The sequence below is a fragment of the Marinococcus sp. LNHM3E3-2.2 genome, from assembly GCF_056034385.1.
Window position 1 is genome coordinate 1 of the sequence record NZ_JBQLIC010000005.1, and the last position, 115,343, is coordinate 115,343.

Annotated in this window: 115 protein-coding genes and 1 tRNA gene; 40 read left to right on the forward strand and 76 right to left on the reverse strand. The window is 46.2% G+C overall.

The window, feature by feature from the left end:
* Positions 1–195 (forward strand): hypothetical protein (locus ACTRXF_RS08310; protein WP_474278667.1); only part of this gene is annotated, 195 nt, incomplete at its 5' end.
* A gap of 128 nt (positions 196–323) precedes the next feature.
* Here ACTRXF_RS08310 and perR read toward each other — a convergent pair.
* The 3 genes from perR to bcp form a co-directional block, all read right to left on the reverse strand.
* The gene (gene perR / locus ACTRXF_RS08315) at positions 324–761 is read right to left on the reverse strand and encodes a peroxide-responsive transcriptional repressor PerR (protein ID WP_322526179.1); all 438 of its coding nucleotides are present in this window, start codon (positions 759–761) and stop codon (positions 324–326) included.
* Positions 762–856: 95 nt separating this feature from the next.
* Positions 857–1,168, reverse strand: coding sequence for a cyclic-di-AMP receptor (locus tag ACTRXF_RS08320; protein ID WP_462864827.1), 312 nt, complete (start codon positions 1,166–1,168; stop codon positions 857–859).
* Positions 1,169–1,183: 15 nt separating this feature from the next.
* Positions 1,184–1,693 (reverse strand): thioredoxin-dependent thiol peroxidase, encoded by a 510-nt coding sequence (gene bcp, locus ACTRXF_RS08325; protein WP_474263583.1) that lies wholly within the window; start codon positions 1,691–1,693, stop codon positions 1,184–1,186.
* A 109-nt stretch (positions 1,694–1,802) separates the two neighbouring features.
* Between bcp and ACTRXF_RS08330 the strand changes: the two genes are divergently transcribed.
* Both ACTRXF_RS08330 and ACTRXF_RS08335 read left to right on the forward strand, forming a co-directional pair.
* The gene (locus ACTRXF_RS08330) at positions 1,803–3,104 is read left to right on the forward strand and encodes a glutamate-1-semialdehyde 2,1-aminomutase (protein WP_474263580.1); all 1,302 of its coding nucleotides are present in this window, start codon (positions 1,803–1,805) and stop codon (positions 3,102–3,104) included.
* Between the two features lie 29 nt (positions 3,105–3,133).
* Entirely contained in the window at positions 3,134–4,210 is a 1,077-nt protein-coding gene (locus tag ACTRXF_RS08335; protein ID WP_474263578.1) for an FUSC family protein, read from the forward strand.
* 37 nt (positions 4,211–4,247) lie between these two features.
* Here the strand turns inward: ACTRXF_RS08335 and ACTRXF_RS08340 are convergent, their stop codons facing one another.
* Genes ACTRXF_RS08340 through ntdP form a run of 3 tightly spaced genes read right to left on the reverse strand, consistent with a single transcriptional unit; the run spans position 4,248 to position 8,007 of the window.
* Entirely contained in the window at positions 4,248–5,618 is a 1,371-nt protein-coding gene (locus ACTRXF_RS08340; RefSeq protein ID WP_474263577.1) for a dipeptidase, read from the reverse strand.
* Between the two features lie 22 nt (positions 5,619–5,640).
* Complete coding sequence (locus ACTRXF_RS08345; RefSeq protein ID WP_474263576.1) at positions 5,641–7,383, reverse strand: ABC transporter ATP-binding protein; 1,743 nt, start codon at positions 7,381–7,383, stop codon at positions 5,641–5,643.
* A gap of 12 nt (positions 7,384–7,395) precedes the next feature.
* Positions 7,396–8,007 (reverse strand): nucleoside tri-diphosphate phosphatase, encoded by a 612-nt coding sequence (gene ntdP, locus ACTRXF_RS08350; RefSeq protein WP_474263574.1) that lies wholly within the window; start codon positions 8,005–8,007, stop codon positions 7,396–7,398.
* 89 nt (positions 8,008–8,096) lie between these two features.
* Here ntdP and ACTRXF_RS08355 point away from each other — a divergent pair, with 89 nt between their 5' ends.
* The gene (locus ACTRXF_RS08355; RefSeq protein ID WP_474263572.1) at positions 8,097–9,065 is read left to right on the forward strand and encodes an NADPH:quinone reductase; all 969 of its coding nucleotides are present in this window, start codon (positions 8,097–8,099) and stop codon (positions 9,063–9,065) included.
* Between the two features lie 30 nt (positions 9,066–9,095).
* Here the strand turns inward: ACTRXF_RS08355 and ACTRXF_RS08360 are convergent, their stop codons facing one another.
* The 3 genes from ACTRXF_RS08360 to ACTRXF_RS08370 are packed head-to-tail and all read right to left on the reverse strand — an operon-like array spanning position 9,096 to position 11,284.
* Positions 9,096–9,851 (reverse strand): SDR family NAD(P)-dependent oxidoreductase, encoded by a 756-nt coding sequence (locus tag ACTRXF_RS08360; RefSeq protein WP_474263570.1) that lies wholly within the window; start codon positions 9,849–9,851, stop codon positions 9,096–9,098.
* Positions 9,848–10,936 carry an A/G-specific adenine glycosylase gene (gene mutY / locus ACTRXF_RS08365; RefSeq protein ID WP_474263568.1) on the reverse strand — a complete coding sequence of 363 codons (1,089 nt, stop codon included), beginning with the start codon at positions 10,934–10,936 and terminating at the stop codon, positions 9,848–9,850. Before mutY ends, ACTRXF_RS08360 begins: the two co-directional genes overlap by 4 nt.
* A 6-nt stretch (positions 10,937–10,942) precedes the next feature.
* Entirely contained in the window at positions 10,943–11,284 is a 342-nt protein-coding gene (locus ACTRXF_RS08370) for an MFS transporter (protein WP_474263566.1), read from the reverse strand.
* Positions 11,285–11,406: 122 nt separating this feature from the next.
* On the opposite strand from ACTRXF_RS08370, the gene ACTRXF_RS08375 reads away from it, so the two are divergent.
* Positions 11,407–12,405, forward strand: coding sequence for a metal-dependent hydrolase (locus tag ACTRXF_RS08375; RefSeq protein WP_474263564.1), 999 nt, complete (start codon positions 11,407–11,409; stop codon positions 12,403–12,405).
* Between the two features lie 40 nt (positions 12,406–12,445).
* On the opposite strand, the gene ACTRXF_RS08380 is transcribed toward ACTRXF_RS08375, so the two are convergent.
* The 3 genes from ACTRXF_RS08380 to recX are packed head-to-tail and all read right to left on the reverse strand — an operon-like array spanning position 12,446 to position 13,840.
* The gene (locus ACTRXF_RS08380; RefSeq protein WP_474263562.1) at positions 12,446–12,691 is read right to left on the reverse strand and encodes a YfhJ family protein; all 246 of its coding nucleotides are present in this window, start codon (positions 12,689–12,691) and stop codon (positions 12,446–12,448) included.
* 20 nt (positions 12,692–12,711) lie between these two features.
* Entirely contained in the window at positions 12,712–13,020 is a 309-nt protein-coding gene (locus tag ACTRXF_RS08385) for a YfhH family protein (protein ID WP_091616262.1), read from the reverse strand.
* A complete protein-coding gene (gene recX, locus ACTRXF_RS08390) occupies positions 12,986–13,840 on the reverse strand; it encodes a recombination regulator RecX (RefSeq protein WP_474263560.1) in 855 nt (284 codons plus the stop codon). The genes ACTRXF_RS08385 and recX overlap by 35 nt, the downstream gene beginning before the upstream one ends.
* A 120-nt stretch (positions 13,841–13,960) precedes the next feature.
* Here recX and ACTRXF_RS08395 point away from each other — a divergent pair, with 120 nt between their 5' ends.
* From ACTRXF_RS08395 to ACTRXF_RS08410, 4 genes are all read left to right on the forward strand, one after another.
* Complete coding sequence (locus ACTRXF_RS08395; protein ID WP_474263558.1) at positions 13,961–14,857, forward strand: TIGR01777 family oxidoreductase; 897 nt, start codon at positions 13,961–13,963, stop codon at positions 14,855–14,857.
* 300 nt (positions 14,858–15,157) lie between these two features.
* A complete protein-coding gene (ectA, locus tag ACTRXF_RS08400) occupies positions 15,158–15,676 on the forward strand; it encodes a diaminobutyrate acetyltransferase (protein WP_322525965.1) in 519 nt (172 codons plus the stop codon).
* 88 nt (positions 15,677–15,764) lie between these two features.
* A complete protein-coding gene (gene ectB / locus ACTRXF_RS08405; RefSeq protein WP_322525966.1) occupies positions 15,765–17,048 on the forward strand; it encodes a diaminobutyrate--2-oxoglutarate transaminase in 1,284 nt (427 codons plus the stop codon).
* 98 nt (positions 17,049–17,146) lie between these two features.
* Positions 17,147–17,536, forward strand: a complete 390-nt coding sequence (locus ACTRXF_RS08410; RefSeq protein ID WP_022795050.1) for an ectoine synthase — start codon at positions 17,147–17,149, stop codon at positions 17,534–17,536.
* A gap of 45 nt (positions 17,537–17,581) precedes the next feature.
* Here the strand turns inward: ACTRXF_RS08410 and ACTRXF_RS08415 are convergent, their stop codons facing one another.
* The 6 genes from ACTRXF_RS08415 to ACTRXF_RS08440 form a co-directional block, all read right to left on the reverse strand.
* Entirely contained in the window at positions 17,582–17,821 is a 240-nt protein-coding gene (locus ACTRXF_RS08415; RefSeq protein ID WP_462864850.1) for a hypothetical protein, read from the reverse strand.
* A 24-nt stretch (positions 17,822–17,845) separates the two neighbouring features.
* Positions 17,846–18,799: a magnesium/cobalt transporter CorA gene (gene corA / locus ACTRXF_RS08420; RefSeq protein WP_474263555.1), complete on the reverse strand. Its 954-nt coding sequence runs from the start codon at positions 18,797–18,799 to the stop codon at positions 17,846–17,848.
* Positions 18,800–18,893: 94 nt separating this feature from the next.
* Positions 18,894–20,015 (reverse strand): alanine dehydrogenase, encoded by a 1,122-nt coding sequence (gene ald / locus ACTRXF_RS08425; RefSeq protein WP_474263553.1) that lies wholly within the window; start codon positions 20,013–20,015, stop codon positions 18,894–18,896.
* Between the two features lie 103 nt (positions 20,016–20,118).
* Complete coding sequence (locus tag ACTRXF_RS08430) at positions 20,119–21,360, reverse strand: PucR family transcriptional regulator (protein ID WP_474263551.1); 1,242 nt, start codon at positions 21,358–21,360, stop codon at positions 20,119–20,121.
* 130 nt (positions 21,361–21,490) lie between these two features.
* Complete coding sequence (gene rlmD / locus ACTRXF_RS08435; RefSeq protein WP_474278669.1) at positions 21,491–22,900, reverse strand: 23S rRNA (uracil(1939)-C(5))-methyltransferase RlmD; 1,410 nt, start codon at positions 22,898–22,900, stop codon at positions 21,491–21,493.
* On the reverse strand, positions 22,887–23,786 hold the full coding sequence (locus ACTRXF_RS08440) for a DNA-3-methyladenine glycosylase family protein (protein ID WP_474278671.1): 900 nt from the start codon (positions 23,784–23,786) through the stop codon (positions 22,887–22,889). Before ACTRXF_RS08440 ends, rlmD begins: the two co-directional genes overlap by 14 nt.
* 265 nt (positions 23,787–24,051) lie before the next feature.
* Between ACTRXF_RS08440 and ACTRXF_RS08445 the strand changes: the two genes are divergently transcribed.
* Entirely contained in the window at positions 24,052–25,584 is a 1,533-nt protein-coding gene (locus ACTRXF_RS08445) for an AbgT family transporter (RefSeq protein WP_474278673.1), read from the forward strand.
* 39 nt (positions 25,585–25,623) lie between these two features.
* On the opposite strand, the gene ACTRXF_RS08450 is transcribed toward ACTRXF_RS08445, so the two are convergent.
* The 6 genes from ACTRXF_RS08450 to ACTRXF_RS08475 all read right to left on the reverse strand — a co-directional run bounded on the left by ACTRXF_RS08450 (position 25,624) and on the right by ACTRXF_RS08475 (position 29,778).
* Complete coding sequence (locus ACTRXF_RS08450) at positions 25,624–26,229, reverse strand: histidine phosphatase family protein (RefSeq protein ID WP_474278675.1); 606 nt, start codon at positions 26,227–26,229, stop codon at positions 25,624–25,626.
* A complete protein-coding gene (locus ACTRXF_RS08455) occupies positions 26,229–26,420 on the reverse strand; it encodes an SE1561 family protein (protein WP_474263541.1) in 192 nt (63 codons plus the stop codon). The genes ACTRXF_RS08450 and ACTRXF_RS08455 overlap by 1 nt, the downstream gene beginning before the upstream one ends.
* Positions 26,417–27,790 carry an MATE family efflux transporter gene (locus tag ACTRXF_RS08460; protein ID WP_474278677.1) on the reverse strand — a complete coding sequence of 458 codons (1,374 nt, stop codon included), beginning with the start codon at positions 27,788–27,790 and terminating at the stop codon, positions 26,417–26,419. Before ACTRXF_RS08460 ends, ACTRXF_RS08455 begins: the two co-directional genes overlap by 4 nt.
* A 39-nt stretch (positions 27,791–27,829) precedes the next feature.
* A complete protein-coding gene (locus ACTRXF_RS08465) occupies positions 27,830–28,216 on the reverse strand; it encodes an OsmC family protein (RefSeq protein WP_322525977.1) in 387 nt (128 codons plus the stop codon).
* 182 nt (positions 28,217–28,398) lie between these two features.
* On the reverse strand, positions 28,399–29,199 hold the full coding sequence (locus ACTRXF_RS08470) for a VLRF1 family aeRF1-type release factor (RefSeq protein WP_474263534.1): 801 nt from the start codon (positions 29,197–29,199) through the stop codon (positions 28,399–28,401).
* A 153-nt stretch (positions 29,200–29,352) separates the two neighbouring features.
* Positions 29,353–29,778: a hypothetical protein gene (locus ACTRXF_RS08475; RefSeq protein WP_474263532.1), complete on the reverse strand. Its 426-nt coding sequence runs from the start codon at positions 29,776–29,778 to the stop codon at positions 29,353–29,355.
* 216 nt (positions 29,779–29,994) lie between these two features.
* Here ACTRXF_RS08475 and ACTRXF_RS08480 point away from each other — a divergent pair, with 216 nt between their 5' ends.
* A complete protein-coding gene (locus ACTRXF_RS08480) occupies positions 29,995–30,156 on the forward strand; it encodes an FbpB family small basic protein (RefSeq protein ID WP_474263530.1) in 162 nt (53 codons plus the stop codon).
* 151 nt (positions 30,157–30,307) lie between these two features.
* Here the strand turns inward: ACTRXF_RS08480 and ACTRXF_RS08485 are convergent, their stop codons facing one another.
* The 15 genes from ACTRXF_RS08485 to ACTRXF_RS08555 form a co-directional block, all read right to left on the reverse strand.
* Positions 30,308–30,757 carry a ferritin-like domain-containing protein gene (locus tag ACTRXF_RS08485; protein ID WP_322525980.1) on the reverse strand — a complete coding sequence of 150 codons (450 nt, stop codon included), beginning with the start codon at positions 30,755–30,757 and terminating at the stop codon, positions 30,308–30,310.
* 104 nt (positions 30,758–30,861) lie between these two features.
* A complete protein-coding gene (gene msrB, locus ACTRXF_RS08490) occupies positions 30,862–31,305 on the reverse strand; it encodes a peptide-methionine (R)-S-oxide reductase MsrB (RefSeq protein WP_474263528.1) in 444 nt (147 codons plus the stop codon).
* Positions 31,292–31,843, reverse strand: coding sequence for a peptide-methionine (S)-S-oxide reductase MsrA (gene msrA / locus ACTRXF_RS08495; protein WP_474263525.1), 552 nt, complete (start codon positions 31,841–31,843; stop codon positions 31,292–31,294). Before msrA ends, msrB begins: the two co-directional genes overlap by 14 nt.
* Before the next feature lie 139 nt (positions 31,844–31,982).
* Positions 31,983–32,498, reverse strand: coding sequence for a type 1 glutamine amidotransferase domain-containing protein (locus ACTRXF_RS08500; RefSeq protein WP_322525983.1), 516 nt, complete (start codon positions 32,496–32,498; stop codon positions 31,983–31,985).
* Between the two features lie 64 nt (positions 32,499–32,562).
* Complete coding sequence (locus tag ACTRXF_RS08505) at positions 32,563–33,579, reverse strand: LLM class flavin-dependent oxidoreductase (protein ID WP_474278679.1); 1,017 nt, start codon at positions 33,577–33,579, stop codon at positions 32,563–32,565.
* 16 nt (positions 33,580–33,595) lie between these two features.
* Entirely contained in the window at positions 33,596–34,186 is a 591-nt protein-coding gene (locus ACTRXF_RS08510) for a ribonuclease H1 domain-containing protein (RefSeq protein WP_474263521.1), read from the reverse strand.
* 56 nt (positions 34,187–34,242) lie between these two features.
* Positions 34,243–35,553, reverse strand: coding sequence for a lysine N(6)-hydroxylase/L-ornithine N(5)-oxygenase family protein (locus ACTRXF_RS08515; RefSeq protein WP_474263519.1), 1,311 nt, complete (start codon positions 35,551–35,553; stop codon positions 34,243–34,245).
* 180 nt (positions 35,554–35,733) lie between these two features.
* Complete coding sequence (locus tag ACTRXF_RS08520; protein ID WP_474263517.1) at positions 35,734–36,477, reverse strand: TspO/MBR family protein; 744 nt, start codon at positions 36,475–36,477, stop codon at positions 35,734–35,736.
* A gap of 118 nt (positions 36,478–36,595) precedes the next feature.
* Positions 36,596–37,414: an aldo/keto reductase gene (locus tag ACTRXF_RS08525; protein WP_474263514.1), complete on the reverse strand. Its 819-nt coding sequence runs from the start codon at positions 37,412–37,414 to the stop codon at positions 36,596–36,598.
* Between the two features lie 75 nt (positions 37,415–37,489).
* Positions 37,490–37,945 (reverse strand): precorrin-2 dehydrogenase/sirohydrochlorin ferrochelatase family protein, encoded by a 456-nt coding sequence (locus ACTRXF_RS08530; protein ID WP_474263512.1) that lies wholly within the window; start codon positions 37,943–37,945, stop codon positions 37,490–37,492.
* Complete coding sequence (locus ACTRXF_RS08535; protein ID WP_474263509.1) at positions 37,938–38,690, reverse strand: sirohydrochlorin chelatase; 753 nt, start codon at positions 38,688–38,690, stop codon at positions 37,938–37,940. Before ACTRXF_RS08535 ends, ACTRXF_RS08530 begins: the two co-directional genes overlap by 8 nt.
* Positions 38,691–38,702: 12 nt before the next feature.
* A complete protein-coding gene (gene cobA / locus ACTRXF_RS08540; protein ID WP_474263507.1) occupies positions 38,703–40,160 on the reverse strand; it encodes a uroporphyrinogen-III C-methyltransferase in 1,458 nt (485 codons plus the stop codon).
* A 76-nt stretch (positions 40,161–40,236) separates the two neighbouring features.
* Positions 40,237–40,848 carry an adenylyl-sulfate kinase gene (cysC, locus tag ACTRXF_RS08545; RefSeq protein ID WP_474263505.1) on the reverse strand — a complete coding sequence of 204 codons (612 nt, stop codon included), beginning with the start codon at positions 40,846–40,848 and terminating at the stop codon, positions 40,237–40,239.
* A gap of 17 nt (positions 40,849–40,865) precedes the next feature.
* Positions 40,866–42,014 (reverse strand): sulfate adenylyltransferase, encoded by a 1,149-nt coding sequence (gene sat / locus ACTRXF_RS08550; RefSeq protein WP_474263503.1) that lies wholly within the window; start codon positions 42,012–42,014, stop codon positions 40,866–40,868.
* 29 nt (positions 42,015–42,043) lie between these two features.
* Positions 42,044–42,751 carry a phosphoadenylyl-sulfate reductase gene (locus ACTRXF_RS08555; protein ID WP_462864886.1) on the reverse strand — a complete coding sequence of 236 codons (708 nt, stop codon included), beginning with the start codon at positions 42,749–42,751 and terminating at the stop codon, positions 42,044–42,046.
* Positions 42,752–43,056: 305 nt separating this feature from the next.
* Between ACTRXF_RS08555 and ACTRXF_RS08560 the strand changes: the two genes are divergently transcribed.
* Positions 43,057–44,052 carry a lipoate--protein ligase gene (locus ACTRXF_RS08560; RefSeq protein WP_474263501.1) on the forward strand — a complete coding sequence of 332 codons (996 nt, stop codon included), beginning with the start codon at positions 43,057–43,059 and terminating at the stop codon, positions 44,050–44,052.
* 132 nt (positions 44,053–44,184) lie between these two features.
* Positions 44,185–45,189 carry a rod-share determining protein MreBH gene (gene mreBH / locus ACTRXF_RS08565; protein WP_474263499.1) on the forward strand — a complete coding sequence of 335 codons (1,005 nt, stop codon included), beginning with the start codon at positions 44,185–44,187 and terminating at the stop codon, positions 45,187–45,189.
* Between the two features lie 78 nt (positions 45,190–45,267).
* Here mreBH and ACTRXF_RS08570 read toward each other — a convergent pair whose 3' ends face one another.
* Positions 45,268–46,194 (reverse strand): alpha/beta hydrolase family protein, encoded by a 927-nt coding sequence (locus ACTRXF_RS08570; protein WP_474263497.1) that lies wholly within the window; start codon positions 46,192–46,194, stop codon positions 45,268–45,270.
* 164 nt (positions 46,195–46,358) lie between these two features.
* Here ACTRXF_RS08570 and treP point away from each other — a divergent pair, with 164 nt between their 5' ends.
* The 4 genes from treP to ACTRXF_RS08590 all read left to right on the forward strand — a co-directional run bounded on the left by treP (position 46,359) and on the right by ACTRXF_RS08590 (position 51,284).
* Positions 46,359–47,810 (forward strand): PTS system trehalose-specific EIIBC component, encoded by a 1,452-nt coding sequence (gene treP, locus ACTRXF_RS08575; protein ID WP_474263495.1) that lies wholly within the window; start codon positions 46,359–46,361, stop codon positions 47,808–47,810.
* Between the two features lie 79 nt (positions 47,811–47,889).
* Positions 47,890–49,554, forward strand: coding sequence for an alpha,alpha-phosphotrehalase (treC, locus tag ACTRXF_RS08580; protein ID WP_474263493.1), 1,665 nt, complete (start codon positions 47,890–47,892; stop codon positions 49,552–49,554).
* 21 nt (positions 49,555–49,575) lie between these two features.
* Entirely contained in the window at positions 49,576–50,295 is a 720-nt protein-coding gene (gene treR / locus ACTRXF_RS08585; protein WP_474263491.1) for a trehalose operon repressor, read from the forward strand.
* An 86-nt stretch (positions 50,296–50,381) separates the two neighbouring features.
* Positions 50,382–51,284, forward strand: a complete 903-nt coding sequence (locus ACTRXF_RS08590; protein WP_474278901.1) for a PD-(D/E)XK nuclease family protein — start codon at positions 50,382–50,384, stop codon at positions 51,282–51,284.
* A gap of 65 nt (positions 51,285–51,349) precedes the next feature.
* Here the strand turns inward: ACTRXF_RS08590 and ACTRXF_RS08595 are convergent, their stop codons facing one another.
* Complete coding sequence (locus ACTRXF_RS08595; protein ID WP_474263489.1) at positions 51,350–52,117, reverse strand: 3-hydroxyacyl-CoA dehydrogenase; 768 nt, start codon at positions 52,115–52,117, stop codon at positions 51,350–51,352.
* A gap of 208 nt (positions 52,118–52,325) precedes the next feature.
* Here ACTRXF_RS08595 and ytvI point away from each other — a divergent pair, with 208 nt between their 5' ends.
* The 3 genes from ytvI (at position 52,326) to ACTRXF_RS08610 (ending at position 55,531) form a co-directional block, all read left to right on the forward strand.
* A complete protein-coding gene (ytvI, locus tag ACTRXF_RS08600) occupies positions 52,326–53,438 on the forward strand; it encodes a sporulation integral membrane protein YtvI (RefSeq protein ID WP_474278681.1) in 1,113 nt (370 codons plus the stop codon).
* A 139-nt stretch (positions 53,439–53,577) separates the two neighbouring features.
* Positions 53,578–55,065: an aldehyde dehydrogenase family protein gene (locus ACTRXF_RS08605; RefSeq protein ID WP_474278683.1), complete on the forward strand. Its 1,488-nt coding sequence runs from the start codon at positions 53,578–53,580 to the stop codon at positions 55,063–55,065.
* Between the two features lie 37 nt (positions 55,066–55,102).
* The gene (locus tag ACTRXF_RS08610; protein WP_474278685.1) at positions 55,103–55,531 is read left to right on the forward strand and encodes a hypothetical protein; all 429 of its coding nucleotides are present in this window, start codon (positions 55,103–55,105) and stop codon (positions 55,529–55,531) included.
* 10 nt (positions 55,532–55,541) lie between these two features.
* Here the strand turns inward: ACTRXF_RS08610 and ACTRXF_RS08615 are convergent, their stop codons facing one another.
* Entirely contained in the window at positions 55,542–55,958 is a 417-nt protein-coding gene (locus tag ACTRXF_RS08615) for a nucleoside deaminase (protein ID WP_474278687.1), read from the reverse strand.
* 11 nt (positions 55,959–55,969) lie between these two features.
* A complete protein-coding gene (locus tag ACTRXF_RS08620; protein WP_474278689.1) occupies positions 55,970–56,641 on the reverse strand; it encodes an MBL fold metallo-hydrolase in 672 nt (223 codons plus the stop codon).
* A 157-nt stretch (positions 56,642–56,798) separates the two neighbouring features.
* On the opposite strand from ACTRXF_RS08620, the gene ACTRXF_RS08625 reads away from it, so the two are divergent.
* The 3 genes from ACTRXF_RS08625 to ACTRXF_RS08635 all read left to right on the forward strand — a co-directional run bounded on the left by ACTRXF_RS08625 (position 56,799) and on the right by ACTRXF_RS08635 (position 60,313).
* Positions 56,799–57,158: a DUF1499 domain-containing protein gene (locus tag ACTRXF_RS08625; RefSeq protein WP_462864905.1), complete on the forward strand. Its 360-nt coding sequence runs from the start codon at positions 56,799–56,801 to the stop codon at positions 57,156–57,158.
* Between the two features lie 102 nt (positions 57,159–57,260).
* Entirely contained in the window at positions 57,261–58,283 is a 1,023-nt protein-coding gene (locus ACTRXF_RS08630) for an ABC transporter substrate-binding protein (RefSeq protein WP_474278691.1), read from the forward strand.
* A 2-nt stretch (positions 58,284–58,285) separates the two neighbouring features.
* On the forward strand, positions 58,286–60,313 hold the full coding sequence (locus ACTRXF_RS08635) for an iron ABC transporter permease (protein ID WP_474278693.1): 2,028 nt from the start codon (positions 58,286–58,288) through the stop codon (positions 60,311–60,313).
* 58 nt (positions 60,314–60,371) lie between these two features.
* Here ACTRXF_RS08635 and ACTRXF_RS08640 read toward each other — a convergent pair whose 3' ends face one another.
* Positions 60,372–61,196, reverse strand: a complete 825-nt coding sequence (locus ACTRXF_RS08640) for an ABC transporter ATP-binding protein (protein WP_474263471.1) — start codon at positions 61,194–61,196, stop codon at positions 60,372–60,374.
* 145 nt (positions 61,197–61,341) lie between these two features.
* Here ACTRXF_RS08640 and ACTRXF_RS08645 point away from each other — a divergent pair, with 145 nt between their 5' ends.
* Positions 61,342–61,524, forward strand: a complete 183-nt coding sequence (locus tag ACTRXF_RS08645) for an SE1832 family protein (RefSeq protein WP_322526008.1) — start codon at positions 61,342–61,344, stop codon at positions 61,522–61,524.
* 37 nt (positions 61,525–61,561) lie between these two features.
* On the opposite strand, the gene ACTRXF_RS08650 is transcribed toward ACTRXF_RS08645, so the two are convergent.
* The 4 genes from ACTRXF_RS08650 to ACTRXF_RS08665 all read right to left on the reverse strand — a co-directional run bounded on the left by ACTRXF_RS08650 (position 61,562) and on the right by ACTRXF_RS08665 (position 65,243).
* Positions 61,562–62,566 (reverse strand): C40 family peptidase, encoded by a 1,005-nt coding sequence (locus ACTRXF_RS08650; RefSeq protein WP_474278695.1) that lies wholly within the window; start codon positions 62,564–62,566, stop codon positions 61,562–61,564.
* Positions 62,563–63,648 (reverse strand): dipeptide epimerase, encoded by a 1,086-nt coding sequence (locus ACTRXF_RS08655; protein ID WP_474278697.1) that lies wholly within the window; start codon positions 63,646–63,648, stop codon positions 62,563–62,565. Before ACTRXF_RS08655 ends, ACTRXF_RS08650 begins: the two co-directional genes overlap by 4 nt.
* 15 nt (positions 63,649–63,663) lie before the next feature.
* Complete coding sequence (locus tag ACTRXF_RS08660; protein ID WP_474264230.1) at positions 63,664–64,824, reverse strand: DUF819 family protein; 1,161 nt, start codon at positions 64,822–64,824, stop codon at positions 63,664–63,666.
* Positions 64,825–64,922: 98 nt separating this feature from the next.
* On the reverse strand, positions 64,923–65,243 hold the full coding sequence (locus ACTRXF_RS08665) for a DUF3870 domain-containing protein (RefSeq protein WP_091616040.1): 321 nt from the start codon (positions 65,241–65,243) through the stop codon (positions 64,923–64,925).
* 218 nt (positions 65,244–65,461) lie between these two features.
* Here ACTRXF_RS08665 and ACTRXF_RS08670 point away from each other — a divergent pair, with 218 nt between their 5' ends.
* Positions 65,462–66,580 carry an oxidoreductase gene (locus ACTRXF_RS08670; RefSeq protein WP_474278699.1) on the forward strand — a complete coding sequence of 373 codons (1,119 nt, stop codon included), beginning with the start codon at positions 65,462–65,464 and terminating at the stop codon, positions 66,578–66,580.
* A gap of 27 nt (positions 66,581–66,607) precedes the next feature.
* Here the strand turns inward: ACTRXF_RS08670 and ACTRXF_RS08675 are convergent, their stop codons facing one another.
* The 3 genes from ACTRXF_RS08675 to ACTRXF_RS08685 all read right to left on the reverse strand — a co-directional run bounded on the left by ACTRXF_RS08675 (position 66,608) and on the right by ACTRXF_RS08685 (position 68,400).
* Complete coding sequence (locus tag ACTRXF_RS08675) at positions 66,608–67,507, reverse strand: diacylglycerol/lipid kinase family protein (protein WP_474264226.1); 900 nt, start codon at positions 67,505–67,507, stop codon at positions 66,608–66,610.
* A 101-nt stretch (positions 67,508–67,608) separates the two neighbouring features.
* Complete coding sequence (locus tag ACTRXF_RS08680) at positions 67,609–68,061, reverse strand: hypothetical protein (RefSeq protein WP_474278701.1); 453 nt, start codon at positions 68,059–68,061, stop codon at positions 67,609–67,611.
* An 18-nt stretch (positions 68,062–68,079) separates the two neighbouring features.
* On the reverse strand, positions 68,080–68,400 hold the full coding sequence (locus tag ACTRXF_RS08685; RefSeq protein WP_091616031.1) for a DUF2325 domain-containing protein: 321 nt from the start codon (positions 68,398–68,400) through the stop codon (positions 68,080–68,082).
* Between the two features lie 165 nt (positions 68,401–68,565).
* On the opposite strand from ACTRXF_RS08685, the gene ACTRXF_RS08690 reads away from it, so the two are divergent.
* Both ACTRXF_RS08690 and ACTRXF_RS08695 read left to right on the forward strand, forming a co-directional pair.
* Positions 68,566–69,081, forward strand: coding sequence for a cupin domain-containing protein (locus tag ACTRXF_RS08690; protein ID WP_474278703.1), 516 nt, complete (start codon positions 68,566–68,568; stop codon positions 69,079–69,081).
* A 21-nt stretch (positions 69,082–69,102) separates the two neighbouring features.
* Positions 69,103–70,104, forward strand: coding sequence for an NADP-dependent oxidoreductase (locus tag ACTRXF_RS08695; protein ID WP_474264220.1), 1,002 nt, complete (start codon positions 69,103–69,105; stop codon positions 70,102–70,104).
* A 96-nt stretch (positions 70,105–70,200) separates the two neighbouring features.
* Here the strand turns inward: ACTRXF_RS08695 and ACTRXF_RS08700 are convergent, their stop codons facing one another.
* The 5 genes from ACTRXF_RS08700 to cshA all read right to left on the reverse strand — a co-directional run bounded on the left by ACTRXF_RS08700 (position 70,201) and on the right by cshA (position 76,823).
* Entirely contained in the window at positions 70,201–72,081 is a 1,881-nt protein-coding gene (locus ACTRXF_RS08700) for a cation:proton antiporter (RefSeq protein WP_474263660.1), read from the reverse strand.
* 192 nt (positions 72,082–72,273) lie between these two features.
* Positions 72,274–72,828 carry a 3-dehydroquinate synthase II gene (locus tag ACTRXF_RS08705; protein ID WP_474263662.1) on the reverse strand — a complete coding sequence of 185 codons (555 nt, stop codon included), beginning with the start codon at positions 72,826–72,828 and terminating at the stop codon, positions 72,274–72,276.
* Positions 72,828–73,181: a winged helix-turn-helix transcriptional regulator gene (locus ACTRXF_RS08710; RefSeq protein ID WP_022794628.1), complete on the reverse strand. Its 354-nt coding sequence runs from the start codon at positions 73,179–73,181 to the stop codon at positions 72,828–72,830. Before ACTRXF_RS08710 ends, ACTRXF_RS08705 begins: the two co-directional genes overlap by 1 nt.
* Positions 73,182–73,345: 164 nt before the next feature.
* A complete protein-coding gene (locus ACTRXF_RS08715; protein ID WP_474278705.1) occupies positions 73,346–75,235 on the reverse strand; it encodes an ABC-F family ATP-binding cassette domain-containing protein in 1,890 nt (629 codons plus the stop codon).
* Positions 75,236–75,377: 142 nt separating this feature from the next.
* Positions 75,378–76,823: a degradosome RNA helicase CshA gene (gene cshA / locus ACTRXF_RS08720; RefSeq protein ID WP_474263666.1), complete on the reverse strand. Its 1,446-nt coding sequence runs from the start codon at positions 76,821–76,823 to the stop codon at positions 75,378–75,380.
* A 246-nt stretch (positions 76,824–77,069) separates the two neighbouring features.
* On the opposite strand from cshA, the gene ACTRXF_RS08725 reads away from it, so the two are divergent.
* Positions 77,070–77,294: a hypothetical protein gene (locus ACTRXF_RS08725; protein ID WP_322526021.1), complete on the forward strand. Its 225-nt coding sequence runs from the start codon at positions 77,070–77,072 to the stop codon at positions 77,292–77,294.
* Positions 77,295–77,370: 76 nt separating this feature from the next.
* Here the strand turns inward: ACTRXF_RS08725 and ACTRXF_RS08730 are convergent, their stop codons facing one another.
* Positions 77,371–77,790, reverse strand: a complete 420-nt coding sequence (locus tag ACTRXF_RS08730; RefSeq protein WP_474263670.1) for an organic hydroperoxide resistance protein — start codon at positions 77,788–77,790, stop codon at positions 77,371–77,373.
* A gap of 252 nt (positions 77,791–78,042) precedes the next feature.
* Between ACTRXF_RS08730 and ytvA the strand changes: the two genes are divergently transcribed.
* From ytvA to ACTRXF_RS08745, 3 genes are all read left to right on the forward strand, one after another.
* Positions 78,043–78,840: a YtvA family blue-light photoreceptor gene (gene ytvA / locus ACTRXF_RS08735; protein ID WP_474278707.1), complete on the forward strand. Its 798-nt coding sequence runs from the start codon at positions 78,043–78,045 to the stop codon at positions 78,838–78,840.
* A 179-nt stretch (positions 78,841–79,019) separates the two neighbouring features.
* Positions 79,020–79,220 (forward strand): cold-shock protein, encoded by a 201-nt coding sequence (locus ACTRXF_RS08740; protein WP_027847408.1) that lies wholly within the window; start codon positions 79,020–79,022, stop codon positions 79,218–79,220.
* Positions 79,221–79,462: 242 nt separating this feature from the next.
* Positions 79,463–79,663 (forward strand): cold-shock protein, encoded by a 201-nt coding sequence (locus ACTRXF_RS08745; RefSeq protein WP_027847408.1) that lies wholly within the window; start codon positions 79,463–79,465, stop codon positions 79,661–79,663.
* A gap of 392 nt (positions 79,664–80,055) precedes the next feature.
* Here ACTRXF_RS08745 and ACTRXF_RS08750 read toward each other — a convergent pair whose 3' ends face one another.
* Positions 80,056–80,694, reverse strand: a complete 639-nt coding sequence (locus tag ACTRXF_RS08750; RefSeq protein ID WP_474263674.1) for a hypothetical protein — start codon at positions 80,692–80,694, stop codon at positions 80,056–80,058.
* 124 nt (positions 80,695–80,818) lie between these two features.
* Here ACTRXF_RS08750 and ACTRXF_RS08755 point away from each other — a divergent pair.
* From ACTRXF_RS08755 to ACTRXF_RS08765, 3 genes are all read left to right on the forward strand, one after another.
* Positions 80,819–80,905 (forward strand) — tRNA-Leu (locus ACTRXF_RS08755).
* Between the two features lie 179 nt (positions 80,906–81,084).
* Positions 81,085–81,804, forward strand: a complete 720-nt coding sequence (locus tag ACTRXF_RS08760; protein ID WP_474263676.1) for an NAD-dependent deacylase — start codon at positions 81,085–81,087, stop codon at positions 81,802–81,804.
* Positions 81,805–82,129: 325 nt separating this feature from the next.
* Positions 82,130–82,690, forward strand: a complete 561-nt coding sequence (locus ACTRXF_RS08765; protein WP_474278709.1) for a nitroreductase family protein — start codon at positions 82,130–82,132, stop codon at positions 82,688–82,690.
* A gap of 54 nt (positions 82,691–82,744) precedes the next feature.
* Here ACTRXF_RS08765 and ACTRXF_RS08770 read toward each other — a convergent pair whose 3' ends face one another.
* Complete coding sequence (locus ACTRXF_RS08770; protein ID WP_474263681.1) at positions 82,745–83,995, reverse strand: YeeE/YedE family protein; 1,251 nt, start codon at positions 83,993–83,995, stop codon at positions 82,745–82,747.
* 166 nt (positions 83,996–84,161) lie between these two features.
* Between ACTRXF_RS08770 and ACTRXF_RS08775 the strand changes: the two genes are divergently transcribed.
* The 4 genes from ACTRXF_RS08775 to ACTRXF_RS08790 all read left to right on the forward strand — a co-directional run bounded on the left by ACTRXF_RS08775 (position 84,162) and on the right by ACTRXF_RS08790 (position 89,710).
* Entirely contained in the window at positions 84,162–85,037 is an 876-nt protein-coding gene (locus ACTRXF_RS08775) for a TetR/AcrR family transcriptional regulator (protein WP_474263683.1), read from the forward strand.
* Positions 85,038–85,284: 247 nt separating this feature from the next.
* Complete coding sequence (locus tag ACTRXF_RS08780) at positions 85,285–86,757, forward strand: MDR family MFS transporter (protein WP_474278711.1); 1,473 nt, start codon at positions 85,285–85,287, stop codon at positions 86,755–86,757.
* Between the two features lie 191 nt (positions 86,758–86,948).
* Positions 86,949–89,225 (forward strand): 5-methyltetrahydropteroyltriglutamate--homocysteine S-methyltransferase, encoded by a 2,277-nt coding sequence (gene metE, locus ACTRXF_RS08785; RefSeq protein WP_474278713.1) that lies wholly within the window; start codon positions 86,949–86,951, stop codon positions 89,223–89,225.
* Positions 89,226–89,290: 65 nt separating this feature from the next.
* Entirely contained in the window at positions 89,291–89,710 is a 420-nt protein-coding gene (locus ACTRXF_RS08790) for a GNAT family N-acetyltransferase (protein WP_474278715.1), read from the forward strand.
* Between the two features lie 40 nt (positions 89,711–89,750).
* On the opposite strand, the gene ACTRXF_RS08795 is transcribed toward ACTRXF_RS08790, so the two are convergent.
* The 4 genes from ACTRXF_RS08795 to ACTRXF_RS08810 all read right to left on the reverse strand — a co-directional run bounded on the left by ACTRXF_RS08795 (position 89,751) and on the right by ACTRXF_RS08810 (position 95,440).
* Complete coding sequence (locus ACTRXF_RS08795; RefSeq protein ID WP_474278717.1) at positions 89,751–92,414, reverse strand: MMPL family transporter; 2,664 nt, start codon at positions 92,412–92,414, stop codon at positions 89,751–89,753.
* The gene (locus ACTRXF_RS08800) at positions 92,411–92,863 is read right to left on the reverse strand and encodes a MarR family winged helix-turn-helix transcriptional regulator (RefSeq protein WP_474263693.1); all 453 of its coding nucleotides are present in this window, start codon (positions 92,861–92,863) and stop codon (positions 92,411–92,413) included. Before ACTRXF_RS08800 ends, ACTRXF_RS08795 begins: the two co-directional genes overlap by 4 nt.
* A 129-nt stretch (positions 92,864–92,992) precedes the next feature.
* Positions 92,993–94,594 carry a flotillin family protein gene (locus tag ACTRXF_RS08805; RefSeq protein ID WP_474278719.1) on the reverse strand — a complete coding sequence of 534 codons (1,602 nt, stop codon included), beginning with the start codon at positions 94,592–94,594 and terminating at the stop codon, positions 92,993–92,995.
* Between the two features lie 120 nt (positions 94,595–94,714).
* Positions 94,715–95,440 (reverse strand): FadR/GntR family transcriptional regulator, encoded by a 726-nt coding sequence (locus ACTRXF_RS08810; protein ID WP_474278721.1) that lies wholly within the window; start codon positions 95,438–95,440, stop codon positions 94,715–94,717.
* 244 nt (positions 95,441–95,684) lie between these two features.
* On the opposite strand from ACTRXF_RS08810, the gene ACTRXF_RS08815 reads away from it, so the two are divergent.
* Entirely contained in the window at positions 95,685–97,121 is a 1,437-nt protein-coding gene (locus ACTRXF_RS08815; RefSeq protein WP_474278723.1) for a carbon starvation CstA family protein, read from the forward strand.
* Between the two features lie 123 nt (positions 97,122–97,244).
* Entirely contained in the window at positions 97,245–98,318 is a 1,074-nt protein-coding gene (locus ACTRXF_RS08820) for an FUSC family protein (protein ID WP_474263699.1), read from the forward strand.
* Between the two features lie 33 nt (positions 98,319–98,351).
* Here ACTRXF_RS08820 and ACTRXF_RS08825 read toward each other — a convergent pair whose 3' ends face one another.
* The 13 genes from ACTRXF_RS08825 to ACTRXF_RS08885 form a co-directional block, all read right to left on the reverse strand.
* Positions 98,352–99,992 (reverse strand): thiamine pyrophosphate-binding protein, encoded by a 1,641-nt coding sequence (locus ACTRXF_RS08825; protein WP_474278725.1) that lies wholly within the window; start codon positions 99,990–99,992, stop codon positions 98,352–98,354.
* 27 nt (positions 99,993–100,019) lie between these two features.
* Complete coding sequence (locus ACTRXF_RS08830) at positions 100,020–102,824, reverse strand: bifunctional diguanylate cyclase/phosphodiesterase (protein ID WP_474278727.1); 2,805 nt, start codon at positions 102,822–102,824, stop codon at positions 100,020–100,022.
* 172 nt (positions 102,825–102,996) lie between these two features.
* The gene (locus ACTRXF_RS08835) at positions 102,997–103,932 is read right to left on the reverse strand and encodes an NADP-dependent oxidoreductase (RefSeq protein WP_474278729.1); all 936 of its coding nucleotides are present in this window, start codon (positions 103,930–103,932) and stop codon (positions 102,997–102,999) included.
* Positions 103,933–104,049: 117 nt separating this feature from the next.
* Positions 104,050–104,598 carry an LPXTG cell wall anchor domain-containing protein gene (locus ACTRXF_RS08840; RefSeq protein ID WP_474263707.1) on the reverse strand — a complete coding sequence of 183 codons (549 nt, stop codon included), beginning with the start codon at positions 104,596–104,598 and terminating at the stop codon, positions 104,050–104,052.
* Between the two features lie 171 nt (positions 104,599–104,769).
* Entirely contained in the window at positions 104,770–105,705 is a 936-nt protein-coding gene (locus ACTRXF_RS08845) for an alpha/beta hydrolase (RefSeq protein ID WP_474263709.1), read from the reverse strand.
* A 14-nt stretch (positions 105,706–105,719) separates the two neighbouring features.
* Positions 105,720–106,151 carry a UPF0158 family protein gene (locus tag ACTRXF_RS08850; protein ID WP_022793658.1) on the reverse strand — a complete coding sequence of 144 codons (432 nt, stop codon included), beginning with the start codon at positions 106,149–106,151 and terminating at the stop codon, positions 105,720–105,722.
* Position 106,152: 1 nt separating this feature from the next.
* Positions 106,153–106,740, reverse strand: a complete 588-nt coding sequence (locus ACTRXF_RS08855) for a GNAT family N-acetyltransferase (RefSeq protein WP_474263711.1) — start codon at positions 106,738–106,740, stop codon at positions 106,153–106,155.
* A gap of 93 nt (positions 106,741–106,833) precedes the next feature.
* On the reverse strand, positions 106,834–107,640 hold the full coding sequence (gene tagH / locus ACTRXF_RS08860) for a teichoic acids export ABC transporter ATP-binding subunit TagH (RefSeq protein ID WP_322526046.1): 807 nt from the start codon (positions 107,638–107,640) through the stop codon (positions 106,834–106,836).
* Positions 107,641–107,699: 59 nt separating this feature from the next.
* Positions 107,700–108,509 (reverse strand): ABC transporter permease, encoded by an 810-nt coding sequence (locus ACTRXF_RS08865; protein WP_462864959.1) that lies wholly within the window; start codon positions 108,507–108,509, stop codon positions 107,700–107,702.
* Between the two features lie 33 nt (positions 108,510–108,542).
* Entirely contained in the window at positions 108,543–109,805 is a 1,263-nt protein-coding gene (locus tag ACTRXF_RS08870) for a CDP-glycerol glycerophosphotransferase family protein (protein WP_474278731.1), read from the reverse strand.
* A gap of 227 nt (positions 109,806–110,032) precedes the next feature.
* A complete protein-coding gene (gene tagD, locus ACTRXF_RS08875; RefSeq protein WP_022793663.1) occupies positions 110,033–110,428 on the reverse strand; it encodes a glycerol-3-phosphate cytidylyltransferase in 396 nt (131 codons plus the stop codon).
* A gap of 293 nt (positions 110,429–110,721) precedes the next feature.
* The gene (locus ACTRXF_RS08880; protein ID WP_474278733.1) at positions 110,722–113,676 is read right to left on the reverse strand and encodes a CDP-glycerol glycerophosphotransferase family protein; all 2,955 of its coding nucleotides are present in this window, start codon (positions 113,674–113,676) and stop codon (positions 110,722–110,724) included.
* A gap of 99 nt (positions 113,677–113,775) precedes the next feature.
* Positions 113,776–115,323: a carboxylesterase/lipase family protein gene (locus ACTRXF_RS08885; protein WP_474278735.1), complete on the reverse strand. Its 1,548-nt coding sequence runs from the start codon at positions 115,321–115,323 to the stop codon at positions 113,776–113,778.
* Positions 115,324–115,343: the final 20 nt, after the last annotated feature.

Sequence of the window (115,343 nt, forward strand, 5' to 3'; positions counted from 1 at the left end):
CCGAAATGCCCTAAAAATGTGTTGCTTTTGATTGGGGCTCTGGCTTGTCTTTCCTTTTCAAAGAACGATCTGCCGCTAAACAGCGACTTTTATAATTTATCATTTTTGAATAATGAATGTCAACAACTTTTTGAAGAAGTTTTAATTCGTTATTCTCTTTTCTGTCAGCCGTTTTGGCGACAATTAGTAATATAACATCGGCCTATAAGACCGTCAACCACTTTTGCAAAATAATTTTAAATTAGTTTTTAAGAGAACTTCCTGTGTTCAAAAAGCATACAAAAGCCTTCATCCATTAAAAAGATGAAGGCTTTTAAAACAGCTTACTGTTTGCTCATCTTTGTACATTCCGGGCATGTTCCGTAAATCTCCAGCCGGTGATCTTCAATTTCAAAGCCCGTTACATGTTCAGCTAACGTTTCTACTTCATCCAGGCCCGGATAATGAAAGTCTACAATTTTCCCGCAATCATTACATATTACATGGTAATGATCTGAAGTCACGCAGTCGAATCTGCTTGAGGAGTCCCCGTAGGTTAATTCTTTCACTATACCAGCATCTTTAAAAACCCGAAGATTATTGTAGACTGTGGCTACACTCATGTTCGGAAAACGTTCTTCAAGAGATTTATAGATATCGTCAGCAGTAGGATGGCTCATTGAAGAGTGCAGAAACTCTAAAATAGCATGACGCTGCGGTGTCATCCGAACGTTCGTGCTTTTCAAGACACTTACTGCTTCCTGTAGGCTAGCGCTCGCCATCGTCATGCACCTCTCTTCCTGTAAAACGATTCTTTATTTGTAATTCTTATAATCTATTCTATCGGAACCCCCTGATCCTTGTCAATGAAAGGGGGTCAGCGATTCTCATCTGCTTGGGCTGATTGAAAAAAAGGAAGCATCGATACGTCTAAAAGAAAAGAAGTAAACCTGTTTGAATGTTCGGGCCGTTTTCCTCTGTGTTTTTCGTAAGCCAGGCATATATCCTTTAAATCTGTTTTCAGCTTCGGCACTTCTTCTTCATTCACGCCAAACATAAACGTCGTATTTCCTTTTTTCAAAAAACCGCCGCTGCTCGCAATCTCTGTCATACGGTAGCCTTTATCTTTCATTTCCATCTCTACCTGATCAGTATAAAAATTATCGATAATACAAAGAAGCAGTTTCATCTTTTCACCTGCCTGCTATTTTTTAGAAGATGACAAGAATTCATCAACATACCGGGATACTTCCGCGATATGGTCCTTTACCTTCACTTCGTCCCATACTTTCTGCACGATTCCTTCTGTATCAATAAAAAAGGTGGAACGCACAATTCCAAGGTATTCTTTACCGAAGTTTTTCTTCCATTTCCACACTCCAAAGGCGTTGGCTGCTTCCTGTTCTTCATCAGACAGGAGCGGGAAGGAAAGTTCATGCTTGGCGGTGAAATTTTCGTGTTTTTTCATTGAATCAGGGCTGACCCCAAGTACTTTAACGTTTTTATCATTCAATTCCGGGAGAGCATCCCTGAAATCGCAGGCTTCAGTTGTACATCCAGGCGTGTTATCCTTCGGGTAAAAATACAAAATCACGTTTTGTCCCTGGTAATCACTTAAACGAATATTTTCTCCAGTAGTAGCGGGAAGTTCAAAATCAGGAGCCTGTTTCCCTTCCAGATCTTTTGGATTTACACTGCTTTCTTCTGTACTCATGTCGATCACCTCAGCACTTGTTTTTATCTTATGATATCATGGTTTTTGCTTTTCTTCTCCATGATACAATAGATAAGAAATAGTTGATAGTAAGGAGAGTAAGGAAAATATGTCCTATGAAAAATCAGTCGAACTCTATAACGAAGCCTGCGACTTAATTGTAGGGGGAGTGAACAGCCCCTCCCGCTCTTTCAAAGGTGTCGGGGGCGGGACTCCTGTTTTTATGAAAGAAGGACGCGGCGCCTATTTGTTTGATGAGGATAACAACCGCTACATTGATTACCTCGGAGCCTATGGTCCTATTATTACCGGGCACGGCCATCCGCACATCGCTGAAGCTATCAATGAAGCTGCCCGTACAGGCACGCTGCTCGGCACTCCCACCAAATGGGAAAATATTTTTGCTAAAAAGCTGAAGGAAGCCGTTCCTTCTCTTGAGAAAGTAAGGTTCGTCAATTCGGGCACCGAAGCTGTAATGACCACTATCCGTGTAGCCAGAGCCTTTACCGGTAAACATAAGATTATTAAATTCGAAGGGTGCTACCACGGCCATTCCGACCTTGTGCTTGTCGCAGCCGGATCCGGCCCATCGACGCTCGGGTCCCCGGACTCTGCGGGCGTGACTCCCAATATTGCCGCAGAAGTCATCACCGTTCCATTTAACGACATTGAAAGCTTCCGCGAAGCCATTAAACGCTGGGGAGACGAGACGGCGGCGGTCCTTATCGAGCCTATCGTGGGAAATTTCGGTCTTGTCGAGCCGGAGCCCGGTTATCTTGAAGAGATCAAAAAACTCACACACGAATCGGACTCTCTTCTTATCTTTGATGAAGTCATTACTGCTTTTCGTTTCACCTACGGTGCTGCCCAAAACATGCTCCAGGTGGAACCGGATATGACCGCCATGGGGAAAATTATCGGAGGCGGTCTGCCGATCGGTGCTTACGGCGGCCGGGTTGATGTCATGGAGCAGGTCGCTCCCCTGGGTCCAGCCTATCAGGCAGGAACAATGTCCGGAAACCCTGCTTCTATGCGTGCCGGCATTGCCTGTCTTGAAGTATTGGAAAAAGACGGAGTGTATGACACGTTAGATCATCTGGGTGAACGCCTTGAAAAAGGTCTCCTCGATCAGGCTGAAAAATACAGCATTCCCGTTACGATCAATCGGTTAAAAGGAATGTTTACCATTTATTTCACAGACGAAACAGTAAAAGACTATAAAGGGGCCGAGCGTTCGAACTCAGAGAGGTTCAGCATCTTTTTTAAAGAAATGCTCGACCGGGGCGTGCACCTCGCTCCTTCAAAATACGAAGCCTGGTTTCTCACCACTGAACACAGTATAGGTGACATAGCAGAAACGCTGGAAGCTTCGGACCAGGCCTTCGCAGCCTTAAGCAGCTACATTCACTAAGTTCAATACAGAAAGGAATACAATCCGTTATGAAGCTGGGAGCCAGAATTTTCAAGACCGGTCTTGCGATCGTTCTCGCTATATACGCAGCATCTTGGATTGGATTGAACCCTCCTTTTTTCGCAGCTATCGCCGCTACTTTCGCTATTCAACCGTCCATATCCCGCACATTCCAGACAATGCTCGACCAGCTTCAGGCTAATATTATCGGAGCTGGCACAGCTATTGTTATGGTACTTGCCTTCGGACACGAGCCGGTAATTATCGGCGTCACGGTGATGATTATTATTGCAGGCATTTTAGGCTTGAAGCTGGATGCCTCCACCATTCCGATTGCTGTTGTGACAGTCATCATTATCATGGGAAGGCCCGGAGACGGCAATTTTATTTTATTTGCCTCAGAGCGGTTTGCTTTAATCATGCTCGGGATTCTTGCATCTTTTTTGGTCAACATGCTGTTTCTGCCGCCAAAGCATGAAACTAAGCTGTATCAGCAGATCCGGGACGTAACCCAGGATACTATTCAGTGGATCCGGCTGCTTGGAAGGCACGAAACTAACCGTCAGACGCTGCGGAAAGACCTTTCCTCTCTTAAAGACCAGACCGTTTCCATCGAAAACCTGTACCTTTTGTTTAAAGAGGAACGCGTGTATACAAAAAAAGCCCGGCTCACCAGGGACCGGCGTGTTGTTCTTTTTAAACAGATGATCGCTTCGATGAATAAAATCGTGACCATCCTGCGCACTCTTGATAAATTTGAAAACGATATGCAGCACACGCCTTCAGACATGCAGGAAGCCATACGCAATCAGCTTGATCATCTTATGGATTATCATGACAGAATTCTTCAGCGTTATGTAGGCAAGGTGACCACTCATCTTACCGAGGAGATGGCCGAAGAGGTCGATGAGGGCAGAGCGTCTTTGACAGATCAGCTCATGGAAATGTATGAGCAGCAAAACATTGACCGCTCGGAATGGCTTCACCTTCTTCCTATTGTTGCACATATCGTCGAGTATAATGAGCAGCTTGAACATCTCGACCGGCTTGTCGAGACCTATTTCCGCTATCATAGCAGTGAAGATTTCTTCGCTATTGAAAACTAAAAGGAGGACTCCCAGCACGGGCGCCCTCCTTTTTTATTTATAAGTTTTCACTGATCTCCATCAGGTATTCTACTAAAGCCTCAAGGCCTTTGTCGTAGTTTTCCAGATGAAAATGTTCATTCGGTGCATGGAAGTTTTCGGTTGGAAGACCGAACCCCATCAACGCTACCGGCACGTTTAACGTTTGGGAGAACGTTTCAATGACAGGCACAGATCCTCCCATTCGCGTATATGCTGCTGTTGTACCGTACGCTGTTTCAAGCGCCCTACCGGCTGCCTGGATGGCCGGGTGGTCAAACGGGGTAACAAATGGCCGGCCTTTATCAAACGGAGTCACCTCCACCTCTACGCCTTCCGAGGTCTTTTGCTGAACATGAGCTTTCAGCTTTTCGACAATCTCATCCGGGTCCTGGTCAGGCACGAGCCGGCACGTAATCTTAGCTGAAGCAGCAGAGGGCAGCACCGTTTTAATGCCTTCCCCCTGAAAGCCTCCGTGCATACCATTAATTTCAAGCGTCGGCCGGGCCCACGTTCTCTCCAGAAATGAAAACCCTTCTTCGCCGAACAGCTCCGGTACGTTTAATTCTTTCCTTGTATTTTCTTCGTCATACGAAAGCTCCGCATACGCCCGGCGTTCCTGCTCCGTAAGCGAAAGAACCCGGTCGTAAAAACCATCGACGGTAATACGGCCGCTTTCGTCATGCATGGATGCAAGTATGTCGGCCAGCGCATGAAGCGGATTTGCGACTCCGCCTCCGTACAGACCGGAGTGCAGGTCTCCTTTTGGCCCCCTCACATCAATTTGAATACCCGCCAGCCCCCGCAGCCCATAGCAGACTGTGGGACGGCCTTTTTCAAGCATCGGCGTATCGGAAACCAGCAGTACATCCCCCTGCAGCAGTTCACGGTGCTTTTCTACAAACTCATCCAGATTGGGACTGCCAACCTCTTCTTCTCCTTCAATACAGAACTTTACATTCACCGGAAGCTCTCCTTTGGTCTGCATGAAGGCTTCAATCGTTTTAAGATGCATAAACACCTGGCCTTTATCATCCGTGGCCCCACGGGCATAGATTTTTTCGTCCCGTATCTCCGGCTCAAACGGCGGTGTCTCCCACAGCTCAACCGGATCGGCCGGCTGCACGTCATAATGGCCATAAAATAGGACTGTAGGCTTCCCCGGGGCGTGCATCCAATCCCCGTACACGACCGGGTGACCGCCTGTTTCCATTACAGCCGTGTTTTCCAGACCGGCTGCCTTCATACTTTTCTCTACCCAGGAGGCCGCAGTCCCCATATCGGGCTTGTGGTTAGGGTCTGCGCTAATACTTGGTATCGATAAAAATTCTTGCAGCTGGTTTAAGTGGCTGCTTCGATGATATTTGAAATACTTTTTGACTTCTTCCATGGTTGCCCTCCCTGCTTTTCAATTACACATGCTGAACGTCAAACAGCCTCTGGTAAGAGCCTTCTGCCATCATTAACTGCTCGTGGCTGCCTGATTCCACTACACGTCCGTCTTCGATTACGACAATCCGGTCCGCATGGGTGATCGTTGAAAGCCTGTGCGCTACAATAAAAGTCGTTCTGTCACGTGCAAGCCGCTCCATCGCTTCCTGGATATAATGCTCACTTTCCAGGTCCAGCGCTGAAGTGGCTTCATCAAATACAAGTATTGATGGGTTTTTCAAAAACACACGGGCAATAGCAATCCGCTGCTTCTGTCCGCCGGAAAGCTTCACGCCCCGTTCTCCGACCGGGGTATCGTAGGCGAGCGGCAGTTCGTTAATAAAAACCTCTGCATTAGCCATACGAGCTGCCTGTATGACTTCCTCATCCGTAGCTTCCGGTTTTCCCATCCGGATATTTTCTTTCACCGATTCGCTGAATAAAATATTGTCCTGCAGAACCATGCCGATATGATCCCGGAGTGTGCGCACTTCATAGTCCCGCACGTCTTTTCCGTCAAGAAGCAGAGCACCGCCGCTTACATCATAAAACCGCGGAAGGAGACTGACGATCGTACTCTTACCGCCGCCGCTCATGCCAACCAGTGCGATAGTTTCCCCCGGTCTCACATGCAGATCAACATCTTTTAATACATCGTTAGTATCCTCTTCGTATTTAAACCATACGTGGTCAAACCTAATGTCGCCTTTGACGTGCTTCACCGGCACCGCTGTTTCTTTATCGGTAATATCGTATTTTTCATCAATAAATTCAAACACCCGGTCCATTGAAGCAATCGACTGCACGAGGGTGGTAGATGAATTCACCAGACGCCGCAGCGGACTGTAAAGCCTCTCCATGTAAGAGGTGAACGCCACCATCTCCCCGACGGATAAATTTCCGTATAATACAGCCAGGCCGGCCGCCAGGATAACTACCAGCGGCGCTACATCTGTCACGGTATTAACGGCAGCAAATGTTTTAGCATTCCAGCGCGTGTGATCCACTGCCCGATCCAGGAACTGCCGGTTTCTCGTATCGAACTGTCCCTGCTCATGATTTTCGAGCGCAAAGCTCCGGATGACGCTCATTCCCTGCACCCGTTCATGCAGATGGCCCTGCACGTTTGCAAGAGCCTGCGACCTTGCTTTTGTTAAATCCCGCAGCCTTGAATAAAAATATTTGATGAAAAAGGCATAAATGGGCAAAAACAACATCGCCACCAGCGTTAATTCCACGTCCATCGTAAACATAATAATCAGTGCAATAATAATAGTCGCGAGATCAAGCCATATGTTCATCAGGCCGGTAATGACGAAGTCCTTGGTCAGCTCAACATCGTTGATCACCCGAGAAATGATTTCGCCCGCCTTGCGGTTGGAATAAAAACGCAGGCTCAGTTTCTGGATGTGGCTGAATAATTGATCACGGATATCATACAAAATTTTATTTCCCGTCCACTGGGCAAAGTACTGCCGGTAGTATTCAATCGGCGGACGAACGATAATAAAAAGCACAACCGCTCCGCCTGCCAGCCAGGCGAGCACTCGTGCTTTCTCAGCTGTTGCCATGCCATCGGCCAACAGCACATGGTCTATAATATAAGCAAGTATGAGCGGCGTTAAAAGCGGCAGACCGAATTTAAAAATGCCAATAATCACTGTCACCGCAATTATTTTATTGTACGGCCGCACAAACTGCATGTAGCGTTTAATACTGCCCATCTTTTTCACCTCTTATCGAAAAAACAAAAAACGCTCATACCACTGTTCGATAAATTGAGAGTTAAATGGGCCTTTTCTCTGGCAGATCCAATTCTGCAGTTCCCGAATACTCGTCTCCATCTTTTCATCTATCTGCGCAGGGTAATTCATTTCTTTTTTATGCTGGGCATACTCGTCCTCGTCCAGTAAATTGTAGGTCATGTCCGGAAAAACTTTAATATCCAGATCATAATCGATATATTTAAGAGCTTCACTATCATAGACAAACGGGGTGCCAAGATTACAATAATAATGCACCCCGTCCGACCGGATCATGCCGATAACGTTGAACCATTTTTCGGCATGAAAATAACAAATAGCAGGCTCTCTCGTTCTCCAGACTCTCCCGTCCGATTCGTGAACCAGAATACGATCGTTCCCGCCAATAACTTCTCTGCTTGTGCCTTTCAGTATTAATGTCTCTTCCCATACACGGTGGAGCGATCCGTTATGCTTATAACTCTGCACCTGGATAGGCTTACCTGTTTCCGGGAAGCTTGCGGCGATTTCGTTACGCTCGGCCAATGTGTCCCGCCTCCCTTCTTCTGCAATTTTTGCTGCCTTCTTTTTTCTATCACTTTCCATTATACATTTCTTCTGTCGATCTGAAAAACTGTTAGGATAAAAGGGCAGGCAAAAAACTATTATGTGCAAAACGAAAGGAGACGATTTTTTTGAAAGCAATCGTTTACCATGAACAGGGAACGCCGGATGTACTCACCATGGAAGAAGTGGATAAACCCGATATTCAGCCGGATGAAGTACTCATACAGGTGAAAGCGGTAGGCCTCAATCCCGTTGATACGTATTTTCGCTCCGGCAAACGCCCCGTTACTTCTTTCCCGGCTATTCCTCATTTTGATGCTGCCGGAATCGTCGAAAAAGTCGGCAGCAGTGCAGGAAATTTCCAGCCGGGGGACAGGGTATGGGGCACAAACATTCCAGGTGCCGCCGCCGAGTGGGCAGCCGCCCCGGCTTCAAACATTTTTCCCCTTCCAAAAGCTATGAGCTATACCGAAGGAGCTTCTCTTGGAATTCCCGCCCTTACTGCTCATATGGCCTTATTTTTCCGGGCAGCGCTTCAGCCTGAAGAAACCGTGCTTATTTACGGCGGGGCCGGGGCGGTCGGTCATGCCGCTATTCAGCTGGCCAAGCATCATAATGCCTTTGTCATCACTACAGCAAGCAGCACTGAAAAACACGAAGCCGCACGCCGCGCCGGTGCTGATGTCGTTTTGAACCTAAATGATGAAAGCTGGAAGGAGGATTTTGCTTCAGCTACAGGACAGCCCGGCGCTGATGTTATTCTTGATATGTCCTTCAGCGAAAATGCCGATACAGATTTGCAGATTCTCTCTCCCGGAGGACGAATCGTTGCGGTCGGCTCCCCGGTGAATACTATGCCGTCTTTTCCATGGCAGCTTTTAAACAAAAAATATGCTTCCATCCTCGGCATTTTGCTTTTCACAGCTCCTGTTCCGGCGCTGCAGGAAGCAGCTTCCGGAGTACAACAGGCTTATGAAAAAGGAGTCTTTTCCCCGCACGTAGCCCGTACCTACTCTATGAATGAAGCTGCCCAGGCTCACAAAGATTTGGAAAACAAGCGTTACTCCGGCAACCTCGTGCTTACTGTTTCTGAATAAACATAAAACCGGAGGCTGCTGCCTCCGGTTTTATATATTCATCCGGGACTGGCCGCCGTCAGCAGTAAGCGTTGTGCCAACAAGCCATCGTGCCTCCTTCGAAGCTAGAAACAACGCTGCGTCTGCCACTTCCTCCACATTACCGAATCTTCCGGCGGGGATATTCTGTTCCACAAACCGCTCCATCGCTTCTGGATTTTCATCTATCCGCTTTTGCCAATTACCGGTAGGATGCAGAATGGACCCCGGAGCAATTGAATTAACCCGCACCCCGTCCTGTATCCACTCGTTACCTGCTGCTTTTGTGAAGCTGATCAGCGCCGCTTTGGCGTTGTTATACGTAGCTTTTCCGCCAGCTTCCTTTCCAAAGATCGATGTGATATTAATAACTGCTCCGCCGCGTTCCTTCATCTGCTCATATGCCATTTTACTAAAGTGTACAGCCTGGAAGTAATTTGTTTCCATCGCCTGTGTAAACTCTTCCATAGAAGTATCCGCAATTTTTCCACCGCTGCTTCCCCCGGCATTGTTTACAAGTACGTCAATACCGCCAAACGCTTCGATAAACCGTTGAAAGGTTTTTTGCCTCTCTTTATCTACAGTGACATCGCAGACGTAGGTCTCAATGTCTCCTATCTCTTCTTTGGCAGCTTTTAGATATTCTTCAGAACGAGCCAGGATACCAACGTCGGCTCCCTGGCTGTAAAATGCCCGGGCAATGCCTTTTCCTATTCCTTTGGAACCGCCTGTAATCAATACTTTTTTCCCCTCAAAAGCTTTGCTCATTTTAACTCCATCCTTTCAACCAGCGTATTATATATTTTTTGGTGGGCCACGGGTAACGCGTAGTTCGATACGTCCTTCAGCGAAACCCACTTCCAATCCTCCGGCAGAGCGCTTTTTTCCGCCTGCCCCTCATATACGTGCACATTCCAGATCAAATGTGAAAATGTTTGTTCCACACGCTGTACAGGACGCTCAATTTCGGGGGTTATGAATGCATCTGCCTCAAGGTAAGCACCTATTTCTTTGGCACGCTCCGCTTCATTTTCCACTGCTGTGTTCGGAAATTCCCACAGTCTTGCCAGAAGACCTTTATCCGGACGCTGATGAATTAATAATTCCCCTTCATCGTTCCAAATAATCGCTGCTGCCATTTCCTGCTTTCTCGGGGCCTTTTTCTTTTCTTTTACCGGCAGTTCTTCCTGCACCCCTGCTGCTCTTGCTTTACAGTGTTCCTGCACTGGGCACAGCAGACATCCCGGCGAGGTGGGCGTACAAATAAGAGCACCAAGCTCCATCACTGCCTGATTAAAATCTGATGGCGAGGTAAGCGGCAGAATTTCGCCAAGCACTGCTTCAAAAGTACTTTTTGTGGACTGCTTGCCGATGTCTTCATACAAACACAGCAGCCTCGAAAACACGCGCATTACGTTCCCATCCACTGCCGGCTCCGGTTTATCAAAAGCAATACTAAGTACTGCTCCTGCTGTATAGGGACCGACGCCCTTTAACGACCGAAACTCTTTTTTTCCACTCGGAACCTCTCCACCGTATTCTTCAGCTACTTCCTTGACCGCCTGGTGCAGGTTCCTCGCCCGTGAATAATAACCGAGGCCTTCCCACTTCTTCATCACCTGATCTTCTTCAGCTTCTGCCAGAGCTTCAATAGTGGGAAAAGCTTCTAAAAAACGGTAGTAATATGGAATGACTGTATCGACTTTTGTCTGTTGAAGCATAATTTCTGAAATCCATATGTGATAAGGATCTGCGCTCCTTCGCCAGGGCAGGTCTCTTTTTTGATGCCGGTACCAGTCGACTAGATCCTGCTGAAACTGTTCCGGCGAAAAATTCTCCAATAGTGGATGCATAGCAATTCACTCTTTCTCTTTATGTTGGTTATCGTAAGGTCCTTTTTTCTCAAAACACCAGCAGTGGACTTTTTTTATTCCCCCGGGGACGAATTTATCAAGGCGGCCATATATTTCTTCATCTGTCTCTGTTCGTTTTGTTTTCAGAGCTTGGTACTGTTCGGATGTATTAACTGCAAACATTTCTACAAATAATGCTCCCTGATCCACAGACTCAAACCATTCATAATTGTTCAACTGCTCGTTGAGCATAGCTGAAGAAATTTCTTTCATTGCTTTTAAAAATTCAGTTCTTTTATCTTCTAAAATCCGGTATTCCATAAAAACGACGTATTTCTGCGGATTCATACAATTCTCCTTTTTGAAATAAACTGTTTAGGGTATCATGAAACTACGCTGGTACGGTCTGTGCTTGTATGATGCCACAGGCTTTTTTTGTTTCAGCATGCCATAAATTAAAGGTGGTGCCAATGGATACAGCAACTCACACTGTGATGGGGATCGGCCTGGGCGGTCTTGCCACCATTGATCCTTCTATTTCATCTGAAGGCGGAGCAATGGGTACAATCCTGATCGCAACAATTATAGGGTCACAGGCCCCTGATTTTGATACCGTATTAAAACTGAAAAATAACGCCGTCTATATCCGCTACCACCGCGGCCCGACACACTCCATACCCGCCGTTTTAATCTGGCCGGTGCTGTTGGCAGCTATTATATATATGTTTTCCCCGGACGTTGCTTTTTCACATTTATGGCTCTGGTCCTTTATCGCTGTCGCTCTTCACGTTTTTGTGGATATTTTTAATGCTTACGGCACCCAGGCGCTGTCCCCGTTTACGAAACGATGGATAGCGCTCGGCGTGATTAATATTTTTGATTCGGTAATCTTTTTCTCCCACCTCTTTGTATTTATTCTGTGGTGGTTCGATGTACCGATAGCAGCCTCAATGATTGTCTTATATATCTTTTTGCTTTTTTACTATTTATGGCGGTTCCAGGCCCGAAACATTGTTTTGCAAAGAGCCCGCCGCCTGCACCCGGATGCCACACATCTGTTTATTTCGCCGACTTACAACTGGTACCGATGGCACCTAGTTATCCGTACGCCGCACAAGTTATTCGTTACCAATTACCGGAATGGACGCCTCCGCTACTTTGAAACGTACCCATTCGAGCCAATTCCCGACGACCCTGTTATCAATGCGGCCAGAGACGACCGGAACCTTGCTTCTTTTCTATCCTTCTCCCCTACGTACCGCTGGATCGTCCGAAACACAGACGAGGGATATGAAGTGAAATTCATTGACCTGCGCTACCGCAGTAAAGGATACTATCCGTTTGTCGCGGTCGTTCAACTGAACGAGGAGCTGGAGATTATGACTTCCTATACCGGCTGGATTTTCAGTGATGAGACCCTTTACAAAAAACTCGACAAAGGCCGGGATTTTTCCTATTATACTCAATAATAAAGAGTACGGAGCCGCTCTCCGTACTCTTTACTTATATCTAATTAATACCAAAAAACTTTTCGTTTGTCGCTTCATAGCGGTGCAGGTGCGGTCCATACTGCCGGACCCATTTCTCCACAATCTGCCCGGTTACTTCTTCACCTTTGTACGAACGGCCCGCCTTCGCCTGAGTGGATTCAAAGTCTTCCCATAAAAAGTCCACCCATTCCCGGGCTTTTTCATCTGTTAACTGAGTGTTGACTGAAAGAAGAAGTTCCAATAAATAATTTTTCTGGTTTTCCATTCCGCTCGTGCCTCCATTCTTTATTTTTCGACCAACAGGGAGAACGGCAGTGCTTCGATCTGGCTTGAATTATTTCGGTAGCCCCAGGCGAACACGCCATTAATAAATTCTATTTCAAAAGTGGATCCTTCCTGAGCGATCCGGTAGGTTTTCCCCGGCTGATAGTCCGCTGGGTCAAGCATATACGTTTTCGCCATTGCGATTTTACGCTCATAAACCGCAAATTCATTTCCTCGTCCCATCTGTTCCGCTTTTTTGGATTTTTCGTTTAAGTTTGCTATTTCCTGTTCAAGCTCATACCTGCTCATCTGGCTGTATCTTTTTTCCATTCCCATGTTCGGACTCCTCTCTCTTTTCATCTAAAAACCGCTGAATATGCTCCATCGGGAATTGTTTCCGGTACAGGTATTCTTTAATTTTCTGTTCAAGCTGGCGGCCTTCAAGCCTGCCTTCCCATTTTCGGTAAATTTTTTCTCCCTGCACGAGCACCGAATTCCACTCATCTTCCTCTGAAGGAGCAAAATCCGCTTCTTTTACAGCGGCTGAAGCTGTTTCATGATCATATCCTTTTCGGAGCAGCATTTGCAACAAACGCTGTTTCACCGCACCGCCCGATTCGCCTTTTTTCTGACGCCCTTTTTTCTCCGCTGCGGTCACAGCCCGGTCGAGAGCCAGTTCATCAGTCAGCGTCTTCATCGCCTCGGAAACGTAAGTCTCCGCCACGCCCTTTTTCTCCAGGTCCATTCTAATGACCTTCGGCCCTTTATCGGTCGTATTAATTTTTGTGCGCACGAACGCTTTGGCAAATTCCCGGTCATTTAAAAATTTATATTCCTTCGCTTTGTCGACCGCCTTCGATGCAGAAGCCTCTGTGAACTCTTTTTCTATTAAATGATCATATACTTCTTTTTCCGTCCGCATCACACTCGATAAGTAATGCAGCGCCCGGTTCCAGGCCTTACGTTCATGATCGTCCTCAATCAGAAGCTCAAGTTCTTTTTCCGTCAGTTCTTTTCCCTTTTTGAGATCCCACTGCACCAAAACGGCTTCATCCACACCGGTCGTGAATGCTTCCCGGCCTGTCTGATCGGTAAAAATGCTGTATCGCTCGGGGTTATTTTTCTGCACTTCAATTTTTGTAATTTTCACAAAGGCCCTCTCCTTTTGCATAGTGGAAAATGATTATGACAATCTGCTTTTGGGTAAAGTTGAATAGCTTCAAAAGTGACGTTTTTACATCACCTTAAGTAGTGAAAGGAGAAATACACATTGAATATTGCTATTGCAGGAGGAAGCGGATATGTAGGCTCCGCCCTCACAGGCTACCTCGAACAGATGGGCCACCATATTTATATTTTAACAAGAAACAGTAAAAATAAAAAAAATAGCGAAAGCATCACCTTTGTTGAATGGATGAATCCCGGCAGCAAACCCGAATATGAGTTGCCGCCGGTAGATGCTTTCATAAACCTCGCCGGCGCATCGCTTGCCCAGCGCTGGACGGAACAAAACAAAGAAGATATTTTAAACAGCCGTATCGATTCTACAAGAGAAGTTATCCGTATTTTTAAGGCGAGCAGCCATAAACCTGAAGTTCTCATCAGCGCTTCAGCCGTGGCTTATTACGGAATTTCCGATGAAGAGGAATTTACTGAGGAATCCCCTAAAGGAGAAACAAACTTTTTACAGGAAGTCGCTCTTCGCTGGGAAAACGAAGCTGCAAAAGCAGAAGAACTCGGCATACGTGTCGTACACGCAAGATTCGGCCTCGTGCTGCAGGAGTTTATCCCGCCACTCGTCTCTGTATACAAAATGTTTGGCGGCGGCACTTTTGGAAGCGGAATACAGTGGTTTTCCTGGATTCATTTAAGAGACGCTGTCGAAATGCTTCTTTTTGCAGCCACCACCAAAGAAATTAAAGGTGCACTGAACATTACCGCGCCTGAACCTGCGCAGATGGAAACTCTGGGACGCGAGATAGCTAAAGTAACTGGACGTCCGCACTGGCTTTCTGTGCCGTCATTTATTATCGAGAAGATGCTCGGCGAAATGAGTGTAATGATTCTTGGAGGCCAAAAGGTCCTCCCCCAAAAATCCATGGATCATGGCTTCCACTTTCATTTCCCAAGCCTGCAGCCTGCGCTGATCAATATTTTAAAAGAGTAACTACACGCCGTCCGGGGCTTTTCGGACGGCTTTTCTTATCAAAGGCGGAGGAATTGTCCTTCTGCGCAAGTATTACTTATCGTTTTCGCTGTTCAGGTTACATAACACTCTATAAGTAGTAATAATACTCATAAATGCCTGATAGGCAAGTTTGAAAATTTTCATAATTAGCGTTAAGATTTGATTTATGAGTGTGGCAGATCTTATTACATTTTAAAACAACACAATATTACGTTTGTTTTTTCTATAAAGAGGTATAGTACAGGTAGCCCTCTATTACTTTTAAAAGGTGGTAAGAAAATGGAAACGAAAATGACTGGAACGAACGGTTCCGTCGATTCAATCGTTTTTGACAAACCAACCGTGGAAGACGGGGCAGACATGTGGGAACTTGTCAAAAACTCCACATTGGATTTAAATTCTTCATATAAATATATCATGATGTGTGAATTTTTTGCCGAAACATGTGTTGTCGCTAAAGAAAACGATGAATTAGTGGGCTTCGTAACGGCCTTTATTCCACCTGAAAAACAGGATACCGTATTCGTCTGGCAGGTGGGCGTGGATACTTCCCAACGGGGAAAAGGTCTTGCTTCACGTTTGCTGGATGCTCTTCTGGAACGGGATGTATGTGAAGAAGTGCTGTATTTAGAAGCTACCATCACCCCTTCCAATGAAGCTTCGCAGGCGCTGTTTAAAAAGCTTGCCAAGAAACGGGAGACTGAAGTGACAGTTTCTGAATGCTTTACGGAAGACCTTTTTCCGGATGATGAACATGAAGAAGAGTTGACATTTCGAGTAGGACCCTTTACAAAATAAGTAGTGAACATGACATGCAAAGCGCATGTCATGTGTTATGTAAAAACTGAATTTTTCGATAACATTCCCAAGGAGGATACTTACTTTTATGATGAAAAATGATCTTAGCGTTTTTAACGAATACGAATCGGAAGTGCGCAGCTATGTCAGAGGATTTCCTACTGTGTTCCACCAGGCAAAAGGGTACAAGCTCTGGGATTTGGATGGAAAAGAATATGTTGACTTCTTTTCCGGCGCAGGCGCACTGAACTATGGACACAATGATGACAACATGAAAGAAAAACTGCTTGCCTATATTCAGGAAGACGGCGTTACTCACTCTCTTGATATGGCTACTAAAGCAAAGGGCGAATTTATCGATGCTTTCCAGAATATTATTCTGAAGCCGCGTAACATGGATTATAAAATCATGTTCCCCGGGCCAACTGGCGCAAACAGTGTAGAAAGCGCACTGAAGCTCGCCCGTAAAGTGACTGGGCGCACAAATGTTGTCAGCTTCACCAACGGCTTCCACGGTATGACTATTGGCGCTTTGAGCGTTACAGGCAACAAATTCAAACGTGGCGGGGCCGGCATGCCTTTATCCAATACGTCAATCCTGCCGTATGATAAATTCTTAAAAGAAAGCGATAATTCCGTTGAATATATCGAGAACTTCCTTGATAACGGAGGCAGCGGCCTCGATAAGCCGGCAGCGTTTATCGTAGAGACCGTTCAGGGCGAAGGCGGCTTAAATGCTGCAAGCAGCGAATGGCTTCAGTCGATTGAAAAAATCTGCCGGGAGCGCGACATTAAGCTTATCCTTGACGATGTCCAGGCAGGCGTCGGCCGTACCGGTACCTTCTTCAGCTTTGAACCAGCCGGTATTAAGCCAGACTTTATATGCCTTTCCAAGTCGATTGGCGGCAACGGCTCACCGCTTGCCATCACTTTAGTCGCGCCGGAGTATGACAAATTCGCTCCCGGCGAGCACAACGGTACCTTCCGCGGAAACAACTTTGCTTTTGTAACAGGTACTGAAGCTTTGAATTACTGGAAGGATGACCGTTTGGAAAAGAACGTCCAGGAAAAATCCGAGCGTATTGCTTCGTTTCTGGATGACATGATCAAAAAGCACCCTGAAATGAAAGGTGTCCGCAAAGGACGCGGCTTCATGCAGGGAATTATGAGTCCTATCGAAGATCTGTCCGATAACATCGCCGGCAGGTGCTTTGAACACGGTCTGATCATGGAAACAGCCGGTGCAGACGATGAAGTATTTAAACTATTCCCGCCAATTACCATCGACGACGAAGGACTTGAACGCGGACTGTCGATTCTTCAGAAGGCAATTGAGGAAGTTACCGCAGAAAGCAACCTTGTCGCCAACTAACCTGATTAATTGGATAAAAAGAAGCCGATCGATCGGCACCCCGACGGTCGGCCTTTTTATGATATAAAACCTTAACTGACAAGATGGAGGAATAGACAATGAAAGTAATTAAGCTCGAAGATTTACTCGGTACTGAACGTGAAGTGGATGACGGTAACTGGGTCAGCCGCCGTTTCATTATGAAAGATGATAATATGGGCTACTCGGTAAATGATACAATTATCCGTGCCGGTACTGAAACTCACATCTGGTACCAAAACCATCTCGAAACCGTCTACTGCATTGAAGGAGATGGAGAAATTGAAACATTAAGCGACAATAAAGTATATCAGCTCGAGCCTGGTGTATTGTATGCGCTCGATAAAAACGACGAGCACATGCTTCGCGGAGGCAGTAAAGATATGCGCATGGTTTGTGTATTCAACCCACCGCTTAGCGGCCGTGAAGTTCATGATGAAAACGGAGTATATCCAGCAGATCTTGACTAATATCAAAAAATCCCCTGATGCCAAAAGCATCAGGGGATTTGCTTATTAATGCAGAAGATAATGACGAAACGTCAGCGTCTGGGCGTCAACACCCAGCTTTTCAATGAAAAGCTTCACATCGTGCAGAGAATCTGCAGGATATTGGAATTTACATATCTCCGGGGATTGTTCTTCAATATCTTTTGTCGCAAAACAAAAGGTTGATTGATCTTTATCGTAGTAAACGATCAAATCTTCTTCGTGCATTGGATGCTTAAACTGTGCTTTATATAACCGGTAGGACAATCCGAACGCCCCCTTTCTACTCTTCTATTTAAAAATCTTAAACCATCCATTTCGTTTAAACAAGCCCAGCAGCACTACTGCTATTAAGAGCATAACCCCAAGCGCTATGAAATATCCGTATCTATATTCAAGCTCCGGCATATACACGAAGTTCATACCATAAAGCCCTGCAATAAATGTCAGCGGAATAAAGATTGTTGATACAATCGTGAGCGTCATCATAATCGCATTCATTCTGTTTGATGCCATCGTCTGAAAGTTGTCTCTCATGTCTGAGGTCATTGCCCGGTTGGATTCGATCATTTCGGTGACCTTTAGAAGATGGTCATAAATATCCCGGTAATATTCCCGCTGCTGGGTAATCAAGTGCAGACGCTCCACAAATAACACCCGGTACACCAGGTCTCTCATAGGAACAATGGTTCGACGGAGCCTGAGCAGATCGGACCGTAAGTCAAATACTTCTTCTATCAGCTTACCATAGGTCAGCTCTGCGTTGCTTTCCTCGATCTCATTCAGCCGGTCTTCGATTTGATCCAGGACCGGAAAGTATTCATCCGTCATTTTATCAATAATGTGATAGCTGATATCATCCGGATTCAGCGCGGCTCCTTCAGCCTGCAGCTTTTTCCAGGAATGATTAACCGCCGAAGACGGAGCTTCATGATATGTAACGACAAAATTGGGTCCAAGAAACATACAGATTTCCTCAGCCCCAAGCGTTTCCTTATCAAGTGCATGAAGGACGAAAAAGCTGTAGCCATCATAGGAATCATGCTTTGGACGCTGACGCTCCATGTAGCAGTCCTCAATGGCCAGTGGATGAAAATGAAACACTGAGTCCAGCGTGTTTGTTTCCTCAGCGGTGGGAGAGGAATAATCAATCCAGTACCATTTCCATTCGTATTTTTTAAATTCATCCAATGTAATATTGTTTATTGTGTTTCCTTCTGCATCAATACCGGCACAGGAAATCATTGCCGCCCCTCCCTTCCTTTGAACAGCAGTTGCCCGCTGTAGTTATTTTCCCACAAGAAAACGGGGCACCCGCTCCGGCGCCCCGTTCCACATTTTACAACATCGGAAGTATTTCGTCTAATGATGCGTAAGGATAATTTAAATCCTCTGCCACTGCCTGATACGTTACTTTTCCCTGAGCTGTATTCAATCCTTTGCCAAGGGTCGGGTTATTGGTAAGAGCTTTTGCCACGCCCTGGTTTGCAATCTGAAGCGCATAGGGAATGGTTACGTTAGTTAAAGCAATTGTAGACGTTCTTGGAACCGCGCCCGGCATATTTGCCACAGCGTAGTGCACCACACCATGTTTTTCATATGTCGGCTGATCGTGCGTCGTTACCTGGTCGGCAGTTTCAATAATGCCTCCCTGGTCGATCGCCACGTCGATCAGCACAGAGCCCCGTTCCATACTTTTCACCATTTCTTCTGTCACGAGCTTCGGTGCTTTGGCTCCGGGAATCAGGACCGCCCCGATCACCAGGTCCGACCGCTTTACTTCTTCCGCCAGGTTCAGGGGATTGCTGCTAAGCGTCTGAATCTGGCCGCCAAAGTCTTCATCAATCTGGCGGAGTCTCGCCGGGTTTAGATCGATAATTGTTACGTTGGCCCCGAGACCATGGGCGATGCGTGCAGCGTTCGTGCCGACAACCCCTCCGCCGATTACCGTTACGTTGGCCTTTTTCACTCCGGGCACTCCCGAAAGCAGGACGCCCTTGCCCCCGTGTACGCTTTCCAGAAACTGAGCTCCAACCTGGGCTGCCATCCTTCCTGCTACTTCACTCATTGGTGTTAAGAGCGGAAGTGTATGGTTTTCCTCGACTGTCTCATAAGCTACTGCAGTGACTCCGTTTTCGGTTAATGCTTTCACCAGTTCAGGTTCAGCAGCAAGGTGCAGATAGGTAAACAAAATCAAGTTTTCCCGGAAAAACTGATATTCCGAAGCCAGAGGTTCTTTGACCTTCAGTATCATCTCTGCCTGCTTCCATACATCTGCGGCCTCCGGAATAATTTTTGCCCCAGCTGATTCATATTCTTCATTCGAAAATCCGCTGCCTTCTCCGGCATGGTTTTCAACATATATATGATGGCCCGCTTGTGTTAAATGCACAACCCCCGCCGGCGTAATCGCTACTCGATTTTCATTGTTTTTAATCTCTTTGGGAACCCCTATAATCACGATGCATCGCCTCCTCTAATACCTTTTCTATTAGTATAGCGTGTTTCCGGGCTATAAGCATTGGCGGATTAAAATAATATTCCCATTATCCATTTGTGATTTTTCACAATAGGTTTGTGTGTTTTTCTTTCAGCAATTCCAATTCCAGCAGCAGCGTCCATTTTTCATGGGCACTGGAAAGAGTCACACCTGCAATTGCCTGCATCCTTTTTAAACGGTAGGTCAGCGTATTGGGATGCACATGAAGTATCTTAGCGGCGGCGTTAACGTTGCAGTCTTCGCTCAGATAGATGTAAAGCGTGCTCAAAAGCTCCGTTTCATTTTCTGCATCATAATCGGATAGACTTTTCAGGGAAGGGTGTGTAAATGTTTCTTCCTCCCGCCTCTGTAAAAGAACTGGGAAAAAGCGGTAATAGCCTGCTTCATGCAGAAAGTAATAATGGAAGGGAAGCTGGCGAACCTGTTTTTTTAAATCAAGCATGGTCAATGCCTGCCTGTAACCGCCCGCCACCTCCATATACTGATGACAGATTTCAGACGCAGCAATAGCCGTTAAAGTATCATCGTAACGTTCGTACCATAACTCATGCATCTGACGTAAAAATGCTGAGATTGTTGCTTCTATATTTCTGCTTTCAAGTCCGTACAGCATGAGAATAGCCCGGTGCTGATCATATGTTTTGAGCATCACCTTCACCCGCTGCGAAATCGTCAGCAGATAGGTGAGCCGCTCCCAGGAATTGTGCTCAAGCTGTTCTGAAAACTCCATGATTACAATGGAATACTGCTGTGGCCGCCCCGGAAAAAAACGAAGCATTTGGCGCTCTATGGCCTGCTCATCCGTTTCATCCCCGGTCAACAGACGCCAAAAATATTCCTGATGGTCCTGCTGTGCCGGATTTCTTGGGTGAAACTGCCGCTGGAAACGCTCACCACACACAACCGCTGCCGAGTGAAGATCCTGCTTTGCCTCTTCTGAAAGAGGCGTTTCGCCCTCCACCACCCATATATAGCCTATTACTGTCTGCTTTTCCTTGACGGCTACGGCCATCCTGGTTCCGAGTCCTATTTCATCAATAGCGGAAATGGAGACCGGCTCACTCTGCTGATGAAGGCTTGGTATCACTCCTTCATTCCATAAACGGTGAATCACCTCTTCCGGCACGCGCCTCCCCATGATAGTCGCCGTACGTGCTCCGTCAGTGACCTGGGGGTGACCGCTGTAGGCGAGCAGACGGTGCGTCGAATCCTCAATGGTAACCGGGCCTCCAAGTGCTTCACTGATAAAGTCGGCAAATTCATTTAATGAATCGGCAGTATGCTGCCAAAGCTGCTTTTCAAACATAGTTATGCGCTCTCCTTCCAAGGTTTATAAAAAAAGGTAGAGCAGCAGATTTGCCAGGATGGTAAGAATAATGGAGACAATCAGGCTGATACCGAGCCAGTATAAACACATTGCAGTTCACCACGCATATTTATTTTTTGCCTTTTTTCTCCGGTTTGTATACAAAAGGAACTACAGCTTCCACCTGGGATGTCTGCGGGAACATATCCACCGGCTGGGCATATTCTGGATGGTACCCTGCTTTTTTCAGGTACGCGGCGTCCTTGGCCAGGGTGGATGGATTACAGGATACGTACACAAAACGTTTAGGCTTCACCTTTCCAATCGTGTCCAGCAGTGCCTCTCCGCAGCCTGTACGCGGCGGATCCGCCACTACTACATCAGGGTTCCAGTTTTCCCGCTGCCACTGAAGCATCATTTCTTCGGCTTTGCCATGGTAGAACCTGGCATGGGAAGCTCCTGCCTGTTTAGCATTTTTGTTAGCGTCCTGAATGCTTGCTTTAATCATATCCATGCCGCGTACTTCCTTAGCACCCGAGGACATCCAAAGGCCAATTGTGCCGCTGCCGCAGTAGGCATCGACCACTTTTTCACGGCCTGTGAGCTTTGCCGCTTGCTTCGCTTCGTCATAAAGCGTGGAAGCCTGCTCCGAGTTCAGCTGAAAAAATGCTTCCGGGGATAAATGAAAGGAAAAGTCCTGCATGTTGTACTTAATTGTATCTTTACCCCACAGCCGCTTGGTCGTCCCGCCAAAAACAGTCGGGCTGCTTTCATTCTGCACATGATGATGAATTGACTTTATTTCAGCGAACGAAGAACGCAGGAAATCCACCAGCTCTTCCTGCTCCGGCAGATCCACCGAAGACGTCACAAGCGTGACCTGAACCTCGCTTTTTTGTTCATTTGCCCGCACAACGATGGTTTTAACCCCTTTTTGTTTACTCGTGTGTACCGGCACCTCTTCATCCTTCATAAATACGGTAATTGCTTTTGTAATTTTATTTAGAATCGACTTTTCCACCATACAGCCGACATTGGTGAGGTCCACCAGCTGATTGGAATCACTCGAATACAGACCCGCTTCCACTCGCCCTTTCTTTCCCTCGCCTGTCTGCCACTGGCTTTTATTTCTATACCGCCATGGATTTTCCATCCCGATCGTTTCACGAATTTCCGGCACGACGGGAGCATAGCGTTCAAATGACTGCAGCACCAGATCCTGCTTCATCCACAGCTGTTCGTCGTATTCGGCATGCTGCAGCTGGCAGCCGCCACAGATTTTATACACCGGGCAGGGAGCTTTCTGCCGGCTCGGCGAAGCTTCGCGAATATACTTAATGCTTGCGATCGCGCGGTTCCGTTTTACTTCCTCGACCTGGCCGACAATCACTTCCCCCGGGAGCGCCCCCTCCACGAAAACAGCCTGGCGTTTAAAATATCCAATTCCTTCACCGTTAATACCTATTCGTTTAATAGTCAGCGGAAATTCCTGACCCTCCTGCAGCGGCTGGCGCTGTTCAAATTTTTCATTTTTCGGCACGTGTATCTTCTCCTTTATCTGGTATTTCCACATGAAGCCATAAATAAATACTTGCATAGCTGTTGTACGGGCTCCACCGGCTGGACCATTCTGTTATTTCCGCCTTAGATGGTTTCGCTTCAAGTCCCAGCAGCTTCTTTAATCCATTTTGAACGCCAATATCAGCAGCGGGCATCAGGTTTTCTCTTCCGAGTCCAAACAGTAAAAAGCATTCTGCCGTCCAGGGCCCTATTCCCCGGTGCTTCGTAAGCTCCCGTATAACCTCCTCATCAGGCTTTTTCTGAAGAGCACCAATATCAAGCGTACCTTGCGCAATGCTTTTTGAAATATCCACTACGTATTCCGCTTTCCGGCGGCTGAACTGCAGCTTTCGAAGTTCATCAGGATGAATAGCTGCCACAGTCGCAGGGGCGGGGTAAAACCATACACCATCTTTATAAGTGCCGTATGTCTGAACGAATCTTGTTGAAAGAGTATAGGCAAAGGCCATGTTCAACTGCTGATGAATAATTGTTTTTATAAGACAGCCGTATAAGTCAAAGTCACAGGTGAGCGGCGCACCGTAAAACCGATGAAACAGCGGCTCTAATTCCGTCTGCTGAAAATGCCCGGCTGCCTGAGCAAGTGGCTGATGAAAACGAAAAATACGTTCTATTTTATCCAGAGCTTCCTGTTCTCTCTTCTCCGGGGCCTCTACATATACATAAGTCTCCGGTTGATGTTCAACAAACGCAACAGTTACTGTATCAAGCTGCCTCTCACCCGGCAGAGGCAGCTTCACCTTTCTTTTATCGATATCTACATTATACAGCGGATCGAGTGCCATCCGTTTCAGCATCAGCTGAACATCGTATACGGATGGGATCTGCTTTATTATCTGCTGCACAGTAATTACGTCCTTTCATGAAGCTTTGTTATTTTATCACGTTTACCCCTATTCACGCGACCTGCTCTCCGGGACGCTTAAAATTCTGCCATATTTTCTATTTTTAGGATAAAAGTATTAATTTTCAATAAATTGTTAATTATTTTTTCCATTCTATTTTCCTATTCTCGATGAAATGGCTTTCTTCCTTTGTTTTCGTTCATTACAATAATCTTTGTGTGCCTGTGATACTTTCGTCATTTCTAAACGAATTAGGAGGTAAATTATGAGCTCTTCTGCACAAAAATCAACCGTGCTGCAGCGGTCACTGAATTGGATTGAACGAGTTGGGAATAAGCTTCCCCATCCGGTTACTCTGTTCGCCATTCTCGCCGCGCTTGTATTGGTATTGTCTGCCGTCCTTTCTGCTGCCGGCCTGCAGGTAGAATCTCCGGGAGAAGAAGGAGAAACGGTTCAGGTAACCAATCTGCTTTCATCGAGCGGAATCGAATACATATTCACCAGCATGGTGGACAACTTTATTAACTTTGCCCCACTCGGAGTGGTGCTTGCTACCATGATCGGTATCGGCATTGCGGAGCGCACCGGACTTATCAGCGTGCTGCTTCGCGGTTTTATCCTGTCTATCCCAAAATCTTTAATTACCTTTGGTCTTGTTTTTGCCGGTATTATGTCAAGTGTCGCCTCCGACGCCGGCTACGTAGTTCTTCCGCCTCTAGGTGCTATTCTGTTTGCCGCACTCGGGAGGCACCCGCTCGCAGGCCTTGCTGCTGCCTTCGCCGGGGTTTCGGCAGGCTTCAGTGCCAACCTCCTGCTTTCCGGTACCGATGTCCTGCTCGGTGAGTTGACAATCCAGGCGGCGTCCACCATCGATCCGGCCTACGCCGAACAGATGAATTTGGCGATGAATTACTACTTCATTTTCGTCTCCACATTTTTCCTGGCTGTCATCGGTACACTTGTGAGTCAGTTCGTCGTCGAACCGCGGCTCGGAGAATACAAGGGCGACTACCGGGAGAGCCTCACTTCATTAACGGGAACGGAAAAGAAAGGAATCTTCTGGTCGATGGGTTCAGCGCTTCTGACCATTATTCTGCTTGCTCTGCTCATTGTTCCATCTAATGCTCCGCTTCGCGGTGAAGGAGGGGCCGTCGTTCAGTCACCGTTTATGGACTCCCTCGTTGTCGTCATTATTATAGCCTTTTTCATTCCCGGGCTTGTATACGGTATTGTGACAAAAAGTATTAGAAACGATACGGATGTCGCCAATCAGCTTTCTGATACGATGGCTAGCATGGGCATGTTCATTCTGCTCGCATTCACAGCCGGACAGTTTGTTGCTTATTTTGAAGAAACCAATCTTGGAACGTTTATGGCTGTGTACGGCGCGGATTTTTTACAGTCAATTAATCTTACCGGCATTCCTTTAATTTTAGTATTCGTATTAATTGTCGGTTTCATCAACCTGTTTATCGGAAGTGCCTCTGCCAAATGGGCAATACTCGCGCCTGTATTCGTTCCGATTATGATGCAGCTTGGCTATTCGCCGGAACTGACGCAGATGGCATACCGTGTGGCAGATTCATCCACCAACATTATTACGCCGCTGATGACTTATTTTGCGATTATTATCGCGTTTGCCCAGCAGTATGACAAAAACATGCGCATCGGGTCCCTGATAGCAGTTATGCTTCCGTATTCCGTCGCATTCCTCCTGTTCTGGTCCCTGCTGCTTGTCGTATGGATGCTCACTGGCATTCCGCTCGGTCCAAACGGTCCGATTGAATACAACGGCTAAACGTTTAAAAGCAGGAGCTCCGGCTCCTGCTTTTTTATGCTACTCCAAATGTGTAATTCGGTTGATGTATTGAATAGAAGCACGTTCTTTTCGAAAGTGAATCCGGGATACTCCTGTATTGTCGATACGCATGGAACGCTGGAGCGATACCCAGTTGTCTTTGGCCAGTAAATACATAAAGAAGATCGTAATAAATCCTCCGTGCGAAACGACAGCAATCTGATCCTTGTCCTTCCATTCCTCGGTCAGCTTATAATACAGCCACGCACACCGCTCGGTCAGATCGTTTTTTGTTTCTGCCCCTTCCACTTCAGCAGTTAAAAGATCCCTTCCGATAAGATCCGGGAATTCGTTTTGAATCACGTCTCTCGCCTTTCCTTCAAGCACGCCTAGATGTACTTCGCGAAGCCGCTCGTCGGTGGATACGCCCACCGGCTGAAATTCTGCCATTGCCTCCGCGGTCGCAGAAGCCCTCATTAAATCACTTGCAATTACAGCGTCAAACTGAATACTGCGAAAGTAACTGCCAAGCGCTTCTGCCTGCGTCTGTCCATGCGGGGTTAATGGATAATCCATCGACCCCTGCAGCACCTGGGCATAGTTTCCTTCTGATTCCCCATGCCGGATAAAGTAAACATCAGGCATTATTCATCCTTCCAATCCGGCTGAAACTGACGGCATTTAACCCGCAGCTGCTCCACCATTTCTTCGAGTCTCTTCATTTCCAATTCGGAGCCTTCTTCAGGATCAATGTTATCCACCATTGTCGAAAGCAGATGCAGACGCTGTTTTATATACTGAAGCTGCTGATTCTTATCGTGTACTGGGGTGCTCATGACGCTCCTCCTTTTTTCTTTTCTTCTTTGAATATATCAATACGGTTCCAGCCGCCAAAAATATAATAGCTGACCGCAATTACAGCGCTGATCACGAAGCTGAGGCCTATGCCGAGCGCAATTCCGTTTTCCCCTATTCTTTCGGAAAAGAACCAGGCAAGCGGAAAACGAAGCACCCAGAAAGAAATAATATTCAGGGCAAGCACCTGGATCATTGCCCCAGAACTGCGCACAATACCGTTCAGCACGAAATTTATCCCTAAAAACGGATAAAAGAAAGCAACAATCTGCAGATACGTTTTACCGTATTGAATGGTGGCTTCGTCATTTACAAACAGCCCCATCAAAAATTCAGCCAGTAAAAAGACAGCGGTGCTCATCGTGATTGAAACGATTAAAATTAAAATTAACGCATTTTTCGCAATTGAGCTGATACGGTCCCAGCGGTTCGCTCCGATATTCTGTCCAGCCATACTTGTAATAGCAGAACCGAGCGTAGTTGCCGGAAGCATAATCAGGCTGTCCAGCCGCTGGGCTGCCCCGTATCCCGAGAGAACCACAGAGCCAAACGACGTTACCACTGTCATAATCGCCAGCTGCCCGCCGGAAATAGCCATCATCGACAGTCCTGCCGGCAGACCCAGTTTCATTATACGCTGAAATTCTGCTTTTTCGGGGATGCTTGGCACTGCGAATGGAAGTCCCTTCACAAGAATCATATAGACGACTCCGAATACAAACGCGCTTCCCTGGGAGATAACCGTCGCAATTGCCGCTCCCTGAATGCCCATATCAAAGCCTGAAATAAACAGCGGATCGAGAAAGATATTCAGCCCGACAGCCATCATTATAAAGCGAAGCGGGGTTTTACTGTCGCCGACAGCCCGCAGAACAGTACCTATAAAATTATAGCCAAATAAAAAGACAATGCCGATAAAGTTAATGCGTAAGTATATGACTGCACTTTCCAGGATGTCCGGCGGTGTCCCCATCCACGTCAAAACGGTTGGAGCTGCAAAAAAACCTATCGTTCCGAGAATAATTGCAAGCGTCCCTAAAACGGATACAAAAGCATTCAGAGAACGCTTCAGACCCTCATCATCATCCGCTCCCACCCTCTGGGAAAGCACTGTTAATGTTGCACTGTTAATTCCTATAATAAAGGAAAGCACAGAAAATAAAATCGTAGCAGCCAGTGAAACCGCACCCAGGGCGCTCGCGCCGATTAAGTTACCGACCCACAGGCTGTCCACGATTTGATAAGAGCTTTGAAGCAGGTTCCCAATAAAAATCGGAAAGGCGAATATCACCATTTTCTTCATGATACTGCCTTCCGTGAAGTCTAGCTGGTTACGTCCGGCATTTGCCATACTTTTCTCTCCAATTCTTTTCCAAGACCTCTTGCACTGTTAGTCGGAAAGAAGTTCGAATGTTTCTGTAACCGCAATGCTGTCTTTTACTGACTGGACCATCGAACAGTTTTTCTTCGTCCATTCCATGTTTTTTTGCATCTGAGCTTCTGTTACGTTTTCTGCTTTTACGATAAAATGCAGATGAACAGCAGTTATTTTATTTGCCTGCTTTTCATCCCGTTCCACCTCTGCCTCAATTTGAATATCATGCACTGTCTGGTGTCTTTTATTCATTATTTTGCGCAGCACTCCGCCGCTGCAAACAGCAATCGAAGAAGTCATCAGCTGAAAAGGGCGGAAGCCATACTCTTCTTCCCCGGACACAGACAGCTCTCCGTAGTCTGTTCTTGTTTGAAATCCTCCGTCAGTCATCGAAAACTTCATTCTATTCACCTCTTCAATAGTATCCTTCGTGTTGTATCTTATCTAAATATAAGCCTATCTCCAAACAAAAGGTATTATATCAAAAACTGAGGGATTTTGTGCGGAGACCTAAAAGCCTGAAGCTGTTTTATTCACGAAAAAAGCAGCTGCTATAATGATAGCAGCTGCCTCAGCCGTACTGTTTAGCGTACGTTTTCAGGATAAATTTCATTTAGGATTTCATGCGTTGGAGTAGAAATCAAGTTTTTATTAATGACTTCTTCCACTCTTCCACCCATGTTATCTTCCAGGTCTTTAGCATATTCTTTATCGCCGATAATATATGCTGTATCAAGACCGCGGTTTTTCATCTGTTTGTTGATGACAGGAGCCAGGCTCTTGTACCAGCGGTGGCGATTTTCTTCAAAACGCTGCTGAACTTTATCCACTTGTGTAGAACCTGCAGCCGTACGGTCAGCTGATGCTGTACCTTTATACTCCTGCCAGTCCTCGCTGTCCACGTCCCAGTGGAACTGCATTTCTTCGCGGATTTTGCCCATCGAGGTATCGATCAGGTAAACATCCTGCTTGTTTGTAAGAAGAATCGCTGTAGGCGGGAAAGTTTTTTCCAGTTTTTCGAGCTGCTCGGTCTGCGGCGTTGGCTCCCACATTACTTCTGTCTCCACCGGCACCTGGAAAATGTCTGCTTCCCAAGTAGATCCGTCGCCGGATGCAAAGATAATAACACTCTTCTGCAGATCAGAACGATGGTCCTCAATGTATTTTTCGATATCATCGGTAATTTTTTTGATCGCATTTTTTTCATCTTTTGTTTCGCTCTTGTCTGCGTACTGCTTTAAGCCGTTAACAGCCTTTTTGTATTTAATCTTCCATTCTTCACTAGGCTGGCCGCCTTCACCAATATCGGTGTTCAAATAAAAGGACACAAAACCATATTCATCCTCTTTATTTTTTAGCTGTTTTAAATTGTTCGTAATTCCCATTGTCTGTTGCCCCTTTCCGTGACTGTGTTAACTATTCAATTACCATTCTACAAAGTGTATTTCCTTCGAACAGGAACGGTAAACGTCAAATACAATAATATTTTCAAACCAATAAAAAAAAGCAGGTTCAAATGAAAGAACCTGCCTTTTTTATTAAGAGGACTGGGTGTTGTCAGCACTCTGCAGCTGGCCTGAGCTGTTGTTTGAAGAGCTGCTTTCAATAGCAGTACTTTCTTCTTTTAGCTCTTTTAATTCACCAGTAGTTTCAAGCGTCGTCGTTTTTGCTTTCATCAATGTTTCTTTCAGACTGTTCACCCGGTTGACGATTTCCTGGATATCTGTGCTTGCTGACTGGAGCAGCTCAGAATAATAATTTGACGTTTCTCTTAATGTAGAAATGACTGATTCCCTGTTCTCTGAAAGAAACTGGGATGTGTTGTTCAGTGTGGAAGCTGTTTGTTTCGTGCCCTCTACAATAGGGGAACGGGTTTTACGTGTACTGAGCAAAACAATAACGGAGACGACGCCTCCAAGAATTAAACCAATTTTGAGTGCTGTGTTTCCATTTTCCTCTGCCATCACTATCCATCCTTTCGACTCTGCATATATTATTACCTATACCACATTTTACATGAATTTATTCTTTTTTACTTTATCTTATCAAAAAAAATCTACCTATCAGGAAACTATTGTGCTTTTGATCACATTTTCATGATTTTATGGTTTGTCAAACGAGTAATATAGGGTAAACTAATTGTCAGCAGGAGTATAATAGAAAGAAAGGAAGATGTCCGCATGAGAAAACCACAGAGACTTTCATTTGAAGACTTAATGGAAGCAAATAAAAATGAACTCAAGGGCAACAAACAGGCACTTGATTCTATAGACCGCAGGCTTGACGAAAAAAAATCCAAAGAAGTCTATGTCCGCCCGGCCACTAAAAAACGAGCCAATTAATAGCGCTGCAAGGATGGCACCCCTCCAGATATTTCTATGCCATCCTTATATATTGCCTCTTTTAATTTTTGGAATTTTTCGTTAAATAAATCCGTAAGCATACTTTCCTGCAATAAAAAAACCGCCTTTCGGCGGCTTTTTCCTCTGTATTTTACAGATCGGAGTCTTCGAGAATCCGTTCAATTTCTTCTTTATGACCGGTCTCATCAGAAATAAGGTCTTCAAGTTTGTTTTGAAGCTCGATCATGTTCAGCTCTTCTGCCTGCTGGGCGCGTTTTGTGTAGCGCTCAATTGTGTCTGCTTCAGCGTCACGCGCTGCTTCAAGCATTTCGCGCACCTGGAATGTCTGCTTCACGTCAGCAGGCTTTGTAGTCGGTGTACCGCCAAGTGTACGAATTTTAGAAGCCAGGTATTGAGCGTGGCCCTGCTCGTCACCGATTTCATCTTCAAACAGTGGTCTGAGCATTGGTGTGTGAATGCCGGAAACCACAGCTGCATAGTTTGTATACATAATAGCTGCTGCATATTCGTGTGCTAAGTCGACGTTAAGTCCATCGATTAATTCCTGTACTTTAGGATCGTTTTCTCTTACGCGTTCCATGAATAAATTCCTCCTGTCGTCTGTTTAGTGCAATTGATGTTTTCTCATAGTTGCAGCCTTCCAAAGTATATTTTACCCTTTTTCAGGCTGAAAAAACCTCTTTTTTATTTGAACAGGTATAGATATTCGCTGTAACCCTGCTCTTCAAGCTCATTAACTGGGATAAATTTAAGGGCAGCCGAATTGATACAATACCGTAAACCTGTTGGTTCAGGCCCGTCCGGAAATACGTGTCCAAGGTGGGAATCTGCTTCGTCACTGCGGACTTCCGTTCTTCTCATCCCTAAAGAATCGTCAAAGCTTTCTTTAACTTCGCTTTCCTTTAAAGGCATGGTAAAGCTTGGCCATCCGCAGTTGGAATCGAATTTATCCTTTGAACTGAACAAAGGCTCTCCGGAAACTACGTCTACATACAGGCCTTCCTCTTTATGGTTCCAGTATTCATTTTCAAAGGGGCGCTCGGTGGCATCATTTTGAGTTACTTCATACTGTATCGGGGTTAACCGCTGTTTCAGTTCTTCTGTACTGTATTTCTTATTGGTGCTCATTCTGCTCACTCCAGTAATTGTTTATAAATCCTTCACGGCCGGAGCCCTTCCGGTACATCATATAGTGAAAACGATTTTTGTGATGATAATCCTGGTGATATTCTTCGGCCGGATAAAATACCCCGGCTTCCCTGATTCTCGTTACCACAGGTTTTTCAAACGGGCCATTTTCATCAAGCTCCTGTTTGGAGGCTTCAGCAAGCCTGCGCTGTTCTTCATCGTGGTAGAAAATATTCGTCGTATAGGATTCCCCGCGGTCATTAAACTGACCACCCGGATCTGTAGGGTCAATCTGGCGCCAGAATATTTCAAGCAGCCGTTCATAAGATACCACCGATGGGTCATATTTCATTTGAATAGCTTCTACGTGACCGGTAGTTTCTGAACATACTTCCCGGTACGTCGGATTTTCTGTATGACCTCCGGTATATCCCGACATAATATCGTAGACACCTTCCTCCTGTTCAAAAGGGCCCACCATACACCAGAAACATCCCCCGGCAAAGGTGGCAAGCTTCGTACTTTGTTCTTCTGCCATAATATTCACCCCAATCTCTCATGTACTGTTAATTATAACATTTCTTCATTTGATTTCCTGTTTATGTGCTCACCCTGAATCTTCTTCCGTTCATCTCATTCAATAACAAAAGGCCAGCTCTACGGCCGGCCTCTCGGTCTTATTTTGCTAATTGTTTCAGAGATTCGCGGTTAAATGCAGGGATGTCATCCGGCTCACGGCTTGTAACCAGGTTGTTGCAAACGACTACTTCTTCATCATGAAGCTTCGCTTTCGCATACTCCATATCTGTCTGAATGGATTTAAATCCTGTCGCATTACGGCCTTCGAGCGCTTTTGCTGTAATAAGCAGCTGCGGACCGTGGCAGATTGCAAATACCGGCTTATCATGATCCATGAAGTATTTGGCGAAATCCACGAATCGCTGATCGCCGCGAAGCTGATCCGGAGAAAATCCTCCTGGAATAAGAAGAGCATCAAAATCTTCCGGCTTCACGTCTTCAATAGAAGCGTCGACGGTTACTTTCGCTTCTCCCTGTTTACCGGTAACGGTTTTGCCTTTCTCATTTTCGATTACGGTAAGTTCATGACCTTCTTTTTCGAATGCTTCTTTCGGGTCTGTGAATTCCACATCTTCAAAAAGATCTGTAAGGACTACTGCTATTTTACTCATCATATATCACCTTTCCTGGATATAATCTTTAGTCACACAGATAAGTTTACCCAAGTCCCTGCTCATTCTAAACCTGGCGGCCGTTTATTTTAAACCGGTCGGCAATCCGGCGCATCGAAGCGGCCTTTTCTTCAAATGACGGGGTCATTCCTACAGTCATAATTTCTTCAGCACCATAAGCTTTTTCCAGCCATTTGAGCTTTTCCTCCACCTGATCTATCGTTCCAACCGCGTTATGATACCGGTTTTTTTGAAACATGTCTTTTTCTTCATCCATATACGTAACGTCTTTAATCATTTCATACGACGGTATACCGAGCAGTCCGAGTCCCTTAGCCGTCACGGAGGAAACGTAATCACTTACCGCCCTCCATTCTTCCGCCTGCTGTTCGGACTCTGCTGCGAGCGCCGAAACCGCCAGCATAAAATAAGGAGCCGGACAGATGCTCGAGGGCTGAAAATGTTCATGATAATAATCAGCTGCCTGAAAGCCTTCATCCGGATTGATAAAATGAGCGAAGCAAAACGGCAGGCCGTTTTCTGCCGCTGTTTTAGCACTGTCCCGGCTTGAGCCTAGAATCCAGACTGCCGGATTCACCTGAGCCCGGGGCGTTACCGGAGCGTAGTCATACAGCCCTTCGTATTTATTGCCTTCCGGGGATAAAAAAGTTAGCAGCTCTTTCAGCTGTTCAGGATACCTCGCTGCATTCCTTGACCCTCCTTCGTGAAGCGCCCTTGTAACGTTTGGCATGGCTCCCGGAGCCCTGCCCAGACCGAGATCAATACGATCTCTGTAGAGCGAAGCGAGCACTTCAAATACCTCCGCTACTTTAAAGGCACTGTAATGCGGGAGCAGTACTGCACCGGAGCCAACTTTTATACGTTTTGTGCATGCAGCCAGATGGGCAATTAATACTTCCGGAGCGCTCCCGGCTATGTGCTTTGTGCCGTGATGCTCAGAGACCCAGAACCGGTGGTAGCCGAGCTCTTCAGCGATACGGGCGTATTCCCCGGTCCAGGCGAATGTTTTTTCCGGCGTTTCTCCGTAGGGCATGATGGATTGATCGAGTATACTCAGTTTCACGGTTTCCCTTCTTTCTTTACTTGCGCTGATAATCCGCTTTAATTTCTCCCCAGTTTTTTGTATCCCATTTATAAATTGGATTCTTCCACGTATGCTCCTTCAGCCATTTTTCTGCCTGGCGGATCTCCTCCCAGATTTCCCGGCTGTCCGCGTCTTCAAAAAGCGTCGAATTCGCTTTTTTCTTTTCCACCCAGCCAATGGCTGTCGCCGAGTCCGAATATACAGGTATTCCGCTCTCCTTTTCTTTTAAGTACCGGAGCGCGTGCACGATCCCTAGAAATTCCGCCATATTGTTTGTGCCTTTTTTAAACCCGGGATGGGCAAACACAATTTCTTCCGTTTTCGTATAGACGCCCCGGTATTCTACCGGTCCCGGGTTGCCGTGGGAGCCGGCGTCTACAGAAATACTTTCCATTATGTAGCTGCCATTTTCAGCTTCAGGTTTTCCTCCGGAGCCGTTAAAAGCTGCCTCTGCTTCTTCATATGAAGGAAACGACTTAAATTTCGCTCCTTTGAACCCCTTGACCTGCTTTTCACATTCAGCCCAGGTGCTGTAAATTCCAGGATTTTTTCCTTTCCATACTACATACCATTTCTTTTTCGCCATTTGTCTCTCTCCCCAGGAAAAAAGAACGTCCCCAACCAGCAGAGACGTCCAATTTCTTATTCTTCTTTTGCTGAAAAGCGCTGGAATACCGTATCCTTCTGCACCGGATAGCGCTCAAATCCGCACAAATTATTAATGATTGTTTGATTTCTTACAACGGATAAAGATAAATTCGTCGCAGCTGTGCCGTGCGAATGATCGATATTTGTGAGCATGTATATATGATTATCACGGCCGTCCTTAAACTGAAGTCGATAATAATCATCAATCATGTAATGGTCCGCGTCTTCCTTTTCCACAAGCTCTCCGTAATTCTGAATCCACTCCGGGACGCTCGGCTGAAAACCGGTGGCAAGCACGACTTTATCCGAAAAGCAGCGGAACGTTTTATCCTGCTGCCATTGACGGAGCTTCAACTGATAGCCCCCCTCCACCGACTGAATATCCGACAGCTCAGTGGCAGCCTGGAGCACAACATTTGGATCTTCCCGTTCGATAGAACGATGATAAAGAAGATCGTATATTTTTTCAAGCGTAGGCTGCTCGATGCCCTTTCTCGCATGGTCGAGCTCCGGAAGTGTCTCGAGCCTTGTTTTAATATCGAGTGACCGGAAATATTCAACAAAATCCGTTGAAAAAATCTCGCGGGCGACCTTCGCGTCCTCGGCCTGGAAAAACTGGGGGGAGCGGGTAAACCAGTTCAGCTTATAATGAAAATGCTTCTGATCCTGCAGGAGGTCATGGAAAATTTCTGCTGCGCTCTGTCCGGAGCCAACAACGGTGACCTCGTCTCCACTCTTCAGCTCCTCCTTGCGAAAAGAATAATCGGCCGCATGATAAATCTCATCACTCTGCTGCCTTTCAATATTAGGAGGAAGCATCGGTGCTGCTCCTGTTCCCACTGCCACATTTTTTGTATAAAAATATTCCTTTTCCCCGCTGCCCGTATTTTCCGTTGTAATTTTGTAGCAGGACACTCCGTCCCAGCTGCTGTCAGCAACCTCAAGCACCCTCTGCCCGAAAAGGCAGTACGGAAGCTGGGCAGCCACCCACTTTCCGTACGAGTCGTATTCTCTTCTTGGCACCTTCAGCTGCTTGTTAAAAAAGAACTGAAACATGCGGTTATGCTTATGCAAATAATTTAACAGCGTAAAACGGCTCGTCGGATCGGCAAAAGTTACCAGGTCAGCAAGAAAGGAAGAATTCAGCACTGTACCTTCGAGCAGCATTCCCGGATGCCAGGCAAATTCATCCTTTTCATCTAAGAACACGGCTTCTATATCGTCCACTGGTTCAAGCAGGGCGGCCATGCCAAGATTAAACGGCCCAAGCCCGATTCCTGCTATATCATAAAGTTTGTTTTCCAACCTGATCACCTCTAAATTAAGTACTTCCGGCTTCAATCAAAAAGTCCAGCAATTCCGCTGGACTTCCATTCCGTATTGAAAGGCTGCCGGAAACCTTTGTCTCTATACGAATTTCCAACTTTGTAATCAAGTTCTATTTTCCCTTCCTCTGTTAATATTAATCACTTAATATAATTACAATTAAATGAATTTCCTTTTAGGACGGAAAAACAGCTGCACAAACAGAATCAATGCAGCCACAGCCGCCGTCCATGCTACCAGATTTACTTCCTGCCAGCGCTGCACAAAAATACCGGTAAACGCCCATACAAATACCAGCGTATATAAAACATCGCCCGTTTTTCTATAAAACAAAATCACAGCAGCAGAAGCTGCAGTAATCGCAAGAGCAGTCCACCAGCTGCCGTCGATAATCCATCCGCGTACACCACTCGCTGTAAGTACAACACCGATGTTCGTAATAGAGGCGACTGTAACCCAGCCAAAATATACACTGATTGGTATCAGCAGAAGCCCCCGGCGCGGGCTCGTTTTAATTTTCATATAGATAGCACCCAGGCTGAGCCACAGGCCCAGAATAGCCGCCATCGTCCCGTAAAATATTTCATAATGAAATAAGAAAAGCCACAGAACGTTAAATATACAGGATAGGATAAATGTATAACCGATGCCTGCATATATATGCTCTTCCGTCGGTTTTGCGAAAAAAGCACGCAGCACCCACAAGATCATCAGCAGATAAATAACGCCCCATATCGAAAAAACATAGCCTGCAGGGGTGAATAGTACATTGAGGCTGTCCGAGATGCTGCCGGTAGTCTGGCCGTTTAACGGCAGAGCGTTGGCAAGCCCGTTGACAGCAATGACTACCGCCAGTGCGAAAGCATTCAGGAGCTTAAGCTTCATAGAAGGAATGGAAAACATAAACAACCACCTTTGATTAAAAGACCTGGGGGCAGCTTCTTCAGCTGCCTATATATTCTATGTTCATTTTAAAAAAATCCTCCGGTCAAAATTGGCCGGAGGATTATGGAGTTTCTTTTTAGTTGATTTCTGCCGGTCTTGGCCCTTTACGTGCGCCTTTATCCAGACGATTAATGGTCGCCATATCTTCATCCTCAAGCGCAAAGTCAAACACATCGATGTTGCTTTCAATGCGTTCCGGTGTCACTGATTTCGGAATGATGATCGTATCATTTTGCAGATGCCAGCGCAGAACGATCTGGGCCGGATTTTTCCCGTGCTTTTCTGCAATGTTTTGAATGTGTTCATCACCAAGCACTTCTCCGCCCTGCATGATAGGGCTCCATGCTTCCACATAAATGTTTTTCTTTTTGCAGTAATCCTTTAATTCATTCTGGGCCAAGTAAGGATGGCATTCCACCTGGTTTAATACCGGCTTCACTGTGCATTCGTTTAAAATTCTTTCCAGGTGCTCCACCTCAAAATTACTTACGCCGATGGCTTTTACTTTGCCGTCTTCGTAAAGCTTTTCAAGCGCCTGGTACGTTTCTACGTAATCGTCATTTGCCGGCGTCGGCCAGTGAATCAGATATAAATCCACATAATCGAGTCCCAGGCGTTCCAGGCTGGCGTCAAATGCCTGCAGCGTATTTTCGTAGCCGTGATCAGAGTTCCATACCTTTGTCGTAATAAAGAGATCTTCTCTCGGAATTTCGCTCGCTTTAATCGCACGGCCGACTCCTTCTTCATTTTTGTAGATCATTGCCGTATCGATAGAACGATAGCCGGAGTTCAGCGCGTGAGTAACAGCCCGTTCAGCTTCATCATCACTTACCTGAAAAACACCGAAGCCAAGCTGAGGCATTTGCAGCTGATTGTTTAAAGTTACGTAATCCATATTGTATACCTTCTTTCTGTATATGCTGTGACTATTACTGTATACCCGCTGTTCTTTAAATTACACCTGCAGGATTCACCGTTTTTTTATAAGACGCTGGAGATAGTGCTTCCACTCCTTTACGCTTGCCGGCTTATTGCTGCCGCTTGAAATGGAGATCTGCACCCCGTCTTCCATGAATGAAGCCGGAAAAGCTACATTACCAATTGAAGGGTTATCGGCACCGTTCACCAGCTGCCAGGGATGCTTATGCCTCGCAATCATTTGCTGGGCTGATTGATCCCCGGAGGCGGACACAATCAACCACGCGTTCTCCAAATCCTCCGGTTTGCCCATTTTTTGCTTCCAGTCCACCTTATTTTCTTCCCAAAGCTTTTTCAGTCCTTCAGAAAGCTCCGGTGCCACAATCGTTACAGCAGCATTTGCCTTTAACAGCTTGCCGGCTTTACGTTCCGCCACCCTGCCGCCGCCAATGATTACAGTTTCCCTCATTTCCAGATTTACAGCTAGCGGAAAAAGAAAGTCAGACATGAATGCCTGCGGCTTTTTCAAGCGTTTCAGCGACACGGGATTCAAGCACCGGAAGCAGCCGTTCGTCGAAGCCTAAAAAGTCGCACCTTGTAAAATGCCCGGGTTTGGCCTGATTGTAGTGGGCTGCTGCTTCGTCCATCTCTTTAATGAGCAGTCCGACAAACATTAAATAAGGCAGAACGTATACTGGCCGCTCTCCTTCAGCCAGCTCTTTCATTTTTTCCTGAAACCCCGGCTCGGCGGCGGCCAAGAAAGCTGTTTCCACCCTCGAACGGCCGGTATGCTTCTCAAGCTCTCCGGCTATACGGTAAAAGTCTTCGATTGCCCCGGGATCCTTTGCACCTCTTCCTACAAACAGGATGACTGCTTCTTCCTCCGGCACCCACCCTTTTACCCGGAGACGGTCCAGGAGAAGATCGTTAATACGGTCATGAACACCAAAAGGGTTCCCGTATTGAATAGTCACTTCAGGGTGCATCTGCTGCACTTTTTCGAGCTCTTCAGGAATATCTTTTTTGATATGACCGGCTGAAAGCAAAAGCACCGGCACAACAGCCAGGGTATCGGCACCATTTTCAATGCACTCAACAGCGCTTGTGACGATATCCGGCTCTGCCAATTCCAAAAAGCAGGTTCTCTGCTCGTAATCCGGGAAAGCAGCTCCCGCTTTTTTCGTAAAAGCTTTTACCTGTTCATTGCCCTCGGGGACTCTCGTGCCGTGTCCAACAAACAAAATAGCTTTCATGATCATTCCTCCTTAAATAATAGGGCTGAAGCAATCTTGAATAGAGGCAGTGACTGCCTGCGCCGAAGCCTCTGCTGTCGTATCCACATGGATTCCGTATTTTTCAGCCTGCTCTTTCGTGCGTTCACCAATGCACACTACTGTTTTTTGCGACCACCACCGGCCAGCGTCTCCATTATACAAGTCATTGATTTTCCCCACAGCTGTCGTGACAGCTTTTCTACATGGGAAAATCACTGTATTAATGGAGTTATCCATCAGCAGCCGCTCAAGTGTATGATCTGAAGACACGGCACTCTTTAACACATGCCCTATGTCACTGCTGGCCTGGGGACCGATTTCTTTTATCCAATCTTCGCTTCCAATAGCATGAACGCTCTCTGTATGGCCCCACCGCTCTTTCGGACGAAATTCGGGAAGAACGCCGTAGTCCTTCCATTTTTCTTCTGCCCGGCGGGTTGCGGCTGTAAGAAGGCAGGTTACCTGTCTCAGGTCCAGACGCCAGTTCTTTAACTGAGACACAAACGCTTCAACGTCACTGGCTGTTTCAAATACAATTTCATCATAGGGGAGATCCTTTTGTAGGTGGATAAGCTCCGGCAATGTTTCTTCCCATACCGGCCCTTCATACACCTCCGCCCCCTGACTCTTCCAATCACTGCTCCATCTGCCTGCACCCGGTGTTGTCCGCACATGCCATATGTAGCGGCCAAACAATGGAAGCTCTTCAAACCAGGTGGAGGACGGTCCAGCTTTAACGACGTTGCCTACCAGCGTAATCGAAGGGTTTTCAATCGCATGCTTCTGTACAATATCATTGATATCTGCCAGTGTGCCTTTAACTGTCCGCTGCTTGGAATATGTGCCCCACTCGACTACCATCACGGCCGTATCCTTAGGCTTTCCCGCTTCTATGAGCCGCTTCGTTATAAAAGGCAGGTTTTTGACCCCCATGTAAAAAGCGACTGTATCAATGCTTTTGGCAAGCGGTTCCCAGTCCAGGTCCGGCTCTCCAGTTTCCTTTTTCGTATGGGCCGTAATCGCTGCAAAGCTTCCCGAATAATCGCGGTGAGTTACAGGTACTCCGGCATAAAGCGGGGCAGCTATACCAGAGGTGATGCCCGGAACAATTTCGTACTCGATACTGTTTTCCTCCATCACGGCCGCTTCTTCCCCGACTCTTCCAAACACACCAGGGTCGCCGCCTTTAAGACGTACTACCCGTTTTCCCTCCCGGCTTTTTTCCACCATCATTTCCTGAATCACTTCCTGCCGCAGAATATGCTTCTGCGGCAGTTTTCCACAGTATATACGTTCCGCTTCAATCGGGGCCTGTTCCAGAAGAAGCGGGTTGACCAGCCTGTCATAAAAGATGACGTCCGCCTGCCGGATGCACTCTGCTCCGCGCACGGTAAGAAGACCTTCATTTCCGGGCCCTGCTCCTACTAAATAAACTTTTCCAGCTGCCACCCAACCCCTCCTTTCTCTTTATTAAATGGTAAAAAAGGACACGGCTTAACAGCCCGCGTCCTCTACGTATCTTTCTTTATTGTTCTTCGATGTAATCCCAGTTCACTAACGCGTCCACCACTTCCTGGGCAGATTCTTCAATGGATTTTTGTTCCGTATTTACCGTGAGCTCCGGGTTTTCCGGCTCTTCATAGGGAGCGTTGATCCCGGTAAAGGAAGGAATTTCTCCGGAGCGGGCTTTTTTATACAACCCTTTCGGGTCCCGCTCTTCACACGCTTCGAGGCTCGCCTCTACGTACACTTCGATAAATTCTCCTTCCGGGAGCAGTTCACGCACTTGATGGCGGTCCTCCCGGTACGGGGAAATAAAAGCAGTGCTGACAATCTGGCCGCTGTCAACGAACAGCTTTGCCACTTCTCCGATGCGGCGGATGTTTTCTGTCCGGTCCTCCGGAGAAAAGCCAAGGTCCTTATTCAGGCCGTGGCGGACGTTATCTCCGTCGAGCACGTAGGTATGACTGCCCCGTTCAAAAAGCTTCCGGGAAACGGCGTTTGCGAGCGTGGATTTACCGGATCCGGAAAGACCGGTAAACCATAGCACAAAGCTTTGATGCTTATTTTTTTCCTGACGTTCTTCTTTAGATACCGAGGCATCGTGCCAGACGATATCGGTGGATTTAGACCCCATCGTTTTCCTCCTGTCGTTTATGAATTGGAAGTCTGGCGCTGCATGCCGCGGATTAATACTTCCACGACCTCCGGACGGCTGAACTCTTTTGGAGGCATTTCGCCATTGGTCAGCATGGCGCGCACCTTCGTACCGGAAAGAATGACATGGTCAGCTTTGTCGTGCGGGCACGTTTTGGCTGTTGCCATGTTTTCACATTTCAGGCAGTAGAAGGAATGCTCAAAGAAGCGCAGCTGAATGCCAAGTTCTTCAAACGTAAATTCGGAGAAAATTTCCTGAGCGTCATACGTGCCGTAATAGTCACCGACACCAGCATGGTCACGGCCCACAATAAAGTGGGTGCAGCCGTAATTTTTCCGGACCATGGCATGGAATATTGCTTCCCTCGGCCCGGCGTAGCGCATAGCAGCAGGAAATACGGCTAAAAACGTCCGGTTCTCAGGGTAATATTCATCAAGAATGGTTTCATAGCTTTCCATACGCACATCGGCAGGAATATCATCTGATTTTGTTGCTCCGACAAGCGGATTTAAAAACAGGCCGTCCACGGTTTCAAGCGCTGCTTTTTGAATATATTCATGCGCCCGGTGAACAGGGTTTCTCGTCTGAAAACCGACTACGGTATTCCAGCCGCGGCTTTCAAACGCGCTACGCGTTTCTTCCGGGTCCAGATAATAGTTTTCAAACTGTTCGTGGCTGATTTCTTTTACAAGCGTAATTTTACCGGAAACATACGTGTCCGGACGATCGTACATTTTCTTTACGCCGGGGTGGGCTTCTTCTTCGGTGCGGTATACTTCTCTTGCTTCCCGCGTTTTATCCGGAGCATAGAATCCTTCAAGTTCAATCGTACCGTACGTTTCTCCGTCAAAAACCAGAAGGGCTTCCTCTCCTGCTTTCAATTCCTCCGCTTTTTCCTTCGTAACCGGAAGGGTAATAGGAATACTCCAGACTGTGCCGTCCGCAAGGCGCATCGAAGAAACCACCGAGTTGTAGTCCTCTTCGCTCATGAAGCCTTCAAGCGGACTGAATGCTCCGTTTGAAAGCAGTTCAAGGTCAGATAAAGCGACCTCATCAAGCTCAATTTGTTTTTGAATGGATGAAACGTCTTTGTTCAAGTCCTTACGATTTACTAATTTCCCACCGTGCGGTGTGCTTAAAGCCATGATCATCGTCCCTTCTTCATCTTAATTCATCAGCGGTGCAGGCCGCATTCTGTTTTTCCGCTTCCTGTCCAGCGTCCGCTGCGAAGGTCTTCGCCTTCGAGCACCTTTGCAGTGCACTGTACACAGCCGATACTTGGATAATTCTGTTCGTGCAGTTCATTGTAAGGAAGGCTGTTGTCTTCGATATAGGCCCAGATATCATCCCACGTCCAGTGGATTAGAGGACAAATTTTAATCGATTCAAACCGCTTATCTTCGTTTACAAACTGCGTGTTGCGACGCGTAAGTGACTGCGACCTGCGCAGGCCGGACATCCAGGCGCCGTACTGGCTCAATTCGTTTTCGAGGGGCTGCAGCTTCCGAATACTGCAGCAGCGGTCCGGATCTGTTTCCCAGAGTCTATCGCCTTCCTGGGCCGCCTGTTGTTTAGGCGAAAGTTCCGGCTTCAGCATTTTAATATTTAACTCCGGATACTTATCACGAACTGCATCAATTACATCATACGTTTCTTTAAAATGAAACTGGGTGTCGAGAAAAGCGATGGTTGCATCTGGTTTCACCTGGCTGATTAAATCGATCAATACAATTCCTTCAGCTCCGAAACTGCATGCGTATACTAAATCATCGCCGTATTCGCCGTAGGCCCAGCGGATAACTTCAAGCGCACTTTTTCCTTCCAGCACTTCGTTATTCACTTGCTCCAATTCATTTGTCTGCAGGGAATCATATACTATCATGCGCTTCCATCCCTTTCACTTTAATATTGTACCTGTTTCTATAAAAAATGAAAATCTTATTTTAAAGTCTTTGAAATCCTTAGTAAGTTTATCAGGTTTATTAGCTTACAGTATATTTTAGTGGCTTCCTTTTGCAAAGTCAACAATACAAATCGTTTAACTAGGGATTATTCATAGGGGATTTTTCCCGGTCATTCTATTTCCTGTTAGCATTAGCTTTCACATCAGTATTTATGGCATAATATAAAAGGATCTTACTTTTAAGAGCAGCATCGGTTCAGCGCACAATTTTTAGGAGGTTACGAATGAAATTTATTGATAATGAAGGCATTAATGACCCAAGAATCAATTTAGCCATTGAAGAATTTGCTTTAAAAAACATGGATCTCGACAAAGACGAAATGTATTTGCTTTTTTATGTAAATAAACCTTCCATTATTATTGGGAAAAATCAAAATACAATTGAAGAAATCAACACCGATTATGTGGAGAAGCACAACATTCAGGTGGTACGGCGCCTTTCCGGCGGCGGGGCAGTATATCACGATTTAGGCAATTTGAATTTCAGCTTTTTAACCAAAGATGATGGCAACAGCTTTCAAAATTTCCAAAAATTCACTCAGCCGATCGTCGATGCTTTGAATAATATAGGGGTTCCGGCCGAAATGTCGGGGCGTAATGATTTACAGGCGAACGGGAAAAAAATTTCCGGCAATGCCCAGTTTGCCACAAAAGGGAGAATGTTCAGCCACGGCACCCTGATGCTCGATTCAGAAATTGAAAACGTCGTAGCTGCGCTGAATGTAAAAGACGAAAAAATCCGCTCGAAAGGGATCAAGTCCATTCGGAGCCGTGTAGGAAATATCAATGAGTTTTTGGATGAGCCATTGTCCGTAGAAGCCTTCAAACAGCTCATTCTTCGCTATATTTTTGGAAGCGACGAAGACATCGAGCAGTACCGCCTGACCGATGAGGACTGGAAGGAAATTCATAAGATATCCGAGGAACGTTACAGCAACTGGGACTGGAACTACGGCAAGTCCCCGGCTTTTGATATTCACCGCAGCAAAAAATTCGATGCCGGCATGCTCGACATCCGCTTCAACGTCAAAAAAGGCGTGATTCAGGAAACGAAAATATACGGTGACTTTTTTGGTACCGGGAACGTAGAGGATCTCCAGGAAGCACTTCAGGGTACGAAATATGAACGCGATGCCATCTACAAAACATTATCGCAGTTTGATCTGTATACGTATTTTGGAGCTATCTCCATTGATGAAGTCGTGGACTTAATTTATTAATTCAGATGATTTTTTTCGTAAAAATGGGAAATTACTCATTTTTTACGTGACCTTAGACCCTTATTTAAGTGTCTCCACTCCTCTACAATGAAATACTAGAGACTAATAACCCGGAAAAGGTGAGTAAATAAAATGGCATTAACAGAAATTGGTATTGATTTGGGAACCGCAAATATTCTTGTTTACACGAAAGAAAAAGGCATTATTCTTAACGAGCCTTCCGTTGTAGCGCTTCATATCGACACAAAAGAAGTCTACGCTGTAGGTACAGAAGCAAAAGAAATGGTTGGAAAAACTCCGGCCAATATTATCGCGACCCGTCCGATGAAAGAAGGCGTTATTGCAGATTATGATATTACATCCGCAATGCTTTCGCATATCATGAAAAAAATTCAAAAAGAAGCAGGCTTTACTCTCCGCAAACCGAAGGTCGTAGTATGTACGCCGTGTGATTCCACTTCCGTAGAACGCCGGGCTATCCGGGACGCAGTGCTTGGATGCGGGGCTAAATCTGTTTCCTTAATCGAAGAACCAATTGCAGCGGCGCTCGGGGCAGAGTTGCCTGTAGATGAACCTAAAGCGAACGTAATCGTCGATATTGGCGGGGGCACGACAGAGGTTGGCATTATTTCCTACGGCGGCATTGTTTCCTCCCGGGCGATCCGCCGCGGCGGAGACCATCTGGATGAAAGCATTACCCAGCATGTCCGCAAGGAATACAACATGCTGATCGGCGAACGGACCGCTGAAAATATCAAAATGGAGATCGGCTCCGCTATCCCTGACGGTGAAGTCCGTACGATGGAAATCCGGGGCAGAGACCTTGTGAACGGGCTGCCAAAAACCATTACTCTCGAGTCACCGGAAATCCACCGGGCTATCACAGAAACCCTCGAGCAGATTCTGGAAACCATTCGCGTTACTCTTGAGCAGTGTCCGCCGGAACTGAGCGGGGACATCGTCGATCAGGGAATTGTGCTTACTGGCGGGGGCGCGCTACTGAACGACCTTCAAGAGTGGCTGAGCCGCCAGATTGTAGTACCGGTCCACCTTGCATCATCACCTCTTGAGGCTGTCGCGATTGGTACCGGTAAATCGCTGGCAATGATCAACAGTCTGCAGAAAGCTTCTATGTAATAATCAAAGAATCGTCCCCTGGCCTAATAGCCCGGGGACGATTCTTTTATATTCGATAATAGATTTTTCAAGTGTTTACTACTGTATCTGTTTTTGCAGCCACGGGTACAGGTGGTCCAGCAGTTCGTGGGACAGATTGTCGTTCTGCTGTTTTAAGTACCTGCGATGCGTTTTCATAATCGAAAACTCTTCCGGCTGGTGTCTGAGAATATGATTCATCTCTTCGACTACATAAGCCTCCACCGGACCGCTTGTATGCTGAGCAATTGCACTGACGTCTTCCGCTTTCACCTGGGCATCTTTGCCGCCATTTACGGCAATCACGGGGATGCGCATGCGGTGAAAGGCCTCTCGCGGGTCATAGTCAGCGTGCTCCTGAAACCATTTTACGTTTACATTTTTATATTTTTTTGAAGCCTCTTCATCAAGCAGCTCCTTGAGCACTTTATGCTGCTTTTTGATCATCCGCTTGTTTACTTTCCCCGTCTTCAATGCACGGTAAAAGATCCCTTTCCCCTCACTTATTTCCCTTTCTACCGATTCTCCCTGTTCGAGTAAAATATCAAACAGTGGCTTAGGCGACGATGCGAGTGCCATCAGCCCCTGTACCTTTTCTTTTTCAGCCACTTTTGGAGCAATCGCCCCGCCTTCGCTGTGACCGAGAATGAAAATTTTCTCTTCATCAATTTCAGGGATCATTTTCAAAAGACGCACCGCAGCAGCACCATCTTCGATTAAATCCTGCAGCCCCGTCTCAAGGAAATCTCCTTCACTGCTCCCTGTGCCTCTCTTATCATAGCGCAGCGCCGCTATGCCCTGCTTTTCAAGCCAGGCCGCCAGTTGGTTATAAATGTTTAATTTCATCCCCGGGGCGTTTCCATCGCGGTCTACAGGACCGCTCCCCCCAATTATCAGCACACCAGGGACTTTTTCATACCCGTTCTCAGGCACGGTGAGCGTTCCGTATAACGTTTCTGTTTGATCAAGTGTTATCAGCTGTTCCATGCTTTCACGCTCCATTAAAGGGTTTTTTATTAGTATTCCTATTTTTCGTTTAATAAAAACCTTTTTCACATTGATAATTATATTGACTAATTTGTATATACAAGTTAAAGTGAATTTATAAATTGGTATCGTTTTCAAATGCATTCATTTAAGGGGGAACAAAAATGGCAAAAATCACAAAGGAAGCCGTGGAAACGATTGTAGAAGCCGTGGGAGGCAATGAAAACATAGAAACAGTCACCCACTGCGTGACAAGACTGCGATTCGTTTTGTACGACGAAGAAAAAGTTGACAAGGAAAAGCTCACAAACCTCGAGCTTGTACGGGGAGCTTTTGCCTCCGGAGGCCAGTACCAGGTCGTCATCGGCCAGGGCACAGTAGACAAAGTGTATAAAGAGCTGATGAGCGTTACAGGCCGTTCTGAAGAAAGCGGCGGCCGTGCAGGAGACGAAGATTCTGAAAGCGATACCAGCGAAAAGCAGAAATCCGGCAAAAAACAGAATGGGTTTCAGCGGTTTATTCGCCTGCTCGCTGACATTTTCATTCCGATTCTTCCCGCCATTATCACTGCAGGGCTGCTGCTTGGTTTAAATAACCTGTTAACCGGCCCCGGCATATTTTTCGACGAAGCTGTCATCGAAGTATATCCGCAGTGGACCAGTTTTTCTGAAATTATTTTTATCATTGCAAACGCTTCATTTAACTTCCTTCCTGTTCTCATAGGGTGGTCGGCAGTCAGGCGGTTTGGAGGCAGTCCCCTCCTCGGTATTGTACTCGGGTTAATTTTCGTTCACCCGGAGCTTTTAAGCGCATATGCTTATGGTGATGCAAGTGCAAACAATGAAGTTCCAACCTGGGATTTATTTGGCTGGAACGTTGAGCAGGTCGGCTATCAGGGTCAGGTACTTCCAGTGCTTGTAGCCTCTTATGTACTGGCACAGATTGAAATCTTTCTTAGGAAACGAATTCCTGACTCCATCCAGGTGCTGCTGGTGGCACCGATCGCTCTGCTTGTTACCGGGTTCTTTACCTTTATTATTATCGGACCGGTTACATTTGGTCTTGGGAACGCGATTACCGACTTCTTCCTGTGGACCTTTGATCAATACGCATGGCTTGGCGGCCTGCTTTACGGTCTCCTTTATGCACCACTTGTTATTACCGGGCTCCATCATACATTCCTTGCGGTGGACCTGCAGCTTACAGCTTCAACTGACGGCACCTTCTTATGGCCGATTCTTGCTCTTTCCAACATCGCCCAGGGCTCTGCTGCTGTCGGTATAATGATTTTAGCCTGGAGAGATCAGAACATGCGGGGGCTCGCAGGCTCCGCCGGCCTTTCGGCGTACCTTGGCGTTACCGAGCCGGCATTATTCGGGGTCAACCTGCAGTACCGGTTCCCATTCTTCTGTGCGCTCATCAGCTCTGCCATCGCAGCAACGTTTATCAGTATTAATAACGTCCTGGCCTTTGCTGTCGGCGTCGGTGGTATTCCCGGCATCTTTTCCATCCGTCCGGGAGACTGGGGAGTGTTCTTTATCGGAATGCTGATTGTCATTATCCTCCCGATTGTATTAACCTATCTCTATGGGCGTATTCGCAAAGTAGAAGTTTAACTAATGAATTCAGGCGTCTGCTGGTCCACTTGGCAGGCGCCTTTGCTCCATACAGCATATATGCGAAAGGATGAGCAGAATGGAACCGTGGTGGAAACGCGCAGTTATTTACCAGATTTACCCTAAAAGCTTTAACGATACGACCGGGAACGGAGTAGGCGATCTCCCCGGTATTATCGAAAAGCTTGATTACCTTCAGGATCTAGGAATCGATGTTTTATGGCTAAATCCTGTGTACCCTTCTCCTCAAAAGGATAATGGATACGATATCAGCGATTATTATAATATTTACGATGTATATGGAACGATGGAGGACTTCGAGCGTCTGTTGACTGAAGCTCATGCTAAGGGCATGAAGATTATTATGGATATCGTTATTAACCATACCTCCACAGACCATGCCTGGTTTCAGGCTGCTTCGTCAGATGCCGCGAGCTCTTACCGCGACTATTACATTTGGAAGGACCCTGTAGAAGGAGACGTGCCAAACAACTGGGTGTCTAAATTTGGCGGATCTGCATGGCAGTGGCATGAGCCGACAAACCAGTACTACCTGCATCTGTTTGACGTCAGTCAGGCCGATTTGAACTGGGAAAATGAAGAACTGCGCCGTCAGCTGTACGACATGATGCACTACTGGTTCGATAAAGGTATTGATGGATTCCGGCTCGATGTCATCAATTTAATTTCAAAGGATCAGCGGTTTCCAAATGACGATATCGGCGATGGCCGCCGGTTTTATACGGACGGGCCGAGAGTGCACGAGTGGATGCATGAAATGAATCAAAACGTATTTGCCCCGCACGGAGCTATGACGGTCGGAGAAATGTCCTCCACAACGATCGACCATTGCATCAAATACACCCGCCCGGACCGGGAAGAACTGAGCATGACCTTTAATTTTCATCATTTAAAAGCGGATTACCCCGGAGGAGAAAAATGGACCCTGCCCGAATTCAATTTTGTGCAATTAAAAGAAACGTTATCGGACTGGCAAAGCGGTATGTATGAAGGCGGTGGCTGGAACGCGCTGTTCTGGTGTAACCATGACCAGCCCCGCATTGTAAGCAGATACGCCGACGACGGCAAGTACCGCGTAGAATCGGCAAAGATGCTCGCAGCAACCATGCACTGTATGCGCGGAACCCCTTACGTCTATCAGGGCGAGGAGCTTGGGATGACGGACCCTTCCTACAGCTCCATTAACGACTACCGTGATGTGGAAACCATCAACTATTATGATATTATGCAAAAGCAGGGAAAAAGCCCTGAGGAAGCGTTCGCTGTCATTCAGGCCCGCTCCCGGGACAACGCACGTACGCCGATGCAGTGGGACGGATCGAAAAATGCCGGTTTCAGTGAAGTCGAGCCGTGGCTGCCGGTGCCGGAAAATTATACGTTCATTAATGCCAAAGAAGCGGTAAACGATCCGGAATCTGTGTATCATTTTTACAAAAAATTAATTCAGCTCCGCAAGGATTACAAAATCCTGACGACCGGGAATTACCAGCTTTATCTGCCGGATCACCCTTCTCTTTTCGCCTACACACGCGAGGACGAAGATGAAGCCTTACTCGTTATAAGTAATTTCTCATCTGATACGATTCAGGCCGGCAGGCTGGATCTTCCCCGAAAAGAAGTGGCGGGCACTGTCTTTGTCACCAATTACAAACGGGATAGCTTTTCCCTGGAAGCTGACAGTCTGCAGCCTTATGAAACAATCGTTCTGCATTATCAAAAATAGCCGTCCTGGGGTGTAACGAGCATGAGCACAAAAAGAAAATATCTAGACATCTATGAAGAAATAGCACGAGGCATCCGCAATGAGCAGTTTCAGCCTCATGCCCTGCTTCCTTCTGAGCATGAGCTTACTTCTATGTATGACACGTCACGGGAGACGATTCGAAAAGCCCTGAATCTGCTTTCCGAGCACGGGTATATTCAAAAAATACAGGGCAAGGGCTCCGTCGTGCTTGAAACTGGCAGGTTCGATTTTCCCGTTTCCGGGCTTGTCAGCTTTAAAGAGCTGGCGGAACAGACCGGCAGCAACAGTAAAACCCATGTGCATTCCTTAACTCTCTCTACTGTGCCCCCGGCGCTTCAGCATGCGCTCGAGGTTCAGGAAACGGAGCAGGTCTGGGAAGTAAAACGCCAGCGGAAAATGGATGGCGAAAACATTGTGCTCGACATTGACTACCTGCTTGAGCGCTGGGTGCCTGGTCTCACCGAAGACATTTGCGCCGATTCCATTTATGACTACGTGGAGAATAAACTGAAGCTTGTAATCAGCTTTGCGCGTAAGGAAATTACTATTGAAAAGCCGACGGAAGAAGATAAGCAGCTTCTTGATCTTTACCCGGATTCGAGTATTGCAGTCGTCCGAAACTATGTGTATCTCGATAATGCAGAATTATTTCAGTACACCGAGTCCAGGCACCGTTCGGATAAGTTCCGTTTTATCGACTTTGCCCGTCGTCACCGTTAAAATGGTATCAGGAGCAAGGTAAAGACAAATCAAAGGAGTGATTTCTCCTGTTTACTATACGGGATTATCCGGAGTTTTCCTGGTCGCTGTCGAGGCATAAAACGCTGCTTCAATGCGAACGACAGTATGCCCACCAGTATTACTCCTCACACAACGGCTGGCTGCGTAATGCGGATCCTTTTCCGCGTCATGTCTACCGGTTGAAAAATTTAACTAATCTCGAAATGCTGTTTGGGTCTATTGTGCATGATTTAGTGGAAGAAACGCTGAAAAAATATTTAACTGATGGCCATCTGCCGACAAAAGACACTTTGAAAGAAACGATCCGTACCCGTCTGAACGCAGGATTTATCGATTCTACCCAAAATGTCGAACAGTGGCGTAAAAAACCGAAACATACGACAATGCTCCATGAAATTTACTACGGAGAAGAGAAAAAGCTGCCCGCGGAGAAAATTAAAAAAATTCAGGACCGTCTTGAGGCTGTAGTAGAGCACATTTTAACCTGTGACACGTTACTCGAGCTTACTTCTGACCGGCCCACCTATTACCTCGAATCGGAAGAACTCCGCACGATGAGCCTTGAAAACACAAAGGTGTTTGCCGTTCTTGATTTTCTTTATAAAGATGAAGAAAACAATAAATGGGTAATCGTGGACTGGAAAACCGGCCTGCAGACAGAAGAAGATCCGTATCAGCTTGCGCTGTATGCGCAGTACGTCCTTGACTACTACCCGGAAACAGCGCTCGAGGATATCGTCGTGCGGAATGAATATCTGCTCGAAGGCACCAGTGTCGAACACAAGCTTGATCATTCCACTCTTCAGGAAGTCAGAGAGCTGCTCGTCCAGAGCGTGGAGCGTATGGCCGGCTTCCTTGAGGACAAAGAAGCCAATAAACCACTGCCGCTCGAGTATTTCAAAAAAACGACCAACACCTTCGCCTGCAAGCGGTGTAACTTTTATGAACTGTGCTTTCCGGAGCAGTAATAAAGCGGCATTCCGCTGCCATAAACGAAAAGTACCAGCGTCCGACTGCGGACGCTGGTACTTTTTTATTTCGGAGGCATACGGAGTGCGCCGTCCAAACGGATAGTTTCCCCGTTTAACATCGTGTTTTGGATAATTTCTTTCACAAGCGAGGCGTACTCATTCGGAAACCCGAGCCTTCTTGGAAAAGGAACGTTCTGTCCCAGCGTCTGTCTCGCTTTTTCCGGAAAGGACATATAAAAAGGAGTTTCGAACAAGCCCGGAGCGATAGCCATGACGCGTATGCCAAAATCTGAAAGCTCTCTGGCCGCCGGCGCCGTCAGGCTCCATATGCCTCCTTTAGAGGCACTGTAGGCAGCCTGGCCGACCTGGCCTTCGTAGGCTGCGATCGAAGATGTATTAATAATGATGCCTCTTTCTCCCTGTTCATTTGGTTCATTATGTCTCATCGCATCTGCACCGAGCCGGAGCATATTAAACGTTCCAACCAGATTCGTCTGAATAACGCGGTTGAAATGCTCCAGGGAATGCGAATTCTTTTTATTCAAAATCTTCTCTGCAAGTCCGAGAGCTGCGCAATTGACTACTCCGTCAATACGCCCGAACGTTTCTATTGTTTCATCAATAGTTGCTTTTCCTTTTTCATCTGAAGTAACGTCCATTTCAATAAAAATGGCGCTGTCCCCAAGCTCTTTTGCTCTTTTTCTTCCGGGTCTCACCTCAAAATCGGCGATAACCACCTTCGCACCGTTTTCTACAAGCATATTCGCCGTAGCACCGCCAAGTCCGGATGCACCGCCCGGCAGTAAAAAGACTTTTCCGTTAATATCCATACTGCTTCCTCCCCTGTCTGTTCCTAAAGTATAAGCCACTACTGTCATTCTAACTTATAATTACCCTAAAGAACCATTCATCAAAAGTATATCCGCCTCCCTTTTCGGGAATATTTAAAAAAACGTGTAGATTCCTTTTTATAGTGGGAAGGTTATAATAAGAAAAGATGGATAGTATGTCCGCCAAAGGAAAGGAATGGAATGGCCCATGAAACAAACGACCGGCTGGATGATTTTAAGGTTTGTCATCGTTATAATAGCCGCTTTCGCCCTCGCATGGGCGATTGGCAAGATTTTTTCCTATACGTATCCGTTCTGGATCGCTGCTTTTTTCGCTTGGATGCTTATGCCGCTTACGAGATGGCTTCATTATAAACTGCGACTGCCAAATGGGATAGCTGCCCTTGTCGGGCTCCTTCTTACTTTAAGTATCGTTGGAGGCATTATTACCGGACTGATCTTTCTTTCAATTGAAATATTCAATGTGATCGCTGAGAAGGGTCCCACATGGATGGAGAATACCTTTCAGCAGATGCAAAATTTTTACAATGAAAACATCCTTCCCTTTTGGGAAAGAGCCACCGGAGCCGCTTCCGGCATTGGCGGTCAGTCTTCTGTAGATCAGGGGATAGCCCAGCTCGGGAGCCAGCTCGGCTCTGGCCTTGGCTCGGTCGCCCAAACCATCGCCGACGCTTTGACCCAATTAATTTTAGGTATCCCTACGCTTTTGATTGTCCTGTTATTTATCATACTCGCTATTTATTTTATTGGAAAAGACTGGAATCGATACGCCGGGAAAATGAAATTGGCCCTGCCTCCCTTTGTTATTGAGCGGTTGAAAGCTTTTTATCAGGCCATGTGGGCGAGAGTGTTCGGCTACATCCGGGCACAGCTGATCCTTATGCTTGTGACGGGCGTTATTGTGCTAATCGGCCTTCTTATCATGAGAGTCGAAGGAGCTTACTGGCTTGCGGCCATCGTTGGTGTCGCTGAATTTCTTCCTTATTTGGGCACCGGCACTATTTTAATTCCTTGGGGAGTGTATCTGATTCTGACGGGCAATTTCGGTCTTGGGCTCGGTCTATTGATCCTTTACACCATTACAATGATTGTCCGGCAGATTATCGAGCCAAAAGTGCTCTCTTCGAGCATGAATCTGAATCCGCTCGCCGTGCTGATTTCCCTGTTTGCCGGCCTGCAAATGTTTGGAGCTGTTGGTCTGCTGGCGGGGCCTGCCATTTTGGTTCTATTTATTATTCTTTGGGATATTGGTGTTGCGAAAGATATCTCCCGCTTTATCCGATACGGCTTTGATAAATAAAGCGTCCTTCACCACGGAAAAGACGCCTGGCACCTTTTGGAACGACAACGGTTTCTTTTCCGTAACTTCTGTTATGATTACCCCCAATTAGGGAACGGAGTACTATACTTATTATTTTGATTCAGAAAGGGTGTCAACATTGGATTCAACAACCGTTCATTCATCTAATGAAGAAGAAATACTGGCCGCCTGGCAAAAGGCCGATGATGCTTTCGCTCCCTGGGCTTCTCTGCCTATAGAGAAACGGCTGAGCTACATACAGCTGCTTCGTTTTACTATTAGCGAGCTTCGCGAAGAGATTGCTGACATTATCTCCTCCGCTACAGGAAAACCACCTATTGAAGCCATGGGTTCTGAAGTCATTCCAGTGCTTGAAGCACTGCGCCACATTGAAAAAGAAGCTCCCGGCCTTTTCAACCGTGAGCGGGTCAGAACCCCAATGATTTTCATGGGTAAAAATTCATCAATTATCCGGAAGCCCCGAGGAAAAATTGCTATTATCTCTCCATGGAATTTTCCGTTTCAGCTTTCTCTTATCCCTGTTGTCGAAGCTCTGACCGCAGGAAACTGCGTGCTTTTAAAGCCTTCCGCAGAAACGCCGCTTGCGAGCCTTCTTCTTGAAAAAATCTCGGGGCTTTTTCCTGAGGGAGTTTTTCAAGTCCTTCACGGCGGAGCTGAAACTGGACGCTTAATGATTGAGCAGCAGCCGGACTACATTCATTTCACGGGCTCGGTCGCGACAGGAAAGGTTATCCAGAAGCAGGCCGCCGAGCATTTGATCCCTACCACCCTCGAACTGGGCGGAAAGGATGCTATGGTCGTTCATGAGGATGCAAACGTGGAACGGGCGGCGAATGCTGCTTCCTGGGGGGCTTTCATGAACAGTGGCCAGGTCTGTCTATCTGTCGAGCGCGTGATAGTGCACGAAGAGGTTCAGGAGGAATTTTTGAACAGTGTACGTAGTACCATCGCCGGTCTGCGCCGGGATGGCGACAAGGAGTATGAAATCGGTCGGATGACGACAAAAAAGCAGTGGGATATTGTCTACAGCCAGGTCCAGGAAGCACTTGACCAGGGGGCCAAACAAATAGCCGGGAAACCTCCGGAACAGTGGGACGACCAAACCCTGACAATCGAACCGGTTGTTTTGACTGGAGTAACCGGAGAAATGCGGGTATGGAAGGAAGAGACTTTCGGTCCTGTATTTTCAGTACGGACCTATTCTACAATAGACGAGGCGCTCGAGCTGTTCAACGATACCGTTTACGGTCTGAGCGGATCCATTTTCACTTCCGATCAGGAGCTTGCGGCAAACTTCACTGCAAAGGTCCGCACGGGCAACTTCATGATCAATGATGTAATATCCCACGCTGCCAATCACTACCTTCCTTATGGAGGCACGAAACAGAGCGGCATTGGATCCTACCACTCCACCGCAGGCATGCGTTCATTCAGTATTGAAACGTCCGTTATGAGTGCAAGAGGGAGTATGAACAGCGAAATTTTATGGTATCCTTATGAAGGAAAGTTCGAATCACTTTCGCAGATCATCGACTATTACTATGGCAGAAACCGTAACTGGAAATCATTTTTGCAAACGTTTATGGGCCTCACACGCCAGCCGTAATGCTGATGTTTTCCGCCTGCCTTTAGGAGCATGAAAAATGGGAAGTTCATCAAAATGGAGAGCATTCACCCCGAAAAAGCTGTGGGACCGTGTTAAGCAGACACTTCAGCCTGCTTCCGCGAATGGGGAAAAATCAAACAGTAGACTGGACCGGCGGCGGCAGCACAAAGAGCGTCAAAAGGACACACGCCTGTATAAAACATCGCTTTATGCGTTTTATACAATGTGTGTACTGCTGATGCTTATGCCCTTTGTTTATTTTCTACCGTGGCCATCCATTGCCACCTGGCTGGTCGTGCTGATTCTGCTTACGCTCGGAACAACAACAACCCTCGCTGCAATCACAATAAAAAAGCAGTCACATCACGTGCCGCTTTTATACATGTGGTTTATTCTGCTCATGTCTGCATTATTATTAATTATCTACCTGGGCATACTTATTTATTTTCGTTTTTTTCTGCTTTAATCGCCCCGGTCTACTTTTTAAGGTATGGATCGAGTGTTTTATCCTGAAGTGGTTTGTACTGCATCTCGTAGGTTGCTTCGGGCACTGGAAGGAGGCCGGCTTGTTCGGCCTCCTTTGCTGTTTTTGCCGTGTATACTACCGGAATGCCGCTCCAATTGATGGCAGCTTCACACATTGGGCACGGCTCACCGCTCGTATACAGCTCGCAGTCACTTAAATCCGTAGTTTCTAAGAGCCGCGAAGCGGTCCTTATTGCTTCGAGCTCAGCATGAGTCGTCGGATCGAAGGTTTTAAACGTTTTGTTCCCTTCCTCTGCCACTATTTCCCCGTTCCGGACAATGACACACCCAAAAGGATCCCCTTCTCCTTCTTTTTTTACCCTCTGGGCCAGCTGGACCGCCCGCTTCATTAAAGACTCATTGTACATAACCGTGCCCCCTATACTTTAGACTGGTATTCATTTACGAAGGCGCTGTAAAGATGCTGCGAATACTCCAGATCTTCTCCGTGACAGATTGATAATTTTCCAGGAGCCACTTTCTGTATAGTTTTCGTGCTTCGCATCGCCCGGTCCATATTAGCAGTAAACTGTTTCATTGGAGGGCCTATACGTCCATTTTTAGAAGTAATCATGTCGCCAGTGATCAGCACATCATCTTTTTTATGATAATAAGCGGTATGACCCGGCGAGTGCCCCGGCGTAAAATATGGATCAATTCCCATCATGGAATGAAAAACGCCACGGCTGTCCCCCGGCAGCTGCTTTACAGAAAATCCTTTTGTATAATCGGTCGGTTTTTTACGGTTAGGATAAGGTTTTTCCCCCGTTATGTAAGGAATCTCGAGCCCATGAATATAAACAGGTGCATTTACTTTATCCTGAATATAAGCGAGTCCGCCTACATGATCCGGATGACCGTGGGTTAATAAAATCATCTGAACCCGTCCAAAACGCGCTGCTTCTTTTAAAATTCTCGGCGCCATTGGCCGGATGCCCGTATCGATAATGATTGATCCGTTCTCATGCTTCACGACCCAGGCGCTGATGGTAATACCTACTTTCATGTGCACCTTAATAATATTTTCACTCACCTGGCTTACTTTCACCATCTGCGATCCACTCCTTTCTTCCTTTTCCCTTCCCTTCCTGCTTCCGATTAACGCTTTATTTTTTCGGGAAAGAGAATAACGCTGATCTAAATCTAATCATCTGTTTACAGTGTACACAATATTGTATATAAAATTCTACCGCGAAAGGATGTTATTTATGCTCTCCCCCTGCCCTAACAGTCCAAATTGCGTTTCCACCATGAGCTCCCCTGAAGATAAACGTCATTACATGGAGCCCATCCAGTATTCAGGCAGCCCGGAAACAGCGAAAAGCACTATTCGACATATCATTCAGCAGCAGAAGTATGCGGAAATTGTTCATGAGGATGATAACTATATTTCGGCTGTATTCACGACCCCGGTACTTAAATTCAAGGATGACGTCGTATTTTATTTCGGAAATCATGGGCACGTCCATTTCCGTTCGGCTTCAAGGCTCGGCAAAGGTGATATGGGTAAAAATAAAAATAGAATGAAAGAAATTACTGCCCGGTTTTATGACCAAAATAATGAATAATAAATAAGAAAAATTTCTTGTTTTTATTGAATTCCTCCCCCTTTTATAGTAAAGTCGGGTTTGTTGATATTGATAATCTTTTTCAATTAGGGGGATATACATATGAATAAAAAGACTTTTTTAACATTTTTAACGATACCCGCTTTATCGCTTTCACTTGCTGCATGCAGCTCTTCAGACGACAGCAGCGGCTCGGAGGAATCCGGCAGCAATGAGGAATCTTCTGAAAACAGCGAATCTGTGACGGTAACAGATGGGTATGACAACGAAGTAACACTCGAGGAAACACCAGAAGATGTAGTCGCCCTTGAATGGGTGTATGCAGAAGACTTGCTCGCTCTGGGTATGCAGCCTGCCGGTATTGCTGACCTGGACGGCTATAACGATTATTTATCCGATATCGAGCCCGCTCCTTCCGGAGATGTGCAGGACGTTGGGACGAGACAGGAGCCAAGCCTCGAGCGCATTGCCGAACTTGAACCCGATTTGATTATCACTGCCGGCTACCGTCATGAAGATATCAAAGAAGAGCTTGAAGAAATTGCACCGACGCTGATGTATAATCCATATCCTCCAGAAGGAGAAGGCAATCAGTACGAGGAGATGGAATCAACCTTTGAGAGCATCGCCACAGCTGTTGGAGAGGAAGACCAGGCGGAGCAGGTATTAAATGATCTGGACAGCACCTACGACGACCTGTCAACAGAAATTGAAGACGCTGGCCAGGATAATGAAGAAGTACTGCTTTCCCTTTCTTATCTGGCAAATGAAAATGTTACTTTCCGTCTGTTTGCCGACAATTCGCTTGCCGCCCAGACGATGGACCAGATTGGTGTCGAGAATGCCTATGAGGCTGAACAGTTTGAAGAATACGGCTATACCGAAACAGGCGTCGACGCTCTCGAGGATTATCAGGACCAGACGTTTATAGATATCCCCACACCGGAAGGCGATCGTGATAATATTGAAGAAACGCTGAATAATAATGAAGTATGGAACAGCCTTTCTTTCGTCGAAAACGATGATGTTCACCGTCTTCCGAGCTCTACATGGCCTTATGGCGGTCCGCTTTCATCCGAAGTATTCGCTGAAGAGGTTGCAGACGCTTTAACAAATGAGGAGTAATTATGAATTCGCCTTTCATTTCAAGAGCTGTTCTGCTGTATACTAGCGGAGCAGCTCTTCTCTTGCTGCTAGTATATCTTCACCTTGTGCAGAGCACCGGTACTTTTTCAGTTCGTTTCTGGTGGGATCTCCTTCAGAATACCGAATCTACAGAAAGCAGTATTTTCCGGACTGTGTATCTGCCGCGGATCGTTATCGGCATACTTTCTGGTATAGCTTTAGCTGCTTCCGGTGTTATTTTTCAAACTATCACAAAAAATCCTCTGGCAGCGCCGAGTACCTTAGGCGTCCATGCGGGAGCCTATTTCTTTATCGTTGCTTTTGCTACAATACTGCCGGACTGGCTGGGCCTAAGCGGATTCATTGCTGCGTTTGTCGGCGGGTGTTTGGCAGCATTGATGGTGTTTACGATGGCCGGCGGACTTGAAGCTACACCGGTCCGGATGGCATTGGCCGGGCTTGTGCTTTCTATCGCCTTTTCGTCATTTACCGCTGTTCTGCAAATATTTTTTGAAGTGCAGACAGCCGGCTTGTTCTTGTGGGGAAATGGCACTCTTGTGCAGCAGGATTGGAGCGGAGTCCGCTTTGTGTTTCCTGTACTGATTGTGCTTTTATTTCTGGTGTTCTTTTACGCTCCCCGCCTCGATATCCTGCTTCTCGGTAAAAACCAGGCGGCTACACTTGGAGAAAACGTACGGGCTACGCAGGCATTGATGTTTTTTCTTGCCGTAGGTCTTACTGCCATCGTCGTAAGTGTTGTTGGACCCATAGGATTTATCGGCCTGGTAGCTCCTCATTTGACACGATTGATGGGCTATCAGCTTCATTCCAATCTTCTGTTTGGTTCCATGCTTTGGGGAGCCGTGCTCCTCATCGGGGCCGACGTGCTTGGAAGAGCGGTTGACCCTTCCCTCAGTGAGCTCCCTGTTGGTGCTGTTACCTCGATAGTCGGCGCTCCGTTTCTTGTGTGGCTGATTTTAAAGCACCGGGGCTCTTTTTTCGGCACAGAGCAGCAAAGTGCTATTGGGGGCGGGCGTAAAAGGCGGGAGCTGAAATACCCTGTCGTTTTAACAGGTGCTGTAACATTTACCGCCCTCGTTTTTTATGCGGGATTAGCCAGTGGCTCCACAGGCTTCAGCTTTGTGGACACCTGGCAGGCACTCTTCACAGAGGAAGGCAGCGGCCAGCGGTTCATCATATTCGACTTAAGGCTCGGAAGGCTTTTAACGGCGCTTACAGCTGGCATGCTGCTTGCACTAAGCGGCATGCTGTATCAGGGTATTCTGCGCAATCCCCTCGCAGATCCTTCAGTGCTCGGGGTGACTTCAGGAGCAGGCGCGGGTGCTCTGTTTGTGCTTTTTCTTTTCAGGGACATTCCAACTGCCTTTATTCCGATTGGCGCTATTGCCGGGGCTTTCGCAGCGGTAGGTGTGATTTTGTTTTTCTCCTGGAAAACTAAATTTCACCCCGCTGTACTGGCGCTTCTCGGTATCGCCCTGTCTGCTGTGGGCGGCGCCCTGTCACAAATTATGATAACCCGTTTTAATTTAAACGCTGCCGCTGCTTTAACATGGCTGTCCGGCAGTACGTATGCGACTGGCTACGAAGAGCTTCAGCAGTTTCTGCTGCTCCCGCTTGCCGTAAGTATACCGCTTGCCTGGTATTTAGCGCCTTCCCTAAATGTGCTTGCGCTCGGGGACCAGACAGCGATCGCTCTTGGAGAACGTTTAACCTTTGCCCGCTGGACCGCTGTACTGCTTGCCACCTTCTGTGCCGCCATGGCAGTAGCTGCCGTTGGCACGATTGGCTTCATCGGACTTGTAGCGCCTCACTTAGCCCGTATGCTTGTCGGGCAGGATTACATGCGCATTTTTCCTGTAGCTTTGTTTATCGGCGGCTCTCTTCTTGTGTTTTCCGATACGATCGGACGCACCGTGCTCGCCCCTGATGAAATCCCATCGGGACTCGTGGCTGCTGTGATCGGTACCCCGTTCTTTTTATGGCTGATGCACAGAAGCTCTAAATCGTAATAATCATGCAGAAAGAAAGCCAAGAACCCGCGGAAGGGGTTCTTGGCTTTACTTGTTTTTAATTCGTCTGTGATAAGTCCGTGGCAGAAGCAGGGGTGCGCTCGATTAAATCATACGTCATGCAAAGGGGTTTGCCGCTCTTTGGATCGGTTACCACATGGGCATCAATGCCAAATACCTGCCTGAGTACATTTTTACAAATAACGTCATTAGGGCAGCCAATACACTGTACTTCTCCGCTGCACATGGCAATTAAATGATCGGAAAAGCGGGCAGCATGATTTAAATCATGAAGCACCATTACAATCGTTCGGCTTTCTTTCTCATTCAGCTTTTGAAGCAGTTCAAGAACTTCAAGCTGATGGGCCATATCCAGGTAAGTAGTCGGCTCATCGAGCAGCAGCAGGTCCGTATCCTGGGCAAGGGCCATTGCGATCCAGGCCCGCTGGCGCTGTCCGCCTGACAGGGAATCTAGCGTGCGACCCGCAAATTCTAAAACTCCCGTGTCTTTCATGGCGCCCTGAATAGCCTCGTGGTCCTCTGAAGTTAATTTCCGGGTACGCTTGCGATGCGGATGCCGGCCGAATGATACCAGCTGTTCCACTGTCAACGTAAGCGGAATATCCGGAGTCTGAGCAAGCATTGCCATGTTTTTGGCCACATCTTTTGTTTTCATTTCATGAATGGATTTGCCGTCTAAGTACACGCCGCCTTCTTCAGGGGTCAGTATACGGGACAGGGATTTCAGGATCGTGGATTTCCCACAGCCGTTTGGCCCGATAATAGAAGTAATTTTTCCTTCAGGTATGTCAACGCTGATATTTTTCAGGACTTGTTTATTTTCGTAAGAAACGTCTACTTGCTCTGCTTGAAGTCTTGCCACCGTCGCAAGCCCCTTTCTTTTCTGCAATCTTAATCTTATTCCAGGCCGTTTATAAAATTGATAATGATTTTCATTTAAAATTATAACGATTTTGAGTTAAAATAGCAAACAGATGCACAAATTTATTATGGAGGCGGATGCTGCTATGACTCTTCGTGAACTTGATCATAAGTTGGACATGTTAAAATCAGATTATGTACGCATACAGGGAGATTTGGAAAAACTTGAATCTTTCGGAGGCAACACAGACGGCATTATGCGCGAGCTCGACATTCTTGAAAAGGAAATGCACGAGATTAATACACAAATTAGGGAATACAATAAATAAGCGGGCCGCGACTGGCCCGCTTTTCTTTTATCTCGAATTATTTATCTAAATATCTTCTTGCACCCGCATACTCATCTGCATACCCGGAATCTTCCAGATTTACGATTTCAACTGCGCTCCGGGAATTCGGCGAATGAATCATGTCACCACCGCCGATGTACATACTGACGTGGTGGACCCGTCCTTCCCCATTATCATAGGCGAAAAACAAAAGATCCCCCGGCTCCAGATCTTCTTTAGCTACTCGATGACCTTGCTCTGCCTGTACACTGGAATCTCTCGGAATTTCTATGCCATTAGCGGCAAAAATAGTATGTGTGAACCCTGAACAGTCAAATCCAAACCCTGACATCCCTGCCCATAGGTATGGAAGGCCGAGAAACTGTTTTCCGTCTGCAATAATATCCTCCGCCCCAGGGGATGGAATATCTTCCTCGCTATCATATATTTCAATATCTGATGCATCAACCCACTTATTTCCGTCCGAAGGGGTAGCTACCAAGACTTCTCCCTGATGCTCCTTTACAACCGGTAAACGGGTGTTATAGCTCAGGTCTTTGTAATTTTTTCTCCCCTTTTTATCATAAGTTAATTCTGCGGTCGGAGAAGTAATGAGAGCAAATGGTTCATCTTCTAATTTTTCCATCCGATTACTCTCGGTTATTTGTTCTTCCGGGACCCACCCGGGATAACCCAATTCATTTCTTGGAGTCTCCTGGCCTTCCGCTGCTACTTTTACCCATCCATTCTTTTTTTCAAGAACGTGCACCTTTGAGCCAAACAACGCCTGGCTTTCCAGATTCCCAACGAGCCAGAGCTTTTCATCTACGCTCATCGACGCTGTCCATTCATTCAGGCTGGCCGGGTTGGAGGCTGAGGGAAGATCAATTTCCCGGAGAATATCCGGCTCCGTCCACATCGTCATTGCACTCACCTCTGTATAAGCCGTCTCATTCACTTCTGCTGCACTCGCAGAGCCGGCCGTGAATGCTGCTCCTATAACTGCAATCATAACAGTTGAAATCCAGTGACCTCTCTTCATCGCAGTTCCCCCTTTTCATATTTGATATGCGCCCTCTGCGCGGGATTCATTGCTTGTACCTGATGCCCTTCAAAAGATACGGCAGTAACAGTGTTTTCCTGCAGCCATTTTGGGGCGTCCAAATCCACCATCTTAATATTAGGATGGGCAAGCGCCAGCTCAGCTGCCGGCGAAACGCTTATTGTCGATTCCATCATGCTTCCCATCATGCACGGAACACCCGACGCTTCTGCAATATCAGCAATTTTCCACGCCTCCAGCAGCCCCCCGCATTTCATGAGTTTAATATTAATCATGTCGCAGGCACGCTGTTCGATGAGCCTGCTGGCATCTGTATACGTTTTACAGCTTTCATCCGCCATAATAGGCATTCTGGTAGATTCTGTGACTTTTTTTAAACCGGCCCAGTCATCGGCTGCTACGGGCTGTTCTATAAACTGTACCGGGATGTGTTCTTTTTCAAGCTGCTGAATAAATGCTATTGCTTCTTTAGAAGTCCACCCCTGGTTGGCATCAATTCTCAACATGACGCCTTGGGGAAGCACTTCAGTGATGGCGCGGATTCTTTGATGATCTTTTTTGATATCATCTCCGACTTTCATTTTCAAATAGAGGTAACCTTCGTTTATATATTGTTCTGCTGTATTTTTCATTTGTGCTGGTTCTTCCATACTGATCGTCATATCATTTTCAAATACAGTCGGTGTTCCTCCCAGCCACTGCAGGAGACTGCAGTGGCGCTTTTGAACAAATGCATCTATAACAGCCATTTCCACTGCTGCTTTGGCACTGGGGTTCCCGTAGCAGCTCTGCTTAATTCTCCGTACATTTTCCTGCAGAGCTTCGTTTTCTGCTCCTGCAAGTGCCTCTGCAGCCGGACCGTTAATAACTGTTTCGATGCTTGAAGGAGATTCTCCCGTCACAGCAAGAGCTGGAGCTGCTCCCCCTTTCCCTATAGTACCGTCAGTCAGTATTACACTTACTTCAACATTTTCAATGCTTGTAACTGTCCTTATGGACGTAACAAACGGTCGATTCAAAGGAATGATTTTTCTTTTCGTTTTAAGAGAAGCTATTTCCATTCAACATCCCGCCTCTTAAATTCTTGATAAGATTTCCGCTACCGCGACACCGACGACTGTGCCCATAAATGAGCCAATTAATGCCATCATTACGCCTATTGGGACCAGAGTACGGCTGAAGGCTCCTGCAAGCACCGGAGCAGAGGCCATACCTCCAATATTGGCTAGACTTGCGATGCCGAGGGTAAAAAGGTCAAGCCGGAACAGTTTTGCTAAAAGCAGCATAATAGCTCCGTGGAAAAATAAAATCATAAATCCGGAGATAATATACGCTGGAACTTCAGCAATATTTGAAAAATCTGCGTTGGAAGCAATTAGAGCTATGATCGTGTAAAGCATCAAATAGCCTATATCCATTGTCCCCGTTAACCTGGCAACCGGCGTTACAGCAAGACCCAGACCCAAAACGGTAACAATTAATATCGTCCACGTTGTTGCATTCACAGCATTACCAGCTTCAGGAAGCGTATTTCCTACTGCAATGGCAAGCGAAGCTACCAGCATAGAAAATCCTAAGCAGACAATAATTTCTACGTATGTTAGAGGTTTTGTTTCTTTTTCCTCAAGAGACAAATTATACTGCATCTGATCAATGCTTTCTGTTTTCGCTTTTGTAAACCGGTTGAATGCGAATTGGAAAGGAACAAGCCAAAATAAAAGCATTACCCAAAACGAATAGTTTACTGTATCCATAATTAAAGCATAGCCAAATAAATTCTCAGGGACTTCAAGAATCCCCTGCAGCGCTACAAGATTTGCTGAACCTCCCGTCCATGAACCAGCCAGGGCTGCAAAAGCCTTCCACGTTTCCGTGTCTAAAAAACCCTGCATAATATAATATGTAACCGTAAAACCGCCAACTATACTAATCACAGCTACAACGTAGCTAAGCAGCATTTTTGGCCCCAGTTTGATAATCTGCAGAATGTTACAGTTTAATAAAAATAGAAATATCATTGCCGGCAGTAGAAGAGAACGTATGCCTGAATTTAACTCCCCGAGAGCCTCGGAGCCACTGAATACCCCAAAGGTGTTTAACAGAGCGGCAACGATGTAGATGAGCACCACTGTAGGTACGTACTTAAAAAATTTACTTTTTGTCACTTTTTCCGTACCTACGAGAAGTGCAACCATCGCAATCAAAACACTAATGTAAAGAGCTCCGTTTTCTATCATGCTGAATAACCTCCTTTAGATTGTTAAATATAAATAAACCCAGCAAAGAGAAAAGATCTCTTTGCTGGGTTTTATCCGGTAAGATAAAGCAGCACTGCTTACATATCAGCCTTTATTTGCTTATACTTTAAGCTGGCGTTGCGCAGGGCAACAATCATCGCTTTCTGGGACGAGCCGTGATAACGTTTTTGAATAATTTCTACAAGATGCTCACTTTCCTGAATCGAAGCTCCTGCGAATATTTCTTTTACAAACCGGGCTGTTAAAGAAAGAATAGCAGAACATTCTGCCTCCAGGATTTCATCCGTTAGAGTATCCACTACAAATCCAATAAAAAATACCTGATATTGTTCAGTGATCGGGTTATTCGAAGGAGATTTAGCCTCTCCCACAATGTAAATAGTATTCTTGTTGTACAAATGTTTTTCACCACCTGATTGCTAAAAGAAGAACGCTTTGGGTAAAGGTTCCTTTTACCAGAGGAGTAATATGTTTGAAAATTATGATATCGTACTTTTCTAAATTACGCAATTCTTATTTTTATTTATCCTTCGCTTTTGAACTTTCAGTCAGTTTCCTAATGCTGAAAAAGGGAAAGACATAGTAGAGAAAGATACGAAGATTTAGGAGGAGTAGTATGTCCCAAGTTGAAAATATTTTATTTAACCAACAGCATATAAGCAACCACATTTTTAAAAACAAGCTGATTGTCGCTCCGATGACACGGATTAGCGCAGATGACGATGGTACGCCGAATGACCGGATGCGCAGATACTATGAGCGTTATGCTCTTGGCGGTTTTTCCGCTGTTATTTCGGAGGGAATTTACACCGATGAAATCTACAGCCAGGGATACGCCAATCAGCCCGGACTCGCCAATGAACATCATCAGGAAGGATGGAAGCCGATTACTCAAGCAGTCAAAGAGCATGGAAGCAAAATGATTGCCCAGCTCATGCATGCCGGCGCTCAGTCCCAGTATAATCAATACACAAGCGAGACTGCTTCCGCTTCTCCCGTACAGCCTCCCGCTGAAAAAGTATCTTCCTACGGCGGACAGGGGGCTTTCCCCGTCCCGAAGGCCATGGATGAAAATGATATGGACACCGCTAAGCAGGGATTTGTGGAGGCAGCCCTCCGTGCCGCAGAAGCAGGATTTGACGGTGTAGAGCTTCACGGGGCGAATGGCTATCTGCTTGATCAGTTTCTTTCTGAATCCACTAATAAACGTACAGACCAGTACGGCGGTCCTGTAGAAAATCGCGTACGCTTTCTTAATGAAGTCGTCGAAGCCGTTCGCGAAGCCATAGGGCCGGTTCCTATTCTTGGCATCCGTATTTCGCAGGCCAAAGTTACGGATGGGTCTTACCGCTGGCCGGGAGGGGAAGCAGACGCCACAGTCATATTCTCCGAGCTCGGGAAGACGCCACTCGATTATATTCATACTACAGACGGCGACGGCCTCGGCGAGGGCTTTGGAAATGACACCTTAAGCATGGCCCAGGCGGCTAAAGAATACAGTGGCCTACCCGTCGTTGCCAATGGGAATCTTGGAGATCCCGAAAAATCCTCCCATGCTATCAATGAAAATGCTGCTGATTTTGTTTCTCTCGGCAGAACTGCCCTGGCTAATCCCGACGCTCCCCACCGCATTCTCCATGGTCAGTCGATGAACAGCTTCGATCCTACTCTTATTATGCAGCCGCTTGCTAATGTGAAAGAAGCAGAGCTTGAACAAAACATCTTCAAAGAATAAAAAAAGGAGGGGCCGGATTGGCCTCTCCTATTGTGCAGGGGTTGCGGAAACGAGAAACCGTATTTTTTTCTCCCCTAACTTAATTTTCACAGGCGTTTCCGTATAAACCTCCCCGTCCGTGTCTGCCTGTTTTACTGGATCTGTAGTCAACTCAATATCTCTGCCAAGCACGTGCTCAATAGGACTGTTTTCATTATCAATTTCCTTAGTCCCCATTGTTGCAAAAAATTCTCTCATCAGGCTGTTGCCGCCTTCCGGGATAATGAAGATTTCGAACTGCTCATCCTGCATCGTGGTGTCTCCTACCGGCACCTGGTTTGTACCGATGGAGTGGCCATTCATGATCAGAATCATTACCGCTTCCCCAGTATAGTTTTCTCCGTCAATTTTCATTTGATAAGAAAAAACTTCCGGATTCTGAACAGTTTGCAGTGTACTGATGAAATAGCTTAACTTTCCGATAGCACCTTTTAAGTTTTCATCAATGTTTTCCGACGTTTCCACAATTAAACCTATACCGTAAAAATTAGCAAAGAAACGCTCATTCATGGAGCCTATATCAATTTCTTTCGTATTCTTTTCGAGCATATCTGTCATAGCCTTTTTTGGGTTCTGTGCCAAACCGAGAGACCTGGAGAAATCATTACAGGTGCCGTACGGGAGCACGCCTACATCAGGGGCATATGGTGACTCCATCAGCCCGTTGATGCTTTCATGAATTGTCCCATCACCGCCGGCAATAAATACCGCCTCTACCTGTTCATCTATCGAAGCGCATGTTTCACGCACATCGTCTTTGGATTGTGTCTGCCTGATAACAAGCTCCACAATGGAAGTTCCCCATACCTGGATAAATGTATTTAACTGCTTTTGTTTTTCATTAACGTCTTTGTTTCCGTTAATAATAAGTAAAGCTTTTTGATACATATGAACGTCTCCCCTATCCTGTCAAATACACGGCTTCTTATTTAGAAGACGCTAACCGTATATTCCCATTTCCAGAGAGAAAAAAACAAGGGAGATGCTTTCTATTTGCAGTGCAGAATCATCCGTCTGGTGCCAGTATATAAATTAGACCAATACATGCGCTCTGCTTCGGGCGGGCAGGGTTGGCGTCTCCATACCGATTTCATGCTTGCGCTTTCCGTATATGTCAAAACATGCACTTCCTTCGGGTTTTTTCCGGTAAGCCAGGCCCCTCCTTTTTCGAGAGAAATAAACTGTGCTCCCCGCAGCGTTTTTATGTTCCGGTAAGCCTTCAGGCATTCATCCATCAGGGCTGCATACAGCACAACTTTTTGCGACTCCTGTTCCGGCGAGGAAATACCGATTTTTTTCCAATGTTTTTTCACACATTTTACTACATCCAGCTGACTCTCAATCTTTGCTCCAGTTAATTCTTTCATTACATTCTGAATAATAGAAATAAATAAATCATTAATTTCAGGCGTTATTCTTTTCGCATGATGCTGTTTTTTCATCTCTATACCGCTCCTTCGTTAATCACATTTTTGAAGCATCGGGCACTTTGCACACACTTCGTCACTGTTACTCAATGCTTTATAAATAGAACACCAGGATCTTTTCGCATAACAAATAGGTACATTTTGATTTTTGGCCCGTTCCTTTAACTTGGCGGAAACATTGTGATTGATGAAATCAGTAAGCACAAGCACCAGATCAATATTTGGCGGAATTTCCTTTTGCACCATTTTTACTTTTCGCCCGCTGACATGCTTGATGTCCTGAAAGCCTAATTCTTTTAACCGGTCGGGAATGGCTCCCAGTCTGTCTGCTCCAATGATCATCAATCCGTCCATGTTTATCCTCCTATTTGAAAATAATTCTCATTTGTTATGTATAGTTTATTGAAAACGATTCTCAATGTCAATGTTTATTCCTGAGCCCGAAGTTTTTATTCTGTCTTTATGTGGAATATACTTGAGAGAGTATGCCGCCAGTCAGTCAAAAAGGGAGGTACTTGTATGAAAAGCCGCGAAGAAGTTCATATAGAAACATTTACCGTGGGAGATAACGGTACAATACCTAATCATCCTAGTTTTCCTGTGCTCGTTTATGAACAGACTGTCACCGGCTCTGAGGATGTTAAAGAACTTTTTAATGAAAATAACTGGCTGGGAGCATGGAAAGGAAGTGTCTTTAAATACCATCATTATCACAGTAATTCGCATGAGGTGCTTGGCTGCGTAAGTGGTTCCGCCCTTTTGCATATAGGTGGCGAACAGGGGCGGCAGCTTAATGTAAAACACGGCGACATATTGATTCTTCCCGCTGGATATGGGCATAAGCTCATTGACCAGAGTGAAGACTTTGCAGTTATTGGTGCTTATCCAGGCGGCTCGGATTATGATATGTGTACCGGTGACCCTTCCGAGCGCCCTGAAAAAATTAATAATATTTACCGCGTTCCTCTACCCGATTCCGATCCCGTTTTCGGCTTAGACGGACCACTATTTACTTATTGGAAAAACTTTTCATAAACGAAAGGAAGCTAGTATAAAATGGCGACGAAAACGAGACAAATACTTTTACACGAAAGACCAAAAGGCCTCCCTGACAAAAACACATTTGCATTTAAGCATATAGAAATAGGTGCTCCCGCTGAAGGAGAAGTGCTTCTTCAAATGATTTACATTTCTGTGGATCCTTATATGAGAGGGAGAATGGACGACCGCGAATCTTACGTTCCTCCTTTTCCGCTTCACAAACCAATTGCCGGCGGCGCCATTGCGAAGGTGGTTGAAAGCCGCGATGATTCTTTAAACGAAGGTGATTACGTGACCGGCAATCTGCCGTGGCAGCAATACGTTAACGTGAGTGCTTCGGATGTACGAAAGGTACAGGCGGAAGCAGCTCCGGTTTCTGCGTATTTGAACGCTGTCGGCATGCCCGGACTCACTGCTTATTTCGGCACGCTCAGTATCGGTCAGCCTAAGCAGGGAGAAACGTTCGTTATCTCCGGGGGAGCCGGCGCTGTTGGTTCGCTTGCCGGCCAGATTGCCAAAATGCAGGGCGCCAGGGTGGTCGGTATTGCAGGTACCGATGAAAAACTGGATTATATGAAAAGCATTGGATTTGATGAAGTAATTAATTACAAAACAGAAGATTTAACAAAAGCCATCAAGCGGACGTGTCCCGACAAAGTAGACGTATACTTCGATAACGTCGGGGGCGAAATGAGCGATATTGTGCTCGATCATTTAAATAAATTCGCCCGGGTGGTCCAGTGCGGGGCAATCTCTACGTATAATGATCCGGACAATTACGGACCGAGAGTCCAATTCAAACTCATTAAATCAAGCGCTTTGATGAAAGGCTTCATTGTAGGCGATTACGCTGATGAATTTGAAGAAGCAACCAAACAGCTTGCAGCCTGGGTAGCTTCCGGGGACCTGCAGTATGAAGAAACAATTCTCACTGGGTTTGATCGTATTCCAGAAGCATTCATCGGTTTGTTCACCGGCCGGAACACGGGCAAGCTGCTCGTGGATGTTTCCCAATAAAGTCAAAACGCCGCTGCTTTCACGCGCCGCAGGAGGTACACTGCGAAAAAGCCGCCTATCCATAATACATTGGACAGGCGGCTTTTTATAGTTTCATTAATTTAAGGAGGGGCCTGAAGGCTTCCGAACAGTTTGTTTTTCTCTTGACTGTTCCTTTAGTTCCTCTTTCTTTTTTACTTCATGGTTGCTTGGCGGACTCAGGCTGAGAATTTTGTCTCCTGCCTCAGGCTTTATTGCATTATCAACAGCAAAGAATTCCAGACGTCCAGTCGGTTTTTGAATACCGATCAGCACTACATCTTCCGCCCGGTCATTTAAATAGGACTGGTACGGATATTCTTTTGTTAAAGACGTTAATTTAAACACGTAACCTGCATCTACTTTCCAGTTCAGCTCTTCAAATGTCGCGCCTTTTTCGAACAGAACGCGGCCACCGACCTTTCTCATCAATTCATCGGGTTCATTCCGGTCTGATTGATGCCAGCTGAGCTGAAACAGATCCTTCCTTCCGAATTCAGGGACAAAGGTGGTGCACACGAGCGAATTATAAGAATCCCGGTCGGTAGCCGCAATAATTTTATTATAGGGAGTCATGTCCAGTGAATACTCCGACTGCTCGGAAAGAATCTCTCCCCGGTAGTAAGCGATTCCTGCTTTACGTGCGTTGAACAAATGTTCAAACGAAGAATCGGCAATCAATACCGGCACATTCATTTCCTTCAGCTTTTGGGCAAGGCTTGTAGTGAAGGAGCTTCCTCCTACAAACAGAACTCCCGGAAGCCCCTCTTTTGAAAGGTTTAACTTTCTGGCAAGCGGCCCAATCGTAAACCCGTGGAAGCATACAGTCGCAAACACGAGCGCAAACGTAAGCGGGGTAATAATGGAAGCCCCGGCGTAGTTGTATTCTTCAAGGACATTCGCAAAATACCCTGCTACCGTCAAAGCTACAATTCCCCGGGGAGCAATCCAGCCGATAAGAGCTTTTTCCCCGAATGTTAAATCGGTCCCCATGGTCGACAGCCAGATTGAAAGCGGACGAACTAAAAACAGCATCAAAAGAACGTAAGCAATAATTTGCGGATCGAAAATCTGCATCAGTGTATCCCGGTCGAGTGATGCTGTCAGCATAATAAATATACCCGAAATCAGCAGCACAGAAATATTTTCTTTAAAGTGCTGCATGTCGCTGATGGAGCTTATATGAAGATTTGCAAGCGTCATTCCCATCGCAGTGACGGCCAACAATCCCGTTTCATGCATAACTACGTCAGAAATGACAAAGCTTGCAATCACCATGGAGAGAACGACCGGAGATTTCAGGAACTCCGGCACATGACCACGTTCAAAGGTCCACCCGATAATTCTACCGAATAGAATCCCCAGAAAAACAGCAAACAACGAGGCCATAAAGAAATTGACGAGCGAGACGAAGGTGGACTCTTCGGAGGTAAAGGTCCGGATAATTTCAAACGCAAACACTGCCAGGAGAGCACCAAACGGGTCAACGACAATACCTTCCCATTTAAGTATTCGGGCCGGCCTCGGCTTCAGCTTGGCCTGCCGGAGGAGCGGCAGAATGACGGTAGGGCCCGTAACGATCAGCAAACCACCGATAATAAAGGATACTTCCCATGATAAGCCAGCCACAAAATGGGCTGTTAATGAACCAAGTATCCAGGCCAGAAGAGCTCCTATTGTGATGATACGATACACAGGCTTTTGAAGCCCCTGAAGCCCCCTGAAATCAAGATTCAAGCTTCCTTCAAATAATATTATGGCTACAGCAATCGATACGATAGGGCCATACAGATCGCCAAATGCTTCGGAAGGATTAATCAGCCCAAATATCGGCCCGATCAAAAGTCCGGCAACAGACATAACGACTATGGCCGGCAGCCTGGAGAACCAGGCCAGCCACTGGGAGCCGATTCCGACGGCACCGATCAGCATTAGTTGAAACAATAGAGAGTCCAGCATATATTTTCCCTTCTTTCCACTCCCATTTTTTTATCTTTGGGTTTAATCTTGTATGTAATTCGTATTCCTTTCACTTTTTAATCACTTGAAATAAAAAGATACTATACTAAACCCTATCGTTTCAATCAAAGCAGTTTATAAAAATATATTTTTTCATAAAAAAGCACGCTTTTACACAAAGCATGCTTTTCGTTACCGCTCCTCTATTTCTTCTTGAATGGACTGACCGAGATGGCGTCCCGGCTCATCGATTCTGCAGTAGATCCGATCTCCCGGCCGGCAGTCTTTTAAAGCCATCGGCTCATATTGATCCGTCATTAAATAAACGCTGTCTGCCCACTGCAGAGTAGCTGACAAATTTACGTCCCCTGCGCGGACCTTTATTCTCACGAGTTCGCGTTTTTCAATTTTCACCCTGCCTACCGGCACCTGGCGTGAAGCTGTGCCTTCGTACACAGTTACCGGCTCATCATGTTCTATTTCTGCGAGATACCTTGTCTTCTCTTCTTCGAAAATATACTGATGCACAGCGCCGGCGTTGATACGAAACACGCGGGCTGGATACGTACTGGTTGTACGGTTTTCCGAAAGCGTATAAACGTACCCGTGCCCTGTGTCTCCGACAAGCAGACCTTCAGCTGGAGATAAGATATCTGCTGCGTCTATGCAGACACGCGATCCTTCTCCCATCGGCTCTATGGCTTCCACGATACCAAGTTTCCATACATCATTTTCCATCATACTCATCAGCACCCACTGCTTCCGGAGGAGCTTTTGCCTTCTTCCTCCATTTTCATTTTGTGTTCTCTTCCCCATTTTTCCAGTTCCCGAAGGAGAGATTCGAGTGACTCCCCGTAGCTTGTCAGGGAGTATTCCACTTTTGGTGGTACTACCGCGTAAGCGTGGCGCAATACTAAGCCGTCATGCTCAAGCTCTTTGAGCTGCTTGATTAATGTCTGATGATTAATCTGCTGCAGCTGCTGTTTAATCTCACTGAAACGGAGCGTTTTCCCGACGAGCTCCATTAGAATGACTGCTTTCCATTTCCCGCATACTTTGTCGAGCGTTATTTTTATATTTTCTCTTTCTTCTATGGTCATTCTTTCACTCCTTTAATCTAAAAAAAGACACTACTATATATTCCAATATAAGTATGTGCAAATATATTATATGTAGGTATTATAGCCTTAAAGTCAAGTGAATAAACGTTTAGAACCTGTTTCGTCAAAAAAAGCAGCAGCCTCATTTAAGAGACTGCTGGCTTTTACTGTTCCTCTGCTATTTCTGAGAGCTCGGCCCAGCGTGTCATCGCCTGGTCCAGCTTTTCATTGGTTTCTTTCTGGATGTTGGACCACTTTTCGATGGCCGCGAGGTCACTGCCGCTCTGCTCCATCTGCTGCTCTGCTTCCGCCAGTTCATCTTCAAGGCGGGCAATACGCTCTTCGATCTGATCCCATTCCTGCTTTTCTTTATAGGACATTTTTTTCTTCTCCCCAACTGCGCTCCTGACAGCTGATGGCTCCGGCTTCTTCTCTTTACTTAGCGCCGGCCGGGAAGCATCCTTTTCTGAACTCATAAATTCTGAGTAATTTCCCTCGAATAAGGTAACCTGGGATGATTCATTAAAAACAAACAGCTTTTCAGCTACCCGGTCAAGAAAATAGCGGTCGTGGGAAACGGTGACGACTACGCCGGGGAACTGCTGCAGGTATTCTTCGAGTACGCTGAGTGTCTGCACGTCCAGATCATTTGTCGGCTCATCCATAAACAATACGTTCGGCTCGGTCATTAAAATACTGAGCAGGTACACCCTCTTTTTTTCTCCGCCGGACAACCGGGAAATATACGTCCACTGGTCTTCCCGTTCGAATAGAAAGCGTTCAAGCATCTGTTCAGCCGAAATACTTTCACCGTTAACAGTATAAATAACTTCAGCAATATCACGAATGTATTCGAGCACGCGCTTTGATTCATCCAATTCTTCCTGCTGCTGCGAGTAGTAGCCAAGCTTTACAGTTGGGCCGTACACTACATTCCCCGCATCGGGGTCGATACGGTTGGCAAGAATGTTTAAAAGCGTCGTTTTCCCAGTTCCGTTTGGACCGACAATCCCTATTTTTTCTCCAGGGGTAAACATATAGTTAAACTGCGAAAACATATTCTTGTCTCCGTAGGACTTTTCCAGGTCCTCCGCCTCTATTACTTTCTTTCCAAGTCTCGTAGAACCTACCGGAACCTGCAGCTCTTCTTTTTTCGGCGGTCCCTCCTGCTGTTTCAAAGACTCCGCCCGCTCTTTCCGGGCTTTTTGTTTTGTGCCGCGAGCTTTCGGCTGCTTCTGAAGCCAGGCCAGCTCCCGCTTTAATGTGTTCTGCCGTTTTGCTTCGGCGTGCGCTTCATTTGCTTCGCGCTCGGCCCGCTTTTCCAGAAACAGTTCATAGTTGCCGTCATATTCATACAGACGGCCGCGTTCCAATTCAAAGATTTTATTCGTTACTCTGTTTAAGAAATAACGGTCGTGTGTAACTAATATTAAAGCTCCATTATAGTTGGATAAATATTTTTCAAGCCAGTTAATGGACTCGTCGTCGAGATGGTTCGTCGGTTCGTCAAGAATAAGAATGTCACAGTCCTGAATGAGAGCCCGGGCAATGGAAGCTCTTTTACGCTGGCCGCCGGAGAGTTCATTAATTTTCTGGTTATAGACCGTCAGCCCCAGTCTGTTTAACACCTGCTGGGCTACAGTACCTGCTTCCCATGCTCCGAGCTGGTCCATTTTCTGCTGGGCCTTCATCCACTGTTCCTGTGCAGCTTCACTTTCAGGCTCCTGCTCCAGACGGGCCTGAGCTTTTTCGTAATCTTTCACTGCTTTCATGATATCGGAAGAGCCTTCATACAAATAATCAATCAAATTTTCTTCCTCCGGCAGCTCAGGATCCTGTGGAAGGTATTCAATTCTCAGCTGTTTGGAGTGCTGAAGCTTTCCTTTTTCCGAAGAATCAATTTCAGAAATCACGCGGAGAAGCGAAGATTTCCCTGTGCCGTTAACGCCGATCAGCCCGATACGGTCTCCGGGCTCGATCGTAAATGAAATATGGTCAAACAGCACCTTGGTGCCGGTTGTCTGGTATAGATTTTCTGCTACAAGCAGACTCATGTTCTCACCGTTCCTTTCTCGTCCTTTCCTATCTTAGCATACTTGCTCGTGCTCCTGAAAAACACAGGGCTGTTTAAAGTCCAAAAAACAAAAAAGCACTTCCCATCAGGCTGGGAAAGTGCTCTTATACGAAAAATTAGATTTAGGAAAGATCCATTTTTTTCTTTTTGTTTCTTGGCGGACGGCTGTTTTTATTGGAACCGTGACCCTGCGGGCGCTTTTGCTTATATTTCGAGGAAGGCTTGCCCTGGCCTTTGGAACCCTTATTACGAAGCGGTGCTTCCGAAGTAAGTTTTACCGGCTCTTCTTTCAGCTCGCGTGAGTTCATTTTCAGCGCTGCTGCTACGATTTCTTTTGCCTCGTATTCGTTAAGCAGTTCTTCTGCTGTACGCTCCCAGTACTCATTATCATCGTCCTGCATTGATCCGACCAGTTTCTGTACAGCCTGTTGGGCACGCCCTTCAACTGCATCATTTCTCGTCGGCTTAGGCGCTTTTTTCAACTTAGCCTGTACGGTTTTTTCAATAAGACGCAGGTGCGTCATTTCTCTCGACGGTACGAAGCTGTAAGCTACGCCTTCGTTTCCTGCTCTTCCTGTACGTCCGATCCGGTGCACATAGCTTTCCGGGTCCTGTGGAAGATCAAAGTTGTAGACGTGTGTAACGCCGCTCACATCAATGCCGCGGGCAGCTACGTCTGTCGCGATCAACAGCTCAATCGTGCCTTTTTTAAATTTCTGAAGCACTTTGTCTCTTTGAGCCTGCTTCATGTCGCCATGAATGCCTTCTGCTGCATAACCGCGTCTTGATAAAGCTTCAGCGAGTTCATCCACGCGGCGCTTCGTACGTCCGAAGACAATCGCAAGCTCCGGCGGGGTATAATCGAGCATATTACAAAGAGTTTCGAACTTTTCCTGTTCGTTCACTTCAATATAATACTGATCGATTTTCGCCACTGTCATGCTTTTGTTTTTCACTTGAACCTGTTCAGGGTTAGTCATGAATTTATCTGCTACGCGCTTCAGCTTTGGAGGCATTGTAGCCGAGAATAAAAGCATCTGTCTAGGCTCTGGGATATCCTTTAGGATTTCTTCAATGTCATCCACAAATCCCATACTGAGCATTTCGTCAGCTTCATCAAGCACAACCGTATTCATTTTTCCGAGATCAATCGTTTTTCTGCGCACATGATCCATTAAACGGCCCGGTGTTGCTACAATAATTTGCGGTTTTCTTTTCAGCGCTTTGATCTGACGCTGAATATCCTGGCCGCCGTAAACGGCTACTGCTGTAACACGTTTGTGCTTTCCGAGGCGGTTTAATTCTTCGGATACCTGCACAGCAAGCTCTCTTGTAGGTGCAAGTACAATTCCCTGCGGAGCATTAGCTGTTTGATCGGCTGCTTCAAGAAGCGGGATGCCGAAAGCTGCAGTTTTTCCTGTACCAGTCTGTGCCTGGCCAATAATATCCGTTCCGTTCTTCGCTTTTGGAATAACTTCCGATTGTATGGGTGTTGCTTCTTCAAATCCCATCTCTTCAATAGCTTGAAGAATAGGTGATTCCAATCTTAGTTCTGAAAATAAAGTCAAGTATATATTCCCCTTTTATGCTTATTCGATCATTTCGTATGAACTAATTAACATTACCATATTCATGAAAAAAAATCTATCTAATTTTCATTTTTCACAGCAATTAACTATAAATTCACACTGGTTATTTAATTGTAATGAAAATGTAACATAAACTACATTGAACAGTTTATGTAAATGACGATATAATTAAATTACAAAATTTTCATTTAATTACGCGTATAATTATGTAAGGAGGACGGGCAAATGGCTGTGGGGAACAAATTTGCATATTTTGTTGACCGTTCCGGAAGACAAGTCACGGTGGGAACACTTAAAGATATCGAACAAATGGACTTAGGCCGTGGGCAGATTTATTATTGCGATTCTGAACAGGAGCTTCTCCAGGGCGTTAAAGAGTACTACCATAAAGAGTGTATCATCACCCTCCGTTCTCCAATGAATGATTTTAAAGAAAACCTTTCACGTTAATCTCTGCCCTGCTTTCTCTGAAAGCAGCGGTATACATATAAAGAGGGCCCGTTTTTTGCGGGCCCTCTTTACGTCTTTACTTAACTTCAGATTGAACTTTTACTTCAATGTTGTTTCGTGTAGCTTTGGAATAAGGGCAGTACTGGTGGGCAAGATCCACTAATTCGTCTGCTTCCTCTTTTGATACACCGCTGATTTCTACTGTAAGTTCAGCAGCCAACTGGAACATACCATCGGAGTCGTCCTTCTGCAGACTTACGGCTGCAGTTGTCTTAGAAGAAACATCTTTATTTTTCTTGCTTGCCTGAAGGTTCAGCATGCCGTCAAAGCAGGCTGCATAACCCGATGCAAAGAGCTGTTCCGGATTGGATCCTGATTTGGAAGAACCTGAGCCCGGCTGTTCCAGATTCACATCAATCATTCCATCTTCAGAACGGACATGTCCTTCACGGCCACCTTCTACAGTAGCTTTCGAAGTAAATATTGTTTCTGCCATACATAACTCCTCCATTCAACTTAATAACGATTGATTCCATTAGTACATATACACTTTTAATCTATTTTTTAAACATACAGTGTTCCAAAGTAATTTATCCGAACGCTTTTCACATAAGCTGAAGAAATAGTAAATGCGGCAGTTGCCCATGGCAGGAAGCTGTTATAGAATCATTGAAGATTAAGTAAAAATAACTGTCAGAAGGCTTTCCATTTCGAATAACAAATCCACAATAAAGGAGTCGGCGAAATCATGAATCAGGACTTCCCATTAAAAACCCCTACTAATTCTTTACTGCTCACAGCAGTTGACCATACCCGTGTTGGAGTCATCATTACTGATCCAGCTATAGAAGACAACCCTATTATCTATACAAACAGTGGTTTCTGCAATTTAACCGGTTATTCCGCCGGAGAAATTCTTGGAAGCAACTGCCGTTTTCTTCAGGGGCCGGAAAGCGACATTCATACTATTGAGCGTATGAGACAAGCCCTTAAAACATACGAACCCATTTCCATCGAAATTATTAACTACCGGAAAGATGGCACTAAATTTTGGAACGAACTCCACATTGACCCCGTTTATGAACCGGAAGAGGATAAATATTACTTTATCGGAGTACAAAAAGATATTACGAAACAAAAGAATGCAGAAAAAGATGCTTCAGAGTATTTCAATGAAATTAACCTTCTTTCTACCCCCATCGTTCCAATCATTAACAGCGTTTACGCCATGCCACTAATCGGCAACGTCGACGAGCAGCGGCTGAAGATTATTTTTACCAATATTACTGACGTGATTCACAACTCCAAAGTAGAAACACTCATCGTCGACCTTTCCGGCCTTTCTACATTAAATGATGATATTATGAGAGGGATCTTCACTTTAAATGATCTTCTAAAATTGCTTGGCACTGAACTGATTGTCACCGGTATTTCACCAAGTCTTGCGGTACGATCCAAAGATATGGACTTCGATTTCTCCACTTTCCAGACCTTCGGCACAGTAAAGGATGCTATTCGTTTCAAACAGCGGAACAGCTGGTATTAATATCATTAAAATTGATTCGCAAAATGTATTGCTATTGTTTGGAGCGCATGATATGATGAATGTACTATTTTGATCCGTTAGTCAGAACAAGGTTAGGGTTTCAGCTTCTGAACTTGGTACTATGCGGTTTGCAAGATAAGTAACATTTGTGCCATGAGGCACGCAGGAGGATTATTTTTATGGAACAAGGTACAGTTAAGTGGTTTAACGCAGAAAAAGGTTTTGGCTTCATCGAACGCGAAGGTGCAGACGATGTTTTCGTTCACTTCTCCGCTATCCAGGAAGAAGGCTTTAAAACCTTAGAAGAAGGACAAACGGTAGAATTCGAAATAGTAGAAGGCGACCGCGGCCCACAAGCTGCAAACGTCACTAAAAACTAATTAAACCATACAAAGCCGCTCTCTCTCGGGAGAATGGCTTTTTCTTTTCAAAAAAATTACCCATTCTTTAATATTTAAATATTAAAGTCTGTTGCTATAATTTGGGTGACATGATACAATGAAATTACTATTTTGATCCGTTAGTTTGAACAAGGTTAGGGTTTTAGCTTCTGAACTTGGAACTACGCGGTTTGCAAGATAAGTATTATTTGTGCCACAGGGCACGCAGGAGGATTATTTTTATGGAACAAGGTACAGTTAAGTGGTTTAACGCAGAAAAAGGTTTTGGCTTCATCGAACGCGAAGGTGCAGACGATGTTTTCGTTCACTTCTCCGCTATCCAGGAAGAAGGCTTTAAAACCTTAGAAGAAGGACAAACGGTAGAATTCGAAATAGTAGAAGGCGACCGCGGCCCACAAGCTGCGAACGTTACTAAAAACTAATTAAGCCATATATGAACCTCTCTCCTTTTTGGAGGGGGGTTTTTTCTTGTTGATTCCAACATGCGGATACATAAAAAGGAATACCCGAAAGCCGGGTATTCCTGCTGCATGGTGCTCTTTTTAAGCGTTAGCGGCGTCTAAACGTTTCAAGAAATGCATGTACAATCTCTACTGATTGAAAAGCAAAAATACTGAGTGCCGAAAGGGATAAGAGCCCCATTATGACAAAGCGCATATTCTGAACCAGATGCAAAGCCCACATGATTATCCCTCCTTTGATATATATCTATCATACTCCCCTGTCACATGTTTGCAACAATTTTATGTTATTTTCTAACATATCTTCTGCCTTACTGTGGTTCAATGAATCTCCATTGTTTTAATGGCTGGTTTTAATTAAAAGGAAACCATTTTTTCACTTTATTCTTCCAATACCTTACGGAAATATATTCAAACACATAGGTTAAAATTAAGCCATATAAAATGACCCCAAATAAACTCAGCACTACCATTGTCCCCTGACCGACTGCAGTAACCGGCTCAATGTTAGAGCGCCCAAACATAACCAGTGCCATAAGCACGCTCAAAGCAGAGGTCCACAATGAATCTGCAGGAGGTTCAATGCCCCAAACCCAGAGCACAAAACAAACGTACAATATTAAAATACCGCCCCAAACGTAATATTGCCGCTGACGGCTTAAATAACGAATAAGCGGCATCGTATAAAATTTGGTGATCGTCTTGAGGCGAAAAAGGTGAATAATTCGTGCCAGGCGTGCGAATTGAAAAATCGCATCTGCCGGTATAATTGCTATTAATAAAAAAGGGTGGGATTTTACAAATTCCCATTTCTTTTCTGCACGAAAAAAACGGAAAGCATAATCAAGCGTAAATAACGCCCAGGTAGTCCAAATAATATAACCGGATACTTCTGTCTCGTACCAGATCGTCCCTACAGAGAGAATGGCAAGTATAACCATAATCGCCTCGTATAATCGCTGTCCGAACCCCTGGTCTTTTTTTTCGCTCATTATCGACGACTCACTTTCCTGCCCGTTATCTTCTCAGCTTTATTTAATCGTACTATTCTATGAAAAAAACAGCAAATTTTCTATTGCACAATTCGCTGTTACTGGTTATAATAGAATTTGTCTTGCGGATGTGGCGGAACTGGCAGACGCGCACGGTTCAGGTCCGTGTGAGCTTACGCTCTTGGAGGTTCGAATCCTCTCATCCGCACCATTTCTTATATAACGAACACACCAGGCTTTCCAGGCTGGTGTTTTTTTATGCTCTTTTTCACTTTATTTTAGCACGTTCGCCCTCCTCAGAGCATCTTTTTGTTATTAGTGTAAGCAGTGGGCGAAGACGGGTATTGGAAATACAGCACTAATCAATAACTATATGTCAGGAGGATCAAGGTGAGCAGACAATTGGCAGAATGGCTTAAAGCCTCCAATTACAGTATTGTAATGACCGGTGCCGGAATGTCTACGGATAGTGGGCTCCCTGATTTCCGGTCTGCGTCAGGCCTTTGGAACAATTATGACCCAAAACAGCTTGCCACAGTTGAAGCACTCGAGCATCAAAACGAAGCATTCACAAAATTTTATCAATGGCGACTGCAGTCTCTGCTCGATGCGTCACCTAATAAAGGGCATGAGATCTTAGCTCAATGGGAACAACAAGACCTCCTCCAGCACGTAATCACCCAAAACGTAGACGGCTTTCATCAAGCCGCCGGCCAGCAGCACGTTTCTGCTTTGCATGGCAGTCTGCGGGAAATCAATTGCCATATATGCGGTCGGCAGGCATCGCAGGAGGATTTTTTAAACGGGTCTTCCCATTGCCCAAATTGTGGTGGCAAACTCAGACCGGGTATTGTCCTATTTGGTGAAATGCTTCCGGAGCAGGCTATCCAGCAGGCTCAGGAGGCAACCGCAGCCTGTGATTTATTTATCGTTCTCGGCTCAAGCCTGCAGGTAGCCCCTGCTTCCCTGTTTCCAATGGAAGCAAAAGAAAGCGGAGCCAGGCTTGTTATTGTAAACCAGGAAGAAACAGAACTCGATTCATGGGCGGATTTAACATTTCCCGGAGCTTCTATTCAAAACGTGCTCACCGACACAAACAGTCATTTATAGCTAAAAGGAGCTTCCAGAATCGACTGGAAGCTCCTTTTTACGAAGCAGTATTAGTTTTCACTTCTAAATGCTGTATTAATATATGCGACAGTTTCCGGGCCGCCCGGGCATCTTGTGCTTCCGGATCAGGCTCTACTTTAAGCGGCACACCACTATCTCCGCCCCTTGCTTGCGACACGGATCTCTCATTATGTCGAGCGCCTCCCCGTATTTCGGCTACATGGAAGCGCACGATCCAAACACCCCTGTCTGTAAACCTTCCAATAAGCTGTCTATATGTTAAAATAGTAAATGATAATCATTTTCAATATAGGAGGCATTTCTTATGACTGATATAGCCAGCACTCCACTCGCCCAGACAATCCAATCCCGTCGAAGTATTAAGAAATTTACAGACCAGGCGGTAGATAAACAAACTATCCTTGAACTGCTTGAAATATCCAAATGGGCGCCCGATCATGGCGTGCGTGAGCCGTGGCGCTTTCTGCTGTTTCTTGGCAGCGGGACGGAAAAACTAGCAGAAGCTCTCGCCGATTATCAGGAGCACGAAGGCTCGAAAAAACCCGAAAAAGTACGGGCCCAAATTTCTGAGCTTCCCGGCGCCCTGCTTGTCGTTAATCAGGCCGAGCCAAAAGTGAAAAAATGGGAAGAAGATTTTGGCGCAGCCTCTACCCTTATCCAAAACTTTCAGCTGTTAAGCTGGGAACAAAATATCGGCATGATTTGGAAAACTGGTGATTATATCTATTCAGACCGCTTCAAGCAATCGCTCGGCATCGATCCGGATGAAACTATTGTCGGCATGCTTCAGCTCGGCTATTTTGAAAAAACACCAAAAGCCAAACCGAGAACGCCCATTGAAGAAAAGATTAATATTTTTGAGTAAAACACTCATTTTTCATCAAAAAACCTCCCTGAACGCAGGAAGGTTTTTTTCGTATTAACAGAACGTATCCTTTGGCTTTGGTACAGAAAGACCAAACAACGGCCGTAAAAACAGAGCCAGAAATGTGCCGGCTAAGGCAAATACCGCCCATACATAGCCATGTACACTAAAGGAAGCAATGCCGCCAAAGTAAGCACCAATGTTACACCCGAAAGCGAGCCTCGCTCCGTACCCCATCAAAAGACCGCCGATAATGGAAGCAGAAGCATTGCCAATCGTCACTTTCGTAAATTTAAACAGTCCACCTGCGGCTGAAGCAATAAATGCGCCTAAAATAACACCAAAATTCAGTACAGTAGTGGAATCAGCAAAAATTGTAGTCTGCAGCGCCTGCGCGCTTTCCCCGCTCCAGTAATCCCAGCTCGAAGCGTTGATACCTACAGCTTCGGCAGCTTTGGAGCCCCAAAGTGCAAACGCCGAAGTAATGCCCCAAGGCTGGCCGCGCGTAAGCAGGGTTAAAGCGTTTAATACAGCAAGTACTACTGCTGCAACCATCATAGGCCAGGAACCGCGGAAAATCCGTTTCCAGCCGCTAGCAGTCGGCAACGTAGCCATTGCCGGAGGATTTTTCTTTTTATCGATAATTAATGTTACTGCGATGACAGCCGCGAAAATGAGTAAAGATACTATCCAGGCCCCTGTGTATCCGAGACCGGTCGACGTAGCCAGCGAAATTGAGCCAAAGGAAGGCGTATCATCTGTCCAGAACGAAAGATGATATGCCCCAACGGTGGAGCCAACGATGAAAAAGAGCAGCGTAATAAACATGTTCGTCCGGCCGCCTCCTACTGCATACAGCGTTCCGGAAGCGCAGCCCCCTCCAAGCTGCATCCCAATACCGAACATAAACGAGCCAACGACTACGCTCACGCCGACAGGACTGACGTAGCCGGACACGTCACCGCCAAAAAAGGTGGAGCCAAGAGCAAGAATCGGGGCAAACAAGGTTACCGCTGCTGCAAGCATCACCATATGGGCCCGCAGCGCCTGGCCATTACCTACAGACATTAAGCGGCGAAACGCCGAGGTAAATCCAAATCTGGCGTGAAAAAGTGTATATCCTAGAAGAAGGCCGATCGTAAGCAGAAGCGGCTGTACGATTGACTGGGTTAATGCAAGATATAACGTTAAAATAGCAAATACGATTAACCCCCCGGTAACCAGCTTGTTCTGCGGTGCTCCCAGTTTCTTGGAAGCTTTTTCGGCAGTCTCCTGCTGGGACACGGGCTGTACTGTTACTGCCATTATAATCCCCCATTCCTATCTTTTTAGTCAGTTTTACGTTCTTTATCTTAAATATTTTTTTAAAGATAGTCAAAGATGTTGCTTTTCTCAATAAAAGCTACTATTATTAATAAGTCGAAACTTAAAGGTACTTAAAAAACTTGATCGTTTTAAGGTGGTGAGAATAATGGATGAGAAGAAAATATACATTCAGCAAACCGCGATGCAGCTTTTTTCCAGCCAGGGCTTCTTTCACACTTCAGTACAGGATATTGCTGAAGCATGCCGGATGTCTAAAGCTTCAATTTATAAAATATTTCATTCCAAAGAAGATATTCTCGCCCAAATTGTAAGAGATAATTTAAACCACATTATTCACCGTGCCAATTACGCCCGCAATGAGGAGTCCAAGCAGCCAAGGGATCAGCTTATTGCTAAGCTGTCGAGAGAAATCGAAGGCCTCGTTGAGCACCGCGAATACGTCTGGATGCTTTATCAGTCTGCTTCCATTAACAAACAATCTGATAAAATTAAGGCCCTTTTAAAACAGGGGCAGCTCATTATGGTGAACTGGCATAAAGATACACTTCTTGAGACGTTTGGATCCGATATAGAGCCTTTCGTATGGGACCTTGCGATATGCATGCAGGGAATGAGCAAAGAAATGATCGCCTTTGCTGAAAAAGTTGACCGGTACCATTTTGATTTCGGACAGCTCGCTGAAGTATTAGTTACCAGTATTGAAAGTATTATCAAACACAAAACCTCCTCTACTTCTATGTTTTCGAGAGAAAATATGGAGCCATTTAACCTTCAGGGGCATTACGGAGAGATTGACCAGGTGGAGCTCTGGGACCGGACCATCCAGCAGGTACGGGCCTTTATCAATTACCGCTTCCCTTCCTATGAAAAAAAGCAGTGGGTCGAAGCAGTCGACCGTTTAAATCAGGAGTTCTACGAGTCTGAGCCTGAAATGATTGTTATGGAGTCCCTGTTTTGTTTTCTCGAGAAAAAGGAAGATCTACAAGTTAATATTAATATTCTGCGGGAGATTATTCAGTAACTTCAGGGCCCGGTATCGTTCATTTGTTTCGGTTTTCTTGCTATACCGGCTCTCAAAATCGCACAGTCAAGCTTCAAACCGTCAGCACAAAAAATCAGATGTTTGTTTTCTTTAAAACAAGTTTCTTGATTTTTCCTGTAGCTGGCGTTATTATATGCTGATGAAAACTAATAAGTACTTTAAAAACTAACTCGTTTTATAAATGATTGATAATCGTGAAATGCATTACATCGAAGGAGGGCTTTTCATGCCTGAAGAAGCAGCTACACAAATACCTGCGAAAACAAGAAATTTAATCATCGCGGTATTTCTTACCGGAGCGTTTATCGCTATTTTAAACCAGACCCTGCTTGCTGTGGCCATTCCGAGCATTATGGCTGATTTGAACGTGAGTGCCAATACGGCACAGTGGGTAACGACCGTTTTTATGCTCGTTAACGGGATTATGATTCCGATTACCGCCTTTCTTATCGAAAAATTCACCACACGGGGACTGTTTTTATTTGCTATGTGTTCCTTTGCACTTGGGACACTGTTTGCAGCCTTGTCTCCAACTTTTGGACTGCTCATGGCCGGCCGGGTTATTCAGGGCGTTGGCGCCGGTATAATGATTCCATTAATGCAGACGTCCATTATGACCATGTTTCCTATTTCCCAGCGCGGTCAGGCCATGGGCCTCGCCGGACTAGCTATCGCTTTTGCTCCAGCATTCGGTCCTACCCTTTCCGGGTGGGTTGTGGATTCGTATTCCTGGAATACGTTATTTTACATTATTCTTCCGATCGCTATTGTAGACATTATTTTAGCTTACTTTTTGCTGAAAAATGTAACCGAGCTTAAACATCCAAAGCTCGATTTAGTATCAATCTCTCTGTCAACAGCCGGATTTGGCGGTTTATTGTACGGATTCAGCGCCGCCGGAAACAGTGGATGGGGAAGTGCTACAGTGCTCACTACTCTTGCCGTAGGCGCTGTTGCCCTGTTCCTGTTTATATGGAGACAGCTTCATGTGGAAAGACCAATACTCGAGTTCCGGGTCTTAAAAAACCCTGTCTTTACGCTCACTGTCCTTGTTGCCATAGCCTGTTTTGTTTCCATGGTCGGTTCTCAAACACTAATTCCTCTGTATGTGCAAAACGCACGCGGCCTCTCTGCTCTGGATTCCGGGCTGATGCTTTTGCCAGGGGCTCTGCTGATGGGCATTATGAGTCCTTTCACTGGAAGGATTTTCGATAAAGTTGGCGGAAGAGGACTCTCAATTACCGGGCTTTCTCTATTAACAGTCGGCACCATTCCTTACATGTTTTTAACTGAAAACACCTCCATCGTCTTTTTAACCGTAATGTTTGCGCTCCGTATGCTCGGTGTCGCCATGGTCTTAATGCCGATGACAACTGCAGGACTGAATCAGCTTCCAAACTCATTAATCGCCCACGGCACGGCAATGACGAATACGTTGCGCCAGGTGGCGGGATCAATTGGTACAGCCGTACTGATTACCGTTATGTCCCAGAGTGCTTCCGGTGCGGCGCGGGCAGGCGAGGTGTCGAGCCAGAGCGGAGCATTGATTCATGGTATTAACGTGGCTTTCTTTGTCGCTTTGGTTTCTGCCATTATCGGCCTTGTACTTTCTTTCTTTCTTAAAAACACCAGACCGGATACAATGGAAAAACGCGATATACGCGGAAGCAAAAGCAGCACGAGGGAAAGCAAAGCGTAAGCATCGTTATTTTCAGCAAAAGCACTCTCAGCCTTGCCTGGGGATGCTTTTTACTGTATTAACCGTGAAAATATTCTGTAAAATACCTTGACACTTTAACGCAGAAAAAGATATAGTTTGGCTACATGAAATCCTCTCACAAAAAGAAGATGAGGACACTCGATTACTATTGGAAGGGAGACAATAATTTCATGACGACATGGACCAGCAGCAACCTTGGCTATCCACGCTTAGGAGAAAAACGCGAATGGAAAAAAGCATTGGAATCTTACTGGAAAGGAAAGCTTGATGAGGGCTCTTTTCAACAACAAATCCGAGAACTCCGATTGGATTTCTTGAAAAAGCAAAAGGACCGCGGTGTGGATTCTATCCCCGTCGGTGATTTTTCATTGTACGATCACGTCCTCGACACGTCCGTAATGTTCGGGCTCGTCCCGGAGCGCTTTGACGCTTCCGAAGGCTACTCTTCCCTATCTACATATTTCGCTGTAGCCCGGGGTACGAAGGCATCGCCGGCGAGCGAGATGACAAAATGGTTTAATACCAACTATCACTACATCGTGCCGGAGCTTCAAAACGCAAAGCCGCGCCTTGTAGATAACTATCCATTAAAAGCCTACCAGGACGCGGTAGCTGAATTAGGTATTGAAGGACGCCCGTACCTAATCGGCCCGTATACTTTCCTGAAGCTTTCCAAAGGCTATGAAGAGCATCAGTTTGAACAGCTGTTCAACGATCTACTGCCTCTGTATCAAAAGGTGCTCCAACAGCTGCAGGATGCAGGAGCGAAAAGCGTTCAAATTGATGAGCCGGCTTTTGTACAGTCTTTTCCGGAAACAGATATTCCGTTAATCCGGAGGGCGTATGAATTATTCAACCGCGAAGTACCTGAACTGGATCTGTTTGTGCAAACGTATTTCGACAGCGTTTCTCATTATAAAGACATTATCTCTCTTCCAATTGCAGGGCTCGGTCTTGACTTTGTTCATGGCAGGGATGGCAACTGGGCGAATGTGCAAAACCACGGCTTCCCTTCAGACAAAGTACTGGGTGCGGGTGTTATTGACGGACGCAACATCTGGAAAGCAGACGTTGATGCCACTGTCGCTTTTGCCAAAAATATTCAGGCAGAAACAGGCAGTGAAAATATTGAAATTCAGCCGTCCTGCAGCCTTCTGCATACACCGGTTACAACTAAACACGAAACGCAGCTTGATCCGCTTTTGCTTGATGCACTTTCTTTTGCTGACCAAAAGCTTGAAGAAATCGACCTCATAACACGCACACTAAACGGAGAGGACACGAAGGCAGAGCTCGAGCAAAACTCTGCCCAGCTTGCTCGTGTTAAAAACGCTCCGTGGCGACAGGAAGCGGCCGGTAACGCTGCAGCAGATATTCCTTCCTCCCGCCCGCTTTCGTTCGAGGAAAGAAGTCCACTTCAGCAGGAAAAGTTTCAGTTGCCAAAGCTTCCGACCACGACAATCGGAAGCTTCCCGCAGACACGTGAAGTCCGCGTGGAACGCCGGCGGGTGAGGAAAGGTGAAATTTCCGCAGAAGAATATGAAACGTACATTCAAAATAAAATGCAGGAATGGGTCGACATCCAGGAAGAAATAGGACTCGATGTTCTCGTGCACGGAGAGTTTGAACGTACCGATATGGTAGAATTCTTCGGAGAAAAACTGGGCGGATTTGCATTCACCTCCAACGGCTGGGTGCAGTCCTATGGTTCCCGCTGCGTCAAACCACCGGTTATTTACGGAAATGTGGAGTTCAAAGAGCCGATGACCGTAAAGGAAACCAAATATGCACAGACGCTAACCGAAAAACCGATGAAAGGAATGCTTACCGGGCCGGTAACAATTTTGAACTGGAGCTTTGAACGTAATGACATTCCGAAAAAAGAAGTAGCCTTCCAGATCGCCCGGGCACTTAACGATGAAGTACTTGCGCTCGAAAACGAAGGTATTGAGATGATCCAGGTCGACGAGCCCGCAATTCGTGAAGGCCTGCCTCTAAAGAGAGCAGAATGGGATGAATACCTGGAATGGACCGTCCACGCCTTCCGCCTTTCCACTTCTTCTGTTAAAGATACTACCCAGATTCACACGCACATGTGCTATAGTGAATTTCAGGATATGATTGAATCGATTCGCGCGCTGGACGCCGACGTTATTTCAATTGAGACCTCCCGAAGCCATGGGGAGCTTATTGAAACGTTTGAAACAGCTGTTTATGACAAAGGCATCGGACTTGGCGTCTATGATATTCACAGCCCGCGTGTACCAGATGTTCAAGAAATGACTCAAATGATCGACCGGGCCCTGCGCGTGCTTCCGAGCAACCTGTTCTGGGTTAACCCAGACTGCGGACTCAAAACACGTGACGTGCCGGAAACGATTGAAGCTCTTAAAAATATGGTTCGGGCTGCGGAAGAAGCCAGAAAAAACTTAGAGCAGCACGCATAATTAACACTACGAAATAAGGCCCGGCCTTCCGGGCCTTATTTTCGTACGGAAAGGATATCTCATTTATGACTGTTACTACTGCATTTTTAAATAAACGATCCGATTACAAAAAAGCATATGAAGTTATCAAATCCCTGCGCCCTTCTCTCAGCTGGGAAGCCTTCAACGATTACCTCTCCCGTCACCCCTCCTACCAGCTGATTGCTTTAAAAGAAGAAGGGGTGGTTGTCTCAGTAGCCGGACTTGAGCTTTTGGAAAGCCTCGCCTGGGGTAAACACGCATGGGTTCATGAGCTTGTGACTTCAGAGAGTGCAAGATCCAAAGGTCATGGCGAAACTCTGCTCCGTGCCGTTCACCAGCATGCAGAAAAACACGGATGCACAGAAGTGATTCTAGCCTCCGGCCTGCAGCGCACTGACGCCCATCGTTTTTATGAACGGCTCTATTATCAGGCATCGAGCTACGTTTTCCGTCACACTTTATAACGCAAAAGAAACTCTGCCCCGTAAAAGGCAGAGTTTCTTTTTATCGCTGCTGCTTTTGTTTTTTCTTTGGATTCTTTTCTTCCGAATTGAAGCTGATCAATGCTGGTATTAACAACGGCAGTACAATCAGTCCAAAAAGCAGAAGTCCGGTAATGACGACCGTAGCTACTTCCAAAAGCGTAAGCACTCCCGACGGAAGCATTGCTGCAAACGTTCCTGACAAAATGATCGCTGCTGTAATAATTACCGTCCCCATTTTAATCATCGCTGTCTGCATGCCTGTACGCACGCCGGCTTTTGCTTCTTCATTATACCTGCTTAACAGGAAGATGGAATAATCCACCCCGAGTGCTACAAGCATAACAAACCCGAAGAATGGTACCGGCCAGGCGATACCCGGATATCCAAGCCCGTTTACAAAAATCAATTCTGTCACAGCCATTGCTGTAAAATACGCGAGTACAAGCCCGCCGATAATGTACAGCGGCTGGATAATATTACGGAGCAGAATAATCAGTATCGCAAAAATGCCGATAAGAACGATTAATACGGTCCGGTCAAAATCACTGGAGCTGACCGACTGCAGATCGCTGTTCACGCTCGGTACGCCTCCGTATTCGATCGTCGTGTCCTCAAGCGGCGTGCCCTGCGTGTTCATTTCTACAACCTCTTTAACTTCTTCTGCACTTTGGATTGCTTTTTTGGAATAAGGATCTGCGTTCAATCCAACTTCAATGGTCATGCCATTTTCATTGTCGAATACATAATTGGATGCGCCGTCCTGGAAATCTTCATTCTCAATGGTATCCTCAGGAAGGTAGACGCCGGTGCCTTCAACATAGTTTGCTTCAGACACGTCTCCGGTAAAGGTTTCCGCGCTTTCGAGGCCGTCACTGATTTCAGTCAGCCCATCGCGGGAATCGGCCACTCCGTTTTCAAGTTCTCCGAGCGTTTCAGAGAGCTGTGCCAGCTCTTCTGTCTGCTGATCAAGCTCCTGCTGCCCTTCTTCGAGACCGCTTTGAATTTCTGTAATCTGCTGACTGATACCGGTCAGCTGTTCCGAAGCTGCTGCTGCTTCCTGCGGGGAAGAAGCATTTTCCAGCTGAGAGCTTACCTGCTCGAGCGCCGTGTTAACCTCTCCGAGTCCGTCAGCGGCTTCCTGCAGAGAGGAGTTTTCCGTGTCACTGTTTCCAAGCTGATCCTGAATGGAGCCCAGACCATCTTCGACCTCCTGCAGTCCGCTTTCGGTTTCTTCAATCCCGTCACGAGCATCACTAATACCCGTGCTTACATCTTCGAGCTGATTGTTTATATAAAAATCGTCAATAACGTCTCCGGCAGGCCGCGTAGCGCTGCGTACCGCCTCTACTTCATCCAAATTGGCAACAGAGCGGCTCAAGTCCTCTACATGCGTCAGTGTACCCGGCTCCATCACCGATTCATCTGATTCAATGACAATCTGCATTGGAAGTGCCTGCCCGGAGCCGAGACCTTCCTCAATTAGGTTAAGACCGGTAACTTCTTCCGTGTCCTGGTCTATTTCATCAATCGTATCGTAAGACCGCGAGTTATCGAATGTTAATAATAGCGGTACTGTGACGACAGCGACCAGGAGAATGGCAAGCAGCGGACGGAATACCGAAACACGGCTCAGCCATTTCCATATTTTACTGTCAGCATGGCCGTTATGAAGCTTCGATGGCCAAAACAAAGCCCTTTTTAATGTCAGCATAAAGAACGGCAGAATCGTCCAAAGAATGCCCGTTAATACGACAATGCCGACCGCCACCCCGACGCCGGACTGAAAGACGGAGAAGTTGGCGAAGCCTATCGCCGTAAAGCCGACAAGCACGGCGAGGGCACTGTAAACCATCGTTTTACCGGCTGTTTTGTACGTCCGTATGATCGCTTTTTTGTAATCAAGGCCTGCAGCCAGCTCCTCACGGTATCTGCTCAAAAGAAGTATACAGTAATCTGTACCGATCCCAAACAGCACTGCGACAAGGAAAATCTGAGTATAGTTTGACACCGGAAAATTAAACCAATCTACTAAATAAGCGATAATCGACTGGCTGATCAGATACGTAAGGCCGACCGCCACAAGCGGCACGAAGGGAGTAATAACCGCACGGAAAACGACAAACAACAGTGCAAGAATTAACACTACGGTAATCACTTCCGTACGTTCCAGTCCTTCCTGGCTCGCTTCATTTACCTGCTGGTTTAAAAGCGATTCTCCAGTGACATACATTTCCAGGTCCGAAGCTTCGTTGAGGTCCCGAATCTCTTCAGCGGCATTAACCGCCTTATCATTGTCTCCTTCTATGGAGAACGGAATGACGACGACATTTTCGTCAGAGGCAACAAGCTGTTCCTCTGTTTCTTCACTCTCAAATGGATTTGTAATCCCGGAAATTCCTTCAATGTTTTCATCTTCGATGGAAGTAATCAGCGATTGAATATTTTCCTGTTCCTCTTCATCGACCTGATCTTCTGTTTGAATTACCGCACTGATGGTGTTACCGCCCTCACCGTTGTCATCGAGTATTTCCTGAGCCTGGGAGGACGTTTCTTCCTCCGGTATTTGCAGCGTCTCTTTGTCGGCTGCCAAATTGGATAGACTAGGAGAGACGACCGTAAGCACTACGGTAAAAATAAGTATTAATGAAGCTATCCACCAGCGAAACTGTAGTATTGTTTTCATCTTTGCTGTCCACCTTTTTGTAGTATGCTCCGTATTTTATGAAAAGTCTGGATAAACTGCTCCACTTCCTCTTCGTTTATATCCTGAAGCAGATCGGACACATATTCATTTACAAGACGCGTATGCCGCTCATGAGATTTTTTTCCTTCATCGGTAATTTCTACGTACTTCACCCGCTGGTCTTCACTGCTGGGTACAAATTTCACATAGCCGTTGTTTTCCATTTTTTTCAGACGGTTGGACAATGCGCTCTTTCCGACAAGCATTCTGTTTTGTATTTCTGTCGACGTCATCGCTCCGTATTTCATTAAAAAATCAAGCAGTTCCACCTGCTCCGGAGAAATTTGATTTAATAAATTATCAGGTATTTCATTAGTTATACGATTTCTGCCGAGAATCATTACCTCGGCAAACAGCTCCACCGCTTCTTCCATTTTTTGATCCTTCATTAGTACACCCCCTGAACTATATAGTAGTTTACCCCCTGAACTTTTATTCGTCAAGTATTAAAGGCTGGAAAGTTGAAAGGTCCTGGGAGAATTTCAATAATTCCTCCAGGACTCAGCTTCTACAATATTTTATTTGTTATCTTCTTCCTCTACCATACTCTCAGACTTATCTTCGCTTTCCGACTCCTGCTCTGGCCAACTTTCTGCTGGATTGCTCTCTTCATTCATTTCCGGTTTTTGTAACCTCTCCTCCGGTTCGGGATTTTTTTCGACTGGCTGAGAGGAGGGAGCGAACGGGGTGGTGGACTCTTTCTGCGTATCTGCCCCGGCATAGCTTTCAAGAAGTTCTTTAACATCAATGCCAGTAGCTTCTTTTAATGTATCCTGAAGCATAGCCATATTATTGGTGATGCTTCCAGCGAATCCTGTCACACCACTTTCACCCTTGCCTCCTCCCGTATCAATCACTTTTACGCTGTCAATATTATTTAAAGGAGCCGATACTTCTCTTGCGAAGGCTGGCAGCATATTAATAATCATTTCAAGCTTGGCTGCATCCCCGTATTTTGCCATTGCAACCGCCATTTGCTCTTTCGCATTTGCTTCAGCAAGGCCCCGGTTCCGGATGACTTCTGCTTCTGCTTCCCCGCGGCGTCTTTCTGATTCTGCATGAGATTCCGCTTCAGCGATCACGCGATACTTTTCCGCATCGGCCCGCTGGTTCGAAGCATAACGCTCAGCATCCGCTTTGCGTTCTACATCTGCTTCGTACTGATTTTCTTTACGCTTGATTTCAATTTCATCCAGCTCTGCCTGCCGCTTTAATTCAGTAGCGCGGATATCCATCTCCTGATCTTTTAACTGGCGGTCGGCTTTGCTTTTTTCCAATTCGTACGCCTGATCTGCCTTTGCTGTAGCAGCTTCATTTTCGCGTTTATACTCTGCTTCTTTAATCTGGTTATCTTTTTTGGCGGAAGCAATTTCAGTACGGCGCTGGAGTTCAGATTCTTCTGCTTCTTTATCCATTTGAGCCTGGTGAATACGCGTTTCTCTTTCTGAAGTGGATTCTGCAATGTCTGCATTTTTCTTCGCTTCAGCTATTCTTGGACGGCCCAGGGCCTCGAGATAACCATTGTCATCACGAATATCTTTTAATGCAAAGGACGTGATTTCAAATCCCATTCTGCTTAAATCTTTATCCGCCACCTCCTGCAGCTTACGGTTAAACGCTTCACGGTCCTGATAAATTTCTTCCACCGTTAACGATGAAAGAGCAGAACGGAGGTGGCCTTCGAGCACCTCCACAATTTCTCCGTCTCTTTCCTCCCGGGTTTTACCAAGAAACTGCTCCGCGAAATTGGCAATCTGACTGAGCCCGCTTCCTATTCTAACCATAGCAACCGCGTCAGCCACGACTGGCACGCCCTGAGAGGTATAAACCGCTGGGGTCTTTACCATGAGCTGTGAAGTCGTCATATCTACGCGTTCTGCTACCTGAACAAGCGGTTTAATAAATACCCCGCCGCCGCGGACTACCTTCAGCCGTCTCCCATTCTCTTCGTCAGTAAAAACATTCTCTCCACCTCCGAGCTGTTTGCCGGTAATAATCATCGCTTCGTTTGATTTGGCTGCTTTATAGCTTCGTTTAAACCATATGTAACCAATAATTAAAGCAATAAAAATTACTGCGCCCAGCCCTATAAACAGGCCTCCTCCAATAAGTGCTTCCATGTTATTCCTCCTTAAATTATAATTTTGCACTCTAATATACCGAATAGTGTCACCAGCGCGTTTCAAATAACAGGAAATTCATATTTTTAGCTCACGAAAAAACGCCCGGAGCCGGACGTTTCAGTCGTTCATATGTTCAATACCTTTGGAAAGGACCTTTTCTACGTTCGTTAAATGAGCGCTCATTGCTTCTGCAGCTGCTTCTGGATCCTGCTCGTTTATCGCGGTATAAATCCGCTGGTGTTCGTCAAGGAGTCGCCGGAAGGAACGTTTTTCCGAAAAGAGCCATGCTTTTCTCGTTTCATACATCGTTTTCTGCATCGTGTCAGAGAGGCGGCCCATCATCTGTTTTAATAACGTATTTCCGGAAGCTTCGACGATCGCAAGGTGGAAACGGACATCTGCCTGTTCCCCGAGATCATCGGTCCCGCCTGCTGCCTGCATCATTTGCTCCAGAGCAGTACGCATCTGCACGAGATTCTCCTCCGACCGCCGGACTGCCGCAAGCTCGGAAGCTCCCTTTTCAAGCACATGCCGGACTTCGAACAGCTCCTTCATCTCCTGTTTCGAGATGAGAGTGCGGCTGTTCATCATTTCTGTGATAGTAGAAAAGTCATACTGATTCACAAATGTTCCTTCACCCTGTCTTATGGTTACAATTCCCACAGCACGCAGAGCGCTTAATGCTTCCCGGACGGCCGAACGGCTGACGTCAAATTTTTCCGAGAGAGCGACGACAGAGTCCAGCTTCTCTCCAGGTTTTACTTCGCCACGCTTGATCATGTCCTCGATTTTTTCCCGGATTACTTCGGCTATTTTTTTCGTTTCAATACGATCCATGGTCATCGCCGCTCTTCCTTCCGTTCACTATTTACCGCTATTGTACCACCCATAGAGTGCACATACTACGTTTTGCATCTATTATAGATAAGGTCATCACATGAGTGGACTTTGCTTAATTTTATATATTCATTACTATGTGAAAAAAGTTTTGTTTTTTCCACGTAGACGATTGTCATTTCGGAAGGAACAAGTTAGAATTTATGACAATGGTTTTCTCTAGTACTTTGCAGCAAAGGTGGAACGTTTTATGTTATCTTTCTTTATCGCTATTATCCTGTTAATTGCCGGCTACATCGTTTACGGATCCTTTGTGGAGAAAACGTTCGGCATCAATGACCGCAACAAAACGCCTGCTTACCGTAACGAGGGGCATATCGACTACTCTCCTCTCAGCTGGTGGCGCGGCAGCCTTATCCAGCTGTTGAATATTGCTGGTCTCGGGCCAATTTTCGGTGCACTGCTCGGTGCGCTGTACGGCCCCATCGTATTTTTCTGGATCGTACTCGGCACCATTTTCGCCGGTGCCGTACACGACTATTTTTCCGGAATGCTTTCTCTCCGTCATAACGGTGCACAGTTTCCGGGACTTGTAGGCAAATATCTCGGGCGTCCGATGCAGAGCTTCATCAATATCGTCAGCATTTGTTTGATGATCCTTGTAGCCGCCGCCTTTATCGCGGGACCGGCTGAATTGATTGCAAGCCTCACACCGCTAAGCTTTCTTACCGCCATTTTTGCTATTTTTGCATATTTTTTACTGGCTGCCCTGCTTCCGATTCAACGGGTCATTGGAAAGATTTATCCTCTTTTCGGCGCAGTGCTTATTTTTATGGCGGTCAGCATTGCCGGTGCGCTGGTATTTTCAGATGTAACGATTCCAAACGTTACGCTTGCCAATCTTCACCCCGATGAACTCCCGGTATGGCCGATGGTGATGGTAACAATTTCGTGCGGGGCTATTTCCGGTTTTCACAGCACCCAAAGCCCAATTATCGCCCGCACGCTGAAAAAAGAATCAGAAGGACGCAGGGTGTTTTACGGGGCCATGATTGCCGAAGGTATCATCACCCTTATATGGGCAGCAGCCGGCATGGCCTTCTTTGGAGGCACTGGCGGGCTTCAGGCAGCCATAGCGGCCGGAGGCCCTGCAGGCGCTGTCAACGAAATTTCTACGAGCCTTCTTGGTACAATGGGCGGGGTACTTGCTGTTCTTGGCGTCATTTTGCTTCCTATTACGACAGGCGACACTGCTCTTCGTTCTTCAAGAATGATGCTTGCAGAGCTAGTGGCAAACGCTGTTTCCCTAAAAGGAAAGCCGCTTTTAATTCTCACTGTTATTCCAGTTGTTATCCCAGCCCTGTTTTTATCTATGATCGATTACTCATTCTTGTGGAGATATGTAGGATGGACCAATCAGCTCGTCGCTACCGTGATGCTGTGGACCGGCTGCATGTACCTGCTTTACGCTGGCAAAAATCATTTCATTTGCGGCGTACCGGCGATGTTTATGACAGCCGTCGTCTGTTCCTACATTTTTTACGCGCCGGAAGGACTCGGTCTTCCGTACGGCCTTTCTATGACGATCGGGGCCGTACTGACAGTGTTCGTGCTTGCATGGTACATCTGGAAAGTGATCTCCGTTAAAAGGCAGACCGCATACGACCAGGTCGAAAAATCTATATAAATGCTTTTGGCTGCCTGCTATTGCGGGCAGCCTTTTTCACTGAAGGAGAGGCTGATGAAAACGCTGCACGTTCATGCTAAACTGAATACAGACGTGAAATTTTTATAAAGAAGGCGGCTTACCATGCACTACTGGAGAAAAATTAAGCGGCGACTGATCGGCGGCAGACTGATCAAGACCGGTATAGCCGTTCTGCTCACTGCCTATATATGCGGCATTTTCGATCTCCCGCAGGCTTTTGCCGTTATTACAGCCATTGTAACCCTTGAACCGACAGCTGCGGCTTCTATACGTAAAGGCGCCCAGCGGCTTCCTGCCACCGTCATTGGGGCAGCTCTGGCAATGATTACCGTTTATTTATTCGGGCCAACCCCGGTAACGTATATGATTGCTTCTGTGCTGACACTTTATTTCTGTAATATGCTGCGGCTTCGGGACGGGATGCTCGTCGCAACGATTACCGCAGTGGCAATGATCCCCACAGCGAGCGATCATTATTTTCTAACCTTTGTAGAACGTGTCGGCACAACGTTTATCGGCCTTGCGATTTCTACAGTAATTAATTTAACGATTCTGCCTCCAAAATTTTCTTCTTTGCTCGCAGAGCAGAATCGTAAAATGTTCGTGGAGACCGCTGAAATTTTTGAGATGCGGCTCGAGGAAGTAATGAACGGCCGGTCTCCTTCTGCACAGGTAATGGAAAAATACCATCAGCTGGAAAGTGACCTGGAGCGGGCAATCCAGCTTTCTTATTACCAGCAGGAAGAATGGAAATATCATAAGAAAAAGGATACAGAGGCAAGAAGATTCACACGGGAGCAGCGCCAGCTCCATTTTTTAGAGCGCATAAGCTATCATATTAATCGTTTATTTAATTTCGAAACAGATGACGGCACTTTTACGAAAGAAGAAGTCCAGCTGATTGGCGACATTATTCCGGCGATGTCACAAACGATTCATCACTTCGGGGAACGCATATCTGATGAACAGTTCCGGCTTATTGAACGTCTGGACCGGTGCTTTTGGAAAAAACGCCAGCACGCATCACGGCCGAACATAAAAAAATATCACCATCATTTTTCTACCGACGTTATTATTATCTTCGCCCTCCTATCTATTCATGATGTCCTCGAAGAGCTTGAAGAACTTCATTTTCCCGAACAGTCCGAGCAACAGCAAGCGCCCCGGCCTTCGTAAGGCACGGGGCGCTTCATTTATCATTGTTTCTTTTCAGGATTTACTGAAGGAGGATAAAAATTTCACTCTGTCCCCCATTGGAGGCGTCTGTTCATCAACAAGCTGGATTTCCAGCACAGCCGGGCAATTATCTGAACAGAGACTTTCGTAAAGCCCGGGAGTAATATCATCCATGGAACGGACCGTAGCGTATTTTACTCCCATCTGTTCGGCGATAGCTGCAACCGGCACCATTGATTGTTCAAAACGGTCGTGCATTCTTCCGTATTGAAGCCGGTGTCCGTGATACACCATCCCGAGCCTTGCATTATTCATAACGATAAAAAGAATAGGCAGCTGATATTCTTTAGCCGTCAGCACCTCCATGCCATGCATAAAAAAGCATCCATCTCCCGTAATACTTGTAACAGGACGATGTGGTTCGGCAAGCTTTGCTCCAAGCGCATTGGAAATTCCCGAACCCATGGCACCAAAATGAACGTTGATGTCATACGTATCCGGTTTTTTTACTTCCATATAGTGAATCACATAGCTCATAAACTCTCCAATATCTACTGTAAAAAGCGTATCCTCCGGCATATGGGACTGGAGCTGCTGAAGCACGTTCTGGGTTTCATATTTTTCGTTTACTGATTTTTTCTGAACGTCTGTCCGCTGACGCCCGGCTTTCCCTGCTTCCGGAAGGCGAAGACGCCTGTTAATTTCCCCAATCGTCGTGCGCACATCTCCGAGCAGGGAAATATCCACCTTATATTTGCGGTCAAATACCGTTGGATCGTGGTCGAGCTGGATCACAAAGCGCTCAGCAGCCAAAGCCGGATTCCAGTTGTTCGTAGCCGTTTCTCCGAGACTGGAGCCGATAACGAATATAATGGAATTATCGCTGTCTTCCATTACTTCCGTAGCTGTTTCGTGCCCGGCAAACCCGTAAACACCATATGCGTTCGGATGATTGGATGGTACAAGCCCTTTAGCCTGCGGCGTAGTAACGACCGGCCAGTCCAGGTAATCCACGAGATTCATAACATCAGGTAGGGCATCCTTTGCTCCCTGGCCAAGGAAAATGATTCCCTGACGGTTACTGGAAAGTACCCGGGTGGTTTCCGATACATTGCTTTCCACCGGAGACAGCCGGCGCTTCTCCGGGTATTCGAGCAGTTCAGTGCTCCCTTCGAGCATGGATAATTGAATATTGATCGGGATCGCTACGTGCACTGGCCCTGGTATGCCGGCGAATGCTTTACATACCGCTTCTTTAAACACTTCACGCACTTCGTGAATACTTTCCACCCGCCGGCTGTATTTGGTCACCGGAGTAAACATAGGGACAACATCGAGCTCCTGTGAAGCGTTCAAGCCAACAGTCGATGTCGGTACAGAACCGGTAATAAAAAGTACGGGAGTCTGCTCTCTCATTGCATTTGCTGCCCCGGAGAGAAGATTCGTCGCCCCGGGCCCGCTGCTTGCTATACACACCCCAAGCTTTTCCGAACGCTTCGCGTAGGCGGAAGCCATATATCCGGCCGCCCCTTCATGCTTTGTAATAACCGGCGTAATATCGTCATGCTCATACATTTTATCAAAAAGAGCGTTCACCGATCCCGCCGGAATACCAAATACATAGTCCAGTCCATCCTGCCGCAAATAATCAATTATCCACTGAGCTGCTTTCATTCTGTTTTATCCCCCCACTAATTTTTACTATTTATTACAAAATTCAGGAATTTCACTTGCCTGTATTGGTTTACTATACAGGAAACCTTGAACTAAATCACATTTATTTGCCTGCAAAAATTTCTGTTGTTCAAGCGTTTCCACCCCTTCGGCGATCACGTGAAGGTTCAGACTGTGAGCAAGAGCAATAATTGTAGTTGTAATAGGGGCGGAGCTGTTTTCTGTTTCAATATCATCAATGAATACTTTATCAATTTTTAGTGTATCAATCGGAAATTCTCTGAGATACTGCAGCGAACAGTAGCCCGTGCCAAAATCATCAATTGAAATACGGACACCAATGTTTTTCAGCCTTTTCATGGTTGTGACCGTCTCTTCAGTATTCAACAGCAGTGTGTTTTCCGTAATCTCAATTTCTAAAAATTCGGGTGCAAGTCCCGTTCTGGCGAGTACTTCTTTTACGTTATCCACCAGGCATTCCCTTTGAAACTGCTGCGCGGAAATGTTTACCGCTACACGCAGACTGCAAAGCCCCTGCTCCTGCCAGCTTTTCGCTTGAGAGCAGGCCTCTTCCAAAATCCATTCACCGATCGACGTGATTAAACCGGTATCTTCAGCCATAGGAATAAATTCTGAAGGAGATATTTTTCCGTGGAGCGGATGGTTCCAACGTACAAGTGCTTCCACTCCTGTAGCCAGGTTTTTACTCAAACTCACCTGCGGCTGGTAAAACAGTTCAAGTTCATTGTTTTCGAGCGCCCGGTATAAATCATTTTCAAGCCGGATTTTTTTCATGTCCGGCCCCATCTGCTCGGACGAAAACGCCCTGTACGTATTGCCGTTCATTTCTTTCGCTTTATGCATAGCCGAGTTGGCATTCTGGATCAAGTCATCTGCCAGGTGACCGTCCAGCGGGAAGAAGCTGATACCGATACTTGGTTTTACATACACTTCTTCCCCTTCAAGATAAAACGGGTTGCGGAATACGCGCAGAATCTGTTCTGCGGTCGTTGTAGCCTGCGCCATATTATCAAGCCGCGGAAGGATTAAAATAAATTCGTCTCCTCCCTGGCGGGCCACTGTCGCTGCACCGCTCACCATTTCCTGCAGGCGGTAAGCAACTTCCGTTAGTAATTCGTCTCCTCCGGCATGGCCGAAGCGGTCATTGATTTGTTTAAAACGGTCCAGGTCGAGAAATAATACGGCCATTTCCTGATCATGCTCTTTGGCTTCCCGGAGTGTCTGACTCAGACGGTCATGGACAAGCATCCGGTTCGGAAGGCCGGTCGTTCCATCATAGTATGCGTAGTATTCAATACGCTGCTCCATCTCTTTCCGGACTGTAACGTCTCTGACTGTTAATACATACCCCACTACTATACCTTCTTCAATCTGGCTCGAGAGAGTATATTCAAGCGTTACGAGTCCTTTTTCAGGATGGCTCATATACGCTTCCCCGCTCACTGGCTGCATGGAATCGGACGCCAGGTAAGAGGCAAAAATATCGGAAAGAGCGCCTTCCTCATTTTCTATATGCTCAAGAATTTCATCGTAGGACTGGATGCTGTGAAATAGCTGGGTGTCCGTTTCAAGCATATGTTCAGCTGCTTCATTGGAAAACATAACGGTGCCTTCCAGCGAAAAGCCGATAATACCTTCATCCACCGTATTCATGATCAGCTCTTTTTCCGTGTTAATTTTGCGCATCTCCAAAATCAGCCGCTGAAGCTCTTCGTTTTTGCTTTGTATTTCTTCGGTCCTGCGCGCAATGATGCTTTCCTGGCTTTCAAGATTGTATAAATGGATCAGTACAGGCGCAGTAGCATTAACGATGGATTCCACCCGGCGCTGCTGAGCTTTTGTATACCCGGCCGGCTGTTCGCCGAGATGGGCGACTACAATTACGCCGAGAACACGGCCGACAGAAATCATCGGCACCATGAAAATACTCTTAATATTAAACACATCACAAATTTCCTGAAATATTCTGTTTTCTCGTGCAACATCCTCAACAAACAACGGCTGCTTTGTTTGAACGACCTGCTGAAACAGCTTGTCGTTTGTCTGGTCCATCTGCATCCGCTCATGAATGCTTAACCACTCACTCTGTTCAAAATCGCTTTTGCGGCTGAGCTTTGAAGGCATGACTGTTTCTTTGGAAACAGGATCAATAATATGAAGACTCACATTATGATTGTTTAGTTCGTCGCCGATATGACTAAAGCAGACATCAATCGCCGAATCGGACGTCTGTGAATGGGCAAGCTGCTCCATCACCTCGATAAGGGTCTGCTTTTCATGCAGAAGCTCCTCAATGTTGTGCATCGCCTGGCTGTTTCGAATAGCAACAGCAGCCATGTGGACATAGGCTTCCACTGTTTCAATTTCAGATTCTGTTAAATTCATCGGTACCCCGTAGTCAAACAAATATACGAGTCCGAATAATTCGTCCCCGTGGGAAATTGGAACTGTAAGCACCGATCGGATCTGGAAGAAATCAATTGTTCTGGCATCGGGCCTGTCGTCTTTAGACGTATCAGCAATATAAATGGACTGCCGTGACTCGATCACCTCACGGGCCAGATGATCCACCTGTGGATCAACGACGTGCTGGTCTATAGTCATCCCACTCAGCACTTCCGGCTTGCTGACGTAGCCTCTGTAACGCTCCCTGTCTTCCGGGAGATAAATACCAACCGCATCGCATTGGATAATTTCTTCTGATATAGCTGTTACGACGTGTTCAAGAAGTGTTTTAATGTCTAAATTGGCATTGATCAGTCGTGTAATCCTAGCAAGACGCGTATAACGATTGTGTTGTCCGTTTGACATCGAATCGCCCCTGTCTGTCGATGATTCCTAAGCTCTTATCTATATTATGAACTAATATTTCAATAGCAGGAAAATTTTTTCTTTATTAAAGTCCTATTTTTTCTCTGCTATCCCCCTGTTATGTAGAGGACACCCTGTTTCCCGCAGGATACAGAAGCGCCTCATTAAATCTCTAGCGGACCTTAATAACTATTTTACCACGGGCACGCCCTTCTTCGCTCTCTCTATGTGCTGCCCGCAGACCTTTTTCTGAAAATTTATGCTTACTGTTAATTTCCACACGCAAAGCACCTTTATTATACAACGATGTTAAGCGCCGGAGCTTTGCGCCTTCTTCCTGCAGCCATACAAACCCGGCAGTAATACCGGCTTCTTCAGCTTTTTCCTGGGAAGGCGGGGCAGCAACCGAAGCAAATCTGCCCCCGGTGCGGAGCACGCGGAAGCTTTCCTCATGGACACTTTCTCCCACTGTATCTAATACCATATCGTAGTCCGAAAGTATGTCCACTACATTTTCTTCTTCATAATTGATCGCCACATCCGCACCCATCTGCTTTAAAAACTCCTGGTTTTTGCCGCTTGCTGTGGCTGCTACATAGGCTCCCATGTCTTTAGCCACCTGTATCGCAAAATGGCCGACACCGCCGGAACCGCCCTGAATAAGCACTTTACTGCCTTCTTTGATTTCTCCAAATTCGAGCAGACACTGCTGGGCGGTCATTCCGGCAAGCGGAATCCCGGCTGCCTCTTCATAGGACATAGGCTCAGGAATGGCTACTAATAGATCTTCATCCACTAATGTCTGTTCTGCATAAGTACCGCGTTCCGTTAATTTTGGCCGCGCAAACACTCTGTCGCCTGGTCCGAAGGCAGTGACATCTTTCCCTGCTGTGCGGACGACACCTGCTACGTCCCACCCTAAAATGATAGGAAATTCGAAAGGGATATCATCTTTCATGTATCCTTCCCGCAGCTTCCAGTCAATTGGGTTGATGGAGGTGGCATACACATCCACGAGCACCTGTCTGTCCCCGGGTGTTTGCGTTTCCATTTCTTTTTCCACAAGTTGATCAGCACTTCCGTATTGTTCAATGACAATTGCTTTCATTATGAGCCTCCTCTCCTACATTCCTCATACCTTTTACTCCTTTAAATGAAACACGTAATAAAATGACCGCTGCATCTAAGAGCGCAGCGGTCAGGGAACAGGATATGTGAATATTTATTAGTGGGACGATACCCGTCTGCGTACAAGTAAAAGTGCTCCCAGTCCGGCTACTGCTGTTCCCGCTAAAGCCCAGGCTGGCTGATTTGTAGCTGTTTCCGGCATTTCGCCGCCTTCTTCTGCAGATTCTTCAGTCATATTTTCATCAGAAGCTTCTGTGGAAGCAGCCTCTTCTTCAGTAGTCGTTTCTTCTGTAGTGCCTTCGTCGGAGGAAGAGGATTCTTCTTCAGTAGTAGAAGTCGTATCTTCTGACGAGTCAGCGGAGGAACTGTCATCTGCTGTTTCCGTTGTTTCATCGTTATTGGAGACTGCAGCGTCAAATTCACTTTCCATGCCTTCCGTCAAATTTTCACATGGCAAGTTATCGTTGTCTGCGTCTAAGTTATGTGGATCATCATTCGGCCCGTAATTATTTTCTTCCCAAAAGGCCAAAACTTCTTCCCCATCACTAAAATCCGAACAGTTTTCATCGTCTGCTGATACGGGTGCAGTGATGCCCAATGAAATTACTCCTGCGCTGAATAGACTCACCAACCATTTTTTCGACACACAAATTCCTCCTTGTTTAAGTACATATACCTATTCCCCTACTATTATCTTAGGCAATAATTTATAAAATAACAATGCTTTTTTTGTATTAAATGTAAATTAAATTTACATTTAATACAAAAATCCCCCTATATACTTTTTATACAGGAGGAATTTCTTTTTATTATTCAGTTATTCCGCGAGAACGTCCTTCACTGGCTCCAGTGCGGCGAGAAGCTCTTCATCAACCTCCGGAAACGCTCTGGTCCAGTGCAGAAAACCGTGGATCATACCTTCTGCCCGGCGCAGGCTTACCTGCCCGCCAGCCTGGTCAATAGCTTTGGCGAATGCCTCTCCTTCATCACGAAGCACATCGTTTTCGGCAGTAACGATATGAGTAGGCGGAAGCTCCCCAAGTCGTTCAAAAACGAGCGGAGCGAGGTATGGATCCTCTTCATCTTCTCCGTCAGCATACTGTTCCATAAACCATTCCAGATCCCGGAGCGGCAGACCATATCCTCCGGCAAACATATCCACCGAAGGGAAATCATGCTCCCCGCTGACGCTTGGGTAAAAAAGAAGCAGTGAAGCCACCTTCGGGCCGTTTTCTTCCAGCGCGCGTATAGCAGTCACAGCTGCCAGGTTGCCACCCGCGCTGTCGCCGGCCAGAGCTGTCCTTTCCGCGTCCAGCTGGTGCGGCTCCGCATTTTCCATCAGCCATAGCAGCGCATTGTATGCATCCTCCGGCGCTGCCGGAAAAGGATGCTCGGGCGCAAGCCGGTAATCCACGCTCACGACTGCACAATCCGACTCTTTGGCGATGGCACGGCAGATGTGGTCGTGTGTCCCAATATTCCCAATCACAAATCCGCCGCCGTGATAGTAAACAATGGTCGGGTAGCGGTCCATCTCGGTATCAGGGTAATAAATCCGGAGCGGTATTTCCCCGTATTCTCCGGTAGTCATTATATCCCGGATACCTCCGGCTTCATCGACGTTAACGTGGGACGTAATAACGTCGATGCTGTCATTGAACTGGCCCCGGGCTTCTACCGGCGTCAGCTCGTGCATCTGCATCATGCTTTCCTGTTCTTCTAAAATTGCCTGCAGTTCTTCGTGCACAGCCATATTATCTGCCCCGCTTACTCGTCTGCTGCATGGATGGCGTGCTTTTCATTCAGTTCGTTGTAATCGAGCTGAAGCAGCTGCAGCCAATCCTGCACGTATTTTTTGGCATTATCCCGTTCGAACTGCTCCCATTCATTTTCGAGCCCGAATTCTTCCACCTGTTTTTCGAAAGATAAAAAACGGTCCTCTTGTTCCAGTGCTTTTTTCAGGGATTCCTCTTTATCATCCGGCTGCTTCGAGGCAAAGTCCTGCATCAGCCGTGTACTTTCTGCTTTCGTAATCGTCGGGATAGCTACAAGATTCGCGCTTTCCTCCGAACTCCAGGAAAGCGGCGTATCCTCTGATACTGTTTCGACAAATACCAGTCCGAGCTTTTTATCCAAAACGAACATAAACTCATCAAACTGCTGCAGGTATGCTTCTACTAAATCATCCATCAATGCCATATTATTCGTGCCCCTTTTTCTTGATTTCAATTCTTTCCGTTAATTTCGCTTTTACCTCCGGCCATTCCTCTTTTATAATGCTGTAAACAGCCGCATTGCGCACACGCCCATCCGGGAGCTTGCGCTCATTACGCAGAATGCCTTCTTCAAAAGCTCCCAGCTTCTGAATTGCTTTCCTGGCAGCTTTGTTCTGTTCATCTGTTTTAAACTGTACACGAACAACCCCCAGGGTTTCAAACGCATATGTGAGAAGTAAATATTTGCACTCCGTATTTACGCCGGTGGAACGGACCCTTTCACTGTAATACGTAGATCCAATCTCTGCTGTTTTCCGCTGTGGAGAAATATCGTAAAGCCTGGTCGATCCCACAATGGCGCCGTCTTTTTTCCGCTTCACAACAAACGGCACCGTATCTCCCTGCTGATACAGCTTCAAAGCTTCCTCGACGATCATTTTCATATCGTGTTTATTATGCATCTTTCTCGTCATGTATGTCCAATTGGAAGGCTCTGAGGCGATTTCAAACAATGAGTCTGCGTGTTTTTCCTCCAGCAATTCCAAATCAAACTGCTCTCCTGTTAACCTCAATGTATTAGCTCCATTTCCTTTAATCGGATGTATTTATCATATCACTCCAGGCCTTAAGCCAAAAGTAAAAAGCAGCATCTCCCGGGATGCTGCTTACTGTGTTACTGCCCGGACAGCACTCTGCTTTTCAAAGCCCCGGTTCCGGAATGCTTTTTTCTCTTTCGGGGTAAAAGCATTGTATTCTTTAAGGAAAGCTTCATATTGCTTTAAAATTTCGGAGGCTTCTCCTTCAGCTTTCACTTCTCCAAATTCAAGCCACAGTATTTTGTTGCAGAATTCTTTCATCTGCGTCAGCGAATGGCTGACAAAAAACATCGTTTTCCCCCGCTGCTTAAATTCGTGCATTTTATCCAGGCATTTTTGCGCAAAGGCTTTATCCCCTACAGATAAAGCTTCATCTACAATAAAAATATCCGGATTTACAGTGATCGATATGGCAAAGCCAAGCCTTGACTTCATACCGCTCGAATACGACTTTACCGGCTGGTCAATGAACTGCTCAAGCTCGGAAAACTCGATAATATCCGGCTCCATTTCCCGGATTTTCCGTTTGGAAAACCCGAGCATCAAGCATTTCAGCTCGATATTTTCCCGTCCGGAGAGCTTTCCGTTCAGCCCCGTGGAAACAGAGATCATCGCAGCTTCCCCATTCGTCTTTACCGAGCCCTTCGTTGGCGGAATGGTGCCGGAAATAATATTGGAAAGAGTTGATTTCCCGGAACCATTGACTCCTACGAGTCCAATGATATCCCCTTTGTCTGCTTTAAACGAAACATTGTGCAGAGCGTAAAACTCTTCCCCGTAGCTTTTTGGCAGAAGCAGATCCTTCAGCCGTTCAGCATGCGTATCATACAGCTTATATTTTTTTGAAACATTTTTGACTACGACGGATTTTTTCATTTGTTCTCCCCCGTCTCTATCCTCATTGTGTGATTTATAAAACTATCCGCACTGCCGGTTTACAGAAAATCCACAAAGTGCCGGCGGAAGCGCACGTGCAATACAGCTCCAATACTGAAAAGCACAAAAACCAACGCCCAGAAATAAAGGGTGTAGCTGGCATTTGTAATGAAGTACCATTCCCCGTAAAAAAAGCTTGCCCGGTACCCTTCCACCAGGTAGTACATCGGGTTGATTTTCATTACAGGAATCAGCCAGTCAGGCAGCCGGTTGTCCATCGGCCACAGTATCGGAGTTAAATACAAAAACACCCGGATGGAAGATTGAATAAATACTTGAAAATCCCGGACAATTACCGTAAGCGTAGAGGTGATCATGACCACGCTGAGCACAAGCAGAATAGCTGCCAGCAGAAAATACGGAATTTGAAGATAATACACGCTGATCGGATGTCCGGCAAACTGCATGTAAACAATCGTAATCGCAAGCAGCGCCAAATGTGGAAAGAGTCTTGAGATCACCACGTAGGCTGGAATAATGCTCGTCGGAAAATTCATTTTGGAAATCATTTTTATCTTTGAAAAAATAGCTTTTGACCCGTTGGTTACCCCGGGCTGGATAAAAAACCACAGGATAATGCCCGCAAGCATCCAGGTCAGAAAAGAAATGCCATCTACGTCGCTCCGCTGGCGGATCCCATAGCCAAAAGCAAACCAATAAATGGCAATAAACAGAAGCGGACTGATGATTTCCCAGAAGGAGCCAAGGTAATTGCTTTTGTTTTTAATTTTTGTTTCATATACCGCCAGCCGGTTGATCAGCGGAATGCTCGTCCATAATTCTTTCGCTACGGTTCGTACTGCATTCATATTGTTTCCCTCTTTTATCCTCTGCCCAACTAATTAATTTGCGTTGAACACTTTTTCCACCACGCGCTTGGCCGCATAGCCGTCTTCCCACTGATTGAACTGTTCTTCGAAATCGGCAACCTCTTTATGGTAACGTTCCCGAATCGTGTCGCTGTTTTTCACTTCTTCGATAATTTCTTCAGTGTTCATCACAAGCGGCCCCGGAGCTTCCTGTTCAAAGTCAAAATAGAACCCGCGCAGCTTATCCCGGTAGCTGTCGATGTCATACGTATAAAATATCATCGGGCGCTTTAAAATGCCATAATCAAACATCACAGAAGAATAATCTGTAATCAGCACATCGCTGACCACGTAAAGGTCCCGGATGTCCTCATACGCGGAAGCATCAATCGCAAAATCCTCGTACCCGGTAACATCCAGATGATCAGACACCAGGTAGTGCAGACGCAGAAGCAGTACGTATTCATCTCCGAGTTGCCTGCGCATTTCCTCCAGATCCATCGAAAGGGTAAATTTGTATTTCCCAATAAAATAGTATTCATTGTCCCGCCACGTTGGAGCATACAGGATAACCTTTTTGCCTTCCGGAATACCAAGATTTTCTTTGACCTGCTCGACGTCTGAATGTGAATAATGATGAAGGTAGTCGTTTCTGGGATAACCAGTTTCAAGCAGATTATGTCTGAATTCAAACGCCCTCCGGAAAATCTGGGCGGAATAAGGATTCGGGGCTACAAGATAGTCCCAGCGCCCGGCTTCATACAGGAAATTCCTTTTGTATTTTTCCGTCGTCGTGCCCGGCATCGTCACTTCATTCATATCTTTGGCGAGTTTTTTGAGCGGCGTGCCGTGCCACGTTTGAATATACACTGTTTTGTCCGGCTTCGGAATCCATTTTGGCAGCCGGCTGTTAAATACCCAGTACCTGGCGCGCATTAAAACAATAAACCAGCGGAAAGAGAAGCGTTTGATTGTCTTCAGGCCCCGTTCATCAAAAAGCTCCTTATACCGGTGGTCAATGCTCCAGTAAAACCTCAGCTTGGGGTAATCCTGCTGCATTTGTTCATAAATCGCACGCGGGTTACAGCTGTACTGTTTGCCGAAAAAGCTTTCAAAAACAATAATGTTTTCATTTTTTGGAAGCTTCCCGAGCACTGATAGGACCGCTTTGTAGAAGTTTTTGCCGTTACGCAGCCTTTTAATTTTTTTCCATCGTTTCGTTACCCGTTTTTTCACATTTTTCCATGAGCGTTTAAATTTCTTTTTGTATTTTTTCGTCCATTTCTTTTTTGCCATTATCGTCCCTCAATTTTTTAAAAGTTCGTATTTTGGATGCTTTGCAGCGCATCTTGTTCCATTCTATCAAAAAAGAGCTTAACAAAAACGACAAACTTACAAAACAGGTTTAAGTTTTTGTAAATCATTGTTAATTTTGATGGCAACAAAAAAAGGGAGAGAACATCTCTCCCTCCCCGGCTGCTCAGGTTCTCCGCTTAGGCAGGCGAAGCCTCTTTGAGTGAAGATTAATAATTTACGAGCAGTAATTCTTTTTTGATTTTCGTCGTCGAGATGTCAGCAGTGCGCGGCAGATAAACTACTTCACAGTACGGGCGGAGGAAATCGAATTTTCCGTGCCAGTCATCACCCATCACAAAGGTCGTAATATCGTGATCGAGTACGTCGTCGATTTTCTGCTCCCAGTTTTCTTCCGGGATGACTTCATCTACATAGCGAACCGCTTCCAAAATCAGCTTACGCTGCTCATACGTGTAATATGCTTTTTTGGATTTCAAGTCATTGAATTCGTCTGTCGATATTGCTACCACCAAATAATCTCCAAGCTCTTTAGCTCTGCGAAGAAGATTAATGTGCCCCCAATGCAGCAAGTCGAACGTGCCGTAAGTCAATACTTTTTTCATAGTAATGCCCCCCTATATTCCGTTAATTTTACTCTGTATTTTATTCTTCTACACAAATAATTTTCTCAACAAATTCTTCATTAAAAATTTACATTTATCAACTTGACGCGTTAATTGTAACACATATACCCTGTCAAATATGTCGTCTAATCGTGGGAAGTGGGATGAACTTTCTATAAAACTATGTGACAACCGCGACAACCTTCACATCTTTTCACACATTTAAAGATATTTTAATATAGTTTATGGGCTGCTTCACGCCAGAAAAAACGGAGCAGAATGGTTCTGCTCCGTCATCTGTTTTCTTCTTCAAGCTCTGCTGCAGCCTCGAAAATGCGCGCAGCATTCTGCTTATCTGAATGACTGAAAATCATTTCCCTGTTCTCGCTTACTGCTTTTTTTTCGATCCAGCCGCGCTTCAAATGACGCCGCAGGCTTTTCAGCAGTTCTTCCTCCGAATGCACAACATCTCCAAGAAAAGTCTCTTCAAGCGGCCGGAGACTGCCTCCCTGGAAAAACCGTTTCGTATCGAAATGATAATAGATAACCGGCTTCTGCATATACGTAAAATCAAATGAGACGCTTGAGTAGTCTGTGATCATCAGCATACTTTCCTTTAACAGCTGCTGGACCGTTTTTTTACCCAGTTTGACTACTTCGATTTTATCACTGTTAATTTTATCGAAAGCGTCTGTGTACTGCTGCATCCGGTAGTGCGGATAAAACTGCAGCACCACGTCATTTTTCTCTAAAAACCGGTGCAGCCTCGGATTTTCCAGAAAGCTTTTGTACCGGCGGTAATATTCCGATTCCAAAAAGGTTTCCTTGGAATGCAGCCACTCCCGCCAGGTCGGGATAAAAATAATTTTCCGCTCCGCCGCCGGGCCCTCCAGGAGATTATCAAACCGTGAAAGTCCCGTCACCTGAACAGTCTCTTCATCATAGTGCATCTTTTTCATAACCATTTTCTTTTCACTTTTCGAGCTGACGCAAAACAAATGAAACGGATATTTATAGTATTCCCGGTTATATTCCACACGCTTTCGCCCAAGCACGCCGTGCTGCAGAAAGACCCGCAGGCCGTTCCGGTAGGATTCCATTAACGAGCCTTTAAACGGAAGAAAATATTCAATGTCATGCGAACCGAAAAAGGCTGTCGCCCGCAGACAAACGTCCACGTGCTCATCGCTTCCGATAATCAGAACGTTCCCAAGCTTTTCGACAGCTTCACGGTCCATGGAGTCTTTCTCAATCGCATAGTACACGTCCATTTCCGGGTGTACGGTCCGGCAGTACTTGAAAAAATGATACCCTGTATCCTGCGCCGTATCCGGACGTTCCCCGACAACCCACACTGCAGGCTTTTTCCCAGCCCTCTGCATTCTGGCATTTTCTTCCCGGAGCTTCAGGAAATGCTTACGTGGATACGTTGTCGTCTCTATTTTCACATTCCCGCGCGGCGTATAGGTTACATACCAGGAAACCGCCTGATCCCCCTCTTCAAGCACCCAGGAATGCAGGATTTCATCTTTATAATAGATAAAATCCTTTTTCCCAAGCTTTCGTTCGTGCATGAATTCTCCGGCATGCAGACGGATATGCATATCCAGCACAGCCCTATCACCGTGAAGCGAGCGGAAATCCTCGAAGGCCGCTTCTGCTTCAAATTGCACCCAGTTATCTTTCAGGTACTGGTTTTTGATGGCAAAGTGATGCTCGTCTTCCGTTTCCCGGTTTTTTATCACTACAGTAACCCGCTGCCTGGGCCGAAGGTTGCGTGTCAGTGTTGTAAAACGGGCCTGCCCTTCAATAATAAATTTCCCGTTTTTCACCTTCATCGATGTAATATCCTTGGCAATGTCGATTTCATCTATGGAGAAGGCTACACGTTTACTTGTCGTACGGTAAAACTGGTGGCGGTAAATTTTGTCCTGGTGGTACCATTCAAGCTTTGTATTTTTCACGAGGTTGCCGCTGTTGGAACGCAGCCGGTAATCAATCTCCTCTTCGTTTCTGGTAACACGCAGGTAAAGATCCGACCGCCCGAGCCGGTAGGGATGCTTTCCTCTCCCGGCTTCATTTTTAAATAAATCGGTCACTTCTCCGTGAAAAACGTATTGCGCCTGTTTGGAATGCAGCTTATACACATGCACCGGCACAGATGCTTCTTCATTGGTGTCTCTGTTTTTCCATACGAGCTCCCAGGCGTCCGGAGTGTAGCGGTTCCAGTAAATCGTGCCCCGGAAATGAATAGTTCCCTGTTCATAGCTTGCCCGGACCGTATACAGTTTGACGTTTTCTGTCTGAATCATAACCGAAGCCGAATAATTCTGGGTGCGGTACAGCCGGAAGCTGACCGCCCCTTTTTCATAATGAGGAGCATACCACTTGGATGCTTTCACCATATCCTTGGCCGGCATATGAAGACGATGCCGCCATAACGGCTTTTCACTGGCATCTGCGATATAAAAATCCCATACTCCTGTAAAATGACTTGAAGCCTCAAGCTTTACAGTCGACGACCACCATTTATCATTCTTCCATTCCACAGGGTAATAATATTTTTTCGGTTCTCCGCGCTTTTTCAGAATCAGTTGAAGCTTTGACGGCCAGCCGTTTGCTTCAAGCAGATGCTTTGAAGCTGTGCCGAGCAATACCCATCCTTGATCTACTGCTTCTACATCCATCAAATATGCAGGGAAGAGCTTCACTTTTTGTCCCGACGGCCTGGTAACTTTTAGTTCCAGGTTGTTAAATTTATTGATTACCGGTCTGAATAAACATCCTTTTTCATTTACACTAACCGTTCCCTTCTGCAGCCAGGTCGTCCCGCTCCTTCCAGTTTTCAGACGATAACGAATTCCTTCCCGCCGGTTCGAAAGCACCGCATAGCCGACCGCTTTAAAAGGAATATCAGCCGCCAGTTTTTCAAGCAGTACGTAGGGCACATAGCCTTCAAACGTTGAAAAGCTCCGTCCGTTTCTCGTGTCAGACGCAAAAAAACGGAGCGGCACCCTGATCCGGTTTTCCCATTCCGCTCCTCCTGCCCATTCGATAAAAGAATATTCCTCTTCAATTCGCTTTGGCAGCCGATCATCTCCAATTTCAATGCGGATTGTTATACCATGGTCGTCTCCAAGCCATTCCTTCGTCCGGCAGCTGTACTGTTTTTCCTTGCACGGGGACTCTCTTTTCTTCAGCTGCTGCACCGGTGTCCGGTAATGCGTTTTTATTGCTGGTGCCTTCATCTCGACGCTCTCCTCTGTTGTCAAACTCTTTTCACTATGTAAAATGCGGACGCTCTGAAGGGTCCGCATTACGTTTCATATTAGTATAGCATATGCGTATTAGTAGCTTCTATACGCGAATGGGCGCGTGTACGTTTCGGTCAGACGGGCTCTCCAGGCAAAATCATCCTCCGCATGATCATGGCGCCTTGGGATCCATTTTTTCCCGATAATCATCGTTTCCGGCCGGTCCTTTGTATACTGCTTCCATTCCGGTATATCTTCATGCCCGGGATCTCCTTCCCTGGCGAACCGAACCCAGGCGTCCTGCATCCTGCGGGTGAGCCCCGGGCTTTCATTTATGCCCAAAAGCATCCGGTTCCGGAGGGAAAACGCTGTTTTAACCGTATTAAACAAATACCCGAGCTCGAGTCCATGGCAGGCTTTCAGCCAGCGTGCTTCCACATTGAATCGGTATTGATACACTTTCCCTCCTGCCCGGGAATAAAGCTCGCTGAGTTCTGTGTGATATAAACGAAACGCCCGGTCTGTAAACATTTGCATAAAAATCTGCGAGCGGCTCCATTTAGGATATCTTTTCTTATAGTCATGATAAACAGCCATCGTTGTCTCTTCCGACATATGTTCGTATTTCCGAAGATAAAATAATACATACGTATCCACTGATTTTTTCTGGCGCAGCTCTGGAATCAGCAGCTTGAAAAAATGCATCTCATTGGCAGTGGAGCCGTGAAGGAGCTGCACCTTTCCTGCATTTTCCTGAATTGCCCGTTCTACATCAAATGGAATAATTTCTCCATCTGGTGTGGGGGCAAATATTCTGGAGCCATTATACGGTCCGTTAGAGGTGAAGTTTTTGTTCACGAACGACACCGTAGTTTTTACAAGGCTTTCTGCCGGAATCGTGCAGATGTCATTCATGGAATGCAGGCCGAGCTTGTAAATAAGCTGATCCGAAATGTTCACCGCATCCTCCACCGAACGCGCAAGTCCGGTAATCACTCCGCTCTGGGCGATGACCTTCTGAAAAAGCCCACGGGCAGCAGGAGCAGCTAGCAGGGCCGTTACACTGATGCTGCCGGCTGACTCTCCAAAGATGGTGACGTTCTTCGGGTCTCCGCCAAAGCTTTCAATATTTTCCCGGACCCAGCGGAGTGCTTCCATTTGGTCGAGCAGGCCGAGGTTTTTCATATAGGCCTGTTCCGGTCCGCAAATGTTCTCTGCATCCAAAAAACCAAACATCCCCAGCCGGTAATTAATACTCACCACCACCACTTCTCCCCGGGAAGCCAACGATTTCCCGTCATATAACGCCTCCCGGTTCGATCCGCTGTTAAAGCCGCCGCCGTGAATAAACACCATCACCGGCCGGTGGTGCATCGGTTCTTCGTCCGGTCTCCAGATGTTTACATTCAGGCAGTCCTCCGATTCGGTACCCTTTCGGAGGCCTTCCACAGTCTGCGGGCAGGAGGGGCCATAATCCAGAGCACTGGATACTTCTGTGGATTCGCCCAAACGCTGCGGCTTTTTAAACCGCTCCGCCTCTGCGTATTTTATTCCGAGATACTCCTGAACATATTTGTATAAACGGCCTTCGTATATTCCTCCGGGTGCATGCAGCCGGACAGTGCCTTTTAATTTTTTCATTTTATCCTCCATATATACAA

Bases quoted from the DNA above. Each gene is read 5' to 3' on its own strand.
- ACTRXF_RS08685 (WP_091616031.1), bottom strand. From the start codon at position 68,400: ATGGACGGATTGATGATCATTGGAGCAGACAGACTGGGAGCCATTCCC.
- ACTRXF_RS08330 (WP_474263580.1), top strand. From the start codon at position 1,803: ATGTCCTATGAAAAATCAGTCGAACTCTATAACGAAGCCTGCGACTTA.
- perR (WP_322526179.1), bottom strand. From the start codon at position 761: ATGGCGAGCGCTAGCCTACAGGAAGCAGTAAGTGTCTTGAAAAGCACG.
- ACTRXF_RS08480 (WP_474263530.1), top strand. From the start codon at position 29,995: ATGAGAAAACCACAGAGACTTTCATTTGAAGACTTAATGGAAGCAAAT.
- ACTRXF_RS08320 (WP_462864827.1), bottom strand. From the start codon at position 1,168: ATGAAACTGCTTCTTTGTATTATCGATAATTTTTATACTGATCAGGTA.
- ectB (WP_322525966.1), top strand. From the start codon at position 15,765: ATGATGAAAAATGATCTTAGCGTTTTTAACGAATACGAATCGGAAGTG.
- ACTRXF_RS08620 (WP_474278689.1), bottom strand. From the start codon at position 56,641: ATGGTGAAAGTAAGCCAGGTGAGTGAAAATATTATTAAGGTGCACATG.
- mutY (WP_474263568.1), bottom strand. From the start codon at position 10,936: ATGCATCCACTATTGGAGAATTTTTCGCCGGAACAGTTTCAGCAGGAT.
- ACTRXF_RS08530 (WP_474263512.1), bottom strand. From the start codon at position 37,945: ATGTCTGACTTTCTTTTTCCGCTAGCTGTAAATCTGGAAATGAGGGAA.
- ACTRXF_RS08375 (WP_474263564.1), top strand. From the start codon at position 11,407: ATGGATACAGCAACTCACACTGTGATGGGGATCGGCCTGGGCGGTCTT.
- ACTRXF_RS08385 (WP_091616262.1), bottom strand. From the start codon at position 13,020: ATGGAAAAAAGATACAGCCAGATGAGCAGGTATGAGCTTGAACAGGAA.
- ACTRXF_RS08745 (WP_027847408.1), top strand. From the start codon at position 79,463: ATGGAACAAGGTACAGTTAAGTGGTTTAACGCAGAAAAAGGTTTTGGC.
- treR (WP_474263491.1), top strand. From the start codon at position 49,576: ATGAGCACAAAAAGAAAATATCTAGACATCTATGAAGAAATAGCACGA.
- ACTRXF_RS08710 (WP_022794628.1), bottom strand. From the start codon at position 73,181: ATGACCATAGAAGAAAGAGAAAATATAAAAATAACGCTCGACAAAGTA.
- ACTRXF_RS08725 (WP_322526021.1), top strand. From the start codon at position 77,070: ATGGCTGTGGGGAACAAATTTGCATATTTTGTTGACCGTTCCGGAAGA.
- ACTRXF_RS08835 (WP_474278729.1), bottom strand. From the start codon at position 103,932: ATGAAAGCAATTGTCATTGAACAATACGGAAGTGCTGATCAACTTGTG.
- ACTRXF_RS08470 (WP_474263534.1), bottom strand. From the start codon at position 29,199: ATGGGAATTACGAACAATTTAAAACAGCTAAAAAATAAAGAGGATGAA.
- ACTRXF_RS08370 (WP_474263566.1), bottom strand. From the start codon at position 11,284: ATGAATCCGCAGAAATACGTCGTTTTTATGGAATACCGGATTTTAGAA.
- ACTRXF_RS08485 (WP_322525980.1), bottom strand. From the start codon at position 30,757: ATGGAACGCGTAAGAGAAAACGATCCTAAAGTACAGGAATTAATCGAT.
- sat (WP_474263503.1), bottom strand. From the start codon at position 42,014: ATGGCTTTAAGCACACCGCACGGTGGGAAATTAGTAAATCGTAAGGAC.
- ACTRXF_RS08465 (WP_322525977.1), bottom strand. From the start codon at position 28,216: ATGAAGTTTTCGATGACTGACGGAGGATTTCAAACAAGAACAGACTAC.
- ACTRXF_RS08380 (WP_474263562.1), bottom strand. From the start codon at position 12,691: ATGGAAAACCAGAAAAATTATTTATTGGAACTTCTTCTTTCAGTCAAC.
- ACTRXF_RS08865 (WP_462864959.1), bottom strand. From the start codon at position 108,509: ATGAATGCAGTACGAACCGTAGCGAAAGAATTATGGACGAGCATTCCG.
- ACTRXF_RS08775 (WP_474263683.1), top strand. From the start codon at position 84,162: ATGGATGAGAAGAAAATATACATTCAGCAAACCGCGATGCAGCTTTTT.
- ACTRXF_RS08340 (WP_474263577.1), bottom strand. From the start codon at position 5,618: ATGGAAGAAGTCAAAAAGTATTTCAAATATCATCGAAGCAGCCACTTA.
- ACTRXF_RS08510 (WP_474263521.1), bottom strand. From the start codon at position 34,186: ATGGCGAAAAAGAAATGGTATGTAGTATGGAAAGGAAAAAATCCTGGA.
- ACTRXF_RS08695 (WP_474264220.1), top strand. From the start codon at position 69,103: ATGGCGACGAAAACGAGACAAATACTTTTACACGAAAGACCAAAAGGC.
- ACTRXF_RS08740 (WP_027847408.1), top strand. From the start codon at position 79,020: ATGGAACAAGGTACAGTTAAGTGGTTTAACGCAGAAAAAGGTTTTGGC.
- ACTRXF_RS08655 (WP_474278697.1), bottom strand. From the start codon at position 63,648: ATGGAAATAGCTTCTCTTAAAACGAAAAGAAAAATCATTCCTTTGAAT.
- msrA (WP_474263525.1), bottom strand. From the start codon at position 31,843: ATGGCAGAAGAACAAAGTACGAAGCTTGCCACCTTTGCCGGGGGATGT.
- ACTRXF_RS08615 (WP_474278687.1), bottom strand. From the start codon at position 55,958: ATGTACAATGAGTCTTTAATGAAGCGGGCGGTCCAGCTGGCCCAGAGG.
- ACTRXF_RS08880 (WP_474278733.1), bottom strand. From the start codon at position 113,676: ATGAAGGCACCAGCAATAAAAACGCATTACCGGACACCGGTGCAGCAG.
- ACTRXF_RS08570 (WP_474263497.1), bottom strand. From the start codon at position 46,194: ATGGAACAGCTGATAACACTTGATCAAACAGAAACGTTATACGGAACG.
- ACTRXF_RS08645 (WP_322526008.1), top strand. From the start codon at position 61,342: ATGACTCTTCGTGAACTTGATCATAAGTTGGACATGTTAAAATCAGAT.
- ACTRXF_RS08845 (WP_474263709.1), bottom strand. From the start codon at position 105,705: ATGGCTGTGCACGAAGAACTGCAGGCAATTTTAGAAGAACAGGAAAGC.
- ACTRXF_RS08795 (WP_474278717.1), bottom strand. From the start codon at position 92,414: ATGAAAACAATACTACAGTTTCGCTGGTGGATAGCTTCATTAATACTT.
- ACTRXF_RS08730 (WP_474263670.1), bottom strand. From the start codon at position 77,790: ATGGCAGAAACAATATTTACTTCGAAAGCTACTGTAGAAGGTGGCCGT.
- ACTRXF_RS08660 (WP_474264230.1), bottom strand. From the start codon at position 64,824: ATGATAGAAAACGGAGCTCTTTACATTAGTGTTTTGATTGCGATGGTT.
- tagD (WP_022793663.1), bottom strand. From the start codon at position 110,428: ATGAAAAAAGTATTGACTTACGGCACGTTCGACTTGCTGCATTGGGGG.
- treP (WP_474263495.1), top strand. From the start codon at position 46,359: ATGGCAAAAATCACAAAGGAAGCCGTGGAAACGATTGTAGAAGCCGTG.
- ACTRXF_RS08805 (WP_474278719.1), bottom strand. From the start codon at position 94,594: ATGGAAGCACTTATTGGAGGAGGCCTGTTTATAGGGCTGGGCGCAGTA.
- ACTRXF_RS08810 (WP_474278721.1), bottom strand. From the start codon at position 95,440: ATGACCATGGATCGTATTGAAACGAAAAAAATAGCCGAAGTAATCCGG.
- metE (WP_474278713.1), top strand. From the start codon at position 86,949: ATGACGACATGGACCAGCAGCAACCTTGGCTATCCACGCTTAGGAGAA.
- ACTRXF_RS08520 (WP_474263517.1), bottom strand. From the start codon at position 36,477: ATGTTTTCCATTCCTTCTATGAAGCTTAAGCTCCTGAATGCTTTCGCA.
- ACTRXF_RS08500 (WP_322525983.1), bottom strand. From the start codon at position 32,498: ATGATGAGTAAAATAGCAGTAGTCCTTACAGATCTTTTTGAAGATGTG.
- ACTRXF_RS08460 (WP_474278677.1), bottom strand. From the start codon at position 27,790: ATGGCAAATGCCGGACGTAACCAGCTAGACTTCACGGAAGGCAGTATC.
- msrB (WP_474263528.1), bottom strand. From the start codon at position 31,305: ATGAGCACCAATAAGAAATACAGTACAGAAGAACTGAAACAGCGGTTA.
- ACTRXF_RS08780 (WP_474278711.1), top strand. From the start codon at position 85,285: ATGCCTGAAGAAGCAGCTACACAAATACCTGCGAAAACAAGAAATTTA.
- ACTRXF_RS08335 (WP_474263578.1), top strand. From the start codon at position 3,134: ATGAAGCTGGGAGCCAGAATTTTCAAGACCGGTCTTGCGATCGTTCTC.
- ACTRXF_RS08870 (WP_474278731.1), bottom strand. From the start codon at position 109,805: ATGGCAAAAAAGAAATGGACGAAAAAATACAAAAAGAAATTTAAACGC.
- ACTRXF_RS08525 (WP_474263514.1), bottom strand. From the start codon at position 37,414: ATGGATTACGTAACTTTAAACAATCAGCTGCAAATGCCTCAGCTTGGC.
- ACTRXF_RS08560 (WP_474263501.1), top strand. From the start codon at position 43,057: ATGAAATTTATTGATAATGAAGGCATTAATGACCCAAGAATCAATTTA.
- ACTRXF_RS08360 (WP_474263570.1), bottom strand. From the start codon at position 9,851: ATGAGCAAAGCTTTTGAGGGGAAAAAAGTATTGATTACAGGCGGTTCC.
- ACTRXF_RS08715 (WP_474278705.1), bottom strand. From the start codon at position 75,235: ATGAGTCTGCTTGTAGCAGAAAATCTATACCAGACAACCGGCACCAAG.
- ACTRXF_RS08850 (WP_022793658.1), bottom strand. From the start codon at position 106,151: ATGGCATTGATGGATGATTTAGTAGAAGCATACCTGCAGCAGTTTGAT.
- ACTRXF_RS08555 (WP_462864886.1), bottom strand. From the start codon at position 42,751: ATGATAGTATATGATTCCCTGCAGACAAATGAATTGGAGCAAGTGAAT.
- ytvA (WP_474278707.1), top strand. From the start codon at position 78,043: ATGAATCAGGACTTCCCATTAAAAACCCCTACTAATTCTTTACTGCTC.
- ACTRXF_RS08750 (WP_474263674.1), bottom strand. From the start codon at position 80,694: ATGAGCGAAAAAAAAGACCAGGGGTTCGGACAGCGATTATACGAGGCG.
- ACTRXF_RS08765 (WP_474278709.1), top strand. From the start codon at position 82,130: ATGACTGATATAGCCAGCACTCCACTCGCCCAGACAATCCAATCCCGT.
- tagH (WP_322526046.1), bottom strand. From the start codon at position 107,640: ATGAAAAAATCCGTCGTAGTCAAAAATGTTTCAAAAAAATATAAGCTG.
- ACTRXF_RS08815 (WP_474278723.1), top strand. From the start codon at position 95,685: ATGTTATCTTTCTTTATCGCTATTATCCTGTTAATTGCCGGCTACATC.
- corA (WP_474263555.1), bottom strand. From the start codon at position 18,799: ATGATTTCCTGTGCCGGTATTGATGCAGAAGGAAACACAATAAACAAT.
- ACTRXF_RS08830 (WP_474278727.1), bottom strand. From the start codon at position 102,824: ATGTCAAACGGACAACACAATCGTTATACGCGTCTTGCTAGGATTACA.
- ntdP (WP_474263574.1), bottom strand. From the start codon at position 8,007: ATGGAAAGTGATAGAAAAAAGAAGGCAGCAAAAATTGCAGAAGAAGGG.
- ACTRXF_RS08595 (WP_474263489.1), bottom strand. From the start codon at position 52,117: ATGGATATTAACGGAAAAGTCTTTTTACTGCCGGGCGGTGCATCCGGA.
- mreBH (WP_474263499.1), top strand. From the start codon at position 44,185: ATGGCATTAACAGAAATTGGTATTGATTTGGGAACCGCAAATATTCTT.
- ACTRXF_RS08535 (WP_474263509.1), bottom strand. From the start codon at position 38,690: ATGAAAGCTATTTTGTTTGTTGGACACGGCACGAGAGTCCCCGAGGGC.
- ACTRXF_RS08630 (WP_474278691.1), top strand. From the start codon at position 57,261: ATGAATAAAAAGACTTTTTTAACATTTTTAACGATACCCGCTTTATCG.
- treC (WP_474263493.1), top strand. From the start codon at position 47,890: ATGGAACCGTGGTGGAAACGCGCAGTTATTTACCAGATTTACCCTAAA.
- ACTRXF_RS08670 (WP_474278699.1), top strand. From the start codon at position 65,462: ATGTCCCAAGTTGAAAATATTTTATTTAACCAACAGCATATAAGCAAC.
- ACTRXF_RS08705 (WP_474263662.1), bottom strand. From the start codon at position 72,828: ATGAGTATGATGGAAAATGATGTATGGAAACTTGGTATCGTGGAAGCC.
- ACTRXF_RS08345 (WP_474263576.1), bottom strand. From the start codon at position 7,383: ATGGGCAGTATTAAACGCTACATGCAGTTTGTGCGGCCGTACAATAAA.
- ACTRXF_RS08625 (WP_462864905.1), top strand. From the start codon at position 56,799: ATGCTCTCCCCCTGCCCTAACAGTCCAAATTGCGTTTCCACCATGAGC.
- ACTRXF_RS08690 (WP_474278703.1), top strand. From the start codon at position 68,566: ATGAAAAGCCGCGAAGAAGTTCATATAGAAACATTTACCGTGGGAGAT.
- ACTRXF_RS08820 (WP_474263699.1), top strand. From the start codon at position 97,245: ATGCACTACTGGAGAAAAATTAAGCGGCGACTGATCGGCGGCAGACTG.
- ACTRXF_RS08675 (WP_474264226.1), bottom strand. From the start codon at position 67,507: ATGTATCAAAAAGCTTTACTTATTATTAACGGAAACAAAGACGTTAAT.
- ACTRXF_RS08430 (WP_474263551.1), bottom strand. From the start codon at position 21,360: ATGTTTGAAAAGCAGCTTTGGCAGCATACTGCCGATTCATTAAATGAA.
- ACTRXF_RS08680 (WP_474278701.1), bottom strand. From the start codon at position 68,061: ATGAAAAAACAGCATCATGCGAAAAGAATAACGCCTGAAATTAATGAT.
- ACTRXF_RS08410 (WP_022795050.1), top strand. From the start codon at position 17,147: ATGAAAGTAATTAAGCTCGAAGATTTACTCGGTACTGAACGTGAAGTG.
- ACTRXF_RS08635 (WP_474278693.1), top strand. From the start codon at position 58,286: ATGAATTCGCCTTTCATTTCAAGAGCTGTTCTGCTGTATACTAGCGGA.
- ACTRXF_RS08700 (WP_474263660.1), bottom strand. From the start codon at position 72,081: ATGCTGGACTCTCTATTGTTTCAACTAATGCTGATCGGTGCCGTCGGA.
- cysC (WP_474263505.1), bottom strand. From the start codon at position 40,848: ATGGGGTCTAAATCCACCGATATCGTCTGGCACGATGCCTCGGTATCT.
- bcp (WP_474263583.1), bottom strand. From the start codon at position 1,693: ATGAGTACAGAAGAAAGCAGTGTAAATCCAAAAGATCTGGAAGGGAAA.
- ACTRXF_RS08455 (WP_474263541.1), bottom strand. From the start codon at position 26,420: ATGAGCACCCCAGTACACGATAAGAATCAGCAGCTTCAGTATATAAAA.
- ectA (WP_322525965.1), top strand. From the start codon at position 15,158: ATGGAAACGAAAATGACTGGAACGAACGGTTCCGTCGATTCAATCGTT.
- ACTRXF_RS08790 (WP_474278715.1), top strand. From the start codon at position 89,291: ATGACTGTTACTACTGCATTTTTAAATAAACGATCCGATTACAAAAAA.
- ACTRXF_RS08770 (WP_474263681.1), bottom strand. From the start codon at position 83,995: ATGGCAGTAACAGTACAGCCCGTGTCCCAGCAGGAGACTGCCGAAAAA.
- ACTRXF_RS08650 (WP_474278695.1), bottom strand. From the start codon at position 62,566: ATGAAGAGAGGTCACTGGATTTCAACTGTTATGATTGCAGTTATAGGA.
- ACTRXF_RS08475 (WP_474263532.1), bottom strand. From the start codon at position 29,778: ATGGCAGAGGAAAATGGAAACACAGCACTCAAAATTGGTTTAATTCTT.
- ACTRXF_RS08800 (WP_474263693.1), bottom strand. From the start codon at position 92,863: ATGAAGGATCAAAAAATGGAAGAAGCGGTGGAGCTGTTTGCCGAGGTA.
- ytvI (WP_474278681.1), top strand. From the start codon at position 52,326: ATGAAACAAACGACCGGCTGGATGATTTTAAGGTTTGTCATCGTTATA.
- ACTRXF_RS08445 (WP_474278673.1), top strand. From the start codon at position 24,052: ATGAGCTCTTCTGCACAAAAATCAACCGTGCTGCAGCGGTCACTGAAT.
- ACTRXF_RS08885 (WP_474278735.1), bottom strand. From the start codon at position 115,323: ATGAAAAAATTAAAAGGCACTGTCCGGCTGCATGCACCCGGAGGAATA.
- ACTRXF_RS08450 (WP_474278675.1), bottom strand. From the start codon at position 26,229: ATGCCTGATGTTTACTTTATCCGGCATGGGGAATCAGAAGGAAACTAT.
- ACTRXF_RS08825 (WP_474278725.1), bottom strand. From the start codon at position 99,992: ATGAAAGCAGCTCAGTGGATAATTGATTATTTGCGGCAGGATGGACTG.
- ACTRXF_RS08610 (WP_474278685.1), top strand. From the start codon at position 55,103: ATGGGAAGTTCATCAAAATGGAGAGCATTCACCCCGAAAAAGCTGTGG.